This is a genomic window from Luteibacter sp. 621, from assembly GCF_050435445.1.
Classification (GTDB): Bacteria; Pseudomonadota; Gammaproteobacteria; order Xanthomonadales; family Rhodanobacteraceae; genus Luteibacter.
On record NZ_JBNDKI010000009.1, the window covers coordinates 1 to 115,343 of the forward strand.

103 protein-coding genes and 1 pseudogene (1 of these 104 running past the window's edge) are annotated in these 115,343 nt (G+C 64.0%); 63 read left to right on the forward strand and 41 right to left on the reverse strand.

Annotated elements, in window-relative coordinates; all coding sequences use genetic code 11:
* Window positions 1–235: 235 nt before the first annotated feature.
* From ABIE56_RS11305 to ABIE56_RS11315, 3 genes are read left to right on the forward strand one after another with little or no spacing between them, the layout of a single operon-like run.
* Window positions 236–697, forward strand: coding sequence for a DUF1348 family protein (locus ABIE56_RS11305; protein WP_429243913.1), 462 nt, complete (start codon window positions 236–238; stop codon window positions 695–697).
* Window positions 697–1,251, forward strand: a complete 555-nt coding sequence (locus tag ABIE56_RS11310; protein ID WP_429243914.1) for a TetR/AcrR family transcriptional regulator — start codon at window positions 697–699, stop codon at window positions 1,249–1,251. Before ABIE56_RS11305 ends, ABIE56_RS11310 begins: the two co-directional genes overlap by 1 nt.
* On the forward strand, window positions 1,248–1,808 hold the full coding sequence (locus ABIE56_RS11315) for a DNA-3-methyladenine glycosylase I (RefSeq protein ID WP_429243915.1): 561 nt from the start codon (window positions 1,248–1,250) through the stop codon (window positions 1,806–1,808). Before ABIE56_RS11310 ends, ABIE56_RS11315 begins: the two co-directional genes overlap by 4 nt.
* On the opposite strand, the gene ABIE56_RS11320 is transcribed toward ABIE56_RS11315, so the two are convergent.
* Window positions 1,802–2,785, reverse strand: coding sequence for a JmjC domain-containing protein (locus tag ABIE56_RS11320; RefSeq protein WP_429243916.1), 984 nt, complete (start codon window positions 2,783–2,785; stop codon window positions 1,802–1,804). The genes ABIE56_RS11315 and ABIE56_RS11320 overlap by 7 nt on opposite strands.
* A gap of 126 nt (window positions 2,786–2,911) precedes the next feature.
* Window positions 2,912–3,379, reverse strand: a complete 468-nt coding sequence (locus tag ABIE56_RS11325; RefSeq protein WP_429243917.1) for a carboxymuconolactone decarboxylase family protein — start codon at window positions 3,377–3,379, stop codon at window positions 2,912–2,914.
* Window positions 3,380–3,487: 108 nt separating this feature from the next.
* Here ABIE56_RS11325 and ABIE56_RS11330 point away from each other — a divergent pair, with 108 nt between their 5' ends.
* Window positions 3,488–4,891: a PLP-dependent aminotransferase family protein gene (locus ABIE56_RS11330; protein WP_429243918.1), complete on the forward strand. Its 1,404-nt coding sequence runs from the start codon at window positions 3,488–3,490 to the stop codon at window positions 4,889–4,891.
* Window positions 4,892–4,918: 27 nt separating this feature from the next.
* The gene (gene tadA / locus ABIE56_RS11335) at window positions 4,919–5,410 is read left to right on the forward strand and encodes a tRNA adenosine(34) deaminase TadA (protein ID WP_429243919.1); all 492 of its coding nucleotides are present in this window, start codon (window positions 4,919–4,921) and stop codon (window positions 5,408–5,410) included.
* Here the strand turns inward: tadA and ABIE56_RS11340 are convergent.
* Both ABIE56_RS11340 and ABIE56_RS11345 read right to left on the reverse strand, forming a co-directional pair.
* Complete coding sequence (locus ABIE56_RS11340) at window positions 5,407–6,237, reverse strand: NAD-dependent protein deacetylase (protein WP_429243920.1); 831 nt, start codon at window positions 6,235–6,237, stop codon at window positions 5,407–5,409. The two genes, tadA and ABIE56_RS11340, sit on opposite strands and share 4 nt — an antisense overlap.
* A 7-nt stretch (window positions 6,238–6,244) precedes the next feature.
* Window positions 6,245–7,024, reverse strand: a complete 780-nt coding sequence (locus tag ABIE56_RS11345; protein WP_429243921.1) for an Hpt domain-containing protein — start codon at window positions 7,022–7,024, stop codon at window positions 6,245–6,247.
* A 125-nt stretch (window positions 7,025–7,149) separates the two neighbouring features.
* Between ABIE56_RS11345 and ABIE56_RS11350 the strand changes: the two genes are divergently transcribed.
* The 9 genes from ABIE56_RS11350 to ABIE56_RS11390 all read left to right on the forward strand — a co-directional run bounded on the left by ABIE56_RS11350 (window position 7,150) and on the right by ABIE56_RS11390 (window position 16,344).
* Window positions 7,150–7,788 carry a response regulator gene (locus tag ABIE56_RS11350; protein WP_429243922.1) on the forward strand — a complete coding sequence of 213 codons (639 nt, stop codon included), beginning with the start codon at window positions 7,150–7,152 and terminating at the stop codon, window positions 7,786–7,788.
* Between the two features lie 190 nt (window positions 7,789–7,978).
* The gene (pgm, locus tag ABIE56_RS11355; RefSeq protein WP_429243923.1) at window positions 7,979–9,619 is read left to right on the forward strand and encodes a phosphoglucomutase (alpha-D-glucose-1,6-bisphosphate-dependent); all 1,641 of its coding nucleotides are present in this window, start codon (window positions 7,979–7,981) and stop codon (window positions 9,617–9,619) included.
* Between the two features lie 3 nt (window positions 9,620–9,622).
* The gene (gene yjjX, locus ABIE56_RS11360; protein WP_429243924.1) at window positions 9,623–10,180 is read left to right on the forward strand and encodes an inosine/xanthosine triphosphatase; all 558 of its coding nucleotides are present in this window, start codon (window positions 9,623–9,625) and stop codon (window positions 10,178–10,180) included.
* A 217-nt stretch (window positions 10,181–10,397) separates the two neighbouring features.
* Complete coding sequence (gene zwf, locus ABIE56_RS11365) at window positions 10,398–11,882, forward strand: glucose-6-phosphate dehydrogenase (RefSeq protein ID WP_429243925.1); 1,485 nt, start codon at window positions 10,398–10,400, stop codon at window positions 11,880–11,882.
* Between the two features lie 108 nt (window positions 11,883–11,990).
* The gene (msrB, locus tag ABIE56_RS11370; protein WP_429243926.1) at window positions 11,991–12,452 is read left to right on the forward strand and encodes a peptide-methionine (R)-S-oxide reductase MsrB; all 462 of its coding nucleotides are present in this window, start codon (window positions 11,991–11,993) and stop codon (window positions 12,450–12,452) included.
* Window positions 12,449–12,949, forward strand: coding sequence for a peptide-methionine (S)-S-oxide reductase MsrA (gene msrA, locus ABIE56_RS11375; protein WP_429243927.1), 501 nt, complete (start codon window positions 12,449–12,451; stop codon window positions 12,947–12,949). The genes msrB and msrA overlap by 4 nt, the downstream gene beginning before the upstream one ends.
* Window positions 12,950–13,024: 75 nt before the next feature.
* Complete coding sequence (locus ABIE56_RS11380; RefSeq protein WP_429243928.1) at window positions 13,025–14,101, forward strand: sensor histidine kinase; 1,077 nt, start codon at window positions 13,025–13,027, stop codon at window positions 14,099–14,101.
* Window positions 14,098–14,841, forward strand: coding sequence for a LytR/AlgR family response regulator transcription factor (locus tag ABIE56_RS11385; protein ID WP_429243929.1), 744 nt, complete (start codon window positions 14,098–14,100; stop codon window positions 14,839–14,841). The genes ABIE56_RS11380 and ABIE56_RS11385 overlap by 4 nt, the downstream gene beginning before the upstream one ends.
* Before the next feature lie 132 nt (window positions 14,842–14,973).
* On the forward strand, window positions 14,974–16,344 hold the full coding sequence (locus ABIE56_RS11390) for a serine hydrolase domain-containing protein (RefSeq protein ID WP_429243930.1): 1,371 nt from the start codon (window positions 14,974–14,976) through the stop codon (window positions 16,342–16,344).
* Here the strand turns inward: ABIE56_RS11390 and gph are convergent.
* Together gph and ABIE56_RS11400 are read right to left on the reverse strand one after the other, a co-directional pair.
* Window positions 16,328–16,993, reverse strand: a complete 666-nt coding sequence (gene gph, locus ABIE56_RS11395; RefSeq protein WP_429243931.1) for a phosphoglycolate phosphatase — start codon at window positions 16,991–16,993, stop codon at window positions 16,328–16,330. The two genes, ABIE56_RS11390 and gph, sit on opposite strands and share 17 nt — an antisense overlap.
* 29 nt (window positions 16,994–17,022) lie before the next feature.
* A complete protein-coding gene (locus tag ABIE56_RS11400; protein WP_429243932.1) occupies window positions 17,023–17,703 on the reverse strand; it encodes a TetR/AcrR family transcriptional regulator in 681 nt (226 codons plus the stop codon).
* 93 nt (window positions 17,704–17,796) lie between these two features.
* Between ABIE56_RS11400 and ABIE56_RS11405 the strand changes: the two genes are divergently transcribed.
* Entirely contained in the window at window positions 17,797–19,350 is a 1,554-nt protein-coding gene (locus tag ABIE56_RS11405) for an MDR family MFS transporter (protein ID WP_429243933.1), read from the forward strand.
* 40 nt (window positions 19,351–19,390) lie between these two features.
* Window positions 19,391–19,729 (forward strand): hypothetical protein, encoded by a 339-nt coding sequence (locus tag ABIE56_RS11410; RefSeq protein WP_429243934.1) that lies wholly within the window; start codon window positions 19,391–19,393, stop codon window positions 19,727–19,729.
* A gap of 75 nt (window positions 19,730–19,804) precedes the next feature.
* Here the strand turns inward: ABIE56_RS11410 and ABIE56_RS11415 are convergent, their stop codons facing one another.
* The 10 genes from ABIE56_RS11415 to ABIE56_RS11460 all read right to left on the reverse strand — a co-directional run bounded on the left by ABIE56_RS11415 (window position 19,805) and on the right by ABIE56_RS11460 (window position 33,932).
* Window positions 19,805–22,870, reverse strand: a complete 3,066-nt coding sequence (locus ABIE56_RS11415; RefSeq protein WP_429243935.1) for a discoidin domain-containing protein — start codon at window positions 22,868–22,870, stop codon at window positions 19,805–19,807.
* 80 nt (window positions 22,871–22,950) lie between these two features.
* Complete coding sequence (locus ABIE56_RS11420) at window positions 22,951–23,793, reverse strand: class I SAM-dependent methyltransferase (RefSeq protein ID WP_429243936.1); 843 nt, start codon at window positions 23,791–23,793, stop codon at window positions 22,951–22,953.
* A 1-nt stretch (window position 23,794) separates the two neighbouring features.
* On the reverse strand, window positions 23,795–24,193 hold the full coding sequence (locus tag ABIE56_RS11425; protein WP_429243937.1) for a VOC family protein: 399 nt from the start codon (window positions 24,191–24,193) through the stop codon (window positions 23,795–23,797).
* 46 nt (window positions 24,194–24,239) lie between these two features.
* On the reverse strand, window positions 24,240–24,836 hold the full coding sequence (locus ABIE56_RS11430) for a GspH/FimT family pseudopilin (RefSeq protein ID WP_429243938.1): 597 nt from the start codon (window positions 24,834–24,836) through the stop codon (window positions 24,240–24,242).
* On the reverse strand, window positions 24,833–25,270 hold the full coding sequence (locus tag ABIE56_RS11435) for a type IV pilin protein (RefSeq protein WP_429243939.1): 438 nt from the start codon (window positions 25,268–25,270) through the stop codon (window positions 24,833–24,835). The genes ABIE56_RS11430 and ABIE56_RS11435 overlap by 4 nt, the downstream gene beginning before the upstream one ends.
* Window position 25,271: 1 nt before the next feature.
* Window positions 25,272–29,069: a pilus assembly protein gene (locus ABIE56_RS11440; RefSeq protein WP_429243940.1), complete on the reverse strand. Its 3,798-nt coding sequence runs from the start codon at window positions 29,067–29,069 to the stop codon at window positions 25,272–25,274.
* Between the two features lie 11 nt (window positions 29,070–29,080).
* Complete coding sequence (locus tag ABIE56_RS11445) at window positions 29,081–29,668, reverse strand: pilus assembly PilX family protein (RefSeq protein ID WP_429243941.1); 588 nt, start codon at window positions 29,666–29,668, stop codon at window positions 29,081–29,083.
* Window positions 29,665–30,993, reverse strand: a complete 1,329-nt coding sequence (locus ABIE56_RS11450; protein ID WP_429243942.1) for a PilW family protein — start codon at window positions 30,991–30,993, stop codon at window positions 29,665–29,667. Before ABIE56_RS11450 ends, ABIE56_RS11445 begins: the two co-directional genes overlap by 4 nt.
* Window positions 30,990–31,535, reverse strand: a complete 546-nt coding sequence (pilV, locus tag ABIE56_RS11455; protein WP_429243943.1) for a type IV pilus modification protein PilV — start codon at window positions 31,533–31,535, stop codon at window positions 30,990–30,992. Before pilV ends, ABIE56_RS11450 begins: the two co-directional genes overlap by 4 nt.
* 531 nt (window positions 31,536–32,066) lie before the next feature.
* Window positions 32,067–33,932 carry a hypothetical protein gene (locus ABIE56_RS11460; RefSeq protein ID WP_429243944.1) on the reverse strand — a complete coding sequence of 622 codons (1,866 nt, stop codon included), beginning with the start codon at window positions 33,930–33,932 and terminating at the stop codon, window positions 32,067–32,069.
* A 190-nt stretch (window positions 33,933–34,122) separates the two neighbouring features.
* Here ABIE56_RS11460 and ABIE56_RS11465 point away from each other — a divergent pair, with 190 nt between their 5' ends.
* From ABIE56_RS11465 to ABIE56_RS11475, 3 genes are all read left to right on the forward strand, one after another.
* Window positions 34,123–34,608 carry a DUF302 domain-containing protein gene (locus ABIE56_RS11465; protein ID WP_429243945.1) on the forward strand — a complete coding sequence of 162 codons (486 nt, stop codon included), beginning with the start codon at window positions 34,123–34,125 and terminating at the stop codon, window positions 34,606–34,608.
* A gap of 328 nt (window positions 34,609–34,936) precedes the next feature.
* The gene (locus ABIE56_RS11470; protein ID WP_429243946.1) at window positions 34,937–45,826 is read left to right on the forward strand and encodes an autotransporter-associated beta strand repeat-containing protein; all 10,890 of its coding nucleotides are present in this window, start codon (window positions 34,937–34,939) and stop codon (window positions 45,824–45,826) included.
* Between the two features lie 174 nt (window positions 45,827–46,000).
* Entirely contained in the window at window positions 46,001–48,853 is a 2,853-nt protein-coding gene (locus tag ABIE56_RS11475; RefSeq protein ID WP_429243947.1) for a C1 family peptidase, read from the forward strand.
* Window positions 48,854–48,880: 27 nt separating this feature from the next.
* Here the strand turns inward: ABIE56_RS11475 and ABIE56_RS11480 are convergent, their stop codons facing one another.
* From ABIE56_RS11480 to ABIE56_RS11490, 3 genes are all read right to left on the reverse strand, one after another.
* Complete coding sequence (locus ABIE56_RS11480; protein ID WP_429243948.1) at window positions 48,881–49,798, reverse strand: cupin-like domain-containing protein; 918 nt, start codon at window positions 49,796–49,798, stop codon at window positions 48,881–48,883.
* A gap of 373 nt (window positions 49,799–50,171) precedes the next feature.
* Window positions 50,172–51,182, reverse strand: coding sequence for a VOC family protein (locus ABIE56_RS11485; RefSeq protein WP_429243949.1), 1,011 nt, complete (start codon window positions 51,180–51,182; stop codon window positions 50,172–50,174).
* A gap of 107 nt (window positions 51,183–51,289) precedes the next feature.
* A complete protein-coding gene (locus ABIE56_RS11490; RefSeq protein ID WP_429243950.1) occupies window positions 51,290–52,225 on the reverse strand; it encodes a GlxA family transcriptional regulator in 936 nt (311 codons plus the stop codon).
* A 197-nt stretch (window positions 52,226–52,422) separates the two neighbouring features.
* On the opposite strand from ABIE56_RS11490, the gene ABIE56_RS11495 reads away from it, so the two are divergent.
* From ABIE56_RS11495 to ABIE56_RS11505, 3 genes are all read left to right on the forward strand, one after another.
* The gene (locus ABIE56_RS11495; RefSeq protein WP_429243951.1) at window positions 52,423–52,776 is read left to right on the forward strand and encodes a DUF4242 domain-containing protein; all 354 of its coding nucleotides are present in this window, start codon (window positions 52,423–52,425) and stop codon (window positions 52,774–52,776) included.
* A gap of 88 nt (window positions 52,777–52,864) precedes the next feature.
* On the forward strand, window positions 52,865–55,462 hold the full coding sequence (locus tag ABIE56_RS11500; protein WP_429243952.1) for an ATP-binding protein: 2,598 nt from the start codon (window positions 52,865–52,867) through the stop codon (window positions 55,460–55,462).
* Between the two features lie 73 nt (window positions 55,463–55,535).
* Window positions 55,536–56,060 carry a GNAT family N-acetyltransferase gene (locus ABIE56_RS11505; protein WP_429243953.1) on the forward strand — a complete coding sequence of 175 codons (525 nt, stop codon included), beginning with the start codon at window positions 55,536–55,538 and terminating at the stop codon, window positions 56,058–56,060.
* Here ABIE56_RS11505 and ABIE56_RS11510 read toward each other — a convergent pair whose 3' ends face one another.
* The 4 genes from ABIE56_RS11510 to ABIE56_RS11525 form a co-directional block, all read right to left on the reverse strand.
* Window positions 56,061–56,582, reverse strand: coding sequence for a DUF2878 domain-containing protein (locus ABIE56_RS11510; RefSeq protein ID WP_429243954.1), 522 nt, complete (start codon window positions 56,580–56,582; stop codon window positions 56,061–56,063).
* 89 nt (window positions 56,583–56,671) lie between these two features.
* A complete protein-coding gene (locus ABIE56_RS11515) occupies window positions 56,672–56,992 on the reverse strand; it encodes a J domain-containing protein (protein WP_429243955.1) in 321 nt (106 codons plus the stop codon).
* The gene (locus ABIE56_RS11520; RefSeq protein ID WP_429243956.1) at window positions 56,989–57,702 is read right to left on the reverse strand and encodes a hypothetical protein; all 714 of its coding nucleotides are present in this window, start codon (window positions 57,700–57,702) and stop codon (window positions 56,989–56,991) included. Before ABIE56_RS11520 ends, ABIE56_RS11515 begins: the two co-directional genes overlap by 4 nt.
* A gap of 8 nt (window positions 57,703–57,710) precedes the next feature.
* Window positions 57,711–58,547 (reverse strand): DUF2167 domain-containing protein, encoded by an 837-nt coding sequence (locus ABIE56_RS11525; RefSeq protein WP_429243957.1) that lies wholly within the window; start codon window positions 58,545–58,547, stop codon window positions 57,711–57,713.
* A 230-nt stretch (window positions 58,548–58,777) separates the two neighbouring features.
* Here ABIE56_RS11525 and ABIE56_RS11530 point away from each other — a divergent pair, with 230 nt between their 5' ends.
* A complete protein-coding gene (locus ABIE56_RS11530) occupies window positions 58,778–59,560 on the forward strand; it encodes a class I SAM-dependent methyltransferase (RefSeq protein WP_429243958.1) in 783 nt (260 codons plus the stop codon).
* Between the two features lie 217 nt (window positions 59,561–59,777).
* Window positions 59,778–60,167: a hypothetical protein gene (locus ABIE56_RS11535; protein WP_429243959.1), complete on the forward strand. Its 390-nt coding sequence runs from the start codon at window positions 59,778–59,780 to the stop codon at window positions 60,165–60,167.
* A 63-nt stretch (window positions 60,168–60,230) separates the two neighbouring features.
* On the opposite strand, the gene ABIE56_RS11540 is transcribed toward ABIE56_RS11535, so the two are convergent.
* The 3 genes from ABIE56_RS11540 to ABIE56_RS11550 all read right to left on the reverse strand — a co-directional run bounded on the left by ABIE56_RS11540 (window position 60,231) and on the right by ABIE56_RS11550 (window position 63,890).
* Window positions 60,231–61,451, reverse strand: coding sequence for a PQQ-dependent sugar dehydrogenase (locus ABIE56_RS11540; RefSeq protein ID WP_429243960.1), 1,221 nt, complete (start codon window positions 61,449–61,451; stop codon window positions 60,231–60,233).
* Between the two features lie 37 nt (window positions 61,452–61,488).
* Window positions 61,489–62,334, reverse strand: coding sequence for a S1 family peptidase (locus ABIE56_RS11545; RefSeq protein ID WP_429243961.1), 846 nt, complete (start codon window positions 62,332–62,334; stop codon window positions 61,489–61,491).
* Between the two features lie 128 nt (window positions 62,335–62,462).
* Complete coding sequence (locus ABIE56_RS11550; RefSeq protein ID WP_429244066.1) at window positions 62,463–63,890, reverse strand: MFS transporter; 1,428 nt, start codon at window positions 63,888–63,890, stop codon at window positions 62,463–62,465.
* Window positions 63,891–64,181: 291 nt separating this feature from the next.
* Here ABIE56_RS11550 and ABIE56_RS11555 point away from each other — a divergent pair, with 291 nt between their 5' ends.
* From ABIE56_RS11555 to ABIE56_RS11585, 7 genes are all read left to right on the forward strand, one after another.
* Window positions 64,182–65,195, forward strand: a complete 1,014-nt coding sequence (locus ABIE56_RS11555) for a LacI family DNA-binding transcriptional regulator (protein ID WP_429243962.1) — start codon at window positions 64,182–64,184, stop codon at window positions 65,193–65,195.
* A gap of 178 nt (window positions 65,196–65,373) precedes the next feature.
* Window positions 65,374–67,896: a glycoside hydrolase family 3 N-terminal domain-containing protein gene (locus ABIE56_RS11560; protein ID WP_429244067.1), complete on the forward strand. Its 2,523-nt coding sequence runs from the start codon at window positions 65,374–65,376 to the stop codon at window positions 67,894–67,896.
* A gap of 312 nt (window positions 67,897–68,208) precedes the next feature.
* Window positions 68,209–70,647, forward strand: coding sequence for a TonB-dependent receptor (locus tag ABIE56_RS11565; protein WP_429243963.1), 2,439 nt, complete (start codon window positions 68,209–68,211; stop codon window positions 70,645–70,647).
* Between the two features lie 166 nt (window positions 70,648–70,813).
* Complete coding sequence (locus tag ABIE56_RS11570; protein WP_429243964.1) at window positions 70,814–72,409, forward strand: tryptophan halogenase family protein; 1,596 nt, start codon at window positions 70,814–70,816, stop codon at window positions 72,407–72,409.
* Between the two features lie 152 nt (window positions 72,410–72,561).
* A complete protein-coding gene (locus tag ABIE56_RS11575; protein WP_429243965.1) occupies window positions 72,562–73,365 on the forward strand; it encodes a formyltransferase family protein in 804 nt (267 codons plus the stop codon).
* Complete coding sequence (locus ABIE56_RS11580) at window positions 73,362–74,180, forward strand: polysaccharide deacetylase family protein (RefSeq protein ID WP_429243966.1); 819 nt, start codon at window positions 73,362–73,364, stop codon at window positions 74,178–74,180. The genes ABIE56_RS11575 and ABIE56_RS11580 overlap by 4 nt, the downstream gene beginning before the upstream one ends.
* A 213-nt stretch (window positions 74,181–74,393) precedes the next feature.
* Entirely contained in the window at window positions 74,394–75,491 is a 1,098-nt protein-coding gene (locus tag ABIE56_RS11585; protein ID WP_429243967.1) for a hypothetical protein, read from the forward strand.
* Between the two features lie 56 nt (window positions 75,492–75,547).
* Here ABIE56_RS11585 and ABIE56_RS11590 read toward each other — a convergent pair whose 3' ends face one another.
* A complete protein-coding gene (locus ABIE56_RS11590; protein WP_429243968.1) occupies window positions 75,548–77,560 on the reverse strand; it encodes an OPT family oligopeptide transporter in 2,013 nt (670 codons plus the stop codon).
* A 231-nt stretch (window positions 77,561–77,791) separates the two neighbouring features.
* Here ABIE56_RS11590 and ABIE56_RS11595 point away from each other — a divergent pair, with 231 nt between their 5' ends.
* Window positions 77,792–78,577: a hypothetical protein gene (locus ABIE56_RS11595; protein ID WP_429243969.1), complete on the forward strand. Its 786-nt coding sequence runs from the start codon at window positions 77,792–77,794 to the stop codon at window positions 78,575–78,577.
* 62 nt (window positions 78,578–78,639) lie between these two features.
* Here ABIE56_RS11595 and ABIE56_RS11600 read toward each other — a convergent pair whose 3' ends face one another.
* Entirely contained in the window at window positions 78,640–80,949 is a 2,310-nt protein-coding gene (locus tag ABIE56_RS11600) for a TonB-dependent receptor (RefSeq protein WP_429243970.1), read from the reverse strand.
* A gap of 192 nt (window positions 80,950–81,141) precedes the next feature.
* On the opposite strand from ABIE56_RS11600, the gene ABIE56_RS11605 reads away from it, so the two are divergent.
* The gene (locus ABIE56_RS11605) at window positions 81,142–81,591 is read left to right on the forward strand and encodes a YybH family protein (protein WP_429243971.1); all 450 of its coding nucleotides are present in this window, start codon (window positions 81,142–81,144) and stop codon (window positions 81,589–81,591) included.
* A 2-nt stretch (window positions 81,592–81,593) separates the two neighbouring features.
* Complete coding sequence (locus ABIE56_RS11610; RefSeq protein WP_429243972.1) at window positions 81,594–82,172, forward strand: helix-turn-helix domain-containing protein; 579 nt, start codon at window positions 81,594–81,596, stop codon at window positions 82,170–82,172.
* Between the two features lie 25 nt (window positions 82,173–82,197).
* Here ABIE56_RS11610 and ABIE56_RS11615 read toward each other — a convergent pair whose 3' ends face one another.
* Entirely contained in the window at window positions 82,198–82,422 is a 225-nt protein-coding gene (locus ABIE56_RS11615) for a hypothetical protein (protein ID WP_429243973.1), read from the reverse strand.
* 256 nt (window positions 82,423–82,678) lie between these two features.
* Here ABIE56_RS11615 and ABIE56_RS11620 point away from each other — a divergent pair, with 256 nt between their 5' ends.
* From ABIE56_RS11620 to ABIE56_RS11635, 4 genes and pseudogenes are all read left to right on the forward strand, one after another.
* Window positions 82,679–85,477: an autotransporter domain-containing protein gene (locus ABIE56_RS11620; RefSeq protein WP_429243974.1), complete on the forward strand. Its 2,799-nt coding sequence runs from the start codon at window positions 82,679–82,681 to the stop codon at window positions 85,475–85,477.
* Between the two features lie 708 nt (window positions 85,478–86,185).
* Window positions 86,186–86,590 (forward strand): hypothetical protein, encoded by a 405-nt coding sequence (locus ABIE56_RS11625; RefSeq protein ID WP_429243975.1) that lies wholly within the window; start codon window positions 86,186–86,188, stop codon window positions 86,588–86,590.
* Between the two features lie 138 nt (window positions 86,591–86,728).
* Window positions 86,729–87,004: pseudogene (locus ABIE56_RS11630) on the forward strand (SseB family protein); the annotation flags it as partial.
* A gap of 53 nt (window positions 87,005–87,057) precedes the next feature.
* The gene (locus tag ABIE56_RS11635) at window positions 87,058–87,444 is read left to right on the forward strand and encodes a hypothetical protein (RefSeq protein ID WP_429244072.1); all 387 of its coding nucleotides are present in this window, start codon (window positions 87,058–87,060) and stop codon (window positions 87,442–87,444) included.
* Window positions 87,445–87,978: 534 nt separating this feature from the next.
* Here the strand turns inward: ABIE56_RS11635 and ABIE56_RS11640 are convergent.
* The 3 genes from ABIE56_RS11640 to ABIE56_RS11650 form a co-directional block, all read right to left on the reverse strand.
* A complete protein-coding gene (locus tag ABIE56_RS11640) occupies window positions 87,979–88,428 on the reverse strand; it encodes a TolB family protein (protein ID WP_429243976.1) in 450 nt (149 codons plus the stop codon).
* Window positions 88,429–90,089: 1,661 nt separating this feature from the next.
* Window positions 90,090–90,389, reverse strand: a complete 300-nt coding sequence (locus tag ABIE56_RS11645; protein WP_247436511.1) for a hypothetical protein — start codon at window positions 90,387–90,389, stop codon at window positions 90,090–90,092.
* An 873-nt stretch (window positions 90,390–91,262) separates the two neighbouring features.
* Window positions 91,263–91,427 (reverse strand): hypothetical protein, encoded by a 165-nt coding sequence (locus tag ABIE56_RS11650; RefSeq protein WP_247436509.1) that lies wholly within the window; start codon window positions 91,425–91,427, stop codon window positions 91,263–91,265.
* 147 nt (window positions 91,428–91,574) lie between these two features.
* Here ABIE56_RS11650 and ABIE56_RS11655 point away from each other — a divergent pair, with 147 nt between their 5' ends.
* The 8 genes from ABIE56_RS11655 to ABIE56_RS11690 all read left to right on the forward strand — a co-directional run bounded on the left by ABIE56_RS11655 (window position 91,575) and on the right by ABIE56_RS11690 (window position 98,296).
* Complete coding sequence (locus ABIE56_RS11655) at window positions 91,575–92,939, forward strand: Mu transposase C-terminal domain-containing protein (RefSeq protein WP_429243977.1); 1,365 nt, start codon at window positions 91,575–91,577, stop codon at window positions 92,937–92,939.
* On the forward strand, window positions 92,939–93,871 hold the full coding sequence (locus tag ABIE56_RS11660; RefSeq protein WP_429243978.1) for a TniB family NTP-binding protein: 933 nt from the start codon (window positions 92,939–92,941) through the stop codon (window positions 93,869–93,871). Before ABIE56_RS11655 ends, ABIE56_RS11660 begins: the two co-directional genes overlap by 1 nt.
* 59 nt (window positions 93,872–93,930) lie before the next feature.
* The gene (locus tag ABIE56_RS11665) at window positions 93,931–94,863 is read left to right on the forward strand and encodes a TniQ family protein (RefSeq protein WP_429244068.1); all 933 of its coding nucleotides are present in this window, start codon (window positions 93,931–93,933) and stop codon (window positions 94,861–94,863) included.
* A 512-nt stretch (window positions 94,864–95,375) separates the two neighbouring features.
* Entirely contained in the window at window positions 95,376–95,615 is a 240-nt protein-coding gene (locus ABIE56_RS11670; RefSeq protein ID WP_429243979.1) for a hypothetical protein, read from the forward strand.
* Between the two features lie 31 nt (window positions 95,616–95,646).
* Window positions 95,647–95,886 carry a hypothetical protein gene (locus ABIE56_RS11675; RefSeq protein ID WP_429243980.1) on the forward strand — a complete coding sequence of 80 codons (240 nt, stop codon included), beginning with the start codon at window positions 95,647–95,649 and terminating at the stop codon, window positions 95,884–95,886.
* Between the two features lie 337 nt (window positions 95,887–96,223).
* Window positions 96,224–96,982 (forward strand): EAL domain-containing protein, encoded by a 759-nt coding sequence (locus tag ABIE56_RS11680; RefSeq protein ID WP_429243981.1) that lies wholly within the window; start codon window positions 96,224–96,226, stop codon window positions 96,980–96,982.
* Window positions 96,983–97,447: 465 nt separating this feature from the next.
* Entirely contained in the window at window positions 97,448–97,660 is a 213-nt protein-coding gene (locus ABIE56_RS11685; protein WP_139983090.1) for a hypothetical protein, read from the forward strand.
* A gap of 174 nt (window positions 97,661–97,834) precedes the next feature.
* The gene (locus ABIE56_RS11690) at window positions 97,835–98,296 is read left to right on the forward strand and encodes an Hsp20 family protein (protein WP_429243982.1); all 462 of its coding nucleotides are present in this window, start codon (window positions 97,835–97,837) and stop codon (window positions 98,294–98,296) included.
* 411 nt (window positions 98,297–98,707) lie between these two features.
* On the opposite strand, the gene ABIE56_RS11695 is transcribed toward ABIE56_RS11690, so the two are convergent.
* Entirely contained in the window at window positions 98,708–98,899 is a 192-nt protein-coding gene (locus ABIE56_RS11695) for a DUF3606 domain-containing protein (protein ID WP_429243983.1), read from the reverse strand.
* 94 nt (window positions 98,900–98,993) lie between these two features.
* Window positions 98,994–99,374, reverse strand: coding sequence for a hypothetical protein (locus ABIE56_RS11700; RefSeq protein ID WP_429243984.1), 381 nt, complete (start codon window positions 99,372–99,374; stop codon window positions 98,994–98,996).
* 436 nt (window positions 99,375–99,810) lie between these two features.
* Here ABIE56_RS11700 and ABIE56_RS11705 point away from each other — a divergent pair, with 436 nt between their 5' ends.
* Window positions 99,811–100,050 (forward strand): hypothetical protein, encoded by a 240-nt coding sequence (locus tag ABIE56_RS11705; protein ID WP_139983082.1) that lies wholly within the window; start codon window positions 99,811–99,813, stop codon window positions 100,048–100,050.
* Window positions 100,051–100,113: 63 nt separating this feature from the next.
* Here the strand turns inward: ABIE56_RS11705 and ABIE56_RS11710 are convergent, their stop codons facing one another.
* Window positions 100,114–100,767 (reverse strand): beta-ketoacyl synthase chain length factor, encoded by a 654-nt coding sequence (locus tag ABIE56_RS11710; protein WP_429243985.1) that lies wholly within the window; start codon window positions 100,765–100,767, stop codon window positions 100,114–100,116.
* 235 nt (window positions 100,768–101,002) lie between these two features.
* Between ABIE56_RS11710 and ABIE56_RS11715 the strand changes: the two genes are divergently transcribed.
* Together ABIE56_RS11715 and ABIE56_RS11720 are read left to right on the forward strand one after the other, a co-directional pair.
* The gene (locus tag ABIE56_RS11715) at window positions 101,003–102,622 is read left to right on the forward strand and encodes a histidine kinase famiy protein (protein WP_139983078.1); all 1,620 of its coding nucleotides are present in this window, start codon (window positions 101,003–101,005) and stop codon (window positions 102,620–102,622) included.
* Window positions 102,623–102,864: 242 nt separating this feature from the next.
* A complete protein-coding gene (locus ABIE56_RS11720) occupies window positions 102,865–103,488 on the forward strand; it encodes a hypothetical protein (protein WP_429243986.1) in 624 nt (207 codons plus the stop codon).
* Between the two features lie 74 nt (window positions 103,489–103,562).
* On the opposite strand, the gene ABIE56_RS11725 is transcribed toward ABIE56_RS11720, so the two are convergent.
* The 5 genes from ABIE56_RS11725 to ABIE56_RS11745 form a co-directional block, all read right to left on the reverse strand.
* A complete protein-coding gene (locus ABIE56_RS11725) occupies window positions 103,563–103,811 on the reverse strand; it encodes a KTSC domain-containing protein (RefSeq protein WP_429243987.1) in 249 nt (82 codons plus the stop codon).
* A 399-nt stretch (window positions 103,812–104,210) separates the two neighbouring features.
* Window positions 104,211–104,456, reverse strand: coding sequence for a hypothetical protein (locus tag ABIE56_RS11730; protein ID WP_429243988.1), 246 nt, complete (start codon window positions 104,454–104,456; stop codon window positions 104,211–104,213).
* Window positions 104,457–104,871: 415 nt separating this feature from the next.
* Window positions 104,872–105,156, reverse strand: coding sequence for a hypothetical protein (locus ABIE56_RS11735; RefSeq protein ID WP_429243989.1), 285 nt, complete (start codon window positions 105,154–105,156; stop codon window positions 104,872–104,874).
* A gap of 260 nt (window positions 105,157–105,416) precedes the next feature.
* Window positions 105,417–105,665, reverse strand: a complete 249-nt coding sequence (locus tag ABIE56_RS11740) for a hypothetical protein (protein ID WP_429243990.1) — start codon at window positions 105,663–105,665, stop codon at window positions 105,417–105,419.
* Between the two features lie 259 nt (window positions 105,666–105,924).
* On the reverse strand, window positions 105,925–106,815 hold the full coding sequence (locus tag ABIE56_RS11745; protein WP_429243991.1) for a manganese catalase family protein: 891 nt from the start codon (window positions 106,813–106,815) through the stop codon (window positions 105,925–105,927).
* 211 nt (window positions 106,816–107,026) lie between these two features.
* Between ABIE56_RS11745 and ABIE56_RS11750 the strand changes: the two genes are divergently transcribed.
* The 8 genes from ABIE56_RS11750 to ABIE56_RS11785 all read left to right on the forward strand — a co-directional run bounded on the left by ABIE56_RS11750 (window position 107,027) and on the right by ABIE56_RS11785 (window position 110,407).
* Complete coding sequence (locus tag ABIE56_RS11750) at window positions 107,027–107,536, forward strand: ferritin-like domain-containing protein (RefSeq protein ID WP_139983068.1); 510 nt, start codon at window positions 107,027–107,029, stop codon at window positions 107,534–107,536.
* Between the two features lie 17 nt (window positions 107,537–107,553).
* The gene (locus ABIE56_RS11755; protein ID WP_139983066.1) at window positions 107,554–108,051 is read left to right on the forward strand and encodes a ferritin-like domain-containing protein; all 498 of its coding nucleotides are present in this window, start codon (window positions 107,554–107,556) and stop codon (window positions 108,049–108,051) included.
* 14 nt (window positions 108,052–108,065) lie between these two features.
* Window positions 108,066–108,200 (forward strand): hypothetical protein, encoded by a 135-nt coding sequence (locus ABIE56_RS11760; protein WP_429243992.1) that lies wholly within the window; start codon window positions 108,066–108,068, stop codon window positions 108,198–108,200.
* 10 nt (window positions 108,201–108,210) lie between these two features.
* Window positions 108,211–108,366: a hypothetical protein gene (locus ABIE56_RS11765; RefSeq protein ID WP_170207613.1), complete on the forward strand. Its 156-nt coding sequence runs from the start codon at window positions 108,211–108,213 to the stop codon at window positions 108,364–108,366.
* A complete protein-coding gene (locus ABIE56_RS11770) occupies window positions 108,366–108,509 on the forward strand; it encodes a hypothetical protein (protein ID WP_429243993.1) in 144 nt (47 codons plus the stop codon). Before ABIE56_RS11765 ends, ABIE56_RS11770 begins: the two co-directional genes overlap by 1 nt.
* Window positions 108,510–108,594: 85 nt before the next feature.
* Window positions 108,595–109,005 (forward strand): low affinity iron permease family protein, encoded by a 411-nt coding sequence (locus tag ABIE56_RS11775; RefSeq protein ID WP_429243994.1) that lies wholly within the window; start codon window positions 108,595–108,597, stop codon window positions 109,003–109,005.
* Between the two features lie 74 nt (window positions 109,006–109,079).
* Window positions 109,080–109,826: a guanitoxin biosynthesis heme-dependent pre-guanitoxin N-hydroxylase GntA gene (gntA, locus tag ABIE56_RS11780; RefSeq protein ID WP_429243995.1), complete on the forward strand. Its 747-nt coding sequence runs from the start codon at window positions 109,080–109,082 to the stop codon at window positions 109,824–109,826.
* The gene (locus tag ABIE56_RS11785; protein ID WP_429243996.1) at window positions 109,823–110,407 is read left to right on the forward strand and encodes a DUF1989 domain-containing protein; all 585 of its coding nucleotides are present in this window, start codon (window positions 109,823–109,825) and stop codon (window positions 110,405–110,407) included. Before gntA ends, ABIE56_RS11785 begins: the two co-directional genes overlap by 4 nt.
* 26 nt (window positions 110,408–110,433) lie before the next feature.
* Here the strand turns inward: ABIE56_RS11785 and ABIE56_RS11790 are convergent, their stop codons facing one another.
* The gene (locus ABIE56_RS11790) at window positions 110,434–111,597 is read right to left on the reverse strand and encodes a zinc-dependent alcohol dehydrogenase (protein WP_429243997.1); all 1,164 of its coding nucleotides are present in this window, start codon (window positions 111,595–111,597) and stop codon (window positions 110,434–110,436) included.
* A 131-nt stretch (window positions 111,598–111,728) separates the two neighbouring features.
* On the opposite strand from ABIE56_RS11790, the gene ABIE56_RS11795 reads away from it, so the two are divergent.
* The 6 genes from ABIE56_RS11795 to ABIE56_RS11820 form a co-directional block, all read left to right on the forward strand.
* Entirely contained in the window at window positions 111,729–112,631 is a 903-nt protein-coding gene (locus tag ABIE56_RS11795; protein WP_429243998.1) for an SDR family oxidoreductase, read from the forward strand.
* An 85-nt stretch (window positions 112,632–112,716) separates the two neighbouring features.
* Window positions 112,717–113,436, forward strand: a complete 720-nt coding sequence (locus ABIE56_RS11800) for a DUF72 domain-containing protein (protein ID WP_429244069.1) — start codon at window positions 112,717–112,719, stop codon at window positions 113,434–113,436.
* 119 nt (window positions 113,437–113,555) lie between these two features.
* Window positions 113,556–114,080, forward strand: a complete 525-nt coding sequence (locus tag ABIE56_RS11805; RefSeq protein WP_429243999.1) for a DUF4142 domain-containing protein — start codon at window positions 113,556–113,558, stop codon at window positions 114,078–114,080.
* A complete protein-coding gene (locus ABIE56_RS11810) occupies window positions 114,080–114,520 on the forward strand; it encodes a pyridoxamine 5'-phosphate oxidase family protein (protein ID WP_429244000.1) in 441 nt (146 codons plus the stop codon). The genes ABIE56_RS11805 and ABIE56_RS11810 overlap by 1 nt, the downstream gene beginning before the upstream one ends.
* A gap of 74 nt (window positions 114,521–114,594) precedes the next feature.
* Window positions 114,595–115,311 carry a cation:proton antiporter gene (locus ABIE56_RS11815; protein ID WP_429244001.1) on the forward strand — a complete coding sequence of 239 codons (717 nt, stop codon included), beginning with the start codon at window positions 114,595–114,597 and terminating at the stop codon, window positions 115,309–115,311.
* A protein-coding gene (locus ABIE56_RS11820) for a cation:proton antiporter (RefSeq protein WP_429244070.1) crosses the window boundary here: on the forward strand, window positions 115,218–115,343 show its 5' end (the start). 612 nt of this gene lie beyond the right edge of the window; 126 of the gene's 738 nt are visible here — the first part of the coding sequence; it begins with the start codon at window positions 115,218–115,220; its stop codon lies beyond the right edge, outside the window. Before ABIE56_RS11815 ends, ABIE56_RS11820 begins: the two co-directional genes overlap by 94 nt.

Below are 115,343 nucleotides of genomic sequence, written 5' to 3' on the forward strand. Positions count from 1 at the left end.
GTCGTGGTCTGTTGCCGGGGGCCTCTCCGTCGCCGCCGCGCGGGCCGCCGGGGCCGGGCGGGCGGGGCGGGGGGGGGCGGGGGGGGGGGCCCCCCCCCCCCGGCCCGCCCCCCCCCCCCCCCCCCCCCCCCCCCCCCCCCCCGCTCCTACAAGGGCTAGGGGCATACCTTCGTATGCTTGTGCTTGAGTGTACCGATTGGTACAGTGCAATCTCCACGGTACAGGAGATTGCGTCATGGCCGCACCCGTTCCTCCCTTTACCCACGAGTCCGCCGTCCAGAAGGTCCGCCTCGCCGAGGACGGCTGGAATAGCCGCGACCCGGCTCGCGTTTCGCTGGTCTACACGCCCGATAGCGAATGGCGTAATCGCGCCGAGTTCGTGCACGGCCGCGAGCAGATCGTGCAGTTCCTGACCCGTAAGTGGGCCAAGGAGCTCGACTACCGCCTGATCAAGGAACTGTGGGCGTTCACCGGCGATCGCATCGCCGTGCGCTTTGCGTATGAGTGGCACGACGACAGCAACAACTGGTACCGCTCATACGGCAACGAGAACTGGGAGTTCGGCGAGGATGGCCTGATGCATCACCGCTACGCGTGCATCAACGACATGCCCATGAAAGAAGCCGACCGGAAGTTCCATTGGCCGCTTGGCCGCCGGCCAGATGACCATCCCAGCCTCTCCGACCTGGGTCTCTGATGCCCAGGCTGGTCTACGAACGTGCCGACGTGGTGCCGATGCTTGCGGAAGCGTTCCGTGAGCTGGGTTACGACGGCGCGTCCATGGCGCGCATCACCGAGAAGACGGGGCTGGGCAAGGGCAGCCTCTATCACTTCTTCCCGGGCGGTAAAGAGGATATGGCCGCAGCGGTGCTTGCCGAGGTCGATAGCTGGTTCGAAGCACGCGTGTTCACACCGCTGGCGACGCTGCCCGCCGGCGAGGGCGTGCGCACCATGTGGCAAGCCGTTGATGAGTACTTCCACGCGGGCGGTCGTGTATGCCTGGTGGGCGCTTTCGCGCTGGACGAAACCCGCGACCGCTTCGGCAGTGCCATCGATGCGTACTTCAAACGCTGGATCGATGTGTTGACCGCAGCCCTTGCCGGCGCGGGTGAGTCCGCGCCGCGGCAGGCTGCCCTGGAGATCGTGGGTGGCATCCAGGGGGCCCTGACCCTGGCAAGGGCACTCAACAATCCCGGCGTGTTCGTGGAAACTACAGCCCGACTCCGCCAAACGGGCACCGGCATACCGTGACGAAGACCAAGATCCGCTGCAGCTGGGCAGGCAGCGACCCGCTCTACACCGCATACCACGACGCCGAATGGGGTGTGCCGCTGCACGATAGCCGCATGCTGTGGGAGCAGCTGATGCTGGAGGGGTTCCAGGCCGGCCTGTCGTGGATCACCATCCTGCGCAAGCGCGAAAACTTCCGCAAAGCCTTCAAGAACTTCGATCCCGTCAAAGTGGCACGCTTCACCGAGAAGGATATCGAGCGCCTGCTGGGTGACGATGGCATCATCCGTTCGCGCGCCAAGATCGAGGCCACGATCCAGGGGGCACGGATCTACCTCGACATGCAGGCGAAGGGTGAGGATTTCGCGGCGTATTGCTGGTCGTTTACGAATGGCAACGTGCTGCTTGGCGACGGCAAGACGGTGCACGCGCAGACACCGCTATCGGCCACCATCTCCAAGGACATGAAGAAGCGTGGCTTCAAGTTTGTCGGCCCCACGATTGTTTACGCCTGGATGCAGGCGGTGGGCATCGTCGATGACCATGCGCACGCCTGCTTCCGCTACCGGGCTCAGTAAGAGCCTGGTGGTGCCTTCTCGCCCCACCAGCCTTCCTCAGGACGGTGGTGAGCCTTAAGGCCACCGTAGAAGGTCAGGGCGCGCAGGGCCCATTGGCGTGACACCCCCAACACATACCCGAGCGGCGCCTTGGCCCTGTCACGCCACGCATGGCGCCCGGGGTAGGTGGGGTGAAGGCCAAGGTATTTGCGGCAGACCCGGTTGAACTGGTGCACGCGCGCGTTGCGCACCGTGTGGCTGGTGTAGAACGTAACGCCGATCGAGATCGACACCGCATCGTCGCCGTGTACCCAATCCGTATCCGAGCGCGTCATGTGTGGGGCGGTGGTGGGGAAGTACACACCATCGCCCGGGCCGCTGTCGAAATCGTGGCTCGTGGCGCGCGCCGATTCCTTCAGGCGCACATCGCGCAACGTGTGGCTCACGATGAAATCTTCCACGTGGGCGGCGCTCACCGCATCGCGATCATCCGGTTCCCACACGCTTAGCGTCTTGCGCCCGTGCAGTTGCATCCAGAAATTGTTCTCGCGATCGATGTGGAAGGGTGTGACCGACGGCGGCGCGGAAATGAAGATGAAGCCGGTGACATTGAAAATGCCTGGCTGCTCTTTTTCGATCAGCGGCCGCAGGCCGTCGATGATCTCCTCCAGCAGCGCGTGGTAGCGCGGCACCGCCTCCACGTTGTACAGCGCGATCCACGACCCACTTTCGTGGATATGCTCGAACACCTGGTCGATATCGCGGCCATCGGTGGGCCGTGGTTCGTGGCGGAACGCTGAATCCTGCTGCAGCCCCGGCCTCACGAAGCGACACTGCTCCTTCGGCATGAGCTCGCGCGCCAGGTTGGCGAGTTCGGGCAACTGGAATAACGGATGGCGGTGGAAGTTGTGTCGCAGCCGGGTGATCCGGTGCGTCGAGAACCCCGCGGGGTCCAGGGGCCACACGATGTGTGGCTCGGTATGGTTGCGCTGATCCATGGTAACGCTCCCCTCGAAACAGGACCCCTGCCAGCGAGAAAAGCGTGGTACGAACCTGCGCCGCGTGCCACACGACGGACGGCCTAAGCGCAAGGTATTGCGTGGCCGTCCGTCGGGGCGGTGAGCTTAGCCGGCCTTGACCAGGCGCGATGCGGCGACCGGCTGGTTGCGGAACGCTACGCCAAGGCGGTTGAAGGCGCTCATGAGGGCGATCGCCACGGACAGGTCGGAGAGCTCCTTCTCGCTGAATTCGGCGGCCGCGGCGGCGTAATCGTCATCAGGCACGCCCGTCTCGGCCACATTCGCGACGGATTCTGCCCAAGCGAGGGCAGCCTGCTCGCGCGCGGTGAACACATCGCCCGCCTCGCGCCACGCGGAGGTCAGGATCAGCTTCTCGAACGGCACGCCGTGCTTGTTCAGATCCTGCGAATGCATGTCGATGCAATAGGCGCAGTGGTTGATCTGCGAAACGCGCAGGTAAACAAGATCCACCAGGTTCTTGTCCAGCCCGCTCTGGGCCAGGTAGCCGTGGACGGTGAGGAAGCCCTTGGCGGCTTCGGGGGCGGCTTTCATGTAGCTGATGCGCTTGCTCATGGCGTGGACTCCGGCAGTTCGTGGGTGGTTGGGATGGACATAGCCTGCGCCGAGCTTGGGTCATTCGGTAGAGCCAAGAACGCGTCATGGCGATGTACCATCGCCCCCATGGAAAGCTCCTTTGGCATACGCATCGATCGTGGCGCCCGTCAATCGCTGGCGGCCCAGATCGCCGAAGGCATTCGCGTGGCCATCCGCGAGGGGCGCCTGCCCCCGGGAGCTCGCCTGCCGTCCTGGAACGACCTTGCCGCGCAGTTGGGTGTCGCGCGGGGCACCGTCCGAATGGCCTATGAAGAGCTCGCCGATGGCCAGTTCGTCGTGCCCTCCGGGGCGGCGGGCACGCGTGTGGCGCGCGGCGTTCCGGCAAGCCGGCCCGAGCCGGAACCGGTGCGGTCAAGGTCGTCATTCGGCAGTTACCTGCTGGGCGGGACCAGTGCGCTGCCGTTCCAGGTGGGGGTGCCGGCGGCGGATCTTTTTCCGACCGCACTGTGGTCGCGCCTGCTGGGCCAGGCAGCGCGGGATGCCGCCGCCACGCCGGCCGACTACCCCGATCCACGCGGCGAGCCAGGCCTGCGCGCGGACATCGCGGGCTATCTGGCGGTAGCCCGTGGGTTGGCCTGTAGCCCTTCCCAGGTCTTTGTAACTAACGGCTATGCCGGTGCGCTCAGCGCCATTCTCCGCGTACTGCGCGTGCAGGGCGCCGATGCGTGGCTCGAGGAGCCGGGGTATCCGTTCGCGCGTACCGCGCTCGGCTGGGCCGGGCTGCGGCCGGTCGCCGTTCCCGTCGATGCCGGGGGTATGGATGTGGCGGCGGGCAAGGCGCTTGCGCCGCGCGCCGCTATCGCGCTGGTCACACCGGGGCAGCAGGCGCCCATGGGCATGGCCATGTCGCTCGAACGCCGGCTGGCCCTGCTCGAATGGGCTCACGCCGGTGAGCGCTGGATCGTCGAAGACGATTACCTCGGCGAGCTCCAGCTCACGCGCCGGGCCGCGCCGGCGCTTGCGTCCATGGATCCCCACCGGGTCGTCCATATCGGCACCTTCAGCAAAACCATCGCGCCGGGGATCAGGGTGGGCTACCTCGTGGTGCCCGAGTCGCTGGTCGCGCCATTGCACGAGGTGGTGGGTACGCTGGAGCCAGCGCCTTCGCCGGTCATGCAACGGGCGGTTGCCGGGTTCCTGCAGGATGGCCACTACCTGCGCCACCTGCGCCGCATGAAGCGGGCGTATGCCAGCCGGCGCGATGCGATCGGGGCGGCGCTCACGGCCGCGGGCCTGCCGTGGGAGGTCGGTGGCCTTTCGTTATGCGTTCCGCTACCCGAGGGTACCAACGACTCGGCCCTGGCCCGTGCAGCGCATGCGGCCGAACTCGCACCCGTCCCCCTTTCCCCGTGGTTCGGCGGGCGGGCAAAACGCTCAGGCCTCTTGCTTGGGGTCACCAATGTGCCCGAAGCGAAGGCTCCCATGCTGGTTGAGCGCCTTGCGGCCGTGATCCGCGGTGCGACCGGCTAGAATGGCCGGCTTGCCCAGGAGTCACCCTTGAATAGCCCGCTTCTTCCCGATGCCACTCCGCCGTTCAGCGACGAGGACCGCGCGTGGATGGCGCGCGCCCTGGAGTTGGCGGCCCATGCGCGCGATGTGGAAGGGGAAGTCCCGGTGGGGGCCGTGCTGGTGCTGGAGGGGAAGGCCATCGGGCTGGGCTGGAACCGCAACATCACCCTGCATGACCCGACGGCGCATGCGGAAATCCAGGCGTTGCGCGCCGCAGGCGAAGCACTCGCCAACTACCGGTTCCCCGGCGCCACGTTGTACGTGACACTGGAGCCCTGCGCCATGTGCGCCATGGCCATGGTGCATGCGCGGATCGGGCGCGTGGTCTATGGCGCGACGGATCCGAAGACCGGCGCCGCGGGCAGCGTGTTCGACACGCTCATCTCCGATAAGCACAATCATCGGGTCGAGGTCGCCGGCGGGCTCGAGGCAGAGACCGCCGGCGATATGCTGCGCCAGTTCTTCCGCGCGCGGCGCTAAGCGAAGGACTGCAACGCCTCGGCCACCGGCATGGGCACCCTCAGCGCGATGAGTGCATCGGCGCGCGTCACGCCCAGGTTCACCGATGCAATGGGCAGGCCCTTGCGCGAGGCTTCCAGGACAAAGCGGTAGCCCGAATACACCATCAACGACGAGCCAACGACCAGCATGGCATCGGCACGGCCAAGGTGCGCCCACGCCGTATCAACGCGCGCTCGTGGCACGTTCTCGCCGAAGAACACCACGTCGGGCTTGAGGATGCCTCCGCACACGGTGCACGCAGGTACGGTAAAGCGGTGGAAATCGACCCCGTCGAGATCGGCGTCACCATCTGGCGCGATCGTCGCGCCCAGCCCGATCCAGTCCGGGTTTGCCTCTTCAAGGCGGCGTTGCATCACGTCGCGCCGGGTGATGTCCCCACACTGCATACAGCGCACGCGATCCATGCGGCCGTGCAGGTCCACGACATTCACGCTACCCGCGGCCTCATGCAGCCCATCGACGTTCTGGGTGAGCAACAGTTCAATGCGCCCTTGCGCCTCCAGGTTCGCAAGCGCATGGTGCGCCACGTTCGGCTTTACCGAGCCAAAGTGGCGCCAGCCGATCATGCCGCGTGCCCAATAGCGCGCCCGGGCCGGCTCGCCGCTCATGAAAAGCTGCAAGGTCATGGGCGGGCTGCGCTTCCATTCGCCCTGGCCATCGCGGTAATCGGGGATGCCCGAGTCCGTGCTGATGCCGGCTCCGGTCAAGACAAACAGGCGCGCATGCGAATCTACGAAGTTTCGCAGGTCGTCGGCGCTGGCGGGGGCGGTGTGCGTGGCATTCACTCGCTGACTATATCAGCGGATCCGGCGGGCGGCCCTCGCGTAACCAGGCGAGGGCGCGCGTGGCATCCACGGCAAAGCGGCGCACGGCCAGCTCCATGTCGGGCAACTGATACACCGCCACGTCCTGCTCCAGGCGCACGCCCATGGCCGCAAGGCCGGTCGCCTCCGCCATGCCAAGCGCGCCCGATACGCGGTGCAGCCACTGGCGTAGTGCCGGTACATCGCCTCGCGCGAGCGCGCGCTCGAGGTGGCCAACATCGACGGACAGTGCCGCGCCCAGCGCCGCGATGACGTCGCGCATGGCGGCGTCGCTGCCAAGCGTATTACGCAGGGCTGCCACATCCACATGTGGTGGCGCGGGCGGCACGATGAGGCGCACCTCCGCGATGGCGCGATAAACGGCGTGCTGCTCCACCCACAGCGTTCCGCCGATGGTTCCCAGCCGTTCGCGCAGCGCCTGCCACGCATCCGGTGGCGGGGTGAGCGAATCCATAGCGAAGTGCAGTACTTGCTGGCCTGGCGTATCCGCCACCACATCAATGCGAAGCGTTACGGTCCCGCCCGGTGCGTGATCGATCGCGTGGGCAACAAGGCCCGAGAGCACCTCGCCAAGCGCCCCCACGGGACCAATGAGGTCTGTCTCGAGGGCGGGATCGAGGTCGAGCGACAAATGGGTGCCGCGCCTGCGCGCCCGTGCGGCATAGCGCACGCCAAGGCGTGCAAGCAGGTCGGGCAGGCCGGCGGCGGCCGCTACGTGGGCGCGGCGCGCGGCGCGTGCGTCAAGCACGCGGTCGATCCATGCACGCCATGTTCTGGCTAGCGCGAAGGGGCGTGATGTGCTCAACTCGGCGCCCCGCCACCGGCTGCGCCGGCGTATCGGGTTAACGGATAACGTCGCCAAGGAGGATCACCATGGCCTATCGCGTCATCGTCGCTGATGACCATCCCGTCGTGTTGAAGGGCATCAGCCTTGCGCTCGCGCACGACGGCGCCTGCCGCGTCGTCGGCGAGGCCAGCTCGCCCGAGGCGCTGCTTGCGCTGCTGGATAGCGAGCCATGTGATGCGCTTATCACGGACTTCAGTATGCCCGGCATCGAATACGATGGCCTCGCCATGCTGGAGGCCGTGCGCCGCCGTCACCCGCATCTGCCGGTCATGGTGATCACGACCATCGCCAATCCCGCGCTGTACCGCGAGATCCTGGCAACCGGCGTGCTTGGCCTTATCGGCAAATCGGGTGATGCGCGGGATATCCCCGAGGCCATGCGAACGATCCTGGGCAACCATGTCTATCTCGGCGCCTCCGTGCTGGCGATGCTCGGTGCGGAGCAGGGGGGCGTTATCGACCGGTCGGGCACGCTGGCCGATCTCTCGCCCCGCGAGCTGGAGATCCTGCGCCTGTTCGCCACAGGCCATGGCGTGACCGATATCGCCCGGAGCACCGGGCGGGGCTTATCCACCATCAGCCAGCAGAAATCGAACGCCATGCGCAAGCTGCGCCTGGCCAACGATGCCGAGATTTTCGAGTACATCGAGCGGCTGCGCCTGTAGGTGCTGAACGGACGCTGCCACGATAGCCAGCCGCGGCCGCCGGGGACATAGAAGAATTCTCAAAACTACGCGATGCTTGTGGGCTGGTGCGCACGGCGACGTGCACGCACGCTTGACAACCACGGTAGCTTACCGTGCCTAAAATGCCCGACCAGGGCGCCTGGGGCGCCCATAGCAAGGAGACCCATCGGTGAGTGCCAAGATCAGCCCCCTCGCTGGCAAGCCTGCCACGGACAGCACGCTTGTCGACCTTTCGAAGCTGCTGGCCGCCTATGTGGACCTGAAGCCGGACCCTTCGGTACCCGAGCAGCGCGTCGTCTTCGGCACCTCGGGCCATCGTGGCTCGTCGTTCGATCGCTCGTTCAACGAAACCCACGTGCTGGCAGTGGTGCAGGCGATCTGCGAATACCGCCGCAAGGTGGGTGTGGATGGGCCGATTTACGTAGGTATTGATACCCACGCGTTGTCGCAGCCCGCACTCGAAAGCACGCTCGAAGTGCTCGCCGCCAACGGCGTGGAAACGCTCATCTCGGCGGGTGGCGAATACACGCCGACGCCGGGCGTGTCGCACGCCATCCTTGTGCACAACCGCGGGCGCGACAGCGGCAAGGCCGATGGCATCGTCATCACGCCATCGCACAACCCGCCCGATAACGGCGGCATCAAGTACAACCCGCCGCATGGCGGCCCGGCCGATACCGATGCCACGAAGTGGATTGCGGATCGTGCCAACGTGTTGATTGAAGGCGGCCTGCGCGACGTCAAGCGCATGCCGTACGCACAGGCCCTCAAGGCGTCGACCACGCACGAGTTCGATTTCCTGCAGCGCTATGTGGGCGACCTGGGCGATGCACTCGACCTTGAAGTCATCCGCGCCAACGGCGTGCGCATGGGCGTGGATCCGCTGGGTGGCGCGGGCGTGCACTACTGGAACGCCATCGCCGAGCGCTATGGCCTTAACCTCACGGTGGTCAGTGAGGTGGTCGACAAGACGTTCTCGTTCATGTCGCTGGATTGGGACGGCAAGATCCGCATGGATCCTTCGTCCTCGTATGCCATGCAGCGCCTGATCCACCTGAAGGACAAGTTCGATGTCGCCTTCGCCTGCGATACCGATCATGACCGCCACGGCGTGGTCGCGCCCAGCACCGGGTTAATGCCGGCCAATCACTACCTGGCCACGGCCGCGTGGTACCTGTTCCAGAACCGCCCCGGCTGGAGTGCCACGGCGGCCGTTGGCAAAACCGCCGTCAGCACGGGCTTGCTCGATCGCGTGGCCACCCACCTGGGCCGGCCGTTGCTCGAGGTGCCGGTAGGCTTCAAGTATTTCGTGCCTGGCCTGTTCGATGGCAGCGTGGGCTTCGGCTGCGAAGAGAGCGCCGGGGCATCGTTCCTGGCGAAGGATGCCTCCGCCTGGTCCACCGATAAGGACGGCATCCTGGCTGCGCTGCTCTCGGGTGAGATGACGGCCCGCCTTGGCCACGACCCGGGCGAGATTTACCGCGACATCACCCGCCAGCTCGGCGATCCGGCCAATGCGCGCATCGATGCGCCGGCCACGCACGCGCAGAAGCAGAAGCTCTCGAAACTGCAGCCGGAGCAGGTGACTTCGACAACGCTTGCGGGCGATGCCATCACGGCAGTAATCAACCAGGCCGACGGGCAGCCGATCGGCGGCATCAAGGTCAGCTCCGCCCAGGGCTGGTTCGCCGCGCGCCCCTCCGGCACGGAGGACATCTACAAGGTTTACGGTGAGAGCTTCCGCGGCAAGGAGCACCTTGCCCAGGTGCTCGAAGAGGCCCAGGCCATGGTCGACAAGGCGCTTGGCTAAGCTATGTCCAACGCGCCATTGAAAGTCCTGGTGGGCTCGCGCAACCCGGTCAAGGTAGCGGCGGTGCAGCGGGCGCTCGCGCCGCTGTTTCCGGGGCGCCTGGTCGTCTGCGAAGGCGTGGCTGCGCCGTCCGGGGTGGCCGACCAGCCCATGACCCTGGCGGAAACCCGGGAAGGCGCCCTGAACCGCATGAATCACTGCCGCCAGCATGGCGAAGGCGATTTCTTCGTGGCGCTGGAGGGCGGGGTGGATGTGACCGAGGATGGGCCGGGCACGTTCGGCGTCGTGGCGATCGCCCATGGCGATACGGTGTCGGTCGGTCGCAGCGCGTGGCTGCCCCTGCCGCCTGCGGTGTACGAGGCACTGCTCTACGGCGAGGAACTGGGCGATGTCATGGACCGGTTGTTCGGCACCGTAAACATCAAGCAGCAAGGCGGGGCCATCGGGCTGGTAACGAACGGCCACGCCACCCGCGAGGACGCCTACGCGCAGGCCATGGTCCTTGCCATGGCCCCGTTCCTGCACCCCGAGCTCTACAGCGAAGACACCGCAGACCTGTAGGAGCGCGCTTGCGCGCGATAGGGTGTTCACGGCGGCGCCGGATCGCGCGCAAGCACGCTCCTACGAAGGCTCGCGGTACCTGGGGAAAAGGTGTTGTGACCCCGGGGCAACGATTTAGATCGATTCAGACCCTTGAATCTGGCTCATTGCCCCTCATCCAGCAAGGCGTCGACGACGGCGAAGCCGCCGCCATCCTTCGCTTCCCGGATACCAGGTCATGACCACTTCCAGCCAGCTCGAACCCGTCCCGTCTTTCGACTATGTGATTTTCGGCGCCACCGGCGATCTCACCATGCGCAAGCTGTTGCCGGCGCTGTACCGCCGCTTTGCCGAAGGGCAGGTGCCGGATGATGCCCGCATCATCGGCACCGCACGGTCACCGCTGGATGACGCCACTTACCGCGAGCGCGCGCTCAAGGCGCTGCGTGAGTTTATCCGCGGCGACGAACTGGTGGATGCCACGGTGGACCGCTTCCTGGGCCTGGTCCACTACGTGAGCCTTAATGGCGCCGATGCCGGCGGCAACTGGGCTGGCCTTTCGGCCAAGCTCGCCCACGAGGGGGGCGAGCGCGTCCGGGTGTTTTATCTGGCGACGGCGCCGGATCTCTACGGTGATATCGCCAGGAACATCGACGAGAACGGGCTGCGCACCGCGCAGTCGCGCATCGTCCTGGAAAAGCCGATCGGTACCGACCTGGAGACCGCGCGCAAGGTGAACGAGGGTGTCGGGCGCCATTTCCCGGAAAACAGCATCTATCGTATCGATCACTACCTGGGCAAGGAGGCGGTGCAGAACATCATCGCGCTGCGCTTTGCTAACCCCATGCTTGAGCGCATGTGGGACCGCGACTCGATCGAGTACGTGCAGATAACGGCGGCCGAGACGGTGGGCCTTGAGGGCCGCGGCGGCTATTACGACGGTTCCGGCGCACTGCGCGACATGATCCAGAACCACCTGCTGCAGGTGCTGACCGTGGTCGCCATGGAGCGTCCGTCCTCGCTGGACGCCGATGCGCTGCGTGATGAAAAGGTACGCGTGCTCAAGTCGCTGAAGCCGCTCGACCGGAATAACCTGGCGGCCAACGTGGCGCGTGGCCAGTACGTGCGCGGCACCACGGGCGGCCAGGAAGTGCCGGCGTACCGCGAAGAGCTGCCGGAAGCAAACCCGAGCAACACCGAGACCTTTGTCGCACTCAAGGCCGAGATCGAAACGCCACGCTGGAAGGGCGTGCCGTTCTACCTGCGTTCCGGCAAGCGTATGCCGGAGAAGCTCACCGAGGTGGTCATCCAGTTCCGCGCGGGTGAACCGGGCCTGTTCGGTGAGGCGCGGCCTGGCAGCCGCCTCGTGATTCGCGTACAGCCCAACGAGAGCGTGATCCTGCCGCTGTTCGTGAAGCAGCCGGGCAGCACCTTCGGTCTCGATGAAGTCGATGCCCTGTCCAAACTGGGTGAGCCGGCGCGCGTGCGTTTCCGTGACTCGTACGAAGGCCTGATGCTCGATGCGGTGAAGGGGAGCCCGGCGTTGTTCGTGCGCAAGGACGAGACCGAGGCGGCCTGGCAGTGGGTCACGCCCATCCTGCAGGGCTGGAGCGACGCCGCGGCCGGTCCGGACGCTTATGAGGCGGGCACCTGGGGGCCGGATTCGGCGCGCGAACTGCTTGCGCAGGCGGGTCACCAGTGGGTCGAAGACCTGGCTGCCTGAGCCGGTTCTTCACCCTCCAGGGGCATTGCATCCACGCCGCTTGCCCGCATTATGTGGGCAGCGGCGAAGCGGGCGACCGCGGCGCCGAATATCCCCTGGAGGCTCCCCATGTCTGACTATCGCAAGACTCCCGAGGCCCTCGCGCGCCTCAGCCCCGAGCAGTTCCGTGTCACCCAGCAGAGTGGCACCGAGCGCCCGTTCCACAATGCGTTCCATGAGAGCAAGGAACCGGGCATCTACGTCGATATCGTCTCCGGCGAGCCGCTGTTCTCCTCGCTGGACAAGTTCGACAGCGGCTGTGGCTGGCCCAGCTTTACCCAGCCCCTCGAGGACGATCACGTGGTCGAGAACCGCGATACGACGCACGGCATGATCCGCACGGAAGTCCGTTCGACCCACGGCGATAGCCACCTGGGCCACGTCTTCCCCGATGGCCCGCGCGATCGTGGCGGCCTGCGTTACTGCATCAATTCGGCGTCACTGCGCTTCATCCCGGTAGCCGACCTGGAAAAGGAAGGTTACGGGCAGTACGCCAGCCTGTTTGCCAATGAGAAGGGAGGTGTCGCATGACTTCACGTGCCATCCTGGCCGGCGGTTGCTTCTGGGGCGTGCAGGACCTGATCCGCAAGCAGCCCGGCATCATCAGCACGCGCGTGGGCTATTCCGGCGGCGACGTGCCCAACGCCACCTACCGCAACCACGGCACCCATGCCGAGGCGATTGAAATCGAGTTCGATCCGGCGAAGATCAGCTACCGGAAGATCCTCGAGTTCTTCTTCCAGATCCACGACCCGACCACGGTGAACCGCCAGGGCAACGATCTGGGCACAAGCTACCGTTCCGCCATCTTTTACCTGGATGAGGAGCAGAAGGCAGTGGCCGAAGATACGATCGCCGATGTCAACGCATCGGGCCTGTGGCCAGGCAAGGTCGTGACGGAAGTGAGCCCCGCCGGCCCGTTCTGGCAGGCGGAGCCTGAGCACCAGGATTACCTGGAGAAGTACCCCAACGGGTACACCTGCCACTTCATCCGCCCCGACTGGGTCCTGCCGCGCCGCGCGGCCTGATCCCGTCCCCCGGTCTTGAAGCACCTGCCGCCGGCTCTGGTATAAGAGCCGGCGGACGGGTTTCTGGGGTGGTCGATGGCAACGGGGCAGGGCGGTGCGGTTCCTCCGGCATGGCGGCGGCGTGCGCTGTGGCTGTGGATTGCCCTGCTGGTGGTGATTGGCCTGCTGCGCGCCTCCAATCGCTACCTTATCGACGTAGCCAATGGCTACACCACGCCCTTCGCCCCCAAGCTCATTGAAGAACTCACCGGCTCGCTGACATTCGGCGCGTGCCTGCCCTTGCTGTTCGCTGCCTTGCGCCGTATCCCGCGCACGTGGTGGGCTCACGCTGGCCTGTTCATGGCGCTGTCGGTTGCGCAGACCACGCTGATGATCGCTTCGCGCCACGTGGTTTTTCGCCTGGCTGGGACGCCGGGGCGTGCGTACGACATCACCGTGTGGCGCTACCTCATGGAGGTGCCGACGCAGCTGTTCTTCTATGCGGTCATCGTGGTCGGCGTGTGGCTGTTCGATCGCTACCGCGAAGGCCGCGAGCGCGAAGTGCGCAATGCGCAGCTCGAATCCGCGCTATCGGAAGCGCGCCTGGAAGCGCTGCGACTCCAGCTCAACCCGCACTTTCTGTTCAATACGCTCAATGCCGTATCGGAGTTGATGTACGACCGGCCACGGGTCGCCGACGAGATGCTGGCACGCGTTGGCGAGTTGCTCCGCGCGACGCTGGCCGCCGCAGGGCAGGAGCACGCCCTGCGCGAAGAATGGCGCCTTCTGGATCTGTATCTCGATATCCAGCGGGCCCGGTTCGGCACAGGCCTGGATGCGGCACTCACGGCGGACGACGCGCTGGCCGACGTGCACGTCCCCTTCCTGGTGTTGCAGCCTCTGGTGGAGAATGCCATCGAGCACGGCGGCATCGGCGATGCCCGCTTCGTGCGCGTGGAGGCGGCGCGTGAGGGTGCGCGCGCCGTCATTACCGTGCGTGACGGAGGCGGAGGCGGAGGCAGCGTGCGGTCAGGCCACGGCATCGGCATGGGTAACGTGCAGGCGCGCCTGCAGCATTTGTATGGTGACGAGGCTGGCGTGCGCCGGGATGCGGCGGGCGCCGGCTCGGTCGTCACGCTGTGGCTCCCGATCCGGCGTGGAGGGCAGGTATGACACTGCGTGCCGTGGTGATCGATGACGAAGCGCCTGCGCGCGCGAAGATCCGCCGCTACCTGGCGGAGCACGAGGGCGTGATCTGGGTCGGTGAAGCCTCCGATGGCCCGTCCGCGGTGACGCTGGTACGCCGCGAGCGCCCGGATGTGGTGTTCCTGGATATCTCCATGCCGGGCATGGATGGGTTTGCTGTGCTGCAGGCCCTGGGCGAGCCCTTGCCAGCGGAGATCGTCTTTGTCACGGCGCATGATGACCTGGCCATCAGGGCGTTCGAGGTCCATGCGTTCGACTACCTGCTCAAGCCCGTGGGACCTGATCGATTCGCGCGCACCGTGCAACGGCTGCGCGAAAAGATCGCGCCCTCCGTGGCGAAGCTCGATGCACTACTGGGTGACCTGCCAGCCCCGGTCCATTACCTCGAGCGGCTGCTCCTGCCCGCCGGTGAATCCGCGGAACTGGTGCCCGTGGTGCGGGTAGACCGCATCGAATCGGACCGCAACTACCTGGACGTGTACGTGGACGGCACATCGCGCCGCCTTCGCGGCACCCTCGATGCCATCCAGGCGCGGCTGCATCCCTCTGCCTTCGTGCGGGTGAACCGCTCCACCATTGTCCGCCTCGATGCCATTACCGAAGTACAGCCCTGGCCCGATGGCGAAAAGCGCCTGATCCTGCACGACGGCACCCGCCTCACCTGGACCCGCCGTTACCTGCCCCCGGAGCTACGCAATCCCTTTTAGGAGCGCGCTCGCGCGCGATCCGGCACGTCAGTGCCCGCACGTTCGTCCCACCCCTGGCCCTGTACGTCCCAGTACGCGCTCCCCCGGGGCATGCCCCGGGCCACACTGCCTCCCACACCAGGGAGCCCAGCCATGCGCAAACCAACACTCATCGCCACCGCCATAGCGCTTGCCCTCGCAGGTTCTGCCTGGGCCATCACCCGGCCCGACCAGGCCATTCGCGTGGCGGCCGGCGTCGCGGCGCACCATGTCTGCTCGATGACCTTTGTAGGGCAGCAGGACCCGGACACGATTTACCGCGAGCTGGTCACGCCCATGATCGGCGCCATGCCGGCGAAGCTGCTTACGGTTCACGTGGACCGCGCCAGGCAAGTGGTCAGTGTGGATGGCCTGGTCTCGACACTGGCAACCGCTACGTATGTCGCGGGTTACGGTTGCCGACTCGATCTCCCGGGAAATGGTCCCGTCGTGGCCGATGCGCACACGACACCCGATGTCGACGACGGATTTGCGCCATCCACACAGGTTGCGACGGACAAGCCGGGCGTCACCGCAGCGATGGAGAGAGTGTTCGCCGAGCGCGCCGGCGATGCACCGAAGGCCGTGAAGGCCGTTGTGATCGTCAAGGATGGCAAGGTGGTCGCGGAGCGGTATGCGCCGGGTTATGGCGTCCACACGAAGCTCATCAGCTTCTCGGTCGCCAAGTCGTTCACCAATGCGCTGCTCGGCATGCTTGCCATGGACGGCAAGGTCGACCCAAGGCAGCCGCTCAATGCGCCCGAGTGGCGCGCGCCAGGCGATCCACGTAGCGCGATCCGCATTGAGGACCTGTTGCGCATGCAGAGCGGCCTCGCCGCTGAAGAGGCCGAGTCGGCCTTCAGCCCCGTGGCAAAGATGGAGTTCCTGCACGCTGACATGGCGGCCTATGCAGCGGCGCAGCCGGCCAAGGAGGCACCTGGGAAAACATTCGAATACACCTCCGCCGACACCGTTCTGCTCGATCGCATGGTGGGCGAGCGCGTGGGCGGTGGCGCGGCGGGCTTGCGCGCCTTTGCCCGGCAGCGCGTTTTCGATCCCTTGCACATGGGCGATGTCACGATGGAGTTCGACGGGCAGGGCACCTTCATCGGCTCCACCTACGTGTATGCCAGCGCGCGCGATTACGCCCGGTTCGGCCTGCTGTACCTCAATGATGGCAAGGCGCCGGATGGCACGCGGCTGCTACCGGAAGGCTGGGTGGCATGGTCGCGCACCTCCGCCCTGGGTGCGCCGTACGGTGCAGGTTTCTGGACCAATGACGGGCCGAGCGATGTCGCGCAGATGCGGGTAGAGGGTGGCTTTCCGAAGGATGGCTTCTTCGCCAGCGGCACGATGGGCCAGCGCATTTACATCGTGCCTTCGGAGCATCTCGTGATCACGCGCTTTGGCTATTCCGCGCCGCCCAGTTACGGCATCGAAGACGACGTGCGCCTGATCAAGGCGGCGATCACTGCGTATCGCTAGTACGGAGGTTTAGCAGCTCGGGGAACCGATCGATCACCGCAAGCGCGCCTGCCGTGTGGATATCCAGCGACTTGGGGTAACCATAGCTGACGAGCACGTAGGGGATGCCGGCATCGCGCGCGGCGAGCATGTCGCTCTCGGAATCGCCCACCATCAGCACCTTGTCCAGCCGTACGCCAGCGGCATCGGCGAGGTGCTTCAACGGTACGCCGCTGGGCTTGCGTTCGGGCAGGGTGTTGCCACCGACAATGCCATCAATGTATGGCAGCAGGCCGCGCACCTCGAGCAGCGGGCGCACGAACTCCTCGTTCTTGTTCGTGCATACGGCCAGCGTCACGCCCTGGGCGTGCAGGTCCGCCAGCGTCTCCGCGACGCCGGGATAAACAACGGCATCCAGCGCGGTCTCCGCGTAGTGCTCCAGGAAGCCGGGCATCACATCATCGATATCCGCGTCGCTGCCCGCATCGCGGAACGCATACGTGATGAGTTGGCGCGAGCCCTCGCCGATCCAGCCGGTGATCTGCTTTACATCGTAGGTGGGCAGCCGCCAGTCGCTGAGCGTGCGGTTGACGGATTCGGCGATGTCCGCGGCGCTATCGACCAGCGTGCCGTCCAGGTCGAAGATGACAAGGGAATAGGGGTAGGCCAAGACGCCGCTCCACAATCAAAACGCTGATTCTACGCCTTTGCCGGGCCGAGCCCGTGGCCCAGCAGCGCCATGGCGTGGCGGCGAATCGTCTCGCGCGTGACTTCCTTGCGGATCGGGTCGTCCTTCCATTTGCGCCGGGCGGCCATGAACAGCATGGTCAGCGACATGATCGAGGGCATGATCAGCGAGGGATCCAGGTCCGGGTTGAGCAGGCCCTGGGCCTGCCATTGCTGGATTCGCTCGTGGAACGCGGCCTGCGTCTTGTAATCGACCTTGCCTTTCACGTGCTTGCGGAATGTATCGCCCTCGGTCAGCAGGTCGCCGAAGAACACCGGGGCGATCCACTCGTGCTCACCGGCCACCTCGACGAAGCGCTCGGCCACTTTGACAAAGGCGGCGACAGGGTCGCCTGCGTGCTCGTGGAATATGGCCTCCACGTGCTTGCGCATGGGCACGATATGCGCTGCGTGGATCTCATCGAACAGCTGTTCGCGGGTCTTGAAGTAGTAGTGCACCGCGGCCGGGGTCATGTCGGCGGCACGCGCGATGGCAGCCAGCGTGGTCGCGGCGTAGCCATGTTTCGCGTACTGGGCCAGGGCGATCTCGACCAGGCGCGTGCGCTGGTCGGCGCCATCAGGCTGGGCGTGCGGGCGGCCCGGCGGGCGGCCGCGGCGCGGTTTCAGGGGTTTGGGGGAGTCCGGCTTGTTCATGGTCACTGAATAACACGAGAGCAGGGAGTTGCCTTGCGGTTCGTTGCCGCATATATTAACTGACGACTTAATTAATTTACAGGCCCGCCGCCAGTGAACGCCGTCCACCGCCCCGAACCTGCCGAGACGCCCGCCGGCGTTGTCGAGCCAAGCCTTGCGCCCATACCGGCCCAGCCCTCCCTGCGCCTGCTCTTTCCGGCACTCATGCTGGTCATGCTGCTGGCCGCCCTCGACCAGACCATTGTTTCCACGGCGCTGCCCACCATCGTGGGCGACCTGGGTGGCCTGAGCCAGCTTTCCTGGGTGGTGACCGCCTACCTGCTTACTTCCACGGTGGTCGTGCCGCTGTACGGCAAGTTCGGCGACCTGTACGGGCGAAAGATCGTCCTGCAGGTCGCCATCGTCATCTTCCTGATTGGCTCGGTGCTGTGCGGCCTGGCCCAGGACATGACCATGCTGATCCTGATGCGTGCCTTGCAAGGCCTGGGTGGCGGTGGCTTGCTGGTGATCACCATGGCGGCCATCGGCGATGTGGTGCCCCCGGCTGAGCGCGGCCGCTACCAGGGCCTGTTCGGCGGCGTGTTTGGCCTGGCCACGGTGATCGGGCCTCTGCTTGGCGGCTTCATGGTGGATCACCTTTCGTGGCGCTGGATCTTCTACGTCAACCTTCCGCTAGGCATCCTGTGCCTGCTGGTGATCGCCGCGGTGTTCCATCCGCACACCCGCCATGTGAAGCACCAGATCGACTGGTTCGGTGCGATCTTCCTTGCCACCGCACTGAGCTGCATCATCTTGTTCACCACCGAGGGCGGCACCCAGATGCCGTGGGACTCGGTGGCGCTGTGGTCGATCCTGGCTATGGGCCTGGTTGCTGTCGCGGGCTTTATCTACGAAGAGAGCATCGCCAGCGAGCCGATCATTCCGCTGCACCTGTTCAAGCACCGCACGTTCCTGCTGTGCAGCCTGATCGGCTTCTTCGTGGGCACCGCGCTGTTCGGCTCCACCACCTATTTGCCGCTGTACCTGCAGACGGTTAAGGGGGTTTCGCCCACCGGCGCCGGCCTGCAGCTGCTGCCGCTCATGGGTGGCGTGCTGGTCAGTTCGATCGTGGCGGGGCGCATCATCAGCCGCATCGGTCGTTACCGGGTATTCCCGATCGTCGGTACGTTCCTGGGCGCGATTGCACTCATGCTGCTCGGCAGTGTCAGGGAAGAGGATCCGCTGTACCTGATCTACGGCTATGCCGGCATCCTCGGCCTGGGTATCGGCATGGTGATGCAGGTGCTGATCCTGGCGGCGCAGAACAGTGTCGATATAAAACTTATGGGCGTGGCCACGTCTGGCGTTACACTATTCCGTTCGATTGGTGGCTCGGTGGGCGTATCGGTGTTCGGTGCGCTGTTTACCCAGGGCCTCCAGTCGCGGCTGCAGGGCGACATCCCGGCGGCCCAGATGGGTCCGCGCACCTTCTCGCCAGACATGGTGGCGAAGATGTCGCCCGACCTGCATGCAAAATTTATCCATGCCTTCGGCTCATCCCTTCACGTGGTCTACCACGTGGCGGCGGGCGTGGTTTTCCTCGGGTTCTGCCTGGCGTGGTTCCTGCGGGATGTGCCGCTACGCGGCGCGGGTAAGAAGCCGGCGTAGGGCGCTTGCCTTATTCGTTACCGTAACGAATAATATGCGCATGAAGAAGAACATCAACGCCACGCGCGATCCGAACACCTCCGACATGTTTCCGAATGCGAAGCGTGGCCGTGGCCGGCCGCGCAAGCCTGATGCACTTACGAATGCGCAGCGCCAGGCGCGCTACCGCCAGCGCCGCAAGGCCATGGGCTTTGATAGCCGCGGCGTCAACGCAGCCGCGGTGCAGCTGCTGGCCAGCACGTTTCGCGACCTGATCGAGGCGGACGCGCGGGCGGGGCAGCTACTGGATGCCGTGAAAGGTGCGGGCGATGCGGATGCCGCCGCCATGGCGCAGCAGCTGCGCAGCCTGGTCGAAAAGGCCACGCACCGTTTCGTCTAACGCACAAAACATGTAGGAGCGCGCTTGCGCGCGATGGGGGTTATCGCAAGCACCCCATCGCGCGCAAGCGCGCTCCTACATTTTGGCTTCGAGCTTATGGAAGGGGTGATCCACCCGGATGCCATCGGCGTCCCACGACTCGGCCGGCTTGCCATCGATCCGTACGCGGGCAGGGCGCACACGGCCTGGCCAGAACACACGCACCGCCGTTCCAGCGCGAATGCCCTTGTCCAGCGTCACCACCAGCGTATCGCCCTGGCGGCGTGCCGCCATGTTGAGCTCGCCGTAGGCGACCGGCAGCTTCGTTACCTTCAAACCATCGCCGGCCACCCACGCGGGCGGTGCCCCGGGTAGCAGGTACAAGCCATCATCGGCCTCGCGCATCAGCATGCCGAACAGTAGCCGCGCGTACTCGGCGCCAATCCACGTGTGCGGCATGTCGCCCAGGTAGCCGGGGTGGCGCAGGCGCGAGTGCACCACCTCGGCCCACATGCTCCACTCAGGCGGCCGGCGATCGCGGACGATGGTGCCCAGCAGCTCGGCCGCATCGGCCGGGCGATCGAGGTAGACGTACGTCAGCACATTGCGCAGCTCGTACGGCGTGTACGCAAACAATTCGCCGGGCTGTTCGCGCTTGCGTACGTCGGCCAGGTAGCGATCAAACGTCGTCACCAGTGCATCGTGCGGCAGCACATCCATCTGGCCCGCCGGGTCGAGTGCAATCGAGATACTGGTGGGGTCGCCATCACCCAGGTCCGCCGCGGCGGGGATCGTATCCACGCCTTTCCAGGCCATGGTGGCGCGAATGGAGGCGGCCACCGATTCGCGCAGGGCGGCGTACTGGGTGCGTGCATAGGCAGCCAGTTCCTTGTCACCCCACTGATCGGCCAGCCACGCACCATCGTGCCAACCCTTTAGTGCCCACCAGTCATCCCAGTAGCTGTGCGTGGGGCTGGAGTAGCCTTCATGGCTGATCGAGGGTGCGATGATCCCGTGGAAGCGCTGCGGTGCCGGCTGGTCGGCCATGTAGCCAGGCACCATGGTGCGCGCACGCAGATCCTGCATGAAATGCATGGCGGCGCGCACCTTGGGCAGGTAGTTGCGCACCGATTCCGGGCCGCCACCGAAGCGCGCGACATCGGCCACGAGGTTGATGAATTCGCCCTGGCTGTCGTACTCGATATCCGAACCAAACCCCTTGTTGACGGTGCCATCGGCATTGAGGATGGGCGACACCAGGCCGTTCTCGTGCACGGCGTGGCTGGCGTACCAGTCAAGGTAATCGCGGGCGGTTTTTACCTCACCCATGCGCAGCAGGATCGAGGCAGTGGCCGCGCCATCGCGGATGAAGGACCGGTTGTAGTTGCGTGGGCCCGCCTGCATGGCGTGGCCCGTCTGGTTGACTAGCATGTAGGCCGCCTGCGAGCGCAGGATATCGACCAGCGTTTCATCCGGCAGGCTCAGGCCCACGCTGCCCAGGCGGGCCTGCCACTCGTCGGATACCTCGCTGGCCAATGCATCGAATGCGCCCGCCGTGACTCGCGCCCGGTTGACCGGCGGCGGCTCGGGCAGCGAGCCATCCGCGTTCGCGGGGTGATTGCCCAGCGGGAACGCGATGACGATATCGCGCTGCTCGCCTGGTGCAAGCTGCACATCGTAAGCGAGGCTGCCGGCGGCCAGGCCCTGGGGATCCGAGACATCCACCGCCTTCGGCAGCGCGTTCGCGGCGATAGCGGTCGTGATCTCCGTGGCGCCATGGTCGCCGAAGGGCGCCGCGCCAAGGTCATCAGGCTCGGTGAGTGGGGTAAGCAAGGTGCGCCCGTTGACGGTGACCTTGTCCCTGGCCAACGTCATCGCATGGATCGCCGATGGCCCGCCGTTCTGCCAGGGCGGGTTCACCTGCATGGGGCGAACGACGAGAAAGAGCCTGCCATCGATACGGCTCGTACCCTGGTTCGCCAGGCGGTGGCGGAGCAGGATCACGGGCTGGGCGCCATCCTGGATCGCGACGCTCTGCGTCGTGACGGCAAGGCCTGGCTGCGGGCTCCAGCCGACCGAAGGCATGGGCTTCCAGCGGTCGCGCAGCGCATGCGTGCGTTCGACGTTGTCGGCCACCACCGCCTTGCCGCTGGCATCGCGCCAGATGGCCTGCACCAGCGGGCCGCCCTTGAACGGCTCGATATCGCCGTACTCATCGAAGATCGCCTTCTGCAGGCCGGCAGGCACGCCCACGTCGGTCCAGTACACCTGCTGCATATGCAGGGATGACGGGAACAGTGCCGCGTGCGCACGCGACGCGGTGATCTGGTATCGCTTCATCGCGGTCATGGCCCGCGGCGCGCCCAGGAAGCGCAGGCGCGAAATCCTGGGCGTGCCTTGCCCTGGCGTCATCACCAGGCGCAGATCATGCGCCGTAAACGTACCTGGTGCGGCGAGGTAGGAGGCGTCGCCCAGTGAACCGGGGTCGGAATCAATCGTGGACCATCTGCCTTGCGCGTCCTTCGATTGCAGCACCACGCCGTTTCGAGGCCCGGCCCACGTCACTTCAAGGCCTGTGATGTCGAGCGGATGGGGCAGGTGGATAGCTACGTTGCGCTCCGCGCCCTTGCCAGCGATGTCGCGAGGGTGCCCATCCGCCCAGATCGCCGCCGTATCGCCGGTACCGCCGAGGCCCGTGACCCTGGCGGTATCGTCGGCGGACATGGGTTCGAATTCGAACACGGAAACACCCCAGTCAGCGGTTCGCGCCGGGGCGGCGAGGCGGACGTAGCGAGCGTCCTCGGCCGGGAACACGAGGTACTCCACGCCACCTGGTGAATCCGTCACCGCGTAGGCCGGATGAAACACCTTGCCATCGGTCGATACCTGGATGCTGTAGGCGGCGGCAAAGCCGCTATCCCAGTGGATGCGGACCCCGCCGATACGCGCGAGCTTGCCCAAATCGACCTGGAACCACTGCCCGGGGCTGAATGAGCCGCCCCAGCGCGTGGTCTCGTCTTGGTCAATGGCGTGCGCGGGCGCAAGCGCCGGCACCTGCTGTGATGAGCTGGTGGCCGCCCAGCCACTGCGCGGCGGCAGGCTGGCGGAGAGCGCGGGCGCCGCCAGAAGGGTGGCGACGGCAAAACACAGCATCGAACGCATGGGGCACCTCCGGGGAGGTTTCACAGCCTAGTCACGTAACGCGATGAAACACAGCCCCTGTTGCGAGGAAGGCGCCGGGTTCAGCGCCGTGTCGCGAAAACGCCGTCCAGTGCGAGCTTCGCCTGGAACCCGGCCTTCTCCAGTCGCGCCGCCACCTCGGCAGGCACGTCGCGCCCGGTCGTGAGCTTGTTAGGGCTGCCGGTGTAGTGAAACAGGCGGCCGCCACGGCGGATGACGCGAGCGAGTTCGTGATAGAACGCCTGCGAATAGAGTTCGCCAGCGATCCCGAAGCGCGGCGGATCGTGCAGGATGGCATCCACCGAGGCGTCTGCGATCGTTCCGATCTGCCCGGTGACATCGCCGTGCGCCAGGTGCAGGCGGCCGCCAGCGGCAGGTGACTCGGGATCGGGCGACCAGGGGTTGATCGTGCGCAGCCACAACACGTCAGGGTTCTTCTCGAACGACTGGATGCGGTTCACGCCGGCTTCCAGGCAGCATGCCGCGAAGTAGCCCAGGCCGCCGCAGGTATCGAGTACCACCTTCCCACGGGGCTCCACCAGGGCCACCTTACGGCGTGCATCGTCGAGAGGGGACTCCTTCGAGGTGGGCAGCATCTTGATGCCATCGATCTCGAAGGTAGGCACTCCCCATTCCGTGGGCACCAGCTTGATCAGTGAGCCGTCGAACCGCGAGACCGGCTCGAACGCCTCGCCATCCCAGCGGTAGATAGTGCGCGGCTTGATCTTCCCAGGGTAAGGGTAGGTGGTGCCAAGCCAGGTCCACCCACCTTCGTGCAGGCGGGCGGTGTTCTCGCTGAAGCCCAGGTCGAGCGAGCCATGCCAGCGATCGGCTCCGGCTTTGTGAGCTGCAAGCAGTGCCAGGGCCGTGGGTTCGGTGAGCAGGGGGCCGTGATAGCGCGACACGTCAGCCGCCCAGGCGGGCCTGGCCGTGGAACACAGCTTCGATGTTGTGGCCATCGGGGTCGAGGATGAAGGCGCCGTAGTAGCCCTCGTGATAATGCGAGCGCGGGCCGGGTGGCCCGTTGTCACGCCCACCGGCGGCGAGCGCCGCCTCGTGGAAGGCATGCACGAGCTTGCGCGATTCCACGCGGAACGCCACGTGCACATGCGGCTGGTTGGGCTCGCCCTTGTAGATCCAGAAGTCTGGCTTGCCGCCTTCGCCGAAGCCGGCGACATCCGTGCGGCCGGTCACTGAGGCCGGGAACACGGCGAGCAATTCGTACCCGATAGAGGCAAGTACGGTCTGGTAGAACGCCTTGCTGCGCTCGAAGTCGCTGACGTACGCGCCAGTGTGGTCGATCATCGGGGCTCTCCTGCGCAATGGGTCAGGCCGGGACTTTAGCGCAAACTCAGATCGTGCAGGCATCCGTTGTATTGAGCTTCGTGCCGGCTGTTGCGCCAAACGCACTGATGCCAATGCGCGAGCCAGGCACCTTGGTCGTATTCTGGCCCGGCAGGGCGGTGCCGGTGGTGACCGCGCACAGCACGAAATACATGGGCTGGGTGGCATTGGTACGTGTCGAGACCGCCTCCAGCTGGCCCTGCTGGCCAAACGTCACCACGCCGGTATCCAGGGCCCGTGCCGATACCATGGTCAGCGCGCCGCCGGCCCTGAGTAGCAGCATGCCCTTGCTCGAATCCGTGGTGTAGACATCCGTGGCAGTGGTGGTTGCCACCGGGTGCGCATACACCAGCCAGCCCGTCTCGTAGGTCTTGCTGCTCGAGCACGTGGCGCCATCCGTGCTGGCGCACAGCGACACATACGTGGCACGAAGGACGGCCTCGGAACGGGCGTAATCGATGGCTGCCTGCAGGTTATCGGTTGCACTGCGCAAGCGGTGCTTCTGGATCGTGGTGCGGAACGAGGGAATGGCGATCGCGGCGAGGATGCCCATGATCACGATGGCCACGAGCAGTTCCAGCAGGGTGAAACCACGCGATTTCACCAGCAGCTCCCGTTCGACGTGATGTTGAGCGGGGCTTTCACGCCGGCATTGGTGATGCTCAGGGCGCCGCATACGTCTTTTTGCTGCGCCAGCCCTGGTACCGGGGTCGCGGTCGCAGTAAATCCTTGCGCGACAAACGTATTGACGGTGACCAGGGTAACGGTTGCCGCGTAATAACCGCTGTCCGAGGTAGACGACGTCGTCGTGGAGAAGCCGATCGTCTTCAGGTCGGCGTATTTGTTCTGCTGCGCGTAGTAGCGCTCTTCCGCATTGGCGATCGCCATCAGCAGCTTCTGCCCATCCGCACGACGGGCGCGGAACCCGTAACGATTGAACTGGGGAATGGCGATGGCGGCCAGGATGGCCATAACGCCCAACGCAATCATCAGCTCGATAAGGGTGAAGCCGCGTTTCTTCTGACGAAAGCCATTCATGTCAATTCTCACTATTGAGCACGCGCCAGCCGCGACGGCGCGCCGTCGGAATGGCGGTGCTAGTGGTGTTGCCACCGATCGCGGTCGGCGAGCTCGGGTTGTACGCCTTGCCACCGGACAGGCTCGCCACGGTGCTCAGTGCGCCGGAGGTGGCCGCCCCGGTGACGCGTGCGCCGGCCAGCGTGTAGCCGCTGCCGATGCTGTAGGTGGATGTGCCTATGGATACCCCGTAGGCGGCGCCGCCCGTCGTCGCATCAAGCGCAAGCACGGAGCCCGAGCTCGAAGTCGTGCAGGGATCGGTTGCCGTCGGGATAAGCGTGCTGAACGTCACCGTGCTCGAACTGGCATCGAGGGCCGGCGTGACCACGACGCGCTCGCCCGCCGGGTTGCTGAGATTGAGATACCAGCCGGATTTGGTCGTGGGGACCGCGTTGCTGGTGACGCCGATCGCACCGGTGGCGTTATCGACGGACATGGTTTGCTGCACCAGTGAGCCAACGCCGATGGGCGTCGCGACATTGGCGCCCGGGTCGCGTACGCCATAGATGGATTGCACGGTGGTATCAGAGGTATCGCCGGTGCTCAGGAACCGCCCGGTGCCGAACACGACCATGAAATAGGCCGAGTTCGGGTCCGCGACAAGGCGCGGCGCCGTGGTGATCGACTGCGTGTTCGCGGTCGCCGGCTTGAACAGCAAACTCACGCCCTGGGACTTGGTCGCACTGCTGAGCGACGCCGTGGAAAGGTCAATGCGCCACATGTTGCCATCGAGATCGCCGGCAAACGCGACATCGGCCACCTGGTCACCGTCGTAATCGCCCAGGGTAGGCGTGGTCAGGCCGTGGCTGGTCGTCACGCCGGTACCGGTCGGGGTGCGGATCTCCTTGAGCAGCGTCCCCGTCTGCGCATCAAGCACAAACAGCGAGCTATACGTGTTGTCCTTCGCCGTGGCCGTACTGTCATCGGGGAAATAACCGCCCGGAACGAGTACCACCCAGCGCCCCACGGTGTTGCCCGTGGTGCCGGTGGCATCCGAGTTTGTCCAGGCAATGCGTGCGATGACCGGGGTGCCAAAGGTGTAGCCGAGGTTCGCCGGCGTACCGGCCGTCGAGACGCTATCGCTGTTGAATTCCCACAGCACTTTCGAAGCTACGGCCGTCGCCGTGCTCAGCGTCGCCGCCTTCGGGTCAGTGATATCGATACCGAACACGCCGCGGCCACCGTAGCGAAGCGAGCCCACCAGCAGCGTGTGCCAGCCCTTCGTGGAGTTGTTGGTGGCATTGGCTGAATTGAAGAAGACATCACCGGTGACCGGGCTGCCATCGACAGTCGGGGTGAAGGCGAAGTTCTTCAGCTTGCTCTGGGCGGGCAGGTTGGGGTAGACGCTCGCGGGCACATAGGCCCACTGCTCGTTGCCAGGGCTTGCCGTGGTGTCCGATGCCAGGCGGGCGTCGAAAGCGTGAAGCATGCCATCGTTCGCGCCCACGTAGACCATCGCGGGGCGAGTTGCCCAGGTGGTAAGGAATGCGGCATAGCTGTTCGTGGTAACCGCGGCGGCTTCCGGCGAATTCGACGGGAAGCTGTCGCTGTAATTACCGCTGGGCGTGGCGACGTAGGCAGGCTGCGAGCCAAAAATCGCGCCAAGGATGGAGCCGCGCGTACGGAACGTGCTGCCTTCGCCCACTTTGGAGCCAGTGAGCCAGGTCAATCGCTGCGAGCCAAGGGTGTCGGTGGTCGCTGCGGAGCCGGTGCCGTCGGTCGAGTTAAGGATCGCCTTCTCTGCGGTGCTGAGGTTATCCCAGGTAAACGGCACGCCGGTGCCGGTGCCCGGCCCGGTGCTGGTCGCGATAAGGCGTGGCTTCGCATTGAGGTCGCGACCGTCGAGCGTGGTCAGGGTGGTCCATAGCTGGGCACCGACCACACCGGTGAGGCCCACGCTCATGGCTTTCAGTTCACCACCCCATGTGGTGGTGTTGTACCCGGCGTAGTACGCCACCGCGTTGGCGGTGAGCACGTTGGTGCTCAAGCTCAGCGTCAGCGAAGTGGAGCTGCTGGCGATCACCGAGGAAAGGATGCTGCTCAGGCTGGTGACCAGCGAGGTCGGATCCGCCGCACTGAAGTAACCGCCGCGGCTGTTGACCGCCGCATGCCAGGTGTCATCGATATTGACCGCGCCGCCAGCGACTAGCGGGGTGGGCCACTTCTTGGTGCCCGTGCGCAGCGCGTTGTAGTCGCCGCTATAGGCCAACGTACCCGAAATACCCATGGTCACCATGTACTGGGACATGTGCTGCCATGTGGCGGGATCGTTGGCGGGGTTGAAGTAAACCTCGGGCGTAGCGCCGGGTTTGGCCGAATCCACCGTGGTCTTCGCCCCAGTGGTACCCGTGCTGATGTCCGGCCAGTACGCCGGCACGTTATTGGTCAGGTCGGGGCGTAGGTCCGTCGCCCAGTAGGCGAACGCGATATCGGCGAGCGACGGATCCGTGGTGCCGGACTGGTTCCAGTAGATGCTCGAATTCGGATCCGAGACGGAGTATGAGGTGTTGTCAGGCAGCATAAGGGCTGCATTATCCGAAGGCGTAATGGACTTGACGCTATCGCCATTCCAGTAGCCGTCGGTCACCAGCATGTGGAAGTTCTTGCGGCAAGCAACTTCACCCGCCGGGCTGCTGTTACCGTTCCAGTACGGGTCCTGCGCCGTGGGTGTCGTCGTGCTGAGCGTCCGCTTGTAGAACTCGCCGGCCTGGATGGTGGCGACGCGGGTAGGGGTGCCGCCGCTTGCAGGTACGCCGTACACCCAGTTCATGAACTGGCTTCGCCAGCAGGTATCGGTCGTGCTCGTTGCGGCGCAGCTGGCACCGTTTGCAAGCTCCAGGATCTTGCTCGCGGTCGCGAGCGGGCCGTAGGTAAGTCCCGTGTACGCATTGGAACTGGTGTAATAGTTGCCACTGCCTGTCTGCGTCTGCAGCGTCTGCCAGCCTACGCGAACGGCGTTGTCGCTCAGCGCGCTGAACACGCGGCCGATGGCAGCGCGCGCGTTGAAATTGCGCGTACGGTAATAGCTATACCAGATAGCGAAGTTCGCCTGGATCGCCGCCGATTCATTGGCCACGAGATGGTACGTGCAGGTACTTTCGTCGGCCGCGGCCGTGCAAACGTAGTAGAAGGCGCCGGTATCGTAGGTTGTGGTGTTGCCCGATTTCTTCGAGCCACGGACGGCCGTCGGAATCTCGAGAGCCGGGCACGTGATGGTGGTGTTTCGCCCATTACTCGTCTGGGTGTACCAGCCGGGCTCATTCGCATCGCGTGGGCAGGGGGAATTGCCCGCCTGGATGTTGACCAGGAAGTTAGTGCTGAACACCTTGCTAAGGTCGATCGTAACCGGATCAAGATAGGCACCCTTGCTCGAGTTGCCGCTCGGGGCCCAGCACTTCTTCGTCAGCGTGTTCGCGCAGTAGCCATCACGCCATGCCGCCGTGAACGTTGGCGTGCCCAGCGGCAGGCCGGTGGCATCCGGCGGCACCACGTAGGTGATGGTCGGGTCGAAGTAGATCGGGTTGCCCTTCGCCGAGTAGTAGTACTTCTTGTCGTAAAAGCCATCCATCTCATCCGGGATCGACGTGGAGTTCATCGAGCCGGAATCATCGAACGTGACGACGATGTTGGGCGCCACCTTGGAGGTCACGCCTGGCGGGGTTTTACTGAGCGTCACCGTGGTCGCTTGCGCGGCCGAGCCGACCAGCAACGTGGCCAGGAGGGAGAGGGCAGTACGCCAGGGGAAGGAAAGGCGGGGCATGTCGGTTTCCTTCAGCTCAGCGTGCACGTGAACAGGTTAGGCGTGACGAAGGTCGATTCGACGACGCGGATGGTATTGGGGCTGCCGCCCGTGGCACGCGCGGTGATCCGGTAGAGATAAAAGCGCGCCGTCGTACTGCCACCCGAGCCAGCTTCCGCCTGCGCGCCCGTCGTATTGGGCGGCGCGCGGTCCTGGCCGAGCAGCTCCACGATGTACCAGGGGTTCGCCGCCAGCGTGGCGCTGGCCATGGTGGTATCGGTGGTGGTCGCCGTGTAATCGATGGAAACGCCCGCGCCCTTGTACTCCGTGGCACCGGCGGTCACCCAGGTGGATGCATTGCGGAAGGTCGTGACCTTGGTGCTTACCGTGGCCGGGTTGCTCGAGTTGTAGCAGCCCAGGCTGGTATCACCGGTAAAGATGCGCCACTCCACGCCGCGCAGGGCGTTCTCGGCCGACCACTCCGCCTGCTGTGAGTTGCGCAAGGCGCCGGCCAGGCGCTCCTGAATCAGCGACCGGCTCGAGCTCGTTATAGCGACGATCGTCAGCAAAAGCAGGAAGATCAACGCAACGACCAGGACAGCTCCGCGCTCCTTCTTCATGGGTTGTAATTCCTGATGGACACCAGCGTGGTGAACTCACGGCGCAGCATGTGGTTGTCGAAGCCCTGCTGGCTTGGCTTTACGGCGCGGTTGGTGTCATCGGGCGACGCAAGGCCGGTAATCGCGGTATCGCCGTAATACTGGTACTGCATATCGCCGGTGTTGAGGGCATACAGTGGCTTCTGCCCGTCCATGAGCAGGTGTACCTCAACGCTTTGCACCGAGCGCCACAGGCAGCCCGGGTCCGTGCCAAGCACATTGGGGCTGGATGAGGCGCAGCTGGTCGCGCTATCGATATCGGAGGCGCTGCGGAAGCTGGTGTTGCCGGTGGCATCCATGACCCCATAGAGAAAATCGAGCCGTTCCACGCCGCGCACGACCTCCGAGCTCACCCCGTTCTGCCGGCGCATGAGCGCGCCGGTCTTGTTGCCGTTGTTGTCGTCCACGACCTGGAGGTAATACGTCACCGTCTGGTAGTCGCGATTAAAGTCGAACAGCCGTGGCGATACGCCGGTCGGCTGGGACAGGTTGACGTAGTTCGAATCCGGGGTAATTGCCGAGCCTGCCACCTTCGCGCTAAAGACCTGGCCGGCGTTGCAATCGGCAAGCATCATCAGGTCGCCCGTTTTGATATCGGACAGGAGCGGCTCGCCGGTTTTGGGCACGACCGTAATGCTGCTCACCACCTGGGATGCGACGGTCATCTTGCTGTTCACGCCGTCCAGGGTCCATCCGCGAGTGCCATCCAGGTAGCGAACCGTCAGCACGTCACTGCCGACCACGCGGTTGCCGGTTGCCGTGCCTTGCGCAGGAATAACGCCCGTGCTGGTGCTCGGGCCGGCCGGGTCCACGGGCGTGCATGCGGTGGTGGTGCAGTCATAGCCACGCATGGCGTACCAGGACGGCAGGATGAAAGGCACCGTGGGTGCAGCGGGGTAGGTGTTCGATCCACTCTTCGTGGCCCAGGTCGTCGTGACGTCCTGCAGGGCCGATTGCAGGGTGGCGCCCGACATGATGACCTTAGGGGCGCGCAGGTAGCGATCGAGCGTCATGGCGCCGTTGGAGAGCGCGGCCGATTGCCCGCCCATGTTCGAACAATATTGCGCATTAGCCATGCGCAAATCGCTGGTCAGCGCGGTAATGGCAAAGCGCCCGCCCTCCTGGAGCCTGGCCAATTGCGCCTGGACCAGGCTGCTGCTCGATGTGGTGTTGAATATGTTGACGATGCCGAGCGCCACGAGGATGCCCAGCGTGATCGCCACCATGAGTTCGATCAGTGATACGCCGCGGGTGGAGCGGGGCGAAGTGAGAAGGGGGCCGATCATGGCTGGAAATTCCAGGCGTACGTGCGCGTCACGACCGCGCCGTTGTTGGCGCTCGCAGATGCGGCGTTGGTGGCGTTATCGGTCGCGGCGCGCTCGATCCAGCTGATTTTCATCACGCAGTTTCCTGCGTAGGGAGGTCGCATCTGCAATTGCGTGGCGTCTGCCGTCGCCCCCTTGGTGCACGCGATGGACGCACTCGGGCTGGGCAGGAACGTATTGAGCTGCGAGCTCCATTGCGCCTGGTCACGCTTCGCAAGTTGTGCGGGCGTGCAGGCCGCCGCCTTCGTGCAATCCTGCGTCACCGTGAGTGGATATGTCGTTGAATCGTAATTGCCAGCCCACACCGCGAGCGGATTGGCCCGCATGCGATCCGCCATGCTCATCGCAATAAATTCCGCCTGCGTGCGCAGGTAGCCTACCTGGTTCGAGCGGAACGAAATGATGAGAAGACCCGCGAGGCCGACGATACCGACACCGAACACCAGTACCGCGATAAGAACCTCGATCAGGGAGGCGCCCCTGGCTCGCCCTGGTGGTGACATACAACCCCTTGCATGGTGTAGCAGATAGAAACGCGCGCGCATTGTGTTTGCACTCGCAAGGTAATAGCTACCTTCCGCGACACTTTGTCGCCCGCCTGCGCTGCATGAATATTTATTTACTTTTTTCACAGCGCCCCCGATCAACATTCAGGCGGCGAACGCATGTTATCGATCGGCCGGCGTCATCATCCTGCACGCACTAGGTGCGAATGCTGCAAATCCGGCACTACACACGCCGCGCTCACCACGTTAGACCCACGAACGTGATCAATACATCACAAATGTGATTCGCAAAGTCTTCACGAATGCTTGATGCAACGATTACAACGGCTAATCGTTGACGCGCTTGATTCGATAGTTGTTGCGACATGCATGTGTGTCGCGAAAAGTGTGAGATGTTTCTCATGGGGCGCAGCATTCCTGCGATCGATGAAGCGTTCTTGCGAATGCCGTGCGTGGCGCAAAAAAAACCGGCGCCCTTGTTCGGGGCGCCGGTAGCGAGTCACGCGTGTTTTCGTCGGGCGTCGCCGCTTATTCGAGCCCGGCCCAGCGATGGCGCTCGGCCATGGCGAGTGCAAGCTTAGGACTACGCCGCGCCACGCGCTCGCGTTTTTCACGCTCGGCACGAATCGCCGGCCATGCGGCGAGATACGCCTCAAGCACGGCCGGGTCCGTGGCATAGCGCTTCAGCGTTTCGGCGGTGGCCGAGCGCAGCGCGACGGCGCCGTTGTAGCCGCCAAAGCCCTGCGTGGCGCAGATGGCTCCACCGTCGGCGTTGCCGGGCGACGGCTCGGCCTGCAGGTGGAAGTGGCCTGCCACTTCGGCGAGGTCCGGGTCGAGACGGCGGAGCGTAGGTACGCCCGGTGCTGTTCGGCCCAACACAAACTGGACGGCCTGCGAGAGCGCCTTCAGGCCCGTCTCGCCCATGGTGTGGCCATCGCCCACGGCCTTGGGCGTGCCGACGAAGAGCTTCGGCAATTCGCCTGCACGGCCCTGGCGCTGGGCGGCGCCACGCAGGCCAGCCAGCGCGGTGCCGAGATCCGTCTTCGAGTTGGTACGGGTGCCCGTGGCGTGCGCCGCCAGGTACTGGAAATCATCCACGGTGAAGCCGTGTGCCTGGTAGGCCATGTCCAGCGCCTGCACGAGCGCATTCTCGCCGCCAAAGCCCACGCCGGCGAAGTGGGCCTTGCCGCCCGCTTCGCCACTCTGGCCCCAGCCGACGATGATCGAGGTGATATCGAGCTGGTTGCGCAGGGCGAAATCGAGCGTGGTCACCAGCAGGCCGGAACCACCATGGCCGACCACCGTGCCGTCGGCGTCGATATCGAACGGCGCCAGTGAATCGTGCACGGTGCGCTCGGAACCGTCGCCGTGCGCGGCGTTCTTGGTGGCCAGCTTCTCGCCGGTCATCAGTGCGCCGCCACCAAAGGCCTCGAGAATGCCGTAGCGCGGCTGCAGCGCAGCGTCGGCGGCGGTCAGCAGTACGACCTGCGGGCGCTGGAAGCCGGGGTAATCGAACAGCAGCTGGGGGGCGATATCCGCCAGGGCGATGAGGCTGGAGGCGCACGCGCCCACCGCCGTCGCCGGCGCCTGGGGCACTCGCGTAAAGCCCACTTCATCGGACTTCAGCTGCTCGCGCAGTTCCGGGTTCTTCAGTACGCGGCTGATGCTGAAGGAAGGCGACAGCATGGTGGAGACCAGGGCGGGGCCGTGGGAACCGAGCGAATGCGCAAGGCGAACCGCGAACGTGTCCTTGGGGAAACCGCCTTCGGGCAAGGGCGCATCGGGGCGCAGCCACTGGCCCAGCGCCTCGTTACCGCCGAACGCGGTCGCGGAGGCCACGCGGAACGAAAGTGGGTTGGGCACCAGCTCGGAGAGTGGTCGCGGCAGGCCGGCCAGGGCGCCCAGGGCGCCGTAGGCAAACAGCTGCGCCTGCAGCGAAGGGCTCAGCAGCGGGTCGTTCTGAAACAGGCCATGCATTTCCTTCAGACCCGAACCGCGAATGTCCTCGTAGCGCAGGCCGGCAAGGCGGCGCAGGCCGACAGTTTCAAGATCATGCGGCAGCGGTGCCGCGATGTCGGTGACGACGCGCGGCGCCAGGTCGCGAACCCCCGGCACATGGCGGATACCCGAGTTGGCGCGCAGGTCGGCCCCATGCAGGCGCTTGAGCTCTTCCAGGGAAGCCGGCTGGCCGGCGTGTTCGCCCGTGGCCCAGCGCATGCCATCGGCGGCGCTGGCGGCTTCGGGGTCGAGCTCGACAAGGCCGGCATCAAAGGCCGCCAGTGGAAGGAATTCCTCGGACTGGGCTACCAGCGCCTGATAGGTTTCCGTCGAGCCCACCGCCGAGATGGTGCAGGCGGTGCCGACGGTGACGAGGACTTGGTCGCTTCTCAACATAGGTGCGTGCTTATCCGGACAGACCAAACGTTAATTATAGGCGGACTCAGCCAGCCAAAAGGCGTTCTGTAATATAGCCGGGTAAAAAATACGAACGGGCCGGGGACGGGCAATGCACCCTAATTGATGATGGCGATGGGGCATGGCGGAGTGGCACGCTTGGACACTGTCCGCGAACCCGGAGCGTTACATGATCAAGGCAGGCCTTCTCTTCTCCGTGGCGGCGACCGCCATGGCCATCGGCCCGGGTGCGTCGGCCGGCCAGCTTCCGAGTGGTCCTGCCGACCTCATGGTCAAGGAAAGCACGTCCGACGTGGCCACGACCCAGGCGCGTGCCACGGCCGCGCTTGCAAAACTGGGTGTGCCTGTCTTCGCGACCTTCGATCATGCGGCCAATGCCCAGGAGGCGGGGCTGTCGCTACGCCCGACGGTGGTCCTGGTGTTCGGGAACCCGAAGGTAGGCACGAAGCTCATGCACGACCAGCAGGCCATGGCCCTCGACCTGCCGTTACGCATCGCCATCTGGCAGGACGCGCAGGGCATTACATGGATCAGTTACCACGACATCAGGCGCACCGCGGACGCCTATGGGATCAAGGACCACGACACCGTCGGCAAGCTCGCGGACTTCATGACCGCACTCATAAAGCAAGCGGCAGGGGATAGCACGAAGTGAACCACGCCGTAGGAAATGCGGAGTAGTTCACATATTTGTTGCAACGCCGAAATTGCGCACCCCTAAGTGGCTAGGTAGTTCTACGGAGTTGTTTAACATCCAGTCACCGACGTGAAATTCCTAGGAAACGTCGGCGACATGGCATGTGGCCGGGGTTCGCGAGCGAGTGCTTTTTATTTCGCAAGCATTTGAATCGATTTAGATTCGACCGAGGCCGCAATCCGTACCGGCGCTTTGCGCGCTTTCGAAGATGACGCGATTGCCCGATTGGGGGCGGCCTTGTGCTGCCCGGCGTTTGGCAACGGCGCGTGTTGACAGGGGTAACGAGATGAACCGGGTATTCCGCATCGTGTGGTCCACGGCCGTGGGCGCGTGGGTGGTGGCGTCTGAATTCGCTGGCAGGCATGGCAAGGGGCGCGGTGTTGCCGCGACTACCGACGAGCGCCCGGAACTGAGCCGTGGCCCGTCGGCACGTTTGCTTGGCCTTGCGGTGCTTACCGCGCTCACCGCGCTGCACATGCCGGCGGCCGCCGCGGCCGATCGCTACTGGGACGTCAATGGCGGCTCGGCCGGTAGCGGTGGCACAGGCACCTGGGATACCAGTACAGCGCTCTTCAACAGTGCCAGCGATGGCGTGGCCGGCCCCTTCGTCAAGTGGAACAACGCCGCGCTCGATAACGCCGTGTTCGCCGGTACGGCAGGCACCGTCACGTTGAGTGGTGGCATCACTGCGCAAACGCTCACCTTCACCATCACCGGCTATGAACTCGATGGCGGCACGTTGACCCTGGCCGGCACGACGCCGACGATCAATGCCACGGGGGCGGCCACGATCAATTCCGTGATTGCCGGCAACGCCGGGATCACGAAGACCGGCACCGGCGCGCTTACGCTGGGTGGGATCAACACCTTCACCGGTGGCATCAACGTGCAGTCGGCCGGCCTGATCCTCAACAGTGATGCTGCGCTCGGCGCCGCCAGCAACGGCATTACGCTGGCATCAGGCACCTCGCTCAGCGCAACGGGTAGCGCCCTGGCCAGCACGCGCACGGTCACCACCACGGGCACGGGCGATGTCACCCTCCGCGGCCTGGTGGGCTCGGCGCGCTACACCGGCACAGCGGGCGTGCTCGCGGTCAGCGGCGTGACCATGAGCAATGCGGCCAACGATTACACGGGGCGCACCGTCTTCCTCGCGGGTGGCGGCGGCTACGGGTTCACTTCGATCGCAAATCTGGGTACCCCCAGTTCGCTGGGTGCACCCACTGATCCGATCACCGGCCTTATTGTCGTGCAGGCGGGCGGTGGCCTGGGTGGCACCGTGACCTACAGTGGCACGGGCGATACATCGAACCGCGACTGGCAGTTCCAGAACACGTCCAGTGGCGGTACGACGCTCAGGAATACAGGCACCGGCACGCTCAAGCTCACCGGCAACATCGCGGCGACCAACGCATGGCTTCTCGGCATGGGCTTCCAGGCCGTCAATGCCGATATCGAACTGAGCGGTGTCCTGAGCAGCACGTCGGATCGGATCTTCGTTTATTCCGGCAGCGCGGGGCGCAAGGAGACGCTCACCGGAGCGAATACGTACACCGGTTCCTCCCAGATCAACACGATCACGGCCGTTGCCAATACCCTTGCCGATACCGGCACGGCCAGCTCGTTCGGCACGGGCACCGCCACAGGCGCCGTGATTGCCCTGGTCAATGGCACGTTGAGCTACACGGGCGGCGCCGCGAGCAGCAACCGCGCATGGACGTTCGACGGCACAAGCTTCGTCAACAACAACAGCACCACCGGCGGGTTAGTGCTGTCCGGCAACGCCGCCTTTGTCGCAGGCGGCACGGACACGATATCGCTCGGCGGCTCCTACACCGGCAGCAATACCTGGTCGGGCATCATCAGCGGCGTCGGCAACGTCACCATGAACGGTACCGGCACCTGGGTGTTGAGCGGCGCCAACACTTACACGGGCAAGACCACGGTCACCACGGGCACGCTCGTGGCGGGTACCGACCAGGCCTTCGCCAGCACGAGCGGACTCCAGGTGGATGGCGGCACCCTGGATCTCAACGGTCAATCGGTGACGGCACCCTCGCTCGCCGGCGCGGGCGGCACGGTCGCCCTTGGCAGTGGCACGCTCACACTGAAGTCCTCCACGGGCACCACGGCGTACAGCGGTACCATCACCGGCACCGGTGGCCTGACCAAGCTCGGCGCGAGCACGGCCACCCTCAGTGGCGCGAACACCTATACGGGCGCCACGACGATTGGCGGCGGCACGCTCTCGCTCGACTTCTCCGCCGCGGGGGCACCCGCAAACAACATCATCAACGCGGCTTCCGCGCTGAACCTCAACGGCGGCACGCTCGCGATCAAAGGGCGGGCAGGCGCCGATAGCCAGGCGTTCAGCGCACTGAACATAAGCGCCGGCAGCAACCGCATCAGCGCCACTGCCGGTACGGGCGGCACGCTCAACGTGGCGTTGGGTGGCATCAACCGCACGGGCGGCCTCATCGATTTCGGCTACAACGCGGGTACGACACTCAGCACGACGCACGCCGATGGCGTGCTGGGTGGCTGGGCTACCGTGAATGGCACCGACTATGCGCAGGTCACGGGTGGCGTGATCGGTGCGTTCACCAGCTACGCCAACAAGGATGACGCGAGCCAGTGGCTTAACGGCGATATCGTTAGTGATGAGGGTGGGACGGCCAACACCCCGTACACCAATACGGTGAATGGCAACGTCGCGCTGGGCGGCCTGAAGTACACCGCGGCGGCCAATTCCACCGTTACTGTCGGGGCCGGCAACACGCTCAGCGTGGATGGCAGCATCATCGTTGCGCCCAGCGCGGCAGGCGTTAGCCAGAAGATCCAGGGCGGCTCCATGACCGGTGGTGCCGGCGGCAGCCCGCTTGGCGTGCTGCAGAACAGTACCGGCACGTTCACCATCGCGTCCAACATCGTGGATAACGGCGGGGCGACGTCGTTTGCTGCCGGCGGCAGCGGCACGGGTACGGTCGCGCTGACAGGCGCGAATACGTACACCGGTGGCACGACGGTCAGCGGCGGCACGCTTGCCTTCAGCAGCGTCGCCAACGGTGGTTCGGCGAGCGCGCTCGGTGCTTCCACGGCCGATGCGGCAAACCTGGTGCTGGAAAATGGCACGCTGCGTTATACAGGTGCGACCGCCAGCACGGACCGCGGGTTCACGCTGGTCAACGGCGGCCCGTCTCGCACCATCCAGGTCGATGGCACCACCAACCTGACGTTCGGCGGGCAGGTAACGAGCCCAGACGATGCCGGCTTCACCAAGACCGGCACCGGCACACTGACGCTGTCGAACGGCAGCAACGATTTTGTCGGCCCGCTGGTTGTCAGCGCCGGCCTGGTTGCGACAGGCACGCTCGCCGATGGCGGGCAAGCGAGCGGCATCGGCGCGGGTAGCAGCGATGCGACGAGCCTTGTCTTGCAGAACGGCGGCGGACTGGAATACACGGGCGCCACGACGTCCACCGATCGTGGCATCACCCTCGCCGCGGGCAGCGGCGTGGTCGCCGTGGACAACGCGGCGACCACGCTGACCGATAGTGGCGTGATCGTGGGTACTGGCCGGCTGACCAAAGATGGTGCGGGGGTGCTCGTACTGTCGGGCCTGAATACCTACACCGGTGGCAACGTGGTCACGGCGGGCACCCTGCGCGCAGGATCCAGCCAGGCGTTTGGTGGTACGGCGACAGGCGCGGGCGCCGGGACCATGACGGTCAACCCGGGCGCAACACTTGACCTGGCCAACTTTAACGTATGGATGGCCGGCCTCAACGGTTCGGGCAGTGTCACGCTCGGCTCCGGTACCTTGCAGAGCAACGGCAACGGCACGTTCTCCGGTGCTATCAGCGGCACGGGCGGCGTGCTGATCTCGGCGCACAGCCAGACCATGAGTGGCTGCGGGAACTCGTATACCGGCGTGACCACGCTGGCCAGCGCATCAATCACGACCGATTGCCTTGCCAACGGCGGGCAGGCGAGTGGCCTGGGTGCCGCGGCCAGCACACCGACCAACCTGCTGCTGCAGAGCGGGACGATCATCTACACCGGCACCGATGTCGCCATCGATCGCGGCATGCAGATCACGTCGGCCGGCGGGATCAATGTCAGCAACGCCACGACGACATTGGGCGTCTCGGGCCAGATCACCGGCACAGGACAGTTCCAGAAGCTGGGCCCGGGCACGCTGGTGTTGTCGGGTGCCAACAACTACACCGGCGGCACGTACGTGCGCGGTGGCACGTTGCGCGCGAGCGTGGTCAATGCGCTTGGCACGGGGGCGCTGCGTCTCGACGACACCGCCGGGGCGTCGTTCGATCTCAACGGTTTTAACACCGCGGTGGCCGTCGTTACCGGCGGCGGTACGACCGGAGGCAACATCGCGCTCGGCGGTGCCACGCTCACGACGAACGGCGCATCCTCCGCGGGCGTGGGCATGTACTCCGGTGCTCTGACCGGCAACGGCAATATCATCAAGAATACGGGCAGCGTGCAGTATTTTGCGGGCACGGCCAGCACCTTCGTGGGAACCACCACGGTCAACGCCGGCACACTTTCCGTGCAGTCGCTGGCGAACGGTGGTTCTGCCAGCTCCCTTGGCGCGGCGAGCAGTGCCGCCGGAAACATCGTGCTCAACGGCGGTACGCTGCAGTACCTCGGCACCGGCGACAGCACCGATCGCCTGTTCACCCTGGGCGCGTCGGCCAGCAGCGCACTGGGCGCCGAAGGCACGGGTGCCATCCAGTTCACCAACACGGGCGCTATCGCTTACGCCACGGCCAACACCGCACAAACCGTGACGCTCACCGGTGCCAGCACGGCGGATAACAGCCTGGCCGCGAACCTCGCCGATAACGGCACCGGCAAGACATCGATGCGCAAGACCGGTACGGGCACGTGGATCCTGCGCAACCCATCGAGCACCTATACCGGCGTGACCACCATCGTCGGTGGCGTGCTGGGCGTGGACAAACTCACCAATGGCGGGCAGGCGAGCAGTATCGGCGCCTCGTCCAATGCCGCGGCCAACCTCGTGATCGGTAGCGGCGCCACGCTCCGCTACACCGGTGCGGGCGATACCACCGATCGTCTGTTCACCCTCTCGACCGGCTCGAGCGTGATCGAGTCCTCCGGTACGGGGGCCATCGTCTTCAGCAACACCGGCTCGGCTGCGTATGCCGGCAGCGGCGACCGCACGCTTGGCCTGGGTGGTGCGAACACCGGCACCAACACCATGGGCGGCTCCATCATCAACGGCCCGGGAGGTGTTACCACGCTGGCCAAGAACGATGCCGGCACCTGGCTGCTTACGGGTAACAACACGTACACCGGCAATACCGTCATCAACGGCGGCATCCTTCAGCTTGGCAATGGCGGCACCACGGGTTCCATCGCCAGCCCGAGCGTCATCGTCGCGGCGGGTACCCTGGCGTTCAATCGATCGGATGCGATGACGCTTGATGGCACGATCTCCGGCGGTGGCAGCGTGCAGCAGAAGGGCGCCGGTACCACCGTGCTCACGGCTACCAATACCTACACCGGCGGGACCAGCATTGCCGCAGGCACGCTGCAGCTGGGTAACGGTGGTGCGAGCGGTTCCATCGTCGGCAACGTAGTGGATAACGGCACCCTCGCGTTCAACCGTTCGGATGCCTACGGCTTCACGGGCCTTGTCTCCGGCACGGGTGGCGTGACCCAGCGTGGCAACGGCACCACCAAACTGAGTGCGGCCAACAGCTACACGGGTGCGACGAACATCGAAGCCGGTACGCTGCTTATCGACGGCAACCAGGCCGGCGCGACCGGTAGTACCAACGTGCAGAACGGCGGCACGCTGGGTGGCACGGGCGTGATCGGCGGCGATGTCGTCGTGGCCAGCGGCGGCAGCCTGGCGCCAGGCGATACGGGTGCCGCGGGTACGCTCACGGTCAACGGCAGCCTTTCGGTGGCCAATGGTGCTGCGCTGAACTATCAGTTCGGCCAGGCCGATGTCGTCGGCGGGCCGTTGAATGACCTCACGGTAGTACACGGTAACCTGTCACTGGATGGCACGCTGAATGTCTCGGCCACGCCGGGCGGCAGCTTCGGCCCGGGCCTGTATCGGATCATCAGCTACGACGGCACGCTTAACGACCAGGGGCTGGCCCTCGGCAGCACGCCCGGTGGTTCCTACCAGGTGCAGACCTCGGTCGCGCACCAGGTGAACCTGCTCAACGGCTCGGGGCTCACCCTGAACTTCTGGGACGGCCCCACCGGCCATGCGAACCAGACGATCGATGGCGGCAGCGGCACGTGGCAGAACAGCAGCGGTAACGATAACTGGGCGGACCAGACCGGTTCGTACAACGCGCCGTACACGGATGGCGAATTCTCCATCTTCATGGGCGCGCCTGGCACGGTGACCGTGGATAACTCGCTGGGTAACGTGACCAGCGCAGGCATGCAGTTCGCCGTGGACGGCTACCGTATCAACGGTGACGCGATCACCCTCACTGGCGGTCCGTCAGTGTTCCGTGTGGGCGATGGCACGGCGGCCGGCGCCGGTATGACCGCGACGATTGACGCGACCCTCGCAGGCACGGGCGGCTTGCAGAAGGAAGACCTGGGCACCCTGGTGCTGGACGGCGTCAACACGTATACCGGTGGCACGGCGGTTAATGCAGGTACGCTGGAAATCTCCAGCGATGCCAATCTGGGTGCTGCCGCAGGCGGCGTATCCATCGATGGCGCCACGCTGCGGACCACCGGTGCGATCACTACCGCGCGCGCGGTCACGATCAACCAGGGCGGCGCGACGCTCGATACGCTGGCCGACCTTGACCTTACCGGCACGATCGATGGTGCGGGCGCGATCACGAAGACCGGTAGCGGCACGCTCACGCTGGATGGCACCAATAGCTACGCGGGTGGCACGGTAATCAACGGTGGCGTGGTCGCCGTGGGCGCGGATGGCAACCTCGGCAATGCCACGGGCGCGCTGACGCTCAATGGTGGCACCATGCAGAACACGGCTGCATTGGGATCCGCGCGCAGCGTGACGCTGGGAGCGGGTGGCGGCACGCTCGATACGCTGGGCGACCTGACCCTGGCCGGCGTGATTGCCGGTTCGGGCACACTGACCAAGACCGGCAACAGTGCGCTGGTACTGACAGCCGACAACAGCTACGCCGGAGGCACCGTGCTGGGTTCGGGTGTGCTCCAGCTCGGCAATGGCGGCACCACCGGCTCCATCGTGGGTAACGTTGTCGATAACGGCACGCTGGTCTTCAATCGTAGCGACACGCTCGCCCTTGCTGGCCTTATTTCCGGTAGCGGATCGGTGGAGCAGCGCGGCTCGGGCACCACCGTGCTCTCCGGCGCCAACGCTTACACGGGCTCCACCGCGGTCCGCGGCGGCGTGCTGCTCGTGAATGGCGACCAATCCGCGGCGACCGGCGCGACCACGGTGGATGCGGGCGGCACCCTTGGTGGCAATGGCACGATCGGCGGTGACGTTGTCATCGCGGATAACGGCGCATTGAATGCCGGTGCGGTCGGTGGCGCACCCGGCACGCTTTCCATCCGCGGCAACCTGGCGCTGAACGACGCATCCAACGTCAATGTCGACCTGGGCCAGGCCAATGTGGTGGGCGGCCCGCTCAACGACCTGACCAAGGTCAATGGCGACCTCACCCTGGATGGCGTGCTTAATGTATCGGTATCGTCGGGTGGCACGTTCGACCCAGGCATCTACCGGATCATCAGCTACAACGGCAACCTCACCGATAACGGCCTTGCGATCGGTTCGGTGCCAACGCCCAATTACTTCTTGCAGACCTCGGTGGCCCAGCAGGTCAACCTCGTGAACACCAATGGCCTGCCGGTCAATATGTGGGATGGCAACGGGGGCCGTGGCGACGGTGTGGTCAGCGGCGGCGATGGCGTGTGGCAGAACACCAGCGGGAACGATAACTGGACGCTGCTGGATGGCACGGTCAACGCACCGTTCCAGGACAACAGCTTCGCGATCTTCGCCGCCAACGCGGGCACGGTCACCGTCGATGCCAGCCTGGGCGCGATCAATACCTCCGGCATGCAGTTCGCCACCGATGGCTACCGCGTGGAGGGCGATAGCATCACCCTGACGGGCACCGACCCGGTCATCCGCGTGGGTGATGGCACGACCGATGGTGCCACCATGAAGGCAACGATTGCGTCGCAACTCACCGGTACGAACGGGCTCGTCAAATCGGATCTGGGCACCCTGGTGCTCGCGGGTGAAAACACCTACACCGGCGATACCAGCATCACCGGCGGCACGCTGCAGCTTGGCGAGGGCGGCACCTCCGGCTCGATCCTCGGCAACGTCGCCAATGATGGCACCCTGGCGTTCGATCGCGCCGACAGTATCACGTTCGACGGCACCATCTCGGGCGCCGGCGCGGTGAGCCAGATCGGCACGGGCACCACCGTGCTCACCGGCAGCAACCGTTACAGCGGCGCTACCACGGTGCAGGCCGGCACGTTGCTGGTTAACGGCGATGCCAGCCTGGCTACCGGCGCCACCTCGGTGCTTACCGGTGCCGTGCTCGGTGGCAGCGGCACGATCGGCGGCGACGTCAGCGTGGCCGATGGCGCCACGCTAAGCCCAGGTTCGGTCGCGGGCGCGGCAGGCACGCTCACCATCAACGGCAACCTTGCCCTCGGCGCCAACAGCACGCTGGATTACCAGCTGGGCCAGGCGGGTACGCCGGGCGGCCTGCTCAATGATCTCACCGTGGTGCACGGCAACCTGGCCCTGGATGGCACGCTCAATGTCGCCACCACACCGGGCGGTGCCTTTGGAGCGGGCGTGTACCGGCTCTTCACCTACGACGGCGCGCTTACCGATAACGGCCTGCAGCTCGGTACGCTGCCGGCTGCCGATAACTTTGTGCAGACCTCGATCGACCACCAGGTGAACCTGGTGAATACCAACGGCCTGACCCTCAACTTCTGGGATGGCCCCGACCATGCGAACGATGGTGTGATCACGGGCGGCAGTGGCGTGTGGAAGCTCGGCGACAACGATCGCTGGACCGAAGCCGATGGTGCGATCAATGCGCCGTACAGCAATGGCGCATTCGCGATCTTCGGGGGCACCGGCGGCACGGTTACCATCGACAACGCCAACGGACCGGTGAGCGCATCCGGCCTGCAGTTCGTGGCCGATGGTTACACCGTGGCCGGTGGGGATCTCACCCTGACTGGCGGCGCCGCATCGATTCGCGTGGGCGACGGTAGCTCGGCGGGTGCCGCCATGACGGCCACGATCGATAGCGCGATCAACGGTGCGGGCATGCTGGTGAAGGATGATCTCGGCACCCTGGTACTGGGCGGCGCCAACGTCTATACGGGCGGCACCGATGTGCATGCCGGTACGCTGCAGGTGGCCAGCGATGCGAACCTCGGCAACGCGCTGGGCAGCCTTTCCATTGATGACGCCACGCTGCACACCACCGGAAGCTTCACCAGCCAGCGCAACGTGGGCCTTGGCGGCGATGGCACGATCGATGTGGATGCGGGAACGACGCTCACGCTGGATGGCGGCATGCAAGGCACGGGCAGCCTTACCAAGGCCGGGGCGGGCACGCTCGCCGTTGGCGGTGGCGCCACCTACGCCGGCGCAACGACGGTGGCTGGCGGTACGCTGGCGGCAACGGCTGCGAACGCTTTCAACACCACCTCGGCATTCTCGGTGCAGGCGGGAGGTGCGCTCGACCTCGCTGGCCACTCCCAGCAGCTGGCGTCGCTGGCCAACGCGGGTAACGTGCATTTCGGTGCGACGCCCGGCACCACGCTCACCATCAACGGCGACTACACAGGGCAGGGCGGCACGCTGAGCTTCAACACGGCCCTGGGCGGCGACGCCTCCGCCACGGATACGTTGGTTGTCAGCGGCAGCACCTCGGGCAACACGCAGGTGCAGGTGGCCAATGTCGGCGGTGCGGGAGAGCAGACCAACCAGGGCATCAAGCTGATCGATGTGAAGGGCAACTCCGCAGGCACGTTCACCCTGAAGGGCGACTACGTGTTCCAGGGTGATCAAGCGGTGGTTGCGGGTGCGTATGCCTATCGCTTGTACAAGGGCGCGACGGATACGGCGGATGGCGACTGGTATCTGCGCTCCGCACTGACCGACGCCAGCGCGGGCGATCCCACGGGTAACTCGCCGCTGTACCAGCCCGGAGTGCCGGTGTACGAGGCGTACGCGGGCATGCTGGAGCAAGCCAACGCGCTGGATACGCTGTTCCAGCGAACCGGTAATCGCCAGTGGGCGGATGAGCAGAGCCGCGATGCCATGCAGCCGGGCGAGGGCCTGTGGCTGCGGGTGCAGGGGGCGGACCAGACGATCAAGCCGGCGAGCAGCACCAGTGGCACGAACTACGATGTATCCGGCGCCAAGTCCGAAGTCGGCGCCGACGCGGTGCTGTCCCAGGGTGGCGATGGGAAGCTGGTCGGTAGCCTGTCCCTCCAGTACGGCCATGAAAGCACGAGTGTCCGTTCGGCCTACGGCGATGGCAGCATCAACACCCGCTCGTACGGGGTGGGTGCCGCGCTGACCTGGTATGGCGACAACGACTTCTATGTGGATGGCCAGCTGCACTGGATGCGTTTTGATTCGGACCTGCACTCGAGCGAACTGGCCCGCGTGCTTGCCGATAACAATAAGGCCACCGGTTATGCGTTTGGCGTCGAGGCGGGCAAGCGCTTCTGGCTCTCCGATGCATGGACGATCACGCCGCAAGCCCAGGTAAGTTACGGACACACCGCGTTCGATGGCTTCAACGATGCGTTCGATACGCGCGTTTCCCAAGCCGATGGCAAAGCGGGCGTCGCACGCGGGGGCATGACGGTGGACTACCTGCGCACGCAACAGGGTGACGCAGGTGCCGTAACGACGCACTTGTATGCGATCGCGAACGTCTACAACCACTTCAAGGACCAGGCCGTCGCCAGCGTCGCCGGCACGGATGTCAGCACACGTAACGAGCGTTGGTGGGCTGGCCTTGGCGTGGGTGGCGCGCTCGACTGGGCAGGTGGCCGCTATTCGGTATACGGCGAAGTGCAAGGCCAACACGGCATGTCGAACGGTGGCGACTCGCACGGCGTGAGCGGTACGCTCGGTTTCCGCATGCGCTGGTAACACAACGCTGTAGGAGCGCGCTTGCGCGCGATAAGCCAACGAAGCGGCGACGCGACTCACTTATCGCGCGCAAGCGCGCTCCTACGTAAGCCTTTTGGGCTATGGGTTGCATGCACGCGACAAGCGTATAACCCTCCTCTTACCCAGCCCCCATGGGCCGGCAGGAGAGTGACCATGGCGTTGCTTCTGGTGAAGGGTTCCTCGGGTGCGGATGTCGCGCTTCTGCGCAAGAAGCTCGCCACCTTGCTCAAGGATGCCAGCGATGCGTTTCCTGGCCTGGCCAGTGGTAACCAGTTCGATGACCTGACCGATGCGGCGGTGCGGCGCTGGCAGTCCGGTGTCGGCCTGGTCGCTGATGCGATCATCGGGCCTTATTGCCAAAGCGTGCTGGGGCTGGTCACGCTCGCGCCGACCACAGTGCCGCTTACCCTCGATGCCGTCAGGCAGCTTTTCCCCGCCACCAAGGCATCGAACATCGCGCGCTACCTGCCTTATGTCGCGGCCGCGCTGGCGGTGCTTGGCCTGCGTGATCGCCCGATGGTATGCGCTGCGCTGGGGACGATCCGTGCGGAGACCGAGGGCTTTGTTCCCATTCCGGAGTTCCCATCGCACTTCAACACCACGCCCGGCATGGCCCCGTTCAGCGCCTACGAGGGGCGGAAGGACCTCGGCAACACGCAGCCGGGTGATGGCGCGCGCTATCGTGGCCGCGGCTTCGTTCAGCTCACCGGGCGGGCTAATTACCATAAATACGCCGGCGAGATTGGCCTGGACATCGAGGCATTGCCGGATCTGGCGGATGCGCCCGAAGTAGCGGCCGTACTGCTGGCGACCTTCCTGGGCGATGTTGCCACGAAGGCTCGCGAGCGACTCGCGGCGGGTGACCTTGCCGGCGCACGAAAGTTGGTCAATGGCGGCACGCACGGCCTGGACAAGTTTCGCAGTGTATTCACCATCGCAAAGACCGTCTGGCCGGAAGCGACCGGCACAGGCGTGGGAGCGACGGCGCGAGCACGTGCAGGCAAGCGCGCAGCGGCGGCCACGACCGCGCTGCCACCGCGCAAGCTCAATGCCAGCAAGGATCCGATCGACCTGCGCGACCGGCTGTATGCCCCGCGGGTGGATAGCCTGCCTGATTGCACGCCGGCCGACGAGGACATCGTGGAGTTGCTGCCGGTGTATACGAGGGCTGGCCTGATCATGGACCAGGGGCAGGAAGGTGCATGCACGGGGTTTGGCCTGGCCTGTGTCATCAACTACCTGCGCTGGCGGAAGTCCGGAATGCTTCCGAAGCTTGAGTCCGTGAGCCCGCGCATGCTCTACAACTTCGCCCGGCGCTATGACGAATACGCTGGCGATAATTACGATGGATCAAGCTGCCGAGGCGCCATCAAGGGATGGTTCTACAACGGCGTATGCCTTGAAGACGATTGGCCCTACAAAGCCGGCGACAGCCACCCACCCAAGTTCGGGTACGCGGACCGCGCCACGGCGAACACCCTGGGTGTCTATTACCGGGTGGATGTCGCCACGATTACCGACCTGCAAGCCGCCATTCTCGAGACAGGCGCGGTGTATGTATCCGCCAACACGCATGATGGATGGCAAAACGTTCCCAACGTGCGTAAGCGGATAACCGGCCACGAGACACTGCCTGCGATCGAATTTGACGGCCGCCCGTCGCATCAGGATGGGCACGCGTTTGCCCTTGTAGGCTTCAATACCCGTGGTTTTGTCGTCCAGAACTCGTGGGGCAAGACCTGGGGCTGCGGCGGATTCGCCGTGCTCACCTATGCCGACTGGCTGGCCAACGCCATGGATGCGTGGGTGGTGGCGATGGGCGTGCGTGGCCTGGTGTTCGGCCAGCGTGCCGCTGGCACCACAGGGATGTCCCGGCGCGCAGGGCAGGCCGGGGCCGCGGCGTGGAGTGATGCCGATGCGTACGAGCACAGCATCGTGCTTGGCAACGACGGCCGTGTCACGCGCTACCTGACCCCGGATGAGATGAGCAGGAGCCTTCTCTACCAGGCGTGCACCTTGCCCGACCAGTGGTTTCGCCAGCAGCCCTCGGCGACCAAGCGGCTGGTGATCTACGCGCATGGCGGCCTCAACAGCGAAGCCGATGCGATCAAGCGCGCGAGCATCATGGGCCGGTACTTCACCGGCAATGGGTGCTACCCCTTGTTCATGGTGTGGAAGACCGGCCTGCTCGAATCGATCGACGACATCATCAGTGATCGTTTTCATGGCTCGACGCGTGCCGGCGGCCTGCGGGAGGCCGTGACCGACCTGACCGATACGGTGATCGAGACCACCATCGGGCGCCCGTTCGCGCGGCCCGTATGGAGCGAGATGAAGGAGAACGCGGAAGGGGCAAGCCAGCCGACGCGCGGTGGCGACCTCCTTGTCACCGCACTGCAAAACCTCACCCAGAGCTGGGGCAGCAAGCTTGAGATCCACCTCGTGGGTCATTCCGCAGGCGCCATTTTCCACGGCTGGCTCGTGGATGTACTGGCAGCCCGCGGCCTGGACGCGTGGGTGAAATCCATCCACCTCTATGCACCGGCCTGCACCGTGCAGTTCGCGAACCAGCATTACGCACCCCATACGGACCTCATGGAGAGCATGTACCTCGATGTCCTGTCCGACGACAACGAGCGAAATGACAACGTCGCTTCCGTCTATCGCAAATCGCTGCTGTATTTCGTCTCCGATGCGCTCGAGTTGGATGTGCGCACGCCCATCCTCGGCCTCGCCAACGTCATGGATGCGTCCTACAAGCGCTGGGATGGGTCCTCCAGTTCAGGAGAGGCCCTGGGCAACTGGCGGCAGGTGGCGAAGCAGAGCGGCCTGGACAAACGCATTGATGTGACCGTTACGCCCACGGTGCCCACCACGCTGGCGGGGGCGACCATCCCCGCCAGCCATGGCAGCTTCGACAACAACATTACCGTCGTCGGCCGTACGCTCCAGCGCATCACCGGCGGAAAGCTGGCGATGCCTATCGACGACCTTGCCGGGTTCTAGGCTCTCGCGCTGGAGGCCTGTGGCCTATCAATCGTCTACTGCATAGCGCAGTGCGCGGCGCAGCGACGGGCAGGCGGGGGGATGCCCGCCTGGGCCACCCAGGGCGATCAACGCCGACGAGGCCGCCCACGCTGCGGAATCGAACACGATGTGCGAACCCACGGGCGGCGCCCGCAGCCCCATGCGCCGCAGCGCATCTCGCAATACATGGATTCGGCCCATGCGGCGCGTGGCGGCGGTGTTGTAAGTGAAGCTAATGGTCCGCGAGGCGTCTGTGCTGGTTTCCACCATGTGCGGGCTCGTCAGTGGCATGTATACGCCCGTGCCGGGTTTGAGGTGGAATACGTGCGCGCGCTCCCGGAACGCTTCCTGCCACTTCGCCCGGCTCAGGTCGTGGCGCGCGTGAAAATCGTCGCGCACACGGTCATCCAGTGTCTCGCGGTCCGTCGGGTCCCACACATACACCGTCTTCGTGCCGGATACCTGGCATAGCAACACATGGCTACGATCGATGTGGAACGGCGTGCAGGTGTTTGGCGACGCAGAGAAGATCCAGCCGGCACGGTAGTAAACGCCCGGGTCGACTCGCTCGATCTGGTCCAGGATAGGTTCGAATGCCTCGTCGACCAGCGTTCGGTACGTCGGGTCCGCCTGTATGTGGCGCAGCAGAACCCAGGCCTTCGCATCCTCGATGGCGCTGAGCGATGCCACCGCCGATTGCCTGGAGGGATAAAGCGCGGCCGCTTCATCGAAATCCGTGCCCGGTTCGACCCCGCTGGCGAAGCTGTACCAGCGGTTGGTCCCGCGACAACGCTTGCCCAGTTCGACCAGGGCCTCCCGCTGCAACAGGGGGTGCTCGGTGAATGTATGCGTGAGCGGCGTCACGCGCATGGGGTCAAAGCTCTCCCATGCCATGGTGATGGATGGAGCGACGGACGTGGTCATGTGCGGTCACCGTTCGGGGCCACGCATCGTGTGCGTGTGCACTACCTGCCGAGGACGGTTATACGCTCACGTTTTCGTCGCTCATCACTGCCTTTCGATGTATGCCCTTACGCCGTAAATCGTTGGTACGAGCCGTGCTGGGCGCCTTTCACGCAATATCTTTCGAAATAGGCCGCGTGGCGTGGGTCATCATGCTTAGCGCAGCCTGACGCGGCAAGGACATGCGCTCACCACGGTCACGCATGCGGAGGAATTTCCACACTATTGCGCGCTACCGTGCATGGCGGTACGTCAGTGCAAACAGCAAGTTCTCACCGCGGGTTGGACACGGGAAACGTGTGCGGCGCAGAAGGAATAGACCGCATGTACGAGCTCATTCGCGGTGACCTGCATCCGCTTCGCCGCAGGGCGACCGATCGTTTCGGGCCACGTGGAACTCCATCGAGAGACCGAGATCGTCCTGCGTGGGCGCGAGGAACGCTTCGCCCTGCGTGCCGGCGTAGGTCGTCAGTTCCCGCTGGTAACCACGTTCCACCCAGCGCTGAGCCCGTCCCAGGTCGCTCACGGCGAAGCTCACACCGAGAACGCGCGCACCACCGCTGGCCATGACCTGCGTGGCGATTCCAGGGCCATCGGGCTGCACGGTCATCAGCGCCGTGGGGCCTACGGGCACGCAGAATCCCGAAGCGCCCAAGGCAGGCAGCTTGATCGGCACGGCGTGGCCGAAGCCCATCTTCTCCAGTGCCCGGCGGTCAGCGTCGGCATGGGCCGAGACTATCCAGATCGATGTAAGCGCCTCGACGCCGTTGGGGTGTTCGCGCGTGACGCGGTAATCGGCTGCGCTGGTGGGGTCGTACTGGTCCGGTGCGTAGCCCGCCGCGTAATCGATGAAGAACGTGTTGCTCGATAGCGGTGGCTTGTCCAGGTCGAAGGCGAACAACCGCCACCCCGGCTTGCTGCTGTCCGGGCCGGAGAACACCGGGGTCACCGGGTACTTCAATGCTTGCAGCGATGCGCGTAGCGCATCGAGTGATGCCGTGCGGATACCGAACGTACGCGAGCCGGGGCCGCCTTTCAGCGCCTGCTGGTCTTCCTTCATGCCGGGGTCAAACGTCGGGTTCGGCCGGGTGATGCCGAGCAGTTCGATGAAGCTCGTGTCGGCAATGCGCACGTAGCGGTTTTCGATGCCGCCAGGGTCACGTCCCGGACGGACCTGGAAGCCCAGCTTCACCGCCATCACCGAGGTGGCCTCGTCGATACCGTGTCCCCAAAGCAGCACATGATCCAGCCGTGCGTTCGGCGCCAGTGGCACGGGCGGTGTCGTCGCCGCGTGGGCCGTGCCGACGCAGAGCAGGGTTGCCATAGCGAAGCGGGTCAGGCGCATGCGTATCCTCGATTCGAAAGTGATGGGCGCGGCCTTTTATCGGCGACCCCATAGCAAGGTCGCAAGGACAATTTCCGTGCGAAAACGGCCAGCGCCTGGGCTGGTGCTCAGGCGCCTGCGCTACGCCGCAGCGATTGCGGCGAACTGCCGAACGCGCGAACAAACGCGCGGCGCATGCGATGGGTATCGCCGAAGCCCGTCGACACAGCAATGTGGTCGAGGTGAAGGTGGCTGGTCTCGACCGCCAGGCGCGCGGCCTCAAGGCGCAGGCCTTCCACGACCTTGGCCGGCGTCGCGCCTATCTCCGCCGAGAAGGCCCGGGCGAAGTTTCGGGGGCTCATGGCGGCCCGCTCAGCCAGGCGCTCCACGGTCATCGGCTCACCGAGGCGGCCGCGCATCCAGCCGATCAGGTCGCCGAAACGTCCCGTCTTGCCGCCTTGCTCTACCAGCACCGAGTACTGCGATTGCCCGGCATGCCGACGCTGGTGCACGACCAGTTGCTGGGCGGTGCGCCGCGCGATGCCGGGGCCAAGGTCGTCCTCGACGAGCGCGAGCGCCAGGTCGATCCCCGCGGAAATGCCCGCCGATGTCCACACCTTGCCGTCGCGGATGAACATGCGGTCGGCATCCAGGCGCACCTGTGGGTAACGCTGGCGGAACCGATCAGCGGCGGCCCAGTGTGTCGTGGCCAGCCGGCCATCGAGCAAGCCGGAGTCAGCCAGGAAGAACGCGCCGGAGCAAACGCCGGCCGCACGCCGCCAGCCATCGCCGGCAAGCAGGGCGGCGATCGCTGGCTGGCCTGCTTCTACCTGCGCAAGATTTCCGCCCGCCACGATCACCGTATCGAACCGTGCGTCGTCCAGCGGCTCGGCGTTGAGGGACACGCCCGATGAGCTGCGCACCACACCGCCGCCAGGGGCGACCACCTGGATCGCGTAGCTATCGGGCCTGAAGCGCTCCGCCATCTCGAACACGGCGATGGGGCCGGCTGCGTCGAGCAACTGGAAACCCGGGAAAACGACAATCGCGATCTCGCGGCGCATGGTGGTGCCCCGGCGTGGCCTGGATGCGGCGAAGGTGGCCCATGCGGGGCGAAGGCGTCAACCCAACCCAAGGCACCCCAACATGGGGGTTCGGCAGGCGCAATCTGGGGGATCTCCCCGATGGCCGGCAGGGGGCCACTCCTTAATCTGGCGTCACAGCCCGCCACTGGGTTGTGACCACCTGAAGGAGACCTCCCATGTCACGTTTTATCGTTGAACGCGCCTTTCCCGGCGGCCTGGATCTTCCCACCAATGAGACCGGCGACCGCCTGTGCCGGAACATTGTCCGCACCAACGCGGAAGAGGGCGTCACCTGGGTGCACTCGTACGTGAGCCTTGATCGGACCCGCACTTACTGTGTCTACGATGCACCGACGCCCGAAGCCATCCGCGAGGTCGCGCGCCGGAACCAACTGCCGGTCGGGAGCATTACCGAGGTGTCGGTGCTCGATCCGTACTTCTATCTCGGGATCGGCCATTCGGGGAAGGCGTCGGCCACGCCGTCGCGCCTGCGCACCCCCTGGCTCCCTTTCAGCTACCTCGCCGCGTGAGGCGTAAAACCACAAGCGCGGCAGTGGGTTTCACTCGGCTGGAACCTGCCCGGTGCAAGAATGGGGCAGGTTCCGGGGAGCCGGCGCAGTGGAACTCATCGAACGCGATTACGCGCTGCAACGTTTGCACGACGCGGCCGGACGGGCAGGGCAAGGCTCGGGGCTTACCGTGCTGGTCAGTGGCGAGGCGGGCATCGGCAAAACGGCCCTGGTCCGCCGCCTGGTGCGAGACCGCGCGGTCGACGGCGACCGGGTGCTGTGGGGCAGCTGCGAAGCCTTGTTTTCGCCCCGGCCGCTCGGGCCCATCTACGACATGGCCAGCGCGTTCGACCCCGAGGTGCAAGGCATGCTTGGCGTGGATGGGCACCGTGCGCGGCTTTTCAGCGCCATCCTGGCAGATCTGCAGCAATGCTCACGCACCACGCTGCTGATCCTGGAGGACCTGCACTGGGCGGATACCGCAACGCTTGACCTCGTGAAGTACCTTGCGCGGCGCATATCCCCACTTCGCGCCATGCTCCTGCTTACCTACCGTGACGATGAAGTCGGTGACAGGCATCCGCTGCAACTGGTATTCGGCGATTTACCCGCGGATGCAGCCGTTCGCGTGCCGTTATCGCCGCTGTCGGAAGACGGCGTTGCCAGCATGGCTCGGGAATGCGGGTATCCGGCCGCGGGCATCTTTGCGGCCACGGGTGGAAATCCGTTCTTTGTCACCGAGGTGCTGCGCGCCGATGGCGTGCCGGCGAGCGTGCGCGATGCCGTATTGGCCCGTGCAGCAAGGCAGGCGCCTTCCGTGCGCGCGTTGCTCGATCTGGTCGCCATCGTTCCCGCGCGGATCGATGTCGCCACGGTCGATGCCGTCCTGACGCCCCTTGCCGAGGATGTCACTGCGGCGCTGGCATCCGGGCTGCTTACGCTCACTGATGGCTGGTACGCGTACCGGCACGAACTCGCACGCATCGCCATGGAGAAATCGCTCCCGGCACCGCACGCCATGCTGCTACACGAGAACATGCTGGCCCACCTGGAAGCGGAAGGTAGCGGCGTACCGCTTGCCCGTCTGGTCCACCATGCCGCCGGCGCACACGACACGGCGGCGGTGCTCAGGTATGTCCCCGCCGCCGCGGCTGAAGCGATCTCACACGGATCCCATTGCGAGGCAGCGAAGCTCTATGGCGTGGCCCTGGCCCATGCGTCGCGGCTAACCCCACGCGAACAGGCGGCGTTGTTGGGGCAGCGCTCCTACCAGTGCTACCTCACCGACCAGGCCGATGAGGCGCTGGCGGCCAGCCTCCGTGCGCTGGCGATCTGGCGAGAGCTTGGCGAGCTCACCCAGGAAGGCCGCACCTTGCGCTGGTTATCGCGCTTGCACTGGTTTGCCGGACGGAATCGCGAAGCGGAAGCCCATGCGGACCAGGCGGTGGCCCTGCTCGAACCGCTCGCCGAAGACAGCGAGTTCGCTTGGGCGCTGAGCAACCGGTCGCAACTGGACATGCTGGCAGGCCGCACAGGCGAAGCCGTGGCGTGGGGTACGCGCGCGCTTGAGCTCGCGAAGCGCATCGGCGACACCGAAGTGCTGACACATGCCATGAACAACGTGGGTGCCGCGATGTACGCACGCGGCGAAGCCGAGGGCCGCACGCTCCTCGAGGAAAGCCTGCGCATGGCACTTGAGCACGGGTACGGCGAACACGTGGCGCGTGCTTATGCAAACCTGACCAGTACCGAGGTTATTGCCCGCGACTACCCGCTGGCCATGCGAACGATCGAGGAGGCCAACCTCTACTTCGCCGATCGCGACCTGGATGCCTGGGCGAATTACATCCTGGTCTGGAAAGCTCGTGTGGATTTCGAACAGGGCCGTTGGGATGATGCGGCGCGCCTCGCCAGCCAGATGATCGTGCGCGACGCGGTCGCGCCCGTCACCCGCATTCCGGCCATGGCAGTGTTGGCACGCATCCGTTTGCGGCGCGGTGATTCCGGTGCGGACGCTTTGCTCGAAGAAGCGAGCGAGCTTGCCAGCAGCACGGGCGAGCTCCAGCGGCTTGCACCTGTCGCCACCGCGCGCGCTGAGGCCGCATGGCTGCGCGGCGATCATCACCTGCAAGATCCCTGGGTGCTGCAGACCTGTGTGATGGCGGAAGGCCTGGGTGATCGCCGCGAACTGGGCGAACTCAGCTTCTGGTGCGCGAAGCTGGGGGAGGCAAGGGGCGTGTACCACGATGACCACGACCCCTACACCATGCAAGCCGATGGCCATTGGCAACGGGCCGCTGACGCCTGGGATCGGCTGGGTTGCCCGTACATGCGCGCTATCGCCCTGTGGGATGGCGGGGAAAGCGATAAGCTCGCGGCCCTGGCGATTTTCGAAAGCCTGGGTGCCTGCGCCACGGCAAAGTTGTGTCGCGAGCAGTTGCGCCAGGCCGGCGTGCGCGGCATGGCACGCGGGCCCAGGTCAACGACCGCGGCCAACCCGGCCGGTCTCACCACTCGCGAGCTGCACGTCATGACCTTGCTGGCCAAGGGCCTTTCAAACGCCGAGATCGCCCAGCGCATCGTGCGCTCGGAGAAGACCGTGGAGCACCACATCTCCGCGATCCTGCGCAAGCTGGATGTCTGCTCGCGGGGCGAGGCGGTGGCGGCGGCAGGGCGGTTGGGATGGATGAATTCGCATCAGGCGTGATCAGCGCTGCCTTTCTGGCGATGCATGACGGATTACTATGTCCGCAGGTCGATTGCCAAGAGGTTCCAACGTTATGGCGTCAACGTTTACCGTTACCGTGCCGCGCCTGCAGACGGAGCGCTTTGTATTGCGCGAGTACCGGCCCGAGGATTTCGAGGCCTTTGCAGCGCATCTCGCCGACCCGGAGAGCATGACCCACCTCAACCTTTCCGACCGCAAGCTGGCGTGGCGGGTCTTCGGCTCGCACGCAGGCTTGTGGCTCCTGGGCGGCGCGGGCTGGTGGGCGATCGAGCGCAAGGATAGCGGGCAGCTCGTCGGCAATGTCGGTGCGTTCTACCGCGATGGCTCACCGATGCTGGAACTGGGGTGGAACACCTACCGGTCGTTCTGGGGCCAGGGCGTGGCACCCGAGGCCGCCACGGCCGTGCTTGCGTATGCCTTTGATGTGCGCCGCGAGGCCCGCGTACATGCGCTCATCAACGCCGCCAACCAGCCATCCATTCGCGTCGCCGAGCGCCTCGGCCTGCGCTACGCGCAGGACACCGCGCTGAATGGCAAGATGACCGGCCAATACGTGCGTGAGCGTGCCGAACCCTGATCACGGCGCAGCGGAACGGCACGCCCGGGCAAGCAGCGGAATCGCGACTGCCCAGGCGGTGCCAAGCCACGCGATGTAAATGAAAGGATCCACACCGAAGGCAACCGCCTCCCAGCCGTGTGCAGCGGCAAGGTAGGCCAGTGGGCCGCCGATAGCGCCGAGGAGGGCGCCAAGCCAAGGCACCTGCTCGACGAATTGAAGCGAGCGGCCGATCGTCGTGGAGAAGCAGCCCCACAACGCCAGAATCCATAGCGGCGCGCCGCCTGAAGGCCATGCAGGCGATGGCGTGGCGTAATGCCACCAGCCGAGCAGGGAAGGCACGCCATCAACGAACATGCCCAGCACAACGGCGACGATCAGCCGGCGCAGGTCATTCAGCCGCTCGGTGCCGAACGCGATCTGTATCGCGATGAACAACACCGCGGCAACGATGGCGGGGCCGATCGTTCCGCGAGCCGCACCGACCACCAGTGCGAACCACAAGGCCTGGTAGCCGACGAAGTTGAGCAGGCGCATCCACATGGCGGGTCCCTTTGCGTACATCTTAGGTAGATGTACGTAGGACGACGCCGGATGGATGCATGCTCGGCCGAATATCGTGACCGAAAGGGTCAGCGCAACTGATCCAGCGCCTCGGCGTAGGCCACATTGATTTCCGAGGCCCGACGTTCGGCCAGGTCGCGGAATTCCTTGCCCATATTCGCCACGCGGTCAGGGTGGTGCTCGCGGATCAGCCGACGGTAGGCATCGACGATCTGTTCGCGCGTGGCATCCGGCGCCACATTCAGCACTTCGAACCACGGCCGCTTAAGGGACGCCGGCGGGACGCGCGGCTCCGTGGCGCGCTCTTTCGAATCGACCATCATGGCCGCGGTGAACTTGTAGCCGATGAAGAGCGCCAACGCGATGACAACGATATCGGTGAGGCTCATGCGAGGGCGCCTTCAATCTGCAGGGAATACGCCTGGAGCTGCGCGTGCCGCTCGCCCTCCAGGTCTTCGAGGTCCATCTGGTTCTGGATGCGCGCCTGGATAGCACGGGTGAGTCGCGCTCGCTCGGGGGCATCCAGCAAAGCGTGCGCCACGGATACCAGGTCGAAGCGGTCGGCCGCCCGCATGCCCAGCTTGCGGACCACATTCATGGCGTAGGGCGCGCACAACAGCGCATCGGAGCTGATGCCGGTGGCATCCTTGCGGTTGAGCCCAAGGGTGCGGCGCACCTGCCATAGCCGCAGCACCGCGCAGGCAATCGCGACGTAAAGCGCCGCCATCCAGGCCAGCATCACCGGAATGGGGCTGTAAACGGCAGCAGGCATCAGCGCGAACAGCCAGGCGACGAGCAGCACGGGCCACGCGCAGGCGGAGGCGCCGGCCTGCCACGCGCGCAGGCCATGCAAGGGTGTAGCGGGCGAGGGTGCCTTCAATGACGTCCAGCGCAGCCGCAACACGCGGCGCGCCGGGGCGAGCAGGGCGGCCAGGAACACGTGGCGCCCCGCCAGCTGAAAGTCCGACCCCACAGAAAACGTCCAGCGCCCGCCACGCCCTTCGTGGAACACCACTTCATTGTGATAAAGCAGCAGCACGGCGTCGTAGACGTACATGACGACGACACCGGCCAGCAGCCACCACGCGTGCGGGAGCATCAGCGGGATCAGGCCTTGTTGCGGGTGAAGAGGCGTTTAATGAACGCGCCGACAGCCGCAAAGCCCACCAGCACCAGCTTCCAGCCGGCCGCCAGTGCACTGAGGATGACGGCGAAGAAGCCCTTCTTGGCGGCCACGGCGGCGGCGCCACCCACGATCAGGGCACCCAGGCCGTACTCGGCGACGCGGTCGCCCGACTGGAAGTCAGTGTAGGACTGGCCGGGATTGAAGGCGAAGCCGTGGATAGCGCCCTTGAAGTCACCAATGGCGGTATTGAGCTGCGCGGGGTCGGCTACAAGCACCACGCTCATCACGCCGCTGCGGCCCAGCAGGCGCGCGTTGTAATTCACCACGTCGTCGTGCGACTTGTCGTTACGCGCGACAAAGGCCCACGTCAGCGACTTGAACGTCGAGTCGTACTGCGGCTTGGACTGCCAGCCGGTCAGGGTCAGCGTATCCCAGCCATTCTTCCGGCGTTCCACGTTGCTTTCCTCGGTACCTTCCTTCACCGACTGCAGCAGGTCGTCGGCATCGAGCTTCTCGTCATCCTTCACGTAGCCCACGTCGTCGTAATCGAAGTAGGCCACCCAATCCATGTTTTCCGGCGCCAGGGTGTAGGTCTCGGCATCACCCGGCGGGTTGTGCATGATCAGGTCCAGGCGGCGGGTGCCGTCCGGGTTGAGGAACGCGTAGCCGGCCGGGACATCCAGCGTGGCATGGGAGCCGAGCTGCACCTTGGTCGGGCCGATCTGCCAGGGCAGGTCGTTGACGCCTTCGGCGTGGGCGGCGATGGCAAGCAGCGAGAGCGCGACCAGGGTCGCGAGGCGGCGGGCGAAATTCTGCATGGTGATCTTCCTGAGCGTGCGCGACAACGCGCGAATACGGCTCGCCAAAGGCGAGCCCCTTGTCCGTACGGGTGCCGCGATTCCCCCGATGCGGCTGCGAAAATTCTGAATGCATAGGGCCGGACCGTCAAGAATCGGGGTGCTTTGCGGCCTATGGCGCGCCGGGCGGCCCGGGATTAGGCTCTGGCTTCCCTACGTCGAAGGGCCCTGCGCCCGAAGGAAGGCGAGCCATGAAGTCCACGTTCCTAGCTGCGGCGCTTGCGGCTGCCGTGCTTTCCACTGCCGCCCTGGCAGCGGGTTCGCCATCCACCGATACGGCCATTGCCGCGGCGGTCGCCAACAGCCACCGGCCATCGAAGGACACCGATCAGGATGCCGTGCGCCATCCCGCCGAGCTGGTGGCCTTTTCCAAGGTGAAAGCCGGCGACACGGTCATGGACGTGTGGCCTGGCGCAGGGTACTGGAGCCGGCTGTTTTCGCCGGTAGTGGGCGCCAAGGGCAAGGTGTATGCGTACGTTCCCGCGGAGATCGCGGAGTTCAAGAGCAACCCGGTCGCCACGGCCAAGGCCATCGGTACCGAACCCGGTTACGGCAACGTCGAGGGCATTTCCGATCCGCTCGCGCAGCAGCCGCCGGCGGAGATGTTCAACAAGTTCGACGTCATCTGGACCTTCGAGAACTACCATGACCTGCACAACACTTTCATGAAGGGTGCGAGCGTCGATGGGTTCAACCAGGCCGTGTTCAAGCTGCTCAAGCCCGGCGGCTACTACGTGATCGTGGATCATGCGGCGGCAAAGGGGCAGGGCCTGGACCACACCGAAGACCTGCACCGGATTGATCCCGCGACGGTCAAGGCCGAAGTCGAGAAAGCCGGCTTCGTCCTGGACCAGGAATCGTCAGTGCTCGCCAATGCCTCCGACGACCATTCGCTGAAGATCTTTGATCCCGCGATCAAGGGCAAGACGGATCGCTTCATGCTTCGGTTCAAGAAGCCTGCCAACGCCAGATAATGCCCTGCCGGCGCAGGTTGCTGTGACAGGTTTCTTTGCCTTTTCGACCGGCTTGCTCTTACCATCACCCCCGGCATGCGCGCCGCCCATCGGGCAACGCGCGCATGTCCTAACAGGGGGAAGTCTTCCAGAGCAGTCACGGTGCTGACGCACGCTGCCGCTTACTCCCGCGTTCGCTCGTTGAATGGCACCAGGACTTATGGAGAGGTCAGAAGGTATGAAGATCAAATCGCTCGCCGCCGTGGCGACGCTCGCCGTGCTCGCCGCTTATGCACCGCTCTCGTTCAGCGCCCCTGCGGGCGGTTCGGATGAGAAGGTGGAAGTTATCGGCACGCCTGCACCGGATAGCAAGTTCACCAAGGTGCACGATGGCATGTACTCCAAGGAAGTGATCGACCTGATCGGCCCGCCGACCGACCAGAAAACCTTCCAGACCGGCAAAGCGTTCATCCCGTTCCATTTCGGTGGCGATAACTACCGCACCGAATTCCACTACAAGGGCGAAGGCGTGCTGACCTTCTCCGGCGGCGGTGTCGGCGCCGAAGGTTCGCTCAAGCTGATCAAGGTGGAAGTGGACCCCAAGGAAACGGGCTACATCCGCGATTGATGCAAGCCAGGGCTGCGACGTGCCGCTGGCAGGTCGCAGCCTTTCGGTTTAAACGATGGCGGATTACTTCGGCGTGAGGTGGAACAGGCCACCCGGCTGGGCATCCTGAAGCAGCCACAGCGAACCATCCGGCGCTTCCTCGATATCACGCACGCGCATGCCGACCGTCCAGCGCTGCGCCGCGGTGGCACCACCCTTGCCATCGAACGTGATCCGCGTGATACCCATGCTCACCAGCCCGCTGACCAGTGCGCTGCCTTTCCAGTGCGGGAACACGTTGCCCTTGTAGAACATGAGGTTGCCTGGCGCGATCACCGGCACCCAGTAAATTACCGGTTTGACGAGGTCCGGCCGTGTGTCGGGACTCGGGACGGGCACGCCGTCGTAGTTCATGCCGTATGAAACCAGCGGCCAGCCATAGTTCTTGCCCCGCTGGATCAGGTTCAGTTCGTCGCCACCGCGCGGGCCATGCTCCACTTCCCACAAACGGCCATCCGGACCAAACGCAAGACCGTAAGGCGTACGAACGCCAATCGCCCAGGTTTCCGCCGGCGCCAGGTTGGGGCCAGGGAACGTGTAGGTGCTGACCACCGGTGCCGTCTTTGCCGCCTCGGTATTCGCTGCCGGATCGATCAGCGGCACCGTGCGTGCGCCTTCCTTACCGGCCCAGGGGTTACCCGGCGCCGGCTTACCATCCAGCGTGAGGCGCAGGATCTTGCCTAGCGTCTGGTCCGGATCCTGTGCGGGCGTAAACCGCTGGCGATCGCCCACGGTGAGGAACAGATACTTGCCGTCGGGCGAGAAAGCGATCTGCGCGCCGGCCTGGCCGCCTTTGCCGGTGGGCAACTGGCGCCACAGCACTTCCAGGCCATCCAGCTTCGCCTGGGCGCCATCGAGCACCAACTTGGCCCGCGCCATGGCCAGGCCACCGCCGTAGTCACCGGGTGCGACATAGGTGAGGTATACGTTGTGGTCGGTGGCGTAATGGGGCGAGAGAAACACGCCCAGCATGCCGTTCTGGCCACCGAAGTCGACCGGCGGCACGCCTTGCACCTCGGTCTTTTCGCCCTGCTGGGTCACGAGCTGCAGGCGGCCTACCTTCTCGGTGACGAGCATGCGGCCATCGGGCAGGAACGCGACGCGCCAGGGGAGATCCAGGTCCGCTACCTTCGTCATGGTGAAGGGCAGGTCGGCATCAGCCTTCTGGTCGCCCGCATTGGTCTGTGCATGGGCGACGCTTGCGGTAACTAATGCAAGCAAAACCGCGGTTGCAAGCTTCTTCATTCGTTTATTTCCTTCAGACAGGACGGCGCGGGAGATCCTACTGCCCAGGATGCGTTCTGGGTGTGACGCTGGTGGCTGTTGCGTGTCCAGATATCACGTTGTCAATCCATGCCGCATATGCGCTGACGCGCACGTTGTAGACAATCAGGCCGTAACGGCCACCCGGCTTGAGTCGCCCATCAGGATATTTCTTCCAGGACGCAAGGCCGGCGAGCCGCTTCTCACCGTTGATGTCCAGGACCACCGGGCCGCCGCTATCGCCATTGCCGATCGTGCCCTCCAATGGCAGGGCAGCGGGCGGGGCACGGAAGGTATACGAAATCCAATGAGCATTGACGCCGCTCACCACGTTGAAAGCATGCCGCAGATCGGTGCGGTGTGGCGCGTCGGCGGCTTCGCCATCCATACCATTGCCCGTGGCGCCCCTTCCGATCATTTCTATGGTCTTCCCGCTCTCGTCCTCATCGCGATAAAGCGGCATGGGCTTCACGTCGCTTACGGGGGCTTCGAGCTGGATCAGGGCGATGTCATTCGTGTCGGCGAGAAACGCATAAATTTTCGAAGCATCGCCCGTGGCCATGGCCTCCTTGCCGAGCGCTTCTGGCGGCGTTTGGTAGCCGGGATACTTGATGACCGCAACGACTTTGCGTGCCTTGCCGTTGACGTTCACCTCGCTGATCGACGATTGCCATGAAACGGCATGGGCCGCCGTGACAACCCATCGCGGGGCGATGAGCACGCCATGCCCTTCGCCGGGCAAGTCCGCGAGTGCCGGCACAGCGTCGGCAGGAAGTCGGTAGTTCGCATCGTTGACATCGGCGCGAATGACCACCGCGCTGGCCGATGTCGATACGATAAGGAGGAGTAGGGCGCATCCCTTCATTGGCTAACATCCAGGTGAGTGGTGAATAAGGCTGCAGGCGGCCTCGTGGCGGGCGGATCGGAATCCGCTTCAAGAACGTAGCGGGAGCCTCTCGCCAACTGCAAGGGCCATTCGGCCCGTGCCGCGCCCTAGGTCCGACCTTCGGGTTCGGGTACATACAGTGTGCACAGCCCCGCAATCAACAGGCTGGCCCCGCCCAGGCCGAGTGCCCAGATCGGCTGGTTGTGGAAACACACGCGCAGCAGCAGGCCGAGCACGCTCGCGGCGAGCACCTGCGGGATCACGATGAAAAAATTGAAGATGCCCATGTAGACGCCCAGCTTTGCCGTCGGCAGGGTGTCAGATAGCAATGCATAGGGCAGCGACAGGATCGAGGCCCAGGCAAAGCCCACGCCCAGCATCGAGGCGAGCAGCCAGTGCGGATCGCGGATGACAAGGAATGACAGCAGACCCACGCCGCCAAGGCACAGGTTGATGACATGGCTGGTGCGCAGGCCCCAGCGGCGCACCATCAGCGGGATCACGACGGCGGCGAGCGCGCCGAAACCGTTATATGCGGCAAACAACACGCCCACCCAGTTGGCGCCCTCGTTATAAGCGAGCGAGCTGGTGTCATCGGTGGCGTAGATGGTGTGGGTGACGCCGGCAGTCGTATAGATCCACATCGCGAACAACGCGAACCACGAAAACAGCTGCACCCCAGCCAGGCGGCGCATCGAAATGGGCATGGCGAAGACATCGCCCATCACCTCGCGCAGCATGCCGTGGCTACGCGTGCGGCCAAGCCAGGTAAGCAGCAGGCCAAACACGAGCAGGCCGCCGGCGAGCAGGTAAACCTCTTTCTCCAGTTCAAAATGCCTGATCGCGACCAGCACAGCGGCGCCCATCAGCAACAACAGCAGGCCGGGGCGTCCGGCGCGTGAGACGTCGACGCGCGGCCCCTCCGGCACATTGTCAGCGAACGATTCCAATTGCGCGGGTGTGTATTCCCGCGTGGCCAGGATGGTCCACAGTACGGCACCAAAGAGCACCGCGCCGCCCACATAGAACGCGTATTTCACCGTATCGGGAATGCTCCCGGCCGGCGCGGCATTGGCGACACCGAACTGCGCCAGAACCCATGGCAGCATGGAGGCCACCACCGCCCCCGCGCCAATGAAGAAGCTCTGCATGGCAAAGCCCGCAGGCCGCTGCCGCATCGGCATCTGGTCGCCCACCAGCGCGCGGAAGGGTTCCATCGATACATTGATCGATGCATCCAGGATCCACAGCAAGCCGGCAGCCATCCATAAGGCGGGCGCATTCGGCATCCACAGCAATGCAAGCGAGGCGGCCACCGCCCCGGCAAGAAAGTACGGCCGGCGCCGGCCCAGGCGGTTCCAGGTGCGGTCGGAGTAGTGGCCGATGATCGGCTGCACGATCAAACCGGTCAGCGGCGCGGCGATCCACAGGGCAGGGATGTCCTCGAGGTTCGCGCCCAGGGTCTGGAAGATGCGGCTCACGTTCGAGTTCTGCAGGGCCAGGCCAAACTGCAGCCCCAGGAAGCCGAAGCACATGTTCCATATCTGCCAGAACGACAGTGCACGCTTCTCTATGCGTGACGCCGGCACCGGTACCGGCACGCGCTCGTGCCGCGGGGTCAATTCCGCGGGCACAGTGCCGGGCACGCGCAGCGGGCCTGCGCCTGGGTTGATCCGGGTCATCGATCCCTCCTCCAGCCACCGTTATGTCATGGCCGGGCCGATCCCGCATGCTGCGCGTGCAGCATCGTCGTGGTTTGTCGCGCTTGTAAAGCCACGGGCTGTGGCGGCATAGTCATTCAGCGGTGCAATGACAGCGGAGAATCCATGCGGGTACGTCTCGAAGATGTGGCGCGCGAAGCGGGTGTATCACCCAAGACAGTGTCGCGTGTGCTCAATGACGAGGCCAACGTCACCGATGCCACCCGCCAGCGCGTGCGCGCCGCCATGGAAGCCATGGACTACCGCCCGCACCCCTCGGCGCGCAGCCTGGCGGGCAACCGCTCGTTCGTCGTCGCGATGCTGTACGACAACAACGACAACCCGGCCTCGACCTACCTGGCCGAGATCCAGGACGGCGTGCTGGAGGCCTGCGACGCGCACCGCTACAGCATGATGGTGCGGCCGCTGCGCATGCGCGATAACGATTTCATTCGCCGGCTCGATGCCCTGATCTCCGACCACCACCCCGATGGTGTCGTGCTGACGCCGCCCATCACGGATTACGCGCCGCTGCTGAAGCGCCTGCGCGAGTGCAACGTGCCGTATGCCAGCGTATCGCCGGTGCGGCGCGGGAAAACCCTGGGCGTCATGATGGACGAGCAACGGGCGGCCCGCGCGATCGTCGAGCATCTGCTGGAACTGGGCCACACGCGCATCGCCCACGTGATCGGCATTGCCAATCATGGCGCCAGTCGCTGGCGGCTTGCTGGCTATCGCGAGGCGATGGCCGCGGCAGGACTGGAGGAGGATCCGACCCTCGTCGTGCAAGGGGCTTTCACCTTCGCCTCCGGCGTAGAGGCCGCGCGGCAGCTGTTTTCCTTACCCAAGCGGCCGACCGCGGTGTTCGCCGCCAATGACGACATGGCCACCGGTGTGATGTGGGCGGCCGGCGAGTACGGCCTGAAGGTGCCCCACGACGTCTCGGTCTGTGGTTTCGACGACACGCCGCTATCCCGGCAGTTGTGGCCCGCGCTCACCACCGTCCAGCAACCCAGCCGCGAGATGGGCAAGATCGCCGCCGAGCAGTTGCTGAGCGAATTACGTGGCCAGGGCACCGGCAAGCTGGTGCAGATCCCGTTCTCCCTGCAGATCCGCGGCTCCACGGCTGCTGCTTCCTGAGGTGATCCCGCCGCCCGTATCGGGCGGACGGCGATGCTGCATAGCAAATTGACAGCGCTGTCATTCCTGCCAGTATCCGCCACGGAAGCGTACCGCCGGTGCGCGCGCAGGGAGCCTGGTCGTGCCATTGCTGCAGCCGTTGAGCCTGTTTTCGCGAAGCATTTCCCTGGCGCTGTCAATGACCGGCGCACTTCTCCTGACCGTTCCGGCCGTTGCCGGCGATGCAGCCACCGTGCATCCCGAGCAGTGGCCCAAGGGCAGTTCGCCGCTACCGCCCGATCCCGCGATCGAATCCCGGGTTCACGCCTTGCTGGCGAAGATGTCGGTGGAGGAGAAGGTAGGCCAGATGATCCAGGCCGACATCAAATACGTGACGCCCGATGACGTACGCGAATACCGCCTCGGCTCCGTGCTCGCGGGCGGCAACTCCAAGCCACCCGGGCAGCCGTTCCCGGTCGCCACGCAATGGCAGGCGCTTTCCGATGCGTTCTACCGCGCATCCATGGATACCTCGCGCGGCGGGCAAGCCATCCCGGTGCTGTTTGGCATCGATGCCGTGCACGGCCACAACAACCTGGTTGGCAGCACGCTATTTCCGCAAAACGTCGGCCTGGGCGCCACCCGCGATCCGCAGTTGCTGCACGAGATCGGCGAAGTTACCGCGCAGGAACTGCGGGCCAGCGGCATCAGCTGGACCTTCGCGCCGACGCTTACGGTGCCGCAGGATGGGCGCTGGGGTCGCTCCTACGAGGGCTATTCACAGGACCCAGCGCTGGTCGCGCAATACGCGGCCGCTGTGATCGGCGGCCTGGAAGGCAAGCCTGGCACGCCGCAGTTCCTCGATGCCGGGCATGTCATTGCGACCGCCAAACACTTCCTTGGCGATGGCGGTACGCATGACGGTAAAGACCAGGGCGACGCCCGGATCAGCGAGGCGACGCTGCGCGACATCCATGGCGCCGGTTACCCGCCGGCGATCAAGGCCGGTGTGCAGGTGGTCATGGTCTCGTTCTCCAGCTGGAATGGCGTCAAGATGGCCGGCAACACGGGGCTCATCACCGGTGTGCTGAAAGAGCGCATGGGCTTCGATGGCATCGTGCTGGGCGACTGGAACGCGCATGGCCAAGTGCCCGGCTGCACCAACGAAAGCTGCGCCGCGGCGTACAACGCCGGCCTGGACATGCTCGAGGCGCCGGACTCCTGGAAGGGCCTGTACACGAACACGCTGGCCCAGGTGAAAGCGGGCGTGATCCCGATGAGCCGCGTCGATGATGCGGTGACCCGCATCCTGCGGGTCAAGCTGCGCCTGGGCATGTTCGAGGCGGGGTTGCCCTCGGCGAACGCGCTGGCAACGAAGTCCGCCGAGGTCGTTGGCAGTCCCGCGCACCGCGAAGTAGCCCGCCGCGCCGTGCGCGAATCGTTGGTGCTACTGAAGAACGCCAAGGGCGTGCTGCCGATCGATCCGCGCAAGCACATCCTGGTGGCCGGCGATGGCGCCGACAACATCTCCAAACAGAACGGTGGCTGGACCCTTACCTGGCAAGGCACCGGCCTGACCAACGCCAATTTCCCGGGCGCCACCTCGATCTGGGCAGGCCTGCGCAAGCAGATCGAAGCCGCCGGTGGCCGCGCCGAACTCGCGGTGGAAGGCGATTACAAACAGAAACCCGATGCCGCCATCGTGGTGTTCGGCGAGGACCCCTATGCCGAGTTCCAGGGCGATCTGCCGAACCTGGCTTACCGTCCCGGCAACGATCACGATCTCGAGCTGCTGCGCAAACTGCGCGCGCAGGGCATACCCGTGGTGGCCGTATTCCTCACCGGGCGGCCGCTGTGGATGAACCGCGAGATCAACGCCGCCGATGCCTTCGTGGTGGCGTGGTTGCCGGGCAGCGAAGGGGAGGGCATCGCGGACGTCCTGCTGCGCGGCCGTGACGGCAAGGTGGCTCACGATTTCCACGGCAAGCTGGCCTACGCGTGGCCGCGCAACGCGCTACAGGTGCCGGCCGCCATCGCGAAGGGTGACCATCCGCAGTTCCCCTATGGCTTCGGCCTGACCTATGCGGCGGGCGGTGTAACCGCCCCGTTACCCGAGGACCCGGGCCTGGTGTTGAGTTCTGCCCAGGCCGGCGTCTACTTCACCCGGGGCAAACCGGCCCAGGATTTCGTCGTACGCCTGACCGGTGCGAATGGCGCAGGCGCGACGATGGCCGCGGCACCTGCCGCGACGGCGGATGGCTCGCTGCGTGTCAGTGCACTCGACTACAAGGCTCAGGAAGATGCACGCAGCCTGAGCTGGAACGGCAAGGGCGAGGGCGAGGGCGCTGCCAGCGTCGCGCTTGTCGCGCCCGCACCGCTCGATGTCGACCGCGAAACCAACGGCGATGTCCTGCTGGTCACCACGCTGAAGGTGGATACGGTGTCGCCCGCGGATACGTCGAGCATCGGTATCGGCTGTGGCACCGGTTGCGATGGCTGGGTACCTGTCGGGCCACAGCTTTCCGCGTTGCCCAAGGGGCAGTGGTTGCGCGTGGGCATTCCGCTGAAGTGCTTCCGCGCTGCCGGCGCGAACATGAGCAAGGTGGACCGGCCCTTCGAGTGGTCCAGCCGTTCCGTCGGGCAGGTAGCCATCACCGATGTATCGCTGGGTACCGTCGCGGACCGCACCTTGACCTGCCCAGGGCATGGCGGCACGCCATGACGATGGGGGCGCCCGGCACGAGGGCAGGTAAGGACTGCATCGTGTGTTCCGGGCGCCCAGACGTCTATTTGCTTTGCACCAATATTCAACCGTCAAACGCCTCGTCACTTAGCACGAGGCCGCGCAACAGGGGTTTTTTAGTGCCTTGATGGCTTGCTGCCATGCGGCAAGCATTCATTGCGCAGGAGTTCTATTATCCAGCAATGACAGCGCTGTCATTTGGGAGTGAGGGCGCTCAGGGGAGTGGGGAAATCTTGTCTTGGCCGTCGCACACGACGGGCACACAGATCCGAACGATCGAGGGAGAGCCAGATGAAGCTGCGTCACAAGTTGATGTATGTCGCCATGTCACTCGCGTTTGCGCCGGGCACGCTGCTTGCAGCAGACCAGGATGCAACGGTGCAGAACCCGCCGTCGAAGAATCCAGAGGCCGCGGACAAGAAGGTACAGAACCTGGATGCCATTTCGGTGTCCGCGACCAAGCGCGATACGCCACTGCAGAAAACCCCGGTGGCCGTGACCGCCATCGCCGTGGACACGCTCGACCGCGAGCGCGTCATGACGGTGCAGGACCTGACCAAGCTGGTACCGGGCCTGCAAGGCACCTCGCAGGGCGACCATGGCGTGGTGACGCTCACCTTGCGCGGCATCGGTAACGACAGCGCCAAGACCGAGTACGCCGACCCCGAAGTCGCGACCTTCGTCGACGGCATCTACGCACCGCGCGCCGAGGCCGCATCAGGCCTGCTGCTGGATATGGATGGCGTGGAAGTGCTGCGTGGCCCGCAGGGCACGCTGTGGGGCCGCAATTCCACCGCCGGCGCCATCAGCTTCCAGACCGCCAAGCCGGAGATCGGCGGGGGCTTCTATGGCAACGCGCAGATTGGTGCGGGCAACTACCACCAGTTCGGCTCGCGCGCCGCGTTCAACCTGCCGATCAGCGATACGTTCGCCATGCGCGTCGCCGTGGTGCACGAGCAGCACGATGGCTACGTGGATTACCAGAAGCCGTCGGGCCAGCTGCCCAGCCTCGCCGACCAGCAGGCGGCCTATCTCGCGTCGCCGGCCTCCGGCGGCACGCTGACCAACTTCAAGCCGATCGACCCGGGCCAGTACGTGCAGGGCGGCGACAAGTACAACTCGCAGGACCAGTCCGCCGCACGCGTCAGCGCGCTGTGGCAGCCCAGCGATGCGTTCAAGTGGAACCTCTCCTACGAGTACTTCATCGATCGCGGCACGCCCAGCATGAGCCTGATGCAGCAGCCGCGTGATGGCCAGAAGTTCTGGTCCGCGCTGATCGACACGGCGCCGTACCTGCACCGCACCTCCAGCACGGTGCGCAGCCGCATGGACTGGAACATCAACGATGGCATGCAGCTCAGCTACATCGCGGGCTACAACCATTACTCCGGCCAGAGCGATTTCGACCAGGATGTCGGCGTCAGCGTGCCCACCAGCTTCACCACCAATGGCGTGTACCAGGACGACCGCACCAACAGTTCGAACTACACGAACTGGAGCCAGGAAATCAATCTGAAGTCCACCGGGCCGCAGACCGTGGACTGGATCCTCGGTGCGTACTACGGCTACGAAGACAACGATATCCGCTTCGATATCCCCATCATGAACGGCACGCGCTACGGCACGGTGAGCTGGCAGGGCTCCTTCATACAGCCGAAGGAAACCGTGGAGTCGTACGCGCTGTTCGGCCAGGCAACCTGGCACCTGAGCGACCATTGGCGCCTGACGGGCGGTGCGCGCTGGTCGCACGATGACAAGGAAAACAAGGGCGGCATCAACTGGGGCTGGGCCTACGATCCCACCGTGCCACAGGTTCCGATCTCGCCGGACGTCTACCCGAATCCGTCGAACGGCTTCAGCATCTCGCAGCAGAATACGGCCAAGTACACCAAGAGCAAGCCCACCTGGCTCGTGCGCCTGGATACGGACGTGAGCGAGAACGGCCTCGTCTACGCCAGCGTGTCCACCGGCTACAAGTCTGGCGGCACGCAGGATGCGGGCACGCTGTACAAGCCCGAATCGCTGACCAACTACGAAGTCGGCAGCAAGTTCGTGTTCCTCGATGGCCACATGACCTGGAACTCGGCCATCTACTACGAGAACTTCAAGAACTTCCAGCTTTCCGCGCCCATCGTCTACCCGGATGGTAACCACGGCCTGGGCTTCTCCAACGTGGGCGGCAGCACCAAGGTGTTCGGTATCGAGTCCGAGCTGGCGTACCAGCAGAAGGGCGATCGCTTCAACCTGATCTTCTCGGCCATCCCGAAGAAGGAGCTGGGCAAGCTGCAGTACGCCGGTTCCAACGATTACCAGGGCCTGCCCGCATGTCCGCCGGAATCGAACCTGGCCAACTGCGCGGACGTCACTGGCAACGACCTGCCGCATGCGCCGAACTTCTCGCTCACCGCTATCTACGAGCACGATTTCCAGCTCGGCAACGGTGGCCGGCTCACGCCACGCCTCAGTGCGCAGTACCAGAGCTCGCAGTGGTTGAGCTACTTCAACCTGGGCTCGGGTGACCGCCAGAAGGCGTACACGCGGGGTGACGTGGCGCTGCGCTACAGCGAGCCGGGCGACAAGTGGTGGGTCAACGGCTATGTGCAGAACGTCTCCAACGGGAAGATCCGCACCAGCGCGGGCCGCTTCCTGATGTCCGACGGCTCATTGCAGTACGTGTCGCAGTACCTCGCGCCGCGCACTTATGGTGTGCAAATCGGCGTGTGGCTCTGATCGAATGAGGGGCGGCCCCCATGAGGCACTGGCCGCCTGAGCTTTGCCGTTCTATCGGCCACGCTGGCAGAGCGTCGCCATCTCTCCCCGTGAATGGCGCTTTTTGCCGGGTGCGCGTGGGGCGGCCCGGCAGTTCTTTTCATAGTGGTAACGGTGAGGTCACGCCATGGCGCGTCTGAAGAAGATCCTGGTCGTGGGTGGTGGCACGGCCGGCTGGCTAGCGGCGTGTTACCTGGCCAAAGCCGTCAATGCGATCGATCCACTCAGCGTGCAGGTGCACCTGGTGGAATCGCCGGATATTGGCCTGCTCGGGGTAGGGGAGGCCACGTTTCCTACCATCCGCGGCACGCTGGCGGCCATCGGGCTGGATGAGCGCCGGTTCCTGGTCGGCGCCACGGCGACGTACAAACAAGGCATTCACTACCGGCACTGGGTGCGGCCGCCGGGCACGCCCGGGGCACCTCATTTCTTCCATCCGTTCAACGCGCCCAGCCAGCGGCCGGGTGGCCCGGAGCTGCTACCGTACTGGCTGCTGGGTGCCGCACCGAAGGGCATGCCGCTTGCCCAGGCCGTGTCGATGCAGACCACGCTGGTCGAGCACTCTCGTGCGCCCCGACGAGCCAAAGACCCGGATTACCAGGGCCCGCTGAACCACGCCTTCCACTTCGACGCCGCCTGCTTCGCCCGCGTGCTCGCCGAGCACGGCCAGGAAACACTCGGCGTGGTCAGGCATGTCGCGACAGTGGAGCGCACAGAGCTCGACGAGCACGGCGCCATCGCGCGCGTGGTCACGAAGGAAGAGGGCGACCTCACCGCCGATCTGTATATCGATTGCACCGGGCTGCGCGGCATGCTGATCGGCAACGTCATGCAGTCGCCGTTCCGCAGCCGGGCCGACGTGCTGTTCTCCGATCGCGCGGTGGCCATGCAGGTGCCGTACGAGACGCCAGATGCGTTCATCCCGTCGTACACCATCTCCACCGCCCAGGAGGCCGGCTGGATCTGGGATATCGGGCTGCAGAAACGGCGTGGTACCGGCTATGTGTATTCATCGCGGCATACCACCCAGGACCGTGCCGAGGAGGTATTCCGTCAGTACCTCGGCAAGGCTGGGCGCGACGCGAAAGCCCTGCACATCACGTTCGAAACGGGCTACCGCCCAGAGCACTGGCGCAAGAACTGCGTCGCTGTTGGCCTGGCCGGCGGCTTCGTCGAGCCGCTGGAATCGACCGGCATCGCGCTCATTGAACTGGCGACGTACCTGCTAACGCACCTTCTGCCGGGCGACACCGACGACTTCGAAGGCGCCGCAAGGCACTTCAACGAGATGATGGTGGCGCGCTACGACCGCATCATCGACTTCATCAAGATGCACTACTGCCTTAGCCAGCGCCGTGACTCTCAGTTCTGGATCGATAACTGCGATCCGGCCAGCATACCGCTAACGCTGCAGGACAAGTTGGCGAAGTGGAAGCGACGCCCGCCACACCGGCTGGATTTCGTCACCGACTTTGAGATGTTCATGACCTCCAGCTGGCAGTACGTGCTGTATGGGATGGAGTTCAAGACGGACATGGAGCCGATGCGTAGCGCTTATCCGCACGTGGAGGAGGCGCGGCGCGAATTTGCGATGATCCAGCAGGCGGCGGAGCGGGCACTGGATGATTTGCCGGATCATCGGGCGTTGGTGGAGAAGCTGTGCCGGGAATTCAAAGAGCGACCCCGTCCAAGCATGAATAGCAGAGACGCAGTCCCAGGCTGAGCGTGACGTCACATGCACACCTCGGGCAGGCGCATCTTTCCGTCGGGGTGGACCTCGTGCGTTTTCTTGCCGCGACGGCATAGAACCTTCGACCAATCGCGCCCCGGGTAGGGCGGCGCCAGAATAGGGCGCCTCCCCATTGAGTGCGATGCATGCGCACCGTATTGATGTGCCACGCCGACGATGCGTTCGACCGCGAGGGCCTTGCGGCCTGGCTGGCGTCGTTTTCCGATCTGGTGGGCCTTGTCCTGATCGAAGAGACCGGGGCGCAGAAGCGCGCACGGGTGCGCCGTGAGTTACAGCGGGTGGGGCCCCTGCGTTTCCTGGATGTGCTGGCCATGCGGTTCTACTACCGCTTTCGGGTTGCCGCTGCCGACCATGCCTGGATGGACGCCAGCCTGGCGGGGCTTCGAGCCCGCTTTGGCGAGGTGGCCCGGGTGCCGGAACTGCGCGTGGCCAGTGGCAACGCGCCGGAAGTGGCCGCCTTCCTGGCCAGCTGCAAGCCCGACGTGATGATTGCCCGGAGCAAGCAGCTCCTTTCGAAGCGGATCTACCGCATGCCCACGCGGGGCTGCCTGGTCATGCACCCCGGGATCTGCCCGGAGTACCGGAACGCCCACGGCTGCTTCTGGGCCCTGGCCGAACGCGACCTCGATAACGTGGGGCTTACGCTCCTGCGCATTGATGCCGGCGTCGACACCGGGCCGGTCTATGGCTATTTCACCTATGCCTTCGACGAAGCGAACGAATCCCATGTGCGGGTGCAATACCGCATGGTCCTGGAGAACCTGGACGCCCTGGCCCAGCGTATTCGGGACATCGGGGCGGGAACGGCCCGGCCGCTGGATGTGGCAGGGCGCCCAAGCGGTGTATGGGGCCAGCCCTGGTTGAGCCGTTACCTGCGCTGGAAACGTGCCGCCCTGAACAAGCAGCCCGCCGTGGCGCCGGCCAAATGAGCCTGGCGACGCTCATGTACCACGATGTAGTGGTTGCGGGCCGCTGGGACGATAGTGGCTTCCCCGGAAGCGCAGCGGCGCATTACAAGCTGGATACGGCGAACTTCATCGCCCACCTGGATGGCCTGCACGCCGCGGGCACGCGTTTCGCCGAACCGGGCGCCGTGGCCGGTGGCCAGTATGAAGGCTGCCTGCTGACCTACGACGACGGCGGTGCAAGTGCGCTTGCCGCTGGCCGGGCCATGCGGGAACGAGGCATACGCGGCTGCTTCTTCATCACCACGAGCCGCATCGGCACAGCCGGCTTCGTCACGGCCGACGACCTGCGCGTACTTCGCCAGGATGGTCACCTCATCGGTAGCCATTCACATACGCACCCCGCGAACATCTCCCAGCTCGATACGCACGCGCTGCATGACGAATGGCGGCGTAGTGTCGATACCCTCGAGCAAATCCTTGGTGAGCCGATCCAGGTCGCCTCGGTACCCGGAGGCTTCATGTCGCCGGCCGTGTTGCGCGCCGCAGAAGCCGCTGGCATCCGCACCTTGTTCACGTCGGAGCCCACCACGCGGGCAAGCCATAGTGACACGTGCGCAGTACTGGGCCGGTACGCACTGCTACGCGAATCCGCACCGGCGATGGCGATAGCACTCGCCAGTGGCAAAGGCGGTGCACGCCTGAAGCAATGGGCGGCGTGGAACATCAAGAAGCCGATAAAGCGCTGGGCGGGGCCCGTCTACCGATTTGCCCGCGCAAGGCTTTTGCACGAGCGCTTCTCATCGCAGCATGAATCCGCCGGGGCCTCAAGGGAATAGATTGGCTTAGTGGGCCCCAGGGCGAAGCGCTGCGCGTACGGTCGCCGCGGACAGGCACCCGTGCGCGTGATCACGGCAGCCAGGGCCGCTCGCTATCGCCAGGCGAACGCCGGCGGAAAATCATGTATATAGTCAACCATCTGGCCCTCGCCAGCGCCTCCCCATACGCCGGTTCCCCGACCTGGTGACTTTGTCAAAAGGAGCGACAACGCCATGAAGCGTAAAGCACAGCACTACGCCCTCGTTTCCTGCCTTGCCTGGGCTGCCTGCGCCGGCTACATGCCAGCGGCGGTAAAGGCCACGGACGCACAGCCGGGCACGCATGCAGGGACGCTGCAAGGTGCGGCCTACCGCATCGATATTCCCGAGCAGTGGAATGGCGACCTGGTCATGCTGATGCACGGTTACCAGCCCGTCGGCGCCCCGGTCAAAACGCCCATGGAGCCAGCGGATTCCACCTCCGTATTCCTGAAGGAAGGGTATGCGGTGGCGCAGAGCCAGTTCGCATCGCAAGGCTGGGCGGTCGGCGATGCCATCACCGATAACGAGCGTCTTCGCCAGTACTTCGAGACCACGTACGCGCGCCCGAAGCATACCTACGTCTATGGTTTCTCGCTTGGCGGCCTGGCCGTGGCGGCCACCATCGAGCGCTATCCCCATGCTTACACCGGGGCCATGATTACCTGCGGCCTGACCGTGTCGACGCCGGACTTCCTGGCACGCGGCGTCGTCGAGCCACTTGCCGCGTTCGATGCGTTGATTCCGGGCGTGATTCCCGATCTGGCGGCCGCAGCCTCGCCGCCAGCGATCTCGCCTGATGACATCGCCAAGGCGCTGCAGGCGCACCCGAAAGAGGCGGCCCTGCTCGAAAAGCGCTTCCAGGAAACGCCCGAGTCCCTGCCGCCGCTCTTCGGGCTCTACTACATGGCATTGCGAGAGCTGGAAGGGCGCGCCGGTGGCATGCCAGTCGACAATCGCAAGACGGCCTACAAGGGCTACGGCGAGGACGCCGAACTCAATCGACGGATCCACCGCTATGCCGGCACCCCCGCTGCCATGGACTACGCACAGCGCAACGTCACGTTGACCGGCCACGTGTCCATACCTGTGGTGATGCAATGGAACGCGTTCGACCCGACCATCCCGTCACGCTTCCACGGCGTGTACCCGGATCAAATAAACGCAACGGGTAACGGAAAATGGTTAACCGTCCTGCCGCCGAAGGGTGACAGCCACTGCGATTTCACGGACGCGGATACCGCGGCGGCGTTCCATGCGCTGGTAGGGAAGGCGAAGGCGCCGAATCGCTAGCGCCTTCGCATCGCCGACGGGTCGCGACCGCCTGGGGCAGGTCGCGACCTCGTGACTCACTTCCTGCCGATGCCGTTGGCCATGCGGGCCACCCAGCGGTACATGAAGATCACGATCAGCGCGAAGACGATGCCGCCGATCCACTGCGCTTTCTCGCCGAAATCCTCGCCCACGAGGGCAAGCGGCGCCTGCAGGTTGCTGAAACCGAGTTTGTCGGCGAACGCCACGATGGCGGCGATGACCACACCGATGATGCTCTCGCCGACGATCAGGCCCGACGCCAGCAGCACGCCCAGCTGTTTGGTGCTTTCCGGGCGTGCCGAGCGATCGGCGCGGCGATCGAAGTACCAGCCCACCACCGAACCCACGACCACCATCAACGTGCTCACGGTGGGCAGGTAGATGCCCAGGCCCACGGCCAGCGGGGGAATGCGCACACTCTTGGTCGTGCGCGCCAGGATCTCGTCGATAGCGATGATGACGATACCGATGCCCACGCCGATCTGGATCAGGCTCCAGTCGATATTTCCGGTGATGACACCCTGGGCCAGCGCGGAAATAAGGCCAGCCTGCGGCGCCGGCAAGGCATGCGCACCCGCACCCGCCACGCCGACGAAACCGTAGGCTTTGTTGATCAGGTCCAGCACCGGCGGAATCACTGCCGCACCCGCGACCACACCCACAACCAGCGCGACCTGCTGACGCCACGGCGTCGCGTCCACCAGCTGGCCCGTCTTCAGGTCCTGCAGGTTGTTGTTGGCGATGGCCGCCACGGTGAACACCACCGCGGTGATGAACAGCGCGAACGCCACCAGTGCCTTGCCTTCCTCTGGACCGACGTACGGCTTGACGAAAGCCACCAGCAACAACGCGGCAGCGATCACCACCAGGATGCCCACGCCCGAGAGCGGGCTGTTGGACGAGCCAATCAGGCCGGCCATGTAGCCGCACACAGTGGAGACGAAGAAGCCCATCAGCACCACGAAGGCGACGCCACCGATGGCCAGCACGCCAACGTGCGCACCCAGGCCCGCCGTATTGCCGAAGTAACCGAGCAACCAGGCGATCGGCACGAAGCAGGCCAGGGTGACCAGGCCAACGATACCGATCGGGATGTCACGCTCGGTGCGCGGCAGCGTGTGCGCAGCACCGGCCTTGCGCACCTTGGCGGCAGCCATGGCCGAGGTCAGGCCGGTGATCACTGGCTTCACCAGCTTGGCCAGGGTCCAGATGGCCGAGACGCCGATCGCGCCGGCGCCGATGAAGCGCACCTTGTGGCTCCAGGTCGCGTTGGCCAGATCGGACATCGGCTGGGACAGATCGCCGAGCATGGAGAAGTGCGGCACGCCCCAACCCCAGCCGATGATCGCGCCGACCAGCATGGCGATGCCCACCGACAGGCCGACCAGGTGGCCAATGGCGAACAGGGCGAAGGACAGGCTGAAGTCGAAGCCGCTTACCGCGCCCTTGTCATTGACACGGAAGTAGCGCACGAAGTCGCTGGCGAAGACCTGGGTGGCCACGACCACGGCGAACGCGGCCGATGCGATCGAGCCCCACAACACGGCGAGCAGGCCGGCGCGGCTTTCATCCACGCTGCTGGCATCGGCATTCTCGCCACTACCCACCTTCAACACCTCGGCACAAGCCAGGCCTTCGGGGTAGGGCAGGTCGGAATTGGTGACCAGGGCACGGCGCAGCGGGATGGAATACATCACACCCAGGACGCCGCCCAGCGCGCACACCGCGAAGGACATCCAGAACGGGAAATCCGCCCACCAGCCGATCATGATCATGCCGGGCAGCACGAAGATGATCGAGGACAAGGTGCCCGCCGCCGAAGCGATGGTCTGCACGATGTTGTTTTCCTGGATGGTGGAATCCTTGAACCCACGCAACAGGGCCATGGAAATCACCGCCGCGGGAATCGACGTGGCGAAGGTCAGGCCAGCCTTGAGGCCAAAGAACACATTGGCGGCGGTAAACACCACCGTGATGATCACGCCGAGGATGAGGCCGCGAACGGTCAGCTCTTTGCGGTTGTCGGTTGGGAGTGGATTGCCGCTCACGAAAGTCGTCCGGTCATGTGGTGGTCCCTTGTTGGCCGCCTTGGCAGGCGCGGTTATGGTCGGCCCGCCTCCGGTGGCGGGCCAGGGGGGGTAGGGTTGCCGGAATGAGCCGGAATCGCAATGGGCGGTAGGGCCTGAAGTCCGAGCCTCTATTGCCGCGCGCCTGGCTCCGTGATATTCACTGCCCCCAGGGAAAGTGAGTAAAAACAATGATGCGGGGGAGGGAGGGCGATGATGCATCCATGGCGACCTGCGGTTATCGCCTGCGTTATCGCCGTACTGGGGACAGGGACCACCCCCGCCGCACCTGCCAAGGATAAGGCCAGGCAAAACTACGCCATCGTGGTTCACGCGGACTCGGCGCAGTCGCTGGCCGACGAGAAGGAAGTCCGCGACGCCGTCATGGCGATGCGCGACGGGAAGGTTCAGGAGGCCATCGACGGCCCGCTGACCGATGTCGTCAACCGCTATGAAAAGGCGTACGGCAAGAGCAAGGACGCCGTTTTCTCGGCGCGGACCCCCGGGCAGGGCGCGATGTATATGACCTTTGAAGCCGTGAAATACATGGGCGGCGCAGGCAACGGGTCGGCCAAAGCCATTGACGTCGGCCCTGCATGGGCCAAGGCCTACTGGGCAAGAGGCTACGGCTATAGCGAGTTGAAGCGGTTTCCGGAAGCGGAGGCCGAGCTGGCGAAGGCCATCGCGTTATCCCCACAGGATGCGCAATTCGTCAATGAGCTGGCGTACGTCTACCAGATGGAGCATCGCTTCGCTGATTCGCTCGCGCTTTTCCAGAAAGTCCCCGAGTTCGTGAACACCATGGACGACTGGGACGAAGCCACGAAGACGGATTTCCGCTGCACAGCCCTCCGTGGCCAGGGCTACGACCTTGTTGAGCTCAAGCGCCTTGACGAGGCAGAGGCTGCCTACAAGGCCTGTCTTGCGCTGACGCCTGATGAGCCGAAGTCGCTGGGTGAGCTTGAGTACATCAAGGGTTTACGCGCCAAGGGTGGCTAAGGCGCCCGCCCTTCGTAGCGGCGTCAAAGTGACACCGCTACGGAAGGCTCTCTACCCGGAGCTCAGTACTGATACTGCAACGTCACGCCAATCGTACGCGGCTGGTTAAGCGCCACGCGCCGCGTCGTGGGCAGGTCCGCCGAGATGGCCACCGGCAGGTCGGTCTCGCCGCGCTTGTCGAACAGATTTGTGGCGTAAAGCGAGATATCGAAACCGTTGCGGCCTTCCATGCCGAAGCGGACGTTGGTTGTGGCGAAGCCCTTGCGGCGATAGAACGGGCTTTCCCGGTCGTAGAGGAAGTTCGAGTCGCCCACGTAGCTGAAGTCGGCGCGCATGAAGCCGTCGTACTCGGCGTTAACCCGGTGGCGGTACTCCGCGCCAAGCGAACTGGTGAAGCGCGGCACGTTGACCAGGCGGTCGCCGTCTTTCGCCGAGGTGCCGGGCACGTCGTTCTTCAGGTGCGCATCGTTGTAGCTGAAGCCGGCACTCACGGTCACCGAGTTAACGGGCAGGAACTTCAGCTCCAACTCCGCGCCTTGGCTCACGGCATCACCGAAGTTGGCCGTGATGTTGTAGCCACAGCCCAGCACGATCTGCTGCTGCACGTGCTTCCAGTCGATGTGGTACACGGATGCGTCGACAAGAAGGCGCCGATCAAGCAGGGAGCTCTTGAAGCCCAGCTCGTAGTTCCACAGGGTATCCGGGTTGTACTTGTTCAACTGCGACTGACTCAGGCCCAGCCCATCGACCTCTGAGCCGCACAGCGCCGCCGGTGCCGGATTGTTCGGGCCGCCCGGGCGGTAGCCCTCGGACGCCGTGGCGTACACCATGTTGTCTGGGCTGATCTGGTACTGCAGCGTGAACTTGGGCGTGCTGCCGTAATCCTTCGAGCTGCTGTGCACGGTGCTCGGGCCACCATTAAGCAAGCCATCACCGCTCTGCGAGAAGCCTTGCTTGACCTCGAACGCACGGATGCCGGCGCTGGCTTTCAGCTTATCGGTGATGTTCCAGGACAACTCACCGAAGACGGCATATTCGTGCAGGGTCGCATTGCGAGCCCCCGCGTAGATCGTCGAATAGTCCGGGAACGGAGTATTGAAGGCCTGGTTGAAGCCGTCGGGATAGGGGATGGAAGACGATAGCGGCGCACGCACATCGTGGTAGAACCCGCCAAGGATCGCCTGCACCGGCCCATCGAACTTGCTGGTGGCGCGCACCTCCTCGGTGAACTCCTTGTTCTTGTAGCTGCCGTACATGGTCGTCGGGTAGACGCTCGGAAGCCCGAAGAAGTAGTTGATGACCTTGGAGCTATCGTCGCGGATGTTCACATCGCGGGTGAAGTACGAGGATGACGACATCAGTTCGAACGCATCGAACTGCTTGTGAATCGCCAGGTTCGAGATCGTCGATTTCTGCACGTTCGCTTCGTTGACGTCGCGGACCTGGTACGGATCGCTCAGCGTCGCCGGGATCTTGTCGTAGGTGAACGGCGAACCCAGCCTCGAGTACTGGTAGATGACGCTCGGCGTGATCGTGAGCGTATCGTCCGGCTTGATCAGCAGCGCCGCACGCGCACCATACGTTTTGAACGTATTGACGTTGTCCTTTTTCTTGCTGTCCGGGTCCGCCTCGAGGTAGTTGGTCGGCGAGATCCGGTAGCGGTCGATATAGCCGTCGTCATCGCGATAATAGGCGGAGACGCGCAGGGCGACCTTGTCCTTGAGCAGCGGTACGTTTAGCACGCCATTGACGTTGGCGTTCGGGCCGCCGTGGTATGTGCCGGAGACATCGGTCTTGATGCGGGCTTCGACGAAGTCGAGATCGGGCTGGTTGGTCACGTACTTGACCGTGCCACCCATGGAGCTGGAGCCGTAGATCGTGCCCTGCGGGCCGCGGAGCACCTCAACGCGCTCGATATCGAACACCGATGGGTCGATCACGCCGCGCGTCGAAAGCAGCGCGGCGTTGCTGGAAGCAGCGATGGGCACATCATCCAGATAGTAGCCGACGGTCGCCGCAGAGCCGGCGCTGGATGAAATGCCGCGAATGATCAGGTTATTCGAGCCCGGGCCTGACGATACGACCGTGAGAGCGGGCGCGATGCGAGCCAGGTCGGTCAGGCTGGTGACGCCCTGGCGCTCGAGCTGCTCACCGGTCAGCGCGGTCATGCTGATCGGCACCTTCTGGATATCCTGCTCGCGCTTGGCGGCAGTCACCGTGATGCCCTCCAGGGTCTGCGGCGTATCGGACGCCTGCGCCTTCTTCTTGTCGTTAGCGGGCGTGTTCGCATCCTGCGCATGGGCTGCGGCCGAGGCAAAAGCCACGGACAGCAGGGCAGAATAGAGCAGGGTGCGCTTCAAATCGTGGTTCATGTAACTCCCCCGGGAGTTGGTTGTGCCCTAGGTCCCCTGGCACGGAATGAATAGCCATCCAGACGGCTATTGCTGCGGCGCACGATGGCTTGTTTCGATCAGATCAAAAAGTTTTGATGACGTCAAGCTTTTACGATAGGATCGAGTGGCAGTCACAGTTAGCCTTCTAAACGGTCCAACCGATGGGGTGCCATGAAAACCATGTCCGTTCTTTTCTGCGCCGCGAGCGCAGTGGCGATGGTCGCCAGCGTGTCGGCTGAAACCCCGGCCGTTCCGACCGCCCAGGCCATCAAGCAGACGCTGGATGCCAGTGCCGCCGCCTGGTCCGCGGGCGACCTGAAAACCTTCATGGAGTGCTATGAGCACTCGCCCAGCACCCGTTACGTCAGCGCGAGCGGCACCGTGGTGGGCTACGAAGCGATCGAGACCATGTATGCGACGCGCTTCAAGAAGCCGGGTGCCAGCTTCGGCAAGCTGACGCTGGAACTGATCGACGTCAAAGACCTTGGCTCGCAGTACGCGTTCGTGGTCGGCCGCTATCACCTCAAGCCGGATACCGGCGCCGAGGTTTCCGGACTCACCACGCTGCTGTTCCACAAGGTAGGCGGCCGCTGGCTGATCAGCAGCGACCATAGCTCCTGAGCATGGCCGGCGTACAGGGGTCGCCGGGGCATGCTGCGGGTTTAAGCATCGGTTCGGCCATTCGTGACCGACGCCGCGGGCTTGGCCTGACCCTGCAAGCCCTGGCCACCAGCTCGGGGCTTTCCATTCCGTTCCTCTCGCAGGTCGAGAGGAACCTCGCCCATCCGTCACTGCTATCGCTCGAGGCCATCGCCCGGGCGCTGGATGTCGACGTGGATTACTTTGTCGGGGTGCCTACGCCCGGGCAGATCGTTCGCCGGGCTGGCGAGCACGAGCGGATCGACCTGGAATCACCGGTGATCTATGAGCGGCTCAGCGGACGGCATGCCGAACGCAAGATGGAGGCGCTCCGCCTCATTGTCCCGCCCGGCCTCGTGGCACCCACCATCCATAGGGAAGGGGAGGGTTTCTGGTACATCCTGAGCGGGACGCTGGAAATGACGGTGGGGCGGAAGAAGCTGGTGCTCAAGGCAGGCGACAGCGCGCATTTCGACCAGCGGCATCCCTACAGCATGCGTAATGCGGGCAAGAACGAGGTGCGCATGATCTGGGTGGGGACGCCAGCGATATTCAAGGACTAGGCCGCCGTTAACTGTGCAGGAAAGGTCACGTCAGACCGAGCTTTTCGCAGACGTAGAACGTGGCAAACAGAAGGCCCGCGGCCAGCGGCACGAAGATCACGATCACCAGCCCGGCCATGCGCATGACCGCACGCCTCTCAGCCACCCGGCCCAGCTTGCCCTGGTCGTAGTGCCACTTGATGGCAAAGAACATGCCGGTCCCGAAGACCAGAGCCTTGAAGGTAATAAAGACTATAGGGACCCAATCCATCGTTTCGGTTTCCAGGCTATGGCTTGTCGCTCTGGAAGCGATGCTAGCCAGAAACAATATCCATACATCGGGACAAATTGTCCCAGCCTGCGGGCCCTGTACGTAATGCGATAGCGGTTCGACTTGCGCCCGGCCTCGCCGGTGCTCCGCCGAAAGTAATGGCGATTTCCGCAAGAAGTTGTGGCAATCTCAGCCGGCATTGCGCCTGGAAGGAAGGATCGGGCGCTGGACAGTGATGTCGGGCCAGGGGGAACACATGAGCGCATCGTACGGTGTCCGCAGGCGTGAGCTTGCGTTGGCTATTTGCGTCGGGCTGGCAGCTGGCCTTTCAGGCTGCGGTGGGGGTGGAGGAGGGGGTGGCGGCACCAGGTCGTCTTCTTCCGGGACCACGGTCCAACCCACGACGCCGCCAGCCGCCGTCGTTCCGTCCAATGCGCAGCTTTCCGGCACGGGAGCCGTTGCCGCACATTCGGCAGGCGCCACCGGCAAGGGGGTTGTAATCGGCATCGCCGATACGGGCGTCGATGGCGCCAACCCCTCGCTGTCAGGCAAGGTCGCGGCCTTCACCGATGGCTCGGCGCAGGTGCTCGACGGCACCCAGGATGTCGTCGGCCGGGGGACCGCGATGGCAGCCATCGCGGCAGGCCGTACGGTGGGCCAGTTCGGCGGCGGCGTGGCCCCGGATGCAACGATCGCATCGGTGCGCATCCTGCCGGATACCACGCCGAAGGATGAAACCTACCCCACGAATAACGCAGCGGCTCGCCCGACGCCGATCGCTCCCAGTGCGTTTGCCACGGCGAATGACCTCCTGGCGGCCCACGCCAGGATCATTGTCTGGGGTGCGACGGATGCCATGATCGACCCACAGGCCTATTCATTCCAGGCCTACCAGAATGCCTTTCAGGGCGGCGCTCGGGACAGCGTGCTCTTTGTCATGGGCGCCGGCAGCAATGCCATGTCCACGCCCAGCTCACTGGCAAACCTGCCCACCACCCCGCCGGGAGCGACGTTTCAGGACCGCTGGCTGGTCGTCGCCGCGCTCGATGGCCCCAACAACGACAAGCTCGCGCCCTACGCGAATCAATGCATCGACTATTACTGCATTTCCGCGCCCGGCCACGTGCAAACCCTGGCGAAGGGATCCACGGCGGCCGCACCTGTCTACGAGGATCATGTCGGAACGTCTTACGCCGCCGCGCAGGTGGCGGGCGCCGCCGCCGTTCTGTCAGCCGTCTACCCAACGCTTGGCCCAACGGCACTGCGTAACATCCTTCTTAGTACGGCCGATAACCTCGGGCAGGGCGTGCCGGGGCGCCTCAATGTGGGCAGGGCACTGGGTGGCCCCATGCACCTTGGCGGTGACGTTTCGGTCGCCGGTACGCAGGTCACGTTCACGAACGACTTTCTGGATGGAGGGCTCGTCGCCAAGGGCCCCGGAACACTCACCATGGCTGGGAAGTCGACGGGCTCCATGACCGCGCAGTCCGGCGCCCACGTCGAGCTTATGCAGGGGTCTGGGCCCCTGTATGTCCAAGAGGCCTCCAGCATCACGGTGCACGGTGATGTCGACGGTGGCCCCCATGCCCCTGGCGCCCTGAACCAAGTGGTGGGCGTCTCAGGAAGGCTCGACCTGACCCCGAATACCGCAGGCACGCACATCCGCAATGGCAACCTGGTATTCGACCTGCGTGACGTATCGACGCTCGAGACGCTGATCGGCGCACCGATCACGGTCGACGGTTCCGCCACGCTACACGGCACGATCTCGTTCAAGGGCGCTGTGCCGGGTTATGTCAACACGAGCCACCAGACGGTGATCTCCGCGGCGTCGGTCACGGGCGCGTTCGCGGCCACGAAGCTCGCCGGAGGCATGTTCCTCGACACCTCGCTGCAGTACTCTGCCAATGAAGTTTGGATCGACACGACGCGCCTCAGCGTCCAGGCGGTCGCTGCGGGAACACCACACATTGCGCAGTCCGCTGCTGCACTGAACGCGGCCGGCCGGATCGACGCGGCGATGGATAGCCTTGCTGCGAGCGGCGCCGTGTCGCCCAACGTGGGAACGCTTCTCGCCGCTGGCAGTCTTCAGCAAGCCGCTGACGAAGGGGCGGCACGCCGCTCGCTGGCGTCGCTTTCCGGCCAGCTTTACGCTGCAGGAACGGCGGTCACCCTGGCGAACATCGACGCAGGCAACCAGGCGCTGGCACGCCACATCACCGACGACAACCGCGTCGGTGCATGGGTCACCGCCCTGGGCACGCAGGATACGATGGCGCGAAGCGGGTTCGATGGCGTGTCCGCGCAGATGAGCGGGAACATGGTGGGCCACGACCTTGCGCTGGGTAACCAGGGCTTCGCTGGCGTGGCTTTCGCCCGCATGGTCGGCAACGCGCGACTCGCTGGCAACTTCGATAACCAACGAAGCCGCTCTTCCGAAAGCATGCTTTACGGTGGCATTCGCAGCAGCGGTTGGTACGGCGTCGGTCGTGTTGCGCTGGGCAACTTCCGCGGCGATGTGCGGCGTCTGCTGCGCTTCGGCGACACCGCGAGCTTCGCGGGTGGCGATGCCGATGGCCATTACCTCGCCGGGTACGGCGAACTCGGCCTGCGCACGCATGCCGGCGCATTCGATGTAACGCCCTTCGTGAGCATGCAGTACGCACGCATCCATCGCGACGGCTTCCAGGAGGCGGAAGCCACGGGATTCGGACTGGCAACGCGCGGGCAGGGCATGTCGCGCTGGCAAGGCGGCCTGGGCATGCGTGCCGGCTCCACATGGGGTCTCATGGGTGGCACGTTGCACCTGGACGGTACGCTGGCGTGGCAACAGGCATTTGCCACCCGTGGCGATGGACTGTCCGCGCGTTACGCCGCGTTCTCGACCTGGGCACCGGTGGAGGGTATTGGGCTTTCGCAGAGGGCGGCTACGCTGGGCGTGAATGCGGCGCTGGAGATGGGTATGCGTACGCAGCTGGCGCTGGGTGTTGATCAGCGGTTTGCTAGTCGGGATCGGTCGCGGTCGGTGATGGGGAGTTTTAGGGTGGTTTGGTAGGGCTTTCGGGGTGCCGCTAACGAGGTCGATGATTAGTAAATGTTATCGAGGAAGTTCGGTGTGGGAGTCGGTGAATTCCAGCAGTATGCGCCATCGATTAATCTGCTGGAATGGAAAAATACGTCAAAAGAGCCGCCTAATAATCAGTGAGGTAGCAAGCGATGACTGCAGCGGAGACCTCGTTGATGGCAGTTGCATATGGGCTTGTTTACTATGCCCTTGCCCGCGGAAGCATTTCGCGAATCATGGACACCGACCCTGAGCTTCGAAATCGATGGCAGCGCCCATCATTCGGCGGAGACGCAAAGAATTCACTCGCCATTCTCTGGATCATGTTCAACATGAATTTGCCAAAGGACAGCTATCCGGCGTCTCTTTGGTGGCGGATATGGTCCGCAAGGGTGATGCTTTGGTTGTGGCCCCTCGTAATGTTCTTGGCACTTTATTTCGGCCGCGGCTGAGCTCCACAACTTTTTCGCATGGCTCACGAACTGCAGCTTGGTCGGCGGGCCCGAAATACTGAGCGAGCAACGGTCAACAATTCAATCCAGTGCGGGAGTCCGGGATACCGTTGCAGCGCGGACGATGCGCGGACCAGTGTGCGCTGAGAGGAAAGTTCTGACGGTGCCAGGGTCAGCCTTGTGCGTCGTCAAATTCGTTAGGCACAACGCTTGATCGTGCGAGTTAGCAGAGGGGGCAGGGAACGTCATGAGGCGCGACGCAACGATGTATCTGCGACTGATCAAGACATCCGAAGGTGGGAGGCAAGCGCCGATTCCGCGAGGCACCTTCCAGGGGATGATTACGTTCGACGGCATCCACGGGCACGATTTCAGTGCGGTGTTCCACAAGGCCCTTCAGCCTGGGGAGTCGTTGGAGCTGGACGTCTCGTTTCTCAGCCCCGACCTCGTCGCGGGGAAGATCGGCCTTCGAGCCTCATTTGTCCTCTTGGATGGCCAACCCATCGGGCATGGCCACGTTCTGGCGTATTTCATCGAGAACGCGAAGGCTGCGTGCAGCCGCATAGTGCATGGCAGCTGCGCAGCACCTGCCCCTTGCCACCAGCGATCTGCGGCGGACTCAATGGACGCGCCTCGAAAATCGGGGCGGTGATCAGGGGATCTAGCGCAGACGAGACTTCGGGAACGAATGTCTCCGGGCGAACAGGAGCGACTGCTCAAAAACGTTGATGGGTAGCACCAAGGAGTCCGATTGGTCGTCTTACCGAACACTGACTTGCTGGCCTGCCGGTTGGCGGATGCCCAGGACCATGCCGCGAACTGGACGGCATTCCTGTCCACGCTAGCGTCCAGCACAGTGCTGACTCTGCTACGGCGCGCGCCGGGGGAGGGTGATGCGGCGCCCTGGCGCAACCTCGTGCAATGGCGGCAACAGGACACGGGTCAGAACGTCGCTCTGGTGTTCACCAGTCCCGACCAGTTTCCGCACGCCCTACCGCCGCCCGCCGTTTTGGTGCGCGTTCCGATGCGGGAGCTGCTGAGCATTGCCGACCACCCACCGTTAGTCATCAACCCGCTCTCCGCGCGCCCTGGTTGCTCACCCCCGAGCAGTGCGACGGTATGCGTGCCGTGCTCGCAGGGCAGGGGCTCGGTACCGAACAGCCGAGGCCCGAGGCCCCTTGGGCGTTTCGCATCCCACCGGAGGAGGCCTACCCGATCGCCGAGGCGTTGGCCCGGTGGTTCATCGATAACGGCCGCGTAGATATGGCCTTCCTTTACACGGTGGAACGGGGTTACGGACGTACGGGCGAGACCCTCGTCCTTGGCCTAAACGAACGGGCCGATCCGGACCTCGCTTGGCACTTGACCGCCACGGCGCGGGATGCCGGCGCCGAAGACTCATTTCTGATTCGATTCCTGCCCGACGAACCGACCCACCGGGCCGCCATCAAGGGCATGAAACTCACCCCGTTCTACAAGAGCCCACAAGGACGCTCGCAGCCATAGCGGATCGACGGACCCAACGAGATCGAAGGTGACGTAATTCACTCTTGGACCACGACCGAGTACAGGTCGAGCGCTCGGCATGGCGCCCGCCGCACGGTACCTACCGATCAAGGACTACATGCTGCCGGCCCGGGGGGCACGTACAGATCGTGATGCGCCTAGCGGAGACGCGAGGACAATGGGAGCCGTTCTTGCACCTAATGTGTGAGATCAGTCTCGACTGAGCCTCGCGAATCGGCTGAGGCCGCTTGAGGGCCACAGACTATCGATCAACGTATCGCAGGCTCTCACAGCATGCCCCCCGGTCGGCGAAGCCAAACAGGAGCAGGGCAGGGCCGCGGACGTTCCAAAGACGGTCGTCGCACGACTGATAAGCATTTCTGCGGCCGGCGGGTCAGCGCGGCCTGTTATCACTACATTTTCCGAGGCGGCGCGGCGACAAACCGCAGGCCCTGTTCAACTAACGTACATTGGGCGCTTCAGACACCCCCAGTTCAATCGCGCAATCCGCAAATGGTGGCCCGCCCGTCAAAGTCATGGCATCCACGCAATTTCCTCGATAGATAGAGGACTGTGGTCGTCGGTTGTAATCTCGACCGCACCCGACCCATCGGCGCGCGCCACCATGATGGTCCACGGTAGAAAGTATGGATTTCGGGCGCTCGCGGCGACAGGCCCTCCGGTGCGAGGTACGCGATACGCGATCATTTTGCCGTCGGGAGACCATGCAGGATTCTTGCCTTGGGCAACGGAGCGATAGTTCGTTCCAGACGAAGATATCGTTGCGATGCCTAGAGCGCTCTGAAACGCTATCAGACTTCCATCGGGGGACCAGGCGGGGTGGTCGGACGTATGCCAGCGGCTCACCTCGAAGCCTGCTTTGACGATCGCCTTTTTCTGCCCGCGGCTCAGGTTCTCTCCTTCGACGTTCGTAAGCTGTGTCGCCGAAAGCGTCGACACGTTCGCTAAAAAAATCTCGTGCAAGTTGCAAGCAGTGAGGTTCCCCGGTATCGGCGCAACGAATGCGACGGTTTTGCCGTCAGGCGACCACGCAGGCGTGAAGCCGCTACACGCCGCAACTGATTCCACACATCGCTCAGCGGCACTCCCATTGACTGGCACAATACACAGACGGCCCCGCGACGATACTCCAGCCACTTGGCGTTCGTCGGGCGAAAAGACGACTTGGGTGTCCAGACGCCATCGTGTCGTGTCAGATCCACTTGGGGCATCCCAGTCAAGCGCGCCGAATACATGCGACGATGACGCGAGGAGGGCGCGTCTAGTTTGGTACGTGGCGGCCCGCGTCTCAACAAAATACGAACCGCGCTCACCGCCAGATAGGACATTGAGGCCCAGCCTGTCGTTGGACGGATAACCAACCAATCCTGACACGTACCGGAAGCTCGTCACGTCCGCCGGCGCACCGCTGCCGTTCGCAGGTAGCACGTATAGGCGCCGGTCGAGGGGCTGTCCCGCAGGAGCCGAACTCTGAGCGTTAACCGCAAGGACGAAAAGCCGGCCGCTCAGGTTTGATCGATCCACCGAATTGATTGCGGAGAAACTCGTCGGTGATGCCACAAGCCCTATCCACAGAATGATCGTTGACGCAAGCGTTGGCCGATACATATTACTTCACCGAGAAGTCTAAGTAGCTCAGGTGGTAGTTGTTAGAGGAAAGCGGCGAGAGGCCATAACTGGCTTTATCGTTGATCGGCGGGAGTTGTGCATCGTAGAAATACGTGAATGTCGTCGCAGGTCCCTGGTCCTTGATCAAGCGACCTGGGTTGTCATACCGATAGCTGACCGTAGGCGGGGACGCCGACATGCCTCTGCTCCCTGGGGCTGGTCGACTTACTGTTCTGTTCGTGGAGGCTCGATCCAGTGACTGCTACTCAGAGGCGATGCCGGACGGCGGCGTCGAACCTAAAGCGACCAGGCATCATAGGAGAGCAGGGCTAATCAACACTTGAAGCGCCGTGTACGGATTTACAACCCAATCGTGCCGGCCTGCTGGCCAGCACCTGCAATTCAGTTCAAAGTCTCACCCCGGTACCGACAGACATTTACATTCCGCCAGCGTGCCGATCCTGCCACAGTAATCTGCGCTGGAGTCGTGGATGTCCGTTTTTGAATAGTGATCTGTGTAGCTGTCGTCGGCCAGGACCACTGACGTGATCCGTCGGCTTTGGTAGGTCACTGATTTATCTAGCCGAACGAAAACAGCCTTGGTCATTTTTCTTGGCGTCGTTTGAAGTTGACGCCCGGGTTAATGACCAACTAGTTTTTAACGACAACGATAGTGACCACAACCGGCTCGTTCGGACAGGGTTATTGGCGATCCTCCAGTCTCCGCCGAGCTCAATCCAAGACGTCCGCTTCGGCGAGCCGCCGTTGCAAAACCGACGTCGTCACCAGCCGGACATGTCGAGTATCGACGCCTCGCACTTGCGTGTAATCGGTAGCGCTTTTCGTCATTCAGGGGCGTTTATGCGTCAGTTTGACGGCTGATGCCGGAATCAGCCGCTAGCACGTGACATCGGTAGCGCACGTACATCGGGGAATGTGACGATCGCCAAGTACTACGTCCAGATCGGTTGTGGTGCCTGTGAAGCCGGTGCAAGATTAGGCCTGCGATAGCGATCTCAGGGTCTCGGATGGCACTTCAAGACAACGACATAGACCGCGAAATAGCCCGACGCGTAATGGCTGAGTGTTCGGCTCGCCTGCAACACGAGCTTCGTCTGGAAAGGTCCAGGCAAATATCGAACGAACATCGCATTAACGGGCTTCAGCTTGCTAACGAGCAACTCCGAGCCGAGCGAAGGTCTGTTGTGAATGGCGATAAGGTGGCCGTGGCGAAGGCGCTCTACTTCTATGCGCTCCTCCTCAAGCAGATTCACCATACCCATTCCGCCCCAGAAATAATCATCGATGAGAGGCATGAGCAGCGTAGTGATGAGTCACCGAGATGACATGCATCATCGCTGCATCATATTTGCATCATCTTTAGATCATTAGCCGTGAATGTGCACTTGGGTGACGCCTAACCCTTAATGTTTTTTAGTTCCATCGTGAAAAATACGCCCAAAAGACCGCGTTTTTATTGCGGTCTTTTTTTTCGTCTGGCAGGCTAACTAAGCATGGACGGATTTGCTCGCATGCCGTTATGGGTGCACTTCGGCTCTCACCGCACCACCTGCTTCACATGCGGCCGTGCAATCGCGTGCCGCTGCGAAGATCGACGGTGTGCCCGTCCAGGCAAGTATTCCGCCCAGTTGCCCGCACCTCAAGCCACTGGGTGGCGAAGCGCGCTCTCCCACAGAGGTTGCAAGCACTACATCGCCTGAGGCGAACCTCTCCCAGTCGGCGGAGACACACATGATCATTATCTAGCCCCGGGGGGCTGTAGATAACAAAAAAGGATCGCACTGGCATGCGACCCCTTTTGGTTATTTCGTACGGATTGGCTCCCGTATCGATAGCCTCGCACAGCCTCCCTCCCGTTGCAACCCGTTTTGGCCCCTCAAATGGGGCCCATACGGGCAGCTTTTGTCCGGGCGTCGCTAGGCGCCCTTCAAGGGCCGCCGGCGGCCCGCTGTGGGAGAACGAAAATGACAAGCAACGTGATCAAGGTCCGTCCCGGCCGTGCGGCGGCAAGTCCTCTAGCGCCCGCCGCACGCGGCAATCAGACGGGTCCGGCTCACATCACTCTAGCGCCCGGGTCACGATTGGGATGGGGCGATGCCGTCGTCTGCGTAGTAGCCGTGCGTGACCGTGGCAGGGTACTCGTCACCGAGTTGGCGACTGCGGAGCAACTAGACGTCCCGATCGAAGCGCTGCACGCCCTGCCGGAACAACCCACGGCGCTTGCGTTTGACCGTGTGGATGCTCACCCCGACGAGTGGGCCCGGGTCCGGGCGGTGGCTCTGGATTTCGAAGTACATATCGAGCTGGGCAAACTCCCGAGTGCTGTCACGCATACACTCGCAAAAAAGTACGGGGTGTCCTACCGGTGTATTCAGCGGTGGAGAAAGACCTATCTCCTCTGCCGTCGCGCGTCGTCACTTTTGCGCAACCCAGGAGGTCGCAAGCGTGGCACGACTCTCCTCGACCCTCGGGCTGAGCGAGTGATCCAATTTGTTATCGAACGTCACTACCGGCGCGGTGAATATATCTCGCAATTAGAGGTCGCCGAGCGCGCGCGTTCGCTCTGCCGGCGACTCCGATGGCCCGTGCCAAGCTACCGCACCGTTGCCCGGAGAATTGTCGCTGAGTCAGGCGAGTTAATGGACAAGGATGTCATCGGTGCGAAGCGGGCGCGAGAAAAATGGCACCCCGTCCCAGGCCAGTTATTTGTGGGCGAGCCGCTCGAGCTTTGCCAGATCGATCACACGTTGGTCGACGTTATGATCGTTAGCCCGGATCGAAAGCGAGTTATGGGGAGACCGTGGCTGACAGTTGCCATGGATATCGCGACGCGCTGTGTACTTGGAATTTATCTGACAATGGACGCACCGTCGGTGGTCTCAGTGGCCATGTGCTTGAGTCACGCCATGCTGCCGAAGACAGACGAAAACCGTGAGCGCAATGGACGTTGGCCTATGTATGGCAAGGTCAGGCGGGTCCTCACAGACAACGGAAAGGACTTTCGCAGTCACGCGTTGGAACAAGGCTGCGCAGAACACGGGATTGCCCTTGAGTTTCGGCCGCCAGGCCAGCCTCGCTACGGCGGCCATATTGAACGAATCATGGGGACGCTCATGCGCTTGGTGCATGGACTGCCGGGCACAACATTCAGCGACGTGCACCAACGAGGCGACTACAAGGCCGAGAAGCGAGCAGCCATGACACTCGCCGAGCTACGCGAATGGCTCGTAGTCCGGATATGCCAGTACTACCACGTGCGTCGCCACCGCGCCCTGGGCATCGCTCCGCTAGTTGCCTGGGACCGTGCTTGGACCCTCCCATCGGGAGAACTAACCACGCCTCCTGTCTGGGCCGATCCAGAACGAGTCCGTCTCGACTTCTTACCAGTCACGCAGCGCTTGATCCGACGAGACGGAATTACCTATAACCATACCCGCTATTGGCACCCTGCAATGACAGGTTGCGTGGGTCGCGAACATGTAGCGCTCGTGCGATTTCATCCGCATTTCTCGGGCTGCATCTGGTTTCGCGACGAGGACGGCGTGATGGTCAAAGCGCCGGCGGTCGCCGGTCGGGGGCTGGGCCAGATGCATGCACCACACACTGCCCAGGAAGCCCTGAAACTGGAGGCCGTGCTTGACGAAGGACTTGCGTTAAGCGACGGCATCGAACTAAACGCGCGGGCAGAAACCCGCAAGCAGCCGCGTTCGACTGCCCAGTGCCGCCCGGTCCCTGGACGCGGCGCCCGAAAACGCAAGCCGCTTCCCACACCATCGCCGAGCGTCTCGGATGACGAACCTTTCGTCGTGCCGAACCGCGCGAGCGTCCGTACGGAGGAGCTGTGATGACCACCCTAAATCCTCACTTAAATGCGATGGCCTTGGCGGCCATGGCCATGCCCGTACCTCAGCGCAGCGACTGGACGTGTCGCGACCGATTCATCGAGCACGAACAGATCCAGGCGATCTACAAAGTCACTGACATGCTTGTACGGTCCAAGGGGCGCGTGCGCGCACGCGGCGCGGTGGTCTCGGGCGCTGGTGGTTCTGGCAAGACTATGCTAGCCAACGCGATCCTTCGCCGGTATCCGGAGGTGGGCAACAGCGAGGGCGTTGACGCCATGAGGCCAGTGATTCGAATCACCATGACGAATGCGCGCGAGGCTAATAAGGTTTTTTCACGCACCTTGCGCGCCCTCGGTTGTCCCCACGTTGCAGGTTACTCGCTCGATGAGCGTGAAGAGCTCGTGGTCGAGCTGCTACGCGCCGCCCAAGTGCGGATGCTGATCATTGACGAAATTCAGGACATTCTGAAACGATCAGCGCGTCAAATGGAGAATACGTTCGAAGGGATCAAGTATCTGATGAACGAAGCGGGCATTTCGATCCTGGCCTTGGGGACCGAACATGCGCAACAGGCGATGATGCGTGAAGAGCATCTAGTGACGCGATTTCGAAGCATCAAGCTGCCGCCGTGGCGTACTGGTCCCCTGCTTGCGAATTTTCTCGATGAACTAGAGACGTGCCTGCCGCTACCAGAGCGGTCGCGCCTGTCGATGCCAGCCATTCAACGCCTTCTGGTCACAGCCAGCGGCGGTCGGCTGGACATCATCGTCGAGCGGGTTGTCTTCGCCGCTGCGCTGGCGATCGAGGACGATGTGAGACGAGTCGATGAACGCTACCTGGAACGCGCGGAGTTCGAAATCCCTGCCTATTTCAGTGGCCGAACGCCCGCATCGCAGCGGGGAGATCCTGCGCAACAGGAGGAAGCGGCATGACGGCCTGGCTGCAATACCGCTATGGCGGGCCGCGCGAGCGCTGGTGGATCAAGTCACTCATGCCGCAAGAGACGATTGACTCGATCATCGAGCGGGCCTCTCACGTTTATGGCGGCATTGTGCTCCAACGCACCGGATGGTTTACCGATGTGCTCGGCTCACGAGGAACGGAGGAAACGCCTCTTAGGCTGGGGGATATCATCAGGTTGGCGCGCCTAATGCAGGTCAAGGCTAGCCAAATGCGGGCTGCCCACGTTGCGGATGAGCCGGATACGCTCGCGCCAGGCGAGCGGCGTGCCTTCTGTCCGGCATGCTGGCTTGAGGACGACGCAGCTGGACGGCCGCGCTACTTCCGTCGGGCATGGGCTCGGGTGTTCTCGTTGTCGTGTACACGGCACAACGATCCCCTCGCGTGGGCTGCAGCGCCACTCTTTCCAATGCAAAGGATGTGGTTTGAACGCCGTCATTTGCACTCGACGGATGATGCCCGATGGTTGATGGACCTGCTTAATGACTTTGCAGCAACGATGGAGTGGCATTTGTTTGGCGGGCTTCCCTGGCCAAGCAATTGGCGGCTCAACGGCTATCAGGCGCGCGCGCTGCTATGTCATTGTCTCGGCCACTTGGACGGCGTTCCTTCCCCAACAATGGGGCAACTGCTTCATTCAGCTCTTGGGCCGGCGTCGCTGTTTGAGACACGCCGCGGCGATGCCCCGCCATGGAGAGGCAGCCCCTGGGAGATCGTCCGCCACGCGGGAAGGCCCTCGTGGCGGCGAGGAGCCATTTGGATTACCGCTTGGCTCACATTGCCCGATTTCCCAGCCGAACTTGCACCTCGAGGAGTCACGCAAATAACGCAGAGGATCGATCCGATGGTCTCGTATCGTAAGGTTAAGCGTCGCCCTGGTCGACGACTTCGCCGACTCCGCGAAGCCTTTAAACGTGACCGGCTGGCTTGGGTCGAGCGTGCTCGTACACGTTCGCGCGGTTAGCGGAAGAGCGTTGGCTAAGCTGCCACCATGTCAAGCAGTCGCACGATTCATGGGGTGGGAACTTCTTAGCGGCGAGCGGGCGTCACAATTGGTCATTTCTGTGGCGCCCGCCTGTTGATCCGCTCAATTTCGAGCTGCGCGCGTAGTGGACGATACGATTAGGGATCGTTATCACGGGTATGAGCGAGCTCCTCCAGCGGACGCGTTCCGATGATTGCTTAGCAACGCTCGGCAAGGACAAAAGGCCGATAGGCAGCCCGGTGCTTATGGGCATCGATGTGGAGTCAATACGGACTTTGCTGCGGGACGGGTACGTCGATGCTGAGGATGACTAATTGCCGATGGCAAGCCCGAACCGGTTGGGCCGCGCACACCGCGGCGCGTCACCTGAGCGCGACCCATGCACATTGGTGAATGCCGGCCAACACTACCGGCAATTTGCCTGTTCCTCGACATTTTGAATGCATGGCTGCGTCAAGCATCGAGCAGACCATTACCGTGGTAGAGAGCCCATGCAAGCAACAAGCAACGCCACTCGCAAAGCCCACCTCCTGGAAGTGCTCTCGGAGCTCAAGCGTGATGGCGCCTCTTCGCCAGCCGACCGCGCCATGCTTCTAGGAATTGGCAGTGACTCCTTGGCGGGGTTGCTCAAGGGCGCGCCGGTCAGTGATGCGCTCGCCGAGGATATCGAGTTCCTCATGTGCCGTCCCCGTGTATGGATGGACGCGGCAATGGAACCTGCGCTCGCCTGAGCCCAATGGGCGCATCTGCCAGCCATCTCCCATGCATACCCGTCCTTCCATCGACAGTGACCTCATCGCTTTGCTCCGGGAGCTCCTCGACGCCGGATTCATGCTCGACGACGACCCCGGGTTCGATGAGGCCGTCAAGGTCCGGGACGGTGGCATCGGTACCCTGACTGATGCCGAGAGGGAGGTATACGGCCGCGAAGTCAGGCCCGTGCTCGAAGCGTATGCACAATCCCGTGCGGAAGACGCCGCCCACGGTGGCAAGCCATGGTGAAGCGCAGCGGGGACCGCAAGGGTAGTGGATGTCGTTCTGCGTGCACCTCGGGCTCACATTCCCTTTCGCATGCTGCGAATGTCTCCCCTCGAGCGTCGCCATTGCGCCCGACCCTGTCCACAGCTGATGTCAGTGCCGTGAGAGGCTCACGTCGCGCCGCATGTACGCAGGCGTTGGATGGCTTGGTCACGACCACGAAAGGGCAGGCGCATAACCCAGACAGGCGTGCCGTGACGGTAGAAGCGCACTTTCGCGCATGTGCGCGGGTGGCCGCGTTGTCGCCGAACAGGGAAAGGCCGGCGCGGGAGGCCAGACACCTTCCATGGGCGCGACTCGCATGAACGGGACAGGCTGCAGGGGATGCGGTGATGCGGAAGCCGTGGCGGCCGGGTTGACGATGGCATTCCAGCCCATTGTTGATGTCGGCGCACGACGCGTCTTCGCCCACGAAGCGCTGGTCAGGGGAACAAGCGGACAGTCCGCCCAAGACGTCCTCGCGGCGGTCGCCCACGACAACCGCTATGCGTTCGACCAGGCCTGCCGCATCGTCGCCATTCGCACGGCCAGCCGCGTTGGCCCGCCGGCGCTCCTGTCCATCAACTTTCTACCGAACGCGGTCTACAACCCGGAACATTGTCTCCAGGCAACCTTTGTTGCAGCGGCGCAAGCGGGCTGGCCGCTCGACCGCGTCATCTTCGAAGTCACCGAGCACGAGGAGGTCGTCGACCACGGACATCTCGTCGCGATTCTCGCGGCCTACAAAGCGCACGGCTTTCTCACGGCGATTGACGACTTCGGCGCCGGATTTGCGGGCATGAACCTCCTCGCAGACTTCCAGCCTGACCTCCTGAAGCTCGACATCGGCCTTGTCAGGGGCATCGACACCGACGCCGCCCGCCGTCGTATCGTCCAGCACCTCGCGGCGATGTGCAGTGACCTCAGCGTGCGCGTGATAGCCGAGGGCGTCGAAACACGAGACGAGTGCCGGGCGCTCCTTGACCTTGGCATCGGCCTGCAACAGGGCTTTTTGTTTGCAAGGCCCGGGCTTGCGTCATTGCCCGCTGTAGCGTGGCCGGACCTGACCGAGGGTCCCTAGCGCAGCATCAGGGAGCAGGAAGGGTCTAACCCCGGCCGGGAAGTGGGATTGGCAAGGCGTGAGGGTCGCCAGGGAAGTGGCCATGAAAAGGCCTGCGCCCGGGAAAGAACGCAGGCCAGGACCGTCCATGGTCATTTGGGGGTACCTCCTTGCGGAGGCCGATGCGATTCTCACGAATGGCGGCGGTAGGGTAGTCAATGCGCGCGTCCAGGAAAAGTGCGCGCCGTCACGCGGAAGACGACGGCGAATCGACGCTCTCGGGCGAAGGGGCTGGTCGCCGCCTTGAACTTGCCTTGCCAACGGTGAAACGGTCCTCACGGAACGGTGACTTCCCACCCCGCATCATCGGCTCCCGTGTCGCAGTCCCTCCCACCCCCACTGCGTCACGCCGGCCCCTGTCCATCAGCAGGGGCCTTTTTTCTGACACAGCCGACGAAGTCGGCCAACCGGGAACCGAGGTTGCCTATGGCGCAAGTGCGCATCTACGTCATGTATCCGGCTCACAACACGAGAACATGGCATGTTTCCATCAACGGCCGGGACGGGGAGTCGTACACCGATGGCCTCGTCGCGTTGCATGCTGCATGTGAGCGCGCCCGCGTGATGGAAGAGATGGGTGACGATGTCACCGTGATGCAGGAAGACGCGGCCGGGGCTTGGCACATCGTCCGGGAGTGAGGCCCGAAGGAGCGCAGCATGTTGTCTTGCCACATGGACGTCTAAACGAATGCTGAATCCTGCCCCTTGAACGGACTGCACTCGGCCCTATTTGCGTTTATGCCGGGGAACCCCGGCCTGGCCTTTAATCAGGCGAGCACCCATTCCAACTCCTTGCACTTTGGAGGATTTGCCATGCGTACTCTCAACCTCAACCCTATCTTTCGCGCCAACAGCGGCCTCGACCGGGTCTTTGACCTCATTGAAGCGGCAGCCCAGCGGCAGGGCGATGATTTTCCGCCCTTCGATTCGCTGCGCCTCTCGGACAACCGCTTTCGCCTGTCCATCGCCGTCCCGGGTTTCCGTGACGACGAAGTCGCGGTCACCCAGCACAAACGCGAACTCATCATCAGCGGCGAGCGTAAGGTTGACACGGAAGGGGAATATCTCCATCAGGGCATTCCCGCGCGGGTCTTCAGCCGCCGGTTCCAACTTGCCGAACATACGGAAGTCACCGGGGCGACGCTCGCCCACGGCCTGCTGTCGATTGAGCTGGTCCGGAACGTTCCCGACGCCGAGAAACCCCGCACCATTCCGGTGAGTGTGTCCCCGGACCGTGCCGAGCCTGTGCGTCAGATTGAGCGCAACGTGGCCTGACGGAGCCGCCCGCCCCCGCAAGGGGCGGGCCTTTCCCGATGGCCAAGTGCCAGGATTCAACGCAGCGGTGGTGCGTGACGGCCGCAGACCTCTCGTGGTCAGAGACCTGGCGTCCCCCACCGGGACCTCCCCGCAGGGAATGCATTGACTGCCGCCATTTCATCCCCGACGCCATCAATCCACCCGGTGGGCTTGGGGGTTGCCGCAAGGGGCCGGGCCTGAGCGTGTTTCCGGGCGTGGACATGCGATGCAACCGGTGGACGCAAGCGCGGGCCTCTCCCGGATGAGCGCTGCGGGCTGAAACGGATATCTGCTCTTGGCAGGATTCTGGAAAACCGATTGGCCGTCCAAACGCATCCATCTTCGAAACGTAAAGCGATGACAAAGGTCGCGGGTTCGCAGGCGGCAACCTCACTCCCTTGGCTTGTCGTCACGCATACAGGGGCCTAGCAGATATGCCTGGACCGCCAGGGCGTCGGAACCGACCGCAGCAACGGCCGCGTACACCGATGCGGGGTTGACGCCAAAGGCGAGCGCCCAGAGCCGTACGTCTTCGGCGTCGTCGGGGTTGACGCGGCTGATGCGGGGTAATTCGTGCGACACGTCGGGAACCAGGGATTGCCTGGTGCCGAATGTGCCTTTACGCGCGTCAACGCATCATCGATGTCGACTCAGGGCACGGATGATGTCTGTGAAATCACAGGGTGCCCGAAGAACCGCGAGAGGCCAAATCGATGGCAGCATTCAACTCATCGAGGCTGAAAGGCTTGACGACCCGCACGGCGTTCGCGGGTGCGTCATCCGTCGGCTCATTGGGGTCGGAGAGCATGATGACCACGCTCATCGATGCGTTCTTTTTCCGCGCCTCTTCCAGATACGCGCCGGCGTGGTCCTCTCCAGGGGCGGGAACGGCGGCTACGAGAAAGTCGACGGTATCGAACTTTTCGACCTGATTTGCCGCGCTTGCATGCGTAGATGCCGTCGCCGTCTCGTACCCACGCTGGCCCAGGACATCGGCCACGGTCTGGGCAAGGGACGCACTTGGTTCGATTACAACAGCAAGCATCGGGCGGGGCATGGGAGGACCTTGTTCAAAATGGATACAGCGGCGCCGCTGTGCCCTGCCCGGCACAGGGGGCAACTTGCACACGGTTTGGGGCACGCAGCGGCCAGACGTCGGGTGCGGCCGCAAACCGCCGACCAGTGACTGCCGTCCATCACATGGCAGCCCGGACAAGCATCGCCAATCCACCAGACCAGCGCAATGGGCGTCGGTCAATGCTGGCGGAGCGGCCGGGGTGAACCGGTGTAACGGGTAAACCACGTGACGACCCACGATTTCCCATTCGTCAGCGGCCGTCGTCGGGTGAGAGGAATGCCTCCCGGTGCGGGATGTGCATTGTCTCCTGCGAAGGCGTGAGACGAGGAGGGCCTTCACATATGTGATGAGGCTTCGGTTGAAGACACCATCGTTTTTTCCGATAAACGGGGTGGACCTTTAGGGGAGGGCCGGGATGATGGACGAACTGCAATGCGCGAGGCGGGCGAATCTTCGCCTCCTCCTGAATGAGCTCCGCCGCGAAGGCATCGCCTGTCGCGAAGCCAGAGCGCGAATGCTGGGCATCCCACCCGAAGAATTCGGCCGCATTGTGAAGGGTGCGCCCGTCAGCGACCGGCTTGCACGGGACGTGGAATGGGCCATGAACCGTCCTCGTGGATGGCTTGACCGCGTCACCCCGGACGCCATCGCGTAAGGTCATCGCGTCGCAAGACCGGCACGGGATAGCCGATGACGCAGCCGTCGTATTCGGGCCTTTTCAGACATGCCCGATGACGCTGGCACATGGCGCTTGGATGGCGACGTGCGATGACGGTCCTGCTGCCAGGGTGGCCAGCCGTGCGGAGCCCGTGAGGACTGCACGCAGGGAGTCGCTGGCCGCTGCCGGTTGTCGGGGGCCGAGCTGCGTACCAACGTGCGCAAGCTCGATGGCTCTGCCCGTTCCCGATATCGGCGAGAGGACAACCGCGACAGCACAGGGCGCTGTGGTATGCCCGGGCATGGACAAGGGCGGCGGGGGCGGGACTTCGGCGAAGACCAGGAGGCAGGGGCGCTCCTCGCACGCCACGTGGACGGCCGCGTCAAACAGGGCCGCACCCAGGGTATAGGGCCCCGCCGTCACTGTCGTCGATGCAGCGTGGTTTTGGGTGCGGGTCGCCCAGTTGCCAGCCAGGGTGCAAGAAACAGACTGCAGGAAGGTGAGCGGCGAGACCGCCACCGGGGAACTGGTGACGGCAACAAGCAACCGGTCGACCGCCTCGGCATCGGCAGAATGGGTGGCAAAGACCGTTTGCAGCGTTGACGTGTTTCCGCCCCAGCTGGTGCATGCCTCGGCCGCAGCATCAAGGGCGAGCCGCTCGAACACCGAGGCCCGCCGGCCATGCGTGCCTTGGGCTGGTGTGGCAGAAGACACGGCCGAAACGCGAATCCTCAGGCGGACGGCTTGATCGTAAGCCGGTCGCAGTGGTTGGGTCGTCGTATGGGCAGGGAGCAGTTGCGCGTTCAGACAAGCATCCTTGCGGTGGGGCGCACAGCATGCAGCCCCTCGATGACTTGGCAGCGTGAAGATGAACACGCGTGGGTGAGCCTTTCATCAACCATTCCCATGCATGCCCTGACAATGCGGGGCTCGACCAAGGAAACCGCCCATGGCTGAACCGACATCGCGCGTGCCGACCCGGATTGATTACCAGGGCGTCGACCACCCCGGCAGCGATATCTTTTTCGCGGCCGTTTCAACGACGCGTATGCCGATGATCGTCACCGACCCGAGGAAGGCCGACAATCCCATTATCTTCGTCAATCCTGCCTTCCTGCGCATGACTGGTTACACAAACGAGGAGCTCATCGGCAACAACTGCCGCCTTTTGCAGGGGCCGGGCACTGACCGGGTGACCATCTCGACCATCCGTGACGCTGTGGCTGCCAATCAGGAAATTGCCACCGAAATTCTCAACTACCGGAAAGACGGCAGCACGTTCTGGAACGCGCTCTTCATCTCCCCCGTCTATGACGGGAATGGGGAGGTGGTGTACTTTTTCGCATCCCAGCTGGACGTCAGCCGCAGGCGCGATGCAGAAGACGCACTCCGCCAGGCGCAGAAGATGGAAGCGCTCGGCCAGTTGACCGGTGGCATCGCGCACGACTTCAACAACCTGTTGCAGTTGATGATTGGCTACGTTGAATCGGTCGAGGCCGGCTTGGCCCGGCCGGACCCGGACCGGGAAAAACTCCTGCGCTTCATCGGGGGCGCAAAGGCCGGTATCAAGCGCGCTTCGACCTTGACGTCCCAGCTCCTTGCGTTCTCGCGCAAACAGACGCTGCAGGGCCGTGTGGTCAATCCCAATCAGGTCGTGGCCGACATGCAAGACATGCTGGGACGCTCGATAGGGTCTGACATCGTCCTCGACCTCGAGCTCTCCCCGGCCACCCGCAATGCACGCCTGGACCCCACCCAGCTGGAAGTGGCCCTGCTCAACGTAGCCATCAATGCGCGGGACGCGATGGACGGACGACCTGGCAAGCGCCTCATCATCCGTGCGCGCAATGCCACGCCGCTTGAAGTCAACAACCTCGGCGAGCTCTCGACGCGGGGTGGTGAGTACGTCGCCATCGACGTCGTTGACAACGGCACAGGCATGCCGCCGGAAATCGCATCCCGCGTGATGGATCCGTTTTTTACCACCAAGGACGAAGGCAAGGGCACTGGCCTTGGCTTGTCGATGGTCTATGGCTTTGCAAAGCAATCAGGCGGCGCGGTGGGCCTGACGTCAAAAGAGGGCGAGGGGACAACGGTAACGATGTACTTTCCCGTGGCCGTCGAAGTCGATGACGGGCGGAGCGTTCCACAGGTCAGCCGCATAGACCGCGCATCGGACCGGTCCGGCCATGAGCGTGTGCTGGTTGTCGACGACCGCCATGACCTGGCCGAACTTGCCCACACGATTCTTGAGTCGCATGGGTACGACGTGGTGTCGCTCAGCGACCCGGAAGAGGCGCTCAGGCAACTCGAGCAAGACGACGGGTTTGACGTGCTCTTTACCGATATTGTCATGCCCGGCGACCTCAACGGTGTGGCGTTGGCGCGAAAGGCGCGCGCCATCCGACCAACAATCAAGGTCCTGCTGACGACGGGTTATGCCTCGCAGTCCGTGCAGCGGTCGGATGCGGGAGGCATCGCTTTTGACGTGCTGAACAAACCGTACTCCCGGATGGATCTCCTCCGGAAGATTCGCTTCGTCCTCGACGGGCCCACGGGCATCAGCTGACGAAGGCACGCGCTTCAGGAGGTCCCGCCTGCCTACCATGTGGCCGCCCACACGATATGCTCCTCTGCAGGGAACGGGGCGTGGGCTGCGGGTCAGTCGGACCCTCGGTCGCCTGCCGGCCTCGGCTCGGTGGCTGGGGGCAGGGTCGACCCGTCATCGACATACCCTTGGAGGGCGTGCGCCAACCGGTCCATGGCAAGCAGTAGCACTGCCGGGCGGCCCCCGGCCGCCTCAAGGATGGCGTGACTGAGGCCGGCGGACAGCGTCCCGACGTCAGTCATTCCCGCCAAGGCCGCAACGTGCTCGATGGACAAGCTGTGGGCGAGGGCTTGCGTCAGCTGGCCATTCTCAAGTGCCAAACGCACGCGTCGCAGGTCCGCCGTGAGGCCAGTCAGAATCTGCATGTAACGCGGGTCTGTCACGTCAAGCGATGGCATGGCGAGCGGGGCGGTGGGCATCGGACACGGATGTATTTACCAACAGCCGACCCGGTTGAACACCGGAAAAAGTCGAGCCTTTTCACCAATGTGAAGGGTGGCTTATTCAACTGCGGGGAAAAATGGACGACACAGAGGATTGGCCGGATTCCCGACCGGCGTCACGAGGTGTGCGCAGTGTTTGGCAAGGTCATCTGGTTCCATGAAGAGCTGCGTATGGCGCTCATCGAGCGCTGCGGCGGATTTACAGTGGGCTCCGTGGAGGAAGGAAGGCTGACCCTCGGCGGATGTGTGGAGGGCGAGTTCCGCCGGACTGGGCCGACCGTCGTCAAGGACATTGAAAGCGGCGCTTTGGTCACGTTCTTCGTGGAAGCGGAAGCGATGACCGAAGACGAGGCGAACGAACTGCTCGGAATCGTCAGGACCTGAGGGCTTGGACGGCATCGTTGGCGCGGCGCATCTTGAGCGTCCCGTCGTATTGTGACCCCGGGCAACCGGACGGCTCACACCAGACGTGTGAACGGCACGACATCCCGGATGTTTGCGTCGAAGAACTGTCCCAGCGAGGAGGCGGTCCGGAACCGTGCGTAAAGCGCGCCACAGACAGGTGCATAGCGGTAAACAGCCCCGGTCACGAACTCGACTTCCATCACTTGCGCATCCGGGTCGTAGCCGATGGCGGCCACGACCGATGAGTCCACCCGCTCCCGCATCATCTGGTCGCGTTCCCGTGCGGCAGGGCTTGCGGCCACGAAGAACGGGTACCTGCCCGATGCCCGGCGGTCGTTGCGCCGGCGTTATCTGCGCGGGGAAACAGTGCGCGAGCTGCCGGTTGCAAGTGCGTTACGGCCAAGGTCCGTAATGCGCCACCACCCGGCATCCTCGAGCACGAGTCCGCTGTTCTGCAGCCGTTGGCAAGCGCCCTGGTCCAACGGGCTGCAGGCAAGGCGCGAGGTGTCATCGAGCTGACAGAGGGTCTGGAGATCATCGGGGAGGAGCATGGCGGGCGAGGCGTCGACCGTTCTGGAAATGCTGACATCGCATCACAGCACTCCCTGCGCCCGCTAGCCCGATATTCGGCAAATCGGCGGTCCTCGCGCATCAGCGTCAGACGAGAGCGAATGCACACATCAGGGGCCAGAGTGTCCCGGCTACTCCTGCCGGTCCAGCTCGTCCCGCCCGATGTCTTCAATTTTCCGTTGTTCGAAGGATTCAATGAGCGGGCGGAGTTCGAACTCGAAGATGTCGCGCTCAAGTGCCGTCAGGCTCCCCATGCCCTGGTCCCTTGCCTTGACCGCAACGGCGTACCCGGCGTCTTCGCTGGTGAGATAGCCACTGGAAATGGCATCCGTCAGCGACGCAGTCAATTCGTTTGCGATGTGATCATTCCAGCCCATTCGTCTCTCCTGCGCTCTCCGTTACCATGGCAGCGATGCCGACGGGACGCACGGCGACGTGCGTGGCGCGCACCTCCACCCGCGTCTTGCGTCCGCTGGAGTGGTGCAAGCAGCACACGTGCCGTGTTATCGATCCACTCCCGTCCGGTGACCGCTGCCGTGACCCGCAGTCCTGCAACACGAGACCAATGGCGCCGTCCCCAATCAGCCGACGAACACGCTTGCTCGAGTCGGCAAGTCCGGGTGTAGGTCATTACGTGCCCGTCTGGTCGGCCGGGCCGGCTGGCAACCGGAGATGAGTTAAGAGCCGGTACCAGCCGACTCCGCCGTAAGCGCATCTTCAAGATTCGACGATGACGGCGGCGCATGCCTGGACAATGGCCGGCTGCACAGGGCGTTCACAGCGCCCCTCCAGTTACGCGGAAGCCATCATGCCTTGCCTGCGGTCGTCGACGAGTGCCGTTGTCGCAGCCGCCGGATAGTCGAGCCAGCCGTCGGACAACTCCATCATCCACTCGATATCGCCGGCAACTTCTTCGGGCAACGGGAACCCAGCAGCGTAATTGCGAAGCGCACCGGCCGGGATGCCCAGGCGGATGGATTGCGCGCGCAGGGTCCCGTAGCCCTCAAGCGCCATCCTGGCGAGAAGTTCGGCAAGGCGGGGGTTCGATGCGTGGACGGGAGCAGGCGTGGGGATCATGGCGAGCCTCGGGGAATGCAGCAGTGTTCCGACAGCTCTGGGAAGGTCGGGTGAAGGGCCGTAATTGCGGAAACTACTGAGGCGCACATCCCGTCACTGCGGCACCATTGAAGGCGGGGGACTTTGATGCCAGCCATGACACCAGAAATGCTTGAAACATTGCGGCAGCTGTCCGACAGAGCCCTGCTTGCGCGCCATCCACTCGACACCCGGGCCTGCGAGGTGCTCGAAGCGATAGGCCTCCTCACAGCAGAGGACGGCTACTGGCGGCTCAGCCGGTCGGGCAGGGCGGCCATCTCCGATGACGGCACCGTGGCGATTGGACCGCGACCCGGTGCCTCGACCTCCTTGCCCCTGCGTCCCCGGACGACGTAAATCACCTGGCCGGTGATGCCGGTCGCAAGCGACGCTGCGTTGGAGGCAACGAAGACGGCATTCCCGGCAAGAAGGCTATAGGTCAGGTAAAGCACCGACGCGGGAATCTGGCCGATGAATAGCCATTTTGACATCGCTTCGACCGTCGGCGCATGGGGCGGTCGCCAGATTTGCCGTGCAATTGTCGACAGCAAAATGACGGAGGCAAGCCATCCTAACGGCTCGGGCGAATGGAGTGCTCCGCTAAGCGTCATGCGGTGCCTCAACCGCCGCGCAGCAAGGCACCGAGGAGCGGCAAGGCGCCGCCCACGGCCAGCATGACGCCCACAACGAGCCAGCGGCCTCCCACCGGTCGGCGGCGCGTTCGAAGCAGGCACTGGGCGGCGCCACTCCTCATTCCTTCGGCTCCTGCTGCAGGGTACCGAGGTCCGCACCCGTGACCGGGTCGCGCGCGGGGTCGGATGCGCCACGCGCCGCAAACGCTTCCACGGCCTGTTTTTCCTTCCCGGCGAGCGTCACGGACGCGAGACCGTCACCTCCGTCCACCGGAAGATTGGATTCATCCGGAACAATGACCTTAGAGAAGTCCTTGCCCTCGCACCACGGACCAGTGCCATCCCCTTCGCCACGGGATGCATTGACGTAGACATCGGTGAAGCGCGGATCCCCAGGCAATTTGCCCGGTGGAAAGCTCTTGTCCATGGAATAAAGCGCTTTTTCGAACGACTTTTGATGCGCAATCTCCCGCGTCATCAGAAACGTCAGGGCGTCCTTGACGCCCGGGTCTTCGGTCACATTGATGAGGCGCTCATAGACGATTTTTGCGCGGGCTTCGGCTGCGATGTTTGACCGGAGGTCGGCCGTTGGCTCGCCAATGGAATCGACATAGGCACCACTGAAGGGCACGCCCGCAGAGTTGATGAGGGCGGGTCCACCACCAAACAGCACTTGCGTGACGTGTGAATCGTTTCCCGCGCCCTGGAGAGACCGGAACAGCTCGGCCTCGGAATCGACCGCTTCTGCCAGTCGCCCCTTCGCCCCTCGATTGAGCATGGCGACGAGGGATCCGATGACTTCGAGGTGGCTCAGTTCTTCTGTCGCAATATCGAGCAGCATGTCCTTCCGGCCCGCGTCCTCCTCGGCAAGAGCTTGGGTGAAATAGCGCATGGCAGCGGCAAGCTCGCCTTGCGGACCGCCGAATTGCTCAAGCAGAAGGTTGGCGAGGGCCGGATTGGTTTCATCGACACGAACGGTGTACTGCAGTCGTTTGTTGTGGCTAAACACGTGCTGGCTCCTTTTGGTGGCTGGCCGGCGGACACTGGAAGTCGCACCGTGCAGGCGCTGGCGCAATCCCGTGAGTTGGCCCTGACACACGTGAAAAAGGGGCGGGAAAACACATTGGTGAGGACAAGCCCCCTTGTGATTCACATCCGCACAAGTGGTTCTTGATGCGTCGCGATGCATGATGCTCAGACATCCAAACGGGAAGCTACCCATGGCAGAGCATCGGGACAACCTCATCGACTGGCTGAGGGACGCGCACGCGATGGAGCAACAGGCGGAGCAGATGCTCAAAGCCCAGGCGGGGCGCATCGAGCACTACCCTCAGCTCAAGGCCCGCATCGAGCAACACTTGGACGAGACCCTGGGCCAGCAAAAACTCATCGAAAGCTGTCTCGCCCGGTATGACACAAAGCCTTCCGTGACCAAGGATGCCCTCGGCAAGGTGATGGCGTTCGGTCAGGCCCTCGGCGGTTCGGTCAATTCCGACGAAGTCATCAAGGGCGCAATTGCCGGGTATGTCTTCGAGAACCTGGAGATTGCCACCTACACGACCCTTCGCGCCGCCGCCCTCGCCGAAGGAGACTCGGAGACAGTCCGGGTCGTCGACGAGATCCTTCCGCAAGAGCGAGCCATGGCCGAATGGCTGCTCCACCACCTCCCTGACCTGACAGACGACTTCCTCGCCAGAGACGCCACCCCAGACGTTGAAGCCAAGCGCTGACCTACCGGAGAGACAAGATGACCATCAAGACGCTCGAAGACCTGTTCATCCACGAACTGTCCGACATCTACAGTGCCGAAAAGCAGCTTACCAAAGCGCTTCCACGTCTCGCGCGCGCCTCGACCCATCCGGACCTGAAGGAGGCGTTCGAGTCACACCTCGAAGAGACCCAAGGGCAGGTCGAACGCATCGACCAGGTTGTCGAGCTGCTCGGCATCCGCCTCAAGCGCATCAAGTGTGCCGCTATGGAGGGGCTGGTCGAGGAGGGCAAGGAAGTCATCGATGGCGTGGAAGAGGGGCCGCTGCGCGACATTGCCCTCATCGGCGGGGGTAACCGCGTCGAACACTACGAGATTGCAGGGTACGGCACGTTGATTGCCCTAGCAAAGCAGCTGGGCTACACCGATGCGGTGCCCTTGCTCGCCGACACGCTGAAAGAAGAGAAGGCGGCCGATGAGAAGCTGACGCTTCTTGCAAGCGCCGTCTCTGCCCAAAAAGCGAGTGAGAAAGCCTGACCTTGGAGAAGATGATGAACGATGAAAAGACCGGTCATGCCGACACCTCGCCACACCAGTACGACGAATCCGCCGACAAGCGCGTCGAGAAGAAACCCGCAAAAAAGGAGTCGCCGCAGCAGGAGCACGACAACGAAGACCATGGCTGAGGAGAACCTCATGGCTGACCAGAACCACCAACCGCAGTCGGGCGACCGCAACCTCAACTACGTCGCCAAAAAGGACAAGCCGCAGCAAGAGAGGCGGGACAAGAAAATCGAGCAAGGCGAGGAGAAGATGGACAAAGCGTCGAAGCGGGACGAAGGCATCCGGTGATGCACAAAGATGAGTCGGAGAACGTGGAGACGCCCTCGGCCGTGGGCGTCTCCGTCCTCGCTCGTGTCGCTTGGGTCGTCCTGGGGCTCCTCATCATCAGTGCGCTGGCCGCGATATCCATCTGGCTTGCTGGGAGAGCCTGACCTACCGTCCCCGTGCACGCAGGCATCACAGGTGCGGTAGGAGGCTCCGGTGCACGGTCCCGAGCGGCGGGCCTGGAGCGGGCCGATGGCATCGAAAAAGCAAGGTATGTTCACGCGCGTCGCGATGGCGGTCTCGAAAGCCGCTGGTGAGCCCGTCACCTTTGCCATCGCACTCCTCGTCGTCATCGTGTGGGCCGCCAGCGGTCCCATCTTCAAGTTTGGTGACACCTGGCAATTGGTCATCAACACCTCGACCACCATCGTCACCTTCTTGATGGTTTTTTTGATTCAAGCCTCCCAAAACCGCGATACGGAAGCCCTGCAAATCAAGCTCGATGAACTCATCAACGCAATGAAGGGCACCAACGAAGCGCTGCTTGACCTTGAACAACTGGACGAGAAGGAGCTCGACCGTGTCAGAAAGGCTTACCTTGAGAAGGCTGAGGCCGCTCGTGCCAGAGAACGGTCTGACTCTTCGCCCAGCGACGCCGGCTGACCTTCCGTCGAAACGCCATCCGGGTGGACGTTGAGATGCCGTGACTGGGGTCGGCGAGCCCCCTCACATACGTTGTGGGTGCCTTCAACATCCTTGTGAGCCTCGTTCACGCGGTCGTCGGCACGCTCGATGCCATGAATGCAACCAGTAGAGCCAGCGCGCTCCGTGAATTTGATGCCCTCCTCGAGGGCGAGACCTTCCCCTGCTTTGCCGGCCGCACGGCTCATCGCCGACACCTCATCGAGCACGTTTTCGCCGGTGCTCTTGCGTGCCCTGCGGACGATGAATCCCTTGCGCAACGAATCGAATCATTCGCAGTGCGTAACAGCCCTGAGGATACATTTCGGAGTCTTGTGGTCCATTTTACCGACCACGCCGTCATACCTGAACCTGTCTTTGAGCGGCTGCTGTTTGCAAGATTGCAGGGTATCCACGAGGCGGATGCTCGGTCACATGACTGGGACCCCGCCGTCAGCAACGACCCGGAGGATCCCGCGTTCAGCATGAGTGTCGGCGGCAGGGCCTTCTACGTCGTCGGTCTCCATCCGGGAGCATCCCGGCCGGGTCGACGCCTGGCGCACCCGGCACTTGTCTTCAATCTCCACAGCCAGTTCGAATACTTGCGTAGCCAGGGCCGCTATGACCGCCTGAAGTCCGCGATTATCAATGAGGACATCGAGCGGAACGGGTCCGCCAACCCGATGCTCGCGGTGCACGGCTCGACGTCGGAGGCGGTCCAGTACAGCGGCCGCCATGTCGAAGGGGCCTGGCACTGTCCGTTTTCCCCTGTCGCTCAACCAAAACCCAGGAAGATCGCGTGACGACCCAGACCATCCCGCCGCAAAGCGGCACTGCGTTTGTGCTTCGCAAGGGCCAACGCCTGACTGTTATCGACTCGCAGGGTCAGCAAGTCAGCGACCTCGTCGCGTTCAATGCCGACGACACAGACGAATGGCTGTCCAGCGGTCGCACGTTGGACTACGCGAGCAAGTTTCTGCTGACCACCGGCGACACGCTGTATTCCAACCGGAGCAGTCCGATGTTTGTCATTGAGCGGGACGACGTGGGCCGGCACGACTTCCTGCTCGCGCCCTGTTCAAAAGAGATGTTCGCGAAGCTCTACGGGCACACTGAACCGCACCGGGGCTGCTTCGGGAACCTTGTCGAGGCCCTGGCTCCCTTTGGCATCAACCCAGACCAAATCCCGACGGCGTTCAACGTCTTCATGAACGTGCAGGTGGACGGCACCACTGGTACGCTATCGGTCGAGCCACCGCTGAGCCGGGCCGGGCAGGGCACGACCTTTGTTGCGCTGATGGACCTGGTTGTGGGGTTGACCGCATGTTCCGCAGGGTTGTCCAACAATTTCACGTTCAAGCCCATCGATTTCCAGGTGGAATGAGCCCCCGGCCCCCGGGGGCTTGTTGGTTATGGGGTCAACACCACTTTCCGGCAGTCCTCTTCTTTCTTGTCGAACACCTCATACCCACGTGCGGCGTCAGCGAGCTTCATTCGGTGCGAGATGATGATGTCGGGAGCAAGGCTGCCTTCTTCGATGAAGTCGAGGAGTTCGGGGAGGTAGCGCTGCACATGGGTCTGGCCCATCGCAAGCGTCAGCCCCTTGTCGAACGCGTCGCCGATGAGGAACGCATGGATGAATCCGGCATAGACGCCCGGAACGCTGACGATGCCGCCACGGCGCGTGGCGGTGATGCACTGGCGGAGGACTTCACCGGAGCTGGTTTCAAGCTTCAGCGTGCTGAGCACCGTTTCCGTCGTACTGCCCTTGGCTTCAAACCCGACCGCATCGATGCTGGCGTCGACCCCGCGCCCGGCCGTATTGGCGAGAATGAACTCCGATGGGTCCGCGCTGCTGAAGTCCACGGGGATGATGTCATAGGCGCTTACCGCGAAATCGAGCCGGTACTTCTGGTCATCAATCATGTAGATGCGCTCGGCGCCAAGCATGCGCGCGCAGGCGGCCGCCATCAGGCCGACCGGGCCCGCACCGAAGATGGCAACCGTGGAACCTTGCCCAATCTTTGCGTTGAGCACGGCTTGGTAACCTGTCGGCAGGATGTCCGACAAAAACAGCACCCGCTCGTCGCTCAGGCTACCCGGGATGACAAACGGCCCGACGTTGGCCTTCGGCACCCGGACGAATTCGGCCTGACCGCCCGGCACCCCGCCGTAGAGGTGCGAATAACCAAAGAGCGCTGCTGGCGGCGTCATCTGGGAACGTTTGCGAAGACTCGCGCCCTCGTCCGGATTCGTCGTCTCGCACGCGGCAAATTGCTCATGCTCGCAAAAGAAGCACTGCCCACATGCAATGACGAACGGGATGACGACCCGGTCGCCCTTCCTCACATTTGTGACGCCGCGTCCAGTGTCTTCCACGACGCCCATGAATTCATGGCCGAAGATGTCACCCGCCTTCGTTTCCGGAATCTTGCCATGATACAGGTGCAGGTCGGACCCGCAGATGGCCGTGGCCGTCACGCGTAGGAGGATGTCGTCATCGTGTTGGAGAACAGGGTCTGGCACTGTCTCGACGCGCACGTCCTTCGAGCCATGGTAAGTCAGGGCTTTCATTGCGGTCTCCTCATGGAAAGGCTGACCGTCCCACGCGCGGACTCAACATCAGGTGAGCGCAAGGCATGGGAAATTAGACACGGCAGGGACAATCGGAAGCCTACGGTCACCGTTTTCCGCAGGAGCAAGCCATGACCGACACGAAGACCATGCCCTCCCTCGTGAATCCGGTGACCCGCTTTCCCGGTCCGCCGTTTGACACACCCAAGCAGTCCGCGCCCGGTACCGTGCATAAGCTGCATCCGCCTGCAGACCATGGCGAATCGAGTTACAAGGGCAGTGGGCGGCTCAAAGGCCGTCGCGCGCTGGTCACTGGTGGTGACAGCGGCATCGGCCGGGCGGCGGCCATCGCCTTCGCAAGGGAGGGCGCACATGTCGTCATCAATTACTTGCCCGAAGAGGAGGAAGATGCCCGGGAAGTGATTGCCTTGCTTGAGAAGGAAGGCGTCGTCGCCAAGGGTATAGCTGGGGACCTCAAGAACGAAGCGTTCTGCCAGTCCTTGGTCAAGCAGGCCAGCGAGGCAATGGGTGGCCTGGACATTCTGGCCAACGTCGCCGGCAAGCAGACCCACCAGAAGACCATTGAAGACATCTCAACGGACCAGTTTGATGCCACGTTCAAGACGAACGTGTACGGGCTGTTCTGGTTGTGCAAAGCCGCGCTGGAAATCATGCCGTCAGGCAGCACCATCGTGAATACTGCGAGCATCCAGTCGTACGACCCGTCGGCCATCTTGCTCGACTATGCGTCGACAAAGGCTGCCATTGTCGCTTTCACAAAAGCCCTGGCTGGCCAGGTGGCGGAGCGGGGTATTCGCGTCAATGCTGTTGCGCCGGGGCCGGTGTGGACCGCGTTGCAGCCGTCCGGTGGCCAGCCCATGGAGAAGCTCAAGGACTTCGGGTCCCAGGTGCCCCTCAAACGTCCGGGACAGCCGGTGGAGTGCGCGCCAGTCTATGTGCTCCTCGCATCCAACGAGTCGAGTTTCACGACCGGGGAAACGTACGGTGTGACCGGTGGCAACCCGTTGCCCTGAGCAGCCAGGGCGACCACGCGTGACGCGCGATATCGCTAGGCCGAAGGCACTGGCGCACTGGCGCGTGGGTTGCGCCGGATGGTCGATGCCGGCGGACAATGGTCCGGAACCCGTGTCCGCCGGCAGTCACCTCGAGCGATATGCGCGGGCCTTCAGCTGTGTAGAGGTCAACTCGTCGTTTTACCGCCCCCACCGCGAAGCGACCTATGCCCGCTGGGCGTCAGCGGTGCCTCCGTGGTTCCGGTTCAGCGTCAAGGTCCCCCGCGCGGTAACGCATGAGGCACGTCTGCGCCACACCGGGTCGTTGCTCGACGCGTTTCTGGCGCAGTCGAGCGGACTGGGGGACAAGCTCGCAATCCTGCTGGTCCAACTCCCACCGAGCCTGACGTTTGACGCCGATGTGGCCCGTGCTTTCTTTGCATTGCTGCGCGATCGCACCCCTGTGCCGGTGGTGCTTGAGCCGCGTCACGGGTCGTGGTTCACCGCGACTGCTTACGAGACGGGGCGGGGATTCGGCATCGATTGGGTGTATGCGCACCCCCGCCCCGCAGGCAGCGACGGCATGCATCTGCCGGTGCCCACCCGGCTGCTCTATCTGCGCCTCCACGGCGCCCCGGACCTTTACCGCTCTTCCTACGACGCCGCGTTTCTCGAAGAGCTTGCGCGGTGGCTGCTTGCCGCCAAGCGGGCAGGGTCGTCTTTCTGGTGTGTTTTTGACAACACGGCTCATGGCCATGCAATTGCGAATGCGCGGACCGTGCTCCGGCACCTCGAGGCCGGCGGTGCGTCATGGCACCCCCGCTGACCCGATCGATGCCCGTCAGAGGGATGCTCCCGGGGAAGCGTTCTGGCGTGACCCTTTGTAGACAAGCTGTTGATGCAGTCCATGCCACACCACTGGTTCCAACCAACGGGAGAGGGTCCATGACACGTTCCATGCTTCGAGTTGCGACATTCGCCGGGTGCCTCATGCTGGCCACTGGCGTTTCCGTTGCCCAGGCTGCGGACATGCCGGCTGCCGGTCAGGCGGACGCGGCTTTTGTGAAAGCGGCAAGCGCGGCGGGATTGGCCGAGGTCAAGCTGGGCAACCTGGCGACAAAAAATGGAGGATCTGAAGATGTGAAGGCATTCGGGAAGACGATGGTCGATGACCATACGGCGGCCGGCGATGAACTGAAAACCATCGCGACCGGCAAGTCGCTTCCGGTCGCAAGCGAACCCATGCCAGCCGATGCAAAGGCCGCCGAGATGATGGGAAAAAAGAGTGGCGCCGCGTTCGACCAGGCCTTCAGGCAGAAGATGATTGCGGACCACCAGAAGGTCATCAAGCTGTTCACGACGGAGTCGACCAGCGGGAAGGACGCAGACTTGAAAGCGTTTGCGACGAAAACCTTGCCGACCCTCAAACATCACCTCGAGATGGCACAGAAGCTGCCGGGGGCAATGTGATGGCAAGGACCGAACGCACGCTGCAGGACCTCGCAAAGGCAATGGCCAGGATAGACTTTGCGATGCTCCAGACCCACGCTGCCAACGGCGAGATTGCAGGTCGTCCGATGAGCAACAATGGCGATGTCGAGTACGACGGTGACAGTTATTTCTTCGGCTATGAGGGCACGCACTTTGTTGGCGAGATTGAGGCCAACCCAGCCGTCGCCTTGTCATTTACCGGTGCGAAGTCCCTGCTTGGGAAGCCGCCACTGTTTGTCGCAGTCGAAGGCCGTGGCGAGCTCATCCGGGACAAGGCGTTGATGCAGGCGCACTGGCACAAGGAACTGGATCGTTGGTTTGAACAAGCGGTCGACACGCCCGGCATTGTGATGCTGAAGGTCCACGCCCGGCGCATCACGTGGTGGGAAGGCATGGACGAGGGCGAGATTCGCTTGTAGGGGGAATTCGCCCATTGAAAGGTGGGTTGCTCCTGTTCGCGGCGCCTTGACCGGACAACGGGAACCATAGGGCCATGCCGACGTTGGGATGGCTCCTCTTTGCCGCAGCGCTCCTGCTGCTGACCTCGTTCCTGTCGGGGTGGATCCATCGCGGGCCGGTTACGACATTCGCCCTCTACCTCCTCGCTGGCGTCGTGGTGGGCCCCAGGGTGCTTGCCCTGACCCGCTTGCCGCTCACGGCAGACCATGTTCTCTGGCTTCGGGTGGCGTCCGAGGCAGCCATGGTCGTCTCACTGTTCATCACCGGACTCAAGCTGAGGTTGCGTTTCCGCGACGGTGGGTGGCGAATGGCGGTTCGCCTTGCGTTGACGGCCATGGTCCTCACCGTGCTCGGCGTGATGCTCCTCGGCGTTCATGGACTGGGTTGGCCGCTGCCATGGGCGCTCGCGCTGGCGGCGATGGTATGCCCGACTGACCCGGTCCTGGCGTCCCTGGTGTCGGTCGACGACGCCAGGGACGATGATGCCCTGCGGGTGGCGATTTCGGGCGAGGCGGGCATGAACGATGCGACAGGCCTGCCCATTCTGATGCTCGCCTTGGCAATGGCGTCCCCTGGGGAAACCCTTGCCAATGTCTGGGCGAACTGGCTGGCGTCGATGTCCTGTGGAATCTGGCAGGCGGCGTCGGCATTGGCGTCCTGGGAGGGTGGGGCCTCGGGCATCTGGGCACGCACCTGCTTCACGCCACGCGCGACGTGGCGCCCAGTGACTTTCTCGCATTGGGCATCATGATCGGTGTGTACGCGCTGGCTGAAGCCGTCCAT

Excerpts from the sequence above, each read along its gene's own strand:
- ABIE56_RS11305 (WP_429243913.1), top strand. The coding sequence starts at position 236 with ATGGCCGCACCCGTTCCTCCCTTTACCCACGAGTCCGCCGTCCAGAAG.
- ABIE56_RS11310 (WP_429243914.1), top strand. The coding sequence starts at position 697 with ATGCCCAGGCTGGTCTACGAACGTGCCGACGTGGTGCCGATGCTTGCG.
- ABIE56_RS11320 (WP_429243916.1), bottom strand. The coding sequence starts at position 2,785 with ATGGATCAGCGCAACCATACCGAGCCACACATCGTGTGGCCCCTGGAC.
- ABIE56_RS11325 (WP_429243917.1), bottom strand. The coding sequence starts at position 3,379 with ATGAGCAAGCGCATCAGCTACATGAAAGCCGCCCCCGAAGCCGCCAAG.
- ABIE56_RS11330 (WP_429243918.1), top strand. The coding sequence starts at position 3,488 with ATGGAAAGCTCCTTTGGCATACGCATCGATCGTGGCGCCCGTCAATCG.
- ABIE56_RS11350 (WP_429243922.1), top strand. The coding sequence starts at position 7,150 with ATGGCCTATCGCGTCATCGTCGCTGATGACCATCCCGTCGTGTTGAAG.
- yjjX (WP_429243924.1), top strand. The coding sequence starts at position 9,623 with ATGTCCAACGCGCCATTGAAAGTCCTGGTGGGCTCGCGCAACCCGGTC.
- zwf (WP_429243925.1), top strand. The coding sequence starts at position 10,398 with ATGACCACTTCCAGCCAGCTCGAACCCGTCCCGTCTTTCGACTATGTG.
- msrB (WP_429243926.1), top strand. The coding sequence starts at position 11,991 with ATGTCTGACTATCGCAAGACTCCCGAGGCCCTCGCGCGCCTCAGCCCC.
- msrA (WP_429243927.1), top strand. The coding sequence starts at position 12,449 with ATGACTTCACGTGCCATCCTGGCCGGCGGTTGCTTCTGGGGCGTGCAG.
- ABIE56_RS11380 (WP_429243928.1), top strand. The coding sequence starts at position 13,025 with ATGGCAACGGGGCAGGGCGGTGCGGTTCCTCCGGCATGGCGGCGGCGT.
- ABIE56_RS11385 (WP_429243929.1), top strand. The coding sequence starts at position 14,098 with ATGACACTGCGTGCCGTGGTGATCGATGACGAAGCGCCTGCGCGCGCG.
- ABIE56_RS11390 (WP_429243930.1), top strand. The coding sequence starts at position 14,974 with ATGCGCAAACCAACACTCATCGCCACCGCCATAGCGCTTGCCCTCGCA.
- ABIE56_RS11400 (WP_429243932.1), bottom strand. The coding sequence starts at position 17,703 with ATGAACAAGCCGGACTCCCCCAAACCCCTGAAACCGCGCCGCGGCCGC.
- ABIE56_RS11410 (WP_429243934.1), top strand. The coding sequence starts at position 19,391 with ATGAAGAAGAACATCAACGCCACGCGCGATCCGAACACCTCCGACATG.
- ABIE56_RS11415 (WP_429243935.1), bottom strand. The coding sequence starts at position 22,870 with ATGCGTTCGATGCTGTGTTTTGCCGTCGCCACCCTTCTGGCGGCGCCC.
- ABIE56_RS11425 (WP_429243937.1), bottom strand. The coding sequence starts at position 24,193 with ATGATCGACCACACTGGCGCGTACGTCAGCGACTTCGAGCGCAGCAAG.
- ABIE56_RS11435 (WP_429243939.1), bottom strand. The coding sequence starts at position 25,270 with ATGAATGGCTTTCGTCAGAAGAAACGCGGCTTCACCCTTATCGAGCTG.
- ABIE56_RS11440 (WP_429243940.1), bottom strand. The coding sequence starts at position 29,069 with ATGCCCCGCCTTTCCTTCCCCTGGCGTACTGCCCTCTCCCTCCTGGCC.
- ABIE56_RS11445 (WP_429243941.1), bottom strand. The coding sequence starts at position 29,668 with ATGAAGAAGGAGCGCGGAGCTGTCCTGGTCGTTGCGTTGATCTTCCTG.
- ABIE56_RS11450 (WP_429243942.1), bottom strand. The coding sequence starts at position 30,993 with ATGATCGGCCCCCTTCTCACTTCGCCCCGCTCCACCCGCGGCGTATCA.
- pilV (WP_429243943.1), bottom strand. The coding sequence starts at position 31,535 with ATGTCACCACCAGGGCGAGCCAGGGGCGCCTCCCTGATCGAGGTTCTT.
- ABIE56_RS11460 (WP_429243944.1), bottom strand. The coding sequence starts at position 33,932 with ATGTTGAGAAGCGACCAAGTCCTCGTCACCGTCGGCACCGCCTGCACC.
- ABIE56_RS11465 (WP_429243945.1), top strand. The coding sequence starts at position 34,123 with ATGATCAAGGCAGGCCTTCTCTTCTCCGTGGCGGCGACCGCCATGGCC.
- ABIE56_RS11470 (WP_429243946.1), top strand. The coding sequence starts at position 34,937 with ATGAACCGGGTATTCCGCATCGTGTGGTCCACGGCCGTGGGCGCGTGG.
- ABIE56_RS11475 (WP_429243947.1), top strand. The coding sequence starts at position 46,001 with ATGGCGTTGCTTCTGGTGAAGGGTTCCTCGGGTGCGGATGTCGCGCTT.
- ABIE56_RS11480 (WP_429243948.1), bottom strand. The coding sequence starts at position 49,798 with ATGACCACGTCCGTCGCTCCATCCATCACCATGGCATGGGAGAGCTTT.
- ABIE56_RS11485 (WP_429243949.1), bottom strand. The coding sequence starts at position 51,182 with ATGCGCCTGACCCGCTTCGCTATGGCAACCCTGCTCTGCGTCGGCACG.
- ABIE56_RS11490 (WP_429243950.1), bottom strand. The coding sequence starts at position 52,225 with ATGCGCCGCGAGATCGCGATTGTCGTTTTCCCGGGTTTCCAGTTGCTC.
- ABIE56_RS11495 (WP_429243951.1), top strand. The coding sequence starts at position 52,423 with ATGTCACGTTTTATCGTTGAACGCGCCTTTCCCGGCGGCCTGGATCTT.
- ABIE56_RS11505 (WP_429243953.1), top strand. The coding sequence starts at position 55,536 with ATGGCGTCAACGTTTACCGTTACCGTGCCGCGCCTGCAGACGGAGCGC.
- ABIE56_RS11510 (WP_429243954.1), bottom strand. The coding sequence starts at position 56,582 with ATGTGGATGCGCCTGCTCAACTTCGTCGGCTACCAGGCCTTGTGGTTC.
- ABIE56_RS11515 (WP_429243955.1), bottom strand. The coding sequence starts at position 56,992 with ATGAGCCTCACCGATATCGTTGTCATCGCGTTGGCGCTCTTCATCGGC.
- ABIE56_RS11520 (WP_429243956.1), bottom strand. The coding sequence starts at position 57,702 with ATGCTCCCGCACGCGTGGTGGCTGCTGGCCGGTGTCGTCGTCATGTAC.
- ABIE56_RS11525 (WP_429243957.1), bottom strand. The coding sequence starts at position 58,547 with ATGCAGAATTTCGCCCGCCGCCTCGCGACCCTGGTCGCGCTCTCGCTG.
- ABIE56_RS11530 (WP_429243958.1), top strand. The coding sequence starts at position 58,778 with ATGAAGTCCACGTTCCTAGCTGCGGCGCTTGCGGCTGCCGTGCTTTCC.
- ABIE56_RS11535 (WP_429243959.1), top strand. The coding sequence starts at position 59,778 with ATGAAGATCAAATCGCTCGCCGCCGTGGCGACGCTCGCCGTGCTCGCC.
- ABIE56_RS11540 (WP_429243960.1), bottom strand. The coding sequence starts at position 61,451 with ATGAAGAAGCTTGCAACCGCGGTTTTGCTTGCATTAGTTACCGCAAGC.
- ABIE56_RS11545 (WP_429243961.1), bottom strand. The coding sequence starts at position 62,334 with ATGAAGGGATGCGCCCTACTCCTCCTTATCGTATCGACATCGGCCAGC.
- ABIE56_RS11550 (WP_429244066.1), bottom strand. The coding sequence starts at position 63,890 with ATGTGCTTCGGCTTCCTGGGGCTGCAGTTTGGCCTGGCCCTGCAGAAC.
- ABIE56_RS11555 (WP_429243962.1), top strand. The coding sequence starts at position 64,182 with ATGCGGGTACGTCTCGAAGATGTGGCGCGCGAAGCGGGTGTATCACCC.
- ABIE56_RS11560 (WP_429244067.1), top strand. The coding sequence starts at position 65,374 with ATGACCGGCGCACTTCTCCTGACCGTTCCGGCCGTTGCCGGCGATGCA.
- ABIE56_RS11565 (WP_429243963.1), top strand. The coding sequence starts at position 68,209 with ATGAAGCTGCGTCACAAGTTGATGTATGTCGCCATGTCACTCGCGTTT.
- ABIE56_RS11570 (WP_429243964.1), top strand. The coding sequence starts at position 70,814 with ATGGCGCGTCTGAAGAAGATCCTGGTCGTGGGTGGTGGCACGGCCGGC.
- ABIE56_RS11575 (WP_429243965.1), top strand. The coding sequence starts at position 72,562 with ATGCGCACCGTATTGATGTGCCACGCCGACGATGCGTTCGACCGCGAG.
- ABIE56_RS11580 (WP_429243966.1), top strand. The coding sequence starts at position 73,362 with ATGAGCCTGGCGACGCTCATGTACCACGATGTAGTGGTTGCGGGCCGC.
- ABIE56_RS11585 (WP_429243967.1), top strand. The coding sequence starts at position 74,394 with ATGAAGCGTAAAGCACAGCACTACGCCCTCGTTTCCTGCCTTGCCTGG.
- ABIE56_RS11595 (WP_429243969.1), top strand. The coding sequence starts at position 77,792 with ATGATGCATCCATGGCGACCTGCGGTTATCGCCTGCGTTATCGCCGTA.
- ABIE56_RS11600 (WP_429243970.1), bottom strand. The coding sequence starts at position 80,949 with ATGAACCACGATTTGAAGCGCACCCTGCTCTATTCTGCCCTGCTGTCC.
- ABIE56_RS11605 (WP_429243971.1), top strand. The coding sequence starts at position 81,142 with ATGAAAACCATGTCCGTTCTTTTCTGCGCCGCGAGCGCAGTGGCGATG.
- ABIE56_RS11610 (WP_429243972.1), top strand. The coding sequence starts at position 81,594 with ATGGCCGGCGTACAGGGGTCGCCGGGGCATGCTGCGGGTTTAAGCATC.
- ABIE56_RS11615 (WP_429243973.1), bottom strand. The coding sequence starts at position 82,422 with ATGGATTGGGTCCCTATAGTCTTTATTACCTTCAAGGCTCTGGTCTTC.
- ABIE56_RS11620 (WP_429243974.1), top strand. The coding sequence starts at position 82,679 with ATGAGCGCATCGTACGGTGTCCGCAGGCGTGAGCTTGCGTTGGCTATT.
- ABIE56_RS11625 (WP_429243975.1), top strand. The coding sequence starts at position 86,186 with ATGAGGCGCGACGCAACGATGTATCTGCGACTGATCAAGACATCCGAA.
- ABIE56_RS11635 (WP_429244072.1), top strand. The coding sequence starts at position 87,058 with ATGCGTGCCGTGCTCGCAGGGCAGGGGCTCGGTACCGAACAGCCGAGG.
- ABIE56_RS11645 (WP_247436511.1), bottom strand. The coding sequence starts at position 90,389 with ATGCCTCTCATCGATGATTATTTCTGGGGCGGAATGGGTATGGTGAAT.
- ABIE56_RS11650 (WP_247436509.1), bottom strand. The coding sequence starts at position 91,427 with ATGCGTGACAGCACTCGGGAGTTTGCCCAGCTCGATATGTACTTCGAA.
- ABIE56_RS11660 (WP_429243978.1), top strand. The coding sequence starts at position 92,939 with ATGACCACCCTAAATCCTCACTTAAATGCGATGGCCTTGGCGGCCATG.
- ABIE56_RS11665 (WP_429244068.1), top strand. The coding sequence starts at position 93,931 with ATGCCGCAAGAGACGATTGACTCGATCATCGAGCGGGCCTCTCACGTT.
- ABIE56_RS11670 (WP_429243979.1), top strand. The coding sequence starts at position 95,376 with ATGCAAGCAACAAGCAACGCCACTCGCAAAGCCCACCTCCTGGAAGTG.
- ABIE56_RS11675 (WP_429243980.1), top strand. The coding sequence starts at position 95,647 with ATGCATACCCGTCCTTCCATCGACAGTGACCTCATCGCTTTGCTCCGG.
- ABIE56_RS11680 (WP_429243981.1), top strand. The coding sequence starts at position 96,224 with ATGAACGGGACAGGCTGCAGGGGATGCGGTGATGCGGAAGCCGTGGCG.
- ABIE56_RS11685 (WP_139983090.1), top strand. The coding sequence starts at position 97,448 with ATGGCGCAAGTGCGCATCTACGTCATGTATCCGGCTCACAACACGAGA.
- ABIE56_RS11690 (WP_429243982.1), top strand. The coding sequence starts at position 97,835 with ATGCGTACTCTCAACCTCAACCCTATCTTTCGCGCCAACAGCGGCCTC.
- ABIE56_RS11700 (WP_429243984.1), bottom strand. The coding sequence starts at position 99,374 with ATGCCCCGCCCGATGCTTGCTGTTGTAATCGAACCAAGTGCGTCCCTT.
- ABIE56_RS11705 (WP_139983082.1), top strand. The coding sequence starts at position 99,811 with ATGATGGACGAACTGCAATGCGCGAGGCGGGCGAATCTTCGCCTCCTC.
- ABIE56_RS11715 (WP_139983078.1), top strand. The coding sequence starts at position 101,003 with ATGGCTGAACCGACATCGCGCGTGCCGACCCGGATTGATTACCAGGGC.
- ABIE56_RS11730 (WP_429243988.1), bottom strand. The coding sequence starts at position 104,456 with ATGGGCTGGAATGATCACATCGCAAACGAATTGACTGCGTCGCTGACG.
- ABIE56_RS11735 (WP_429243989.1), bottom strand. The coding sequence starts at position 105,156 with ATGATCCCCACGCCTGCTCCCGTCCACGCATCGAACCCCCGCCTTGCC.
- ABIE56_RS11740 (WP_429243990.1), bottom strand. The coding sequence starts at position 105,665 with ATGTCAAAATGGCTATTCATCGGCCAGATTCCCGCGTCGGTGCTTTAC.
- ABIE56_RS11750 (WP_139983068.1), top strand. The coding sequence starts at position 107,027 with ATGGCAGAGCATCGGGACAACCTCATCGACTGGCTGAGGGACGCGCAC.
- ABIE56_RS11755 (WP_139983066.1), top strand. The coding sequence starts at position 107,554 with ATGACCATCAAGACGCTCGAAGACCTGTTCATCCACGAACTGTCCGAC.
- ABIE56_RS11760 (WP_429243992.1), top strand. The coding sequence starts at position 108,066 with ATGAACGATGAAAAGACCGGTCATGCCGACACCTCGCCACACCAGTAC.
- ABIE56_RS11765 (WP_170207613.1), top strand. The coding sequence starts at position 108,211 with ATGGCTGACCAGAACCACCAACCGCAGTCGGGCGACCGCAACCTCAAC.
- ABIE56_RS11770 (WP_429243993.1), top strand. The coding sequence starts at position 108,366 with ATGCACAAAGATGAGTCGGAGAACGTGGAGACGCCCTCGGCCGTGGGC.
- ABIE56_RS11775 (WP_429243994.1), top strand. The coding sequence starts at position 108,595 with ATGGCATCGAAAAAGCAAGGTATGTTCACGCGCGTCGCGATGGCGGTC.
- ABIE56_RS11790 (WP_429243997.1), bottom strand. The coding sequence starts at position 111,597 with ATGAAAGCCCTGACTTACCATGGCTCGAAGGACGTGCGCGTCGAGACA.
- ABIE56_RS11795 (WP_429243998.1), top strand. The coding sequence starts at position 111,729 with ATGACCGACACGAAGACCATGCCCTCCCTCGTGAATCCGGTGACCCGC.
- ABIE56_RS11800 (WP_429244069.1), top strand. The coding sequence starts at position 112,717 with ATGCCGGCGGACAATGGTCCGGAACCCGTGTCCGCCGGCAGTCACCTC.
- ABIE56_RS11805 (WP_429243999.1), top strand. The coding sequence starts at position 113,556 with ATGACACGTTCCATGCTTCGAGTTGCGACATTCGCCGGGTGCCTCATG.
- ABIE56_RS11810 (WP_429244000.1), top strand. The coding sequence starts at position 114,080 with ATGGCAAGGACCGAACGCACGCTGCAGGACCTCGCAAAGGCAATGGCC.
- ABIE56_RS11815 (WP_429244001.1), top strand. The coding sequence starts at position 114,595 with ATGCCGACGTTGGGATGGCTCCTCTTTGCCGCAGCGCTCCTGCTGCTG.